The sequence below is a fragment of the Duganella sp. Leaf126 genome, from assembly GCF_001423125.1.
Lineage (GTDB): Bacteria > Pseudomonadota > Gammaproteobacteria > Burkholderiales > Burkholderiaceae_D > Rugamonas.
In genome coordinates this window covers 172,442-285,779 of record NZ_LMNW01000032.1, presented here as the reverse complement: position 1 = coordinate 285,779, position 113,338 = coordinate 172,442, and the positions used below count along the sequence as shown (strand labels likewise).

The 113,338-nt window shown below is 64.9% G+C and carries 96 protein-coding genes, 1 rRNA gene and 1 pseudogene (1 of these 98 only partly in view); 57 read left to right on the top strand and 41 right to left on the bottom strand.

Annotated elements, in window-relative coordinates; translation table 11 throughout:
- Nucleotides 1–39: 39 nt before the first annotated feature.
- Nucleotides 40–2,912: ribosomal RNA gene (locus ASF61_RS18015) — 23S ribosomal RNA — on the top strand.
- A 231-nt stretch (nucleotides 2,913–3,143) separates the two neighbouring features.
- Here ASF61_RS18015 and ASF61_RS18010 read toward each other — a convergent pair.
- Nucleotides 3,144–3,689 (bottom strand): acyloxyacyl hydrolase, encoded by a 546-nt coding sequence (locus ASF61_RS18010; RefSeq protein ID WP_056158930.1) that lies wholly within the window; start codon nucleotides 3,687–3,689, stop codon nucleotides 3,144–3,146.
- A 183-nt stretch (nucleotides 3,690–3,872) separates the two neighbouring features.
- Nucleotides 3,873–5,069, bottom strand: coding sequence for a M20 aminoacylase family protein (locus ASF61_RS18005; RefSeq protein ID WP_056158926.1), 1,197 nt, complete (start codon nucleotides 5,067–5,069; stop codon nucleotides 3,873–3,875).
- Nucleotides 5,070–5,250: 181 nt separating this feature from the next.
- Here ASF61_RS18005 and ASF61_RS18000 point away from each other — a divergent pair, with 181 nt between their 5' ends.
- The 4 genes from ASF61_RS18000 (at nucleotide 5,251) to ASF61_RS17985 (ending at nucleotide 12,066) form a co-directional block, all read left to right on the top strand.
- On the top strand, nucleotides 5,251–7,329 hold the full coding sequence (locus ASF61_RS18000) for a molybdopterin-dependent oxidoreductase (RefSeq protein WP_056158923.1): 2,079 nt from the start codon (nucleotides 5,251–5,253) through the stop codon (nucleotides 7,327–7,329).
- Nucleotides 7,330–7,338: 9 nt separating this feature from the next.
- Nucleotides 7,339–8,466, top strand: a complete 1,128-nt coding sequence (locus ASF61_RS17995) for an aminopeptidase (RefSeq protein WP_082491787.1) — start codon at nucleotides 7,339–7,341, stop codon at nucleotides 8,464–8,466.
- A gap of 211 nt (nucleotides 8,467–8,677) precedes the next feature.
- Nucleotides 8,678–10,351, top strand: coding sequence for a long-chain-fatty-acid--CoA ligase (locus ASF61_RS17990; protein WP_056158918.1), 1,674 nt, complete (start codon nucleotides 8,678–8,680; stop codon nucleotides 10,349–10,351).
- 44 nt (nucleotides 10,352–10,395) lie between these two features.
- Nucleotides 10,396–12,066 carry a long-chain-fatty-acid--CoA ligase gene (locus tag ASF61_RS17985; protein WP_056158915.1) on the top strand — a complete coding sequence of 557 codons (1,671 nt, stop codon included), beginning with the start codon at nucleotides 10,396–10,398 and terminating at the stop codon, nucleotides 12,064–12,066.
- A gap of 4 nt (nucleotides 12,067–12,070) precedes the next feature.
- On the opposite strand, the gene ASF61_RS17980 is transcribed toward ASF61_RS17985, so the two are convergent.
- The 3 genes from ASF61_RS17980 to ASF61_RS17970 are packed head-to-tail and all read right to left on the bottom strand — an operon-like array spanning nucleotide 12,071 to nucleotide 14,336.
- Nucleotides 12,071–13,687, bottom strand: a complete 1,617-nt coding sequence (locus tag ASF61_RS17980) for an alkaline phosphatase (protein WP_056158913.1) — start codon at nucleotides 13,685–13,687, stop codon at nucleotides 12,071–12,073.
- An 8-nt stretch (nucleotides 13,688–13,695) separates the two neighbouring features.
- Complete coding sequence (locus ASF61_RS17975) at nucleotides 13,696–13,884, bottom strand: hypothetical protein (protein WP_056158908.1); 189 nt, start codon at nucleotides 13,882–13,884, stop codon at nucleotides 13,696–13,698.
- Nucleotides 13,881–14,336, bottom strand: coding sequence for an acyl-CoA thioesterase (locus tag ASF61_RS17970; protein ID WP_056158905.1), 456 nt, complete (start codon nucleotides 14,334–14,336; stop codon nucleotides 13,881–13,883). The genes ASF61_RS17975 and ASF61_RS17970 overlap by 4 nt, the downstream gene beginning before the upstream one ends.
- Nucleotides 14,337–14,440: 104 nt before the next feature.
- Between ASF61_RS17970 and ASF61_RS17965 the strand changes: the two genes are divergently transcribed.
- Nucleotides 14,441–16,282 (top strand): ABC transporter ATP-binding protein/permease, encoded by a 1,842-nt coding sequence (locus ASF61_RS17965; protein ID WP_056158901.1) that lies wholly within the window; start codon nucleotides 14,441–14,443, stop codon nucleotides 16,280–16,282.
- A 51-nt stretch (nucleotides 16,283–16,333) separates the two neighbouring features.
- On the opposite strand, the gene ASF61_RS17960 is transcribed toward ASF61_RS17965, so the two are convergent.
- Nucleotides 16,334–17,590 (bottom strand): dicarboxylate/amino acid:cation symporter, encoded by a 1,257-nt coding sequence (locus tag ASF61_RS17960; protein ID WP_056158899.1) that lies wholly within the window; start codon nucleotides 17,588–17,590, stop codon nucleotides 16,334–16,336.
- Between the two features lie 197 nt (nucleotides 17,591–17,787).
- Here ASF61_RS17960 and ASF61_RS17955 point away from each other — a divergent pair, with 197 nt between their 5' ends.
- Nucleotides 17,788–18,513, top strand: a complete 726-nt coding sequence (locus tag ASF61_RS17955; RefSeq protein ID WP_056158896.1) for an amino acid ABC transporter ATP-binding protein — start codon at nucleotides 17,788–17,790, stop codon at nucleotides 18,511–18,513.
- Between the two features lie 32 nt (nucleotides 18,514–18,545).
- On the opposite strand, the gene ASF61_RS17950 is transcribed toward ASF61_RS17955, so the two are convergent.
- Complete coding sequence (locus tag ASF61_RS17950; RefSeq protein ID WP_056158893.1) at nucleotides 18,546–19,004, bottom strand: type II toxin-antitoxin system VapC family toxin; 459 nt, start codon at nucleotides 19,002–19,004, stop codon at nucleotides 18,546–18,548.
- Complete coding sequence (locus ASF61_RS17945) at nucleotides 18,992–19,255, bottom strand: AbrB/MazE/SpoVT family DNA-binding domain-containing protein (protein WP_156369633.1); 264 nt, start codon at nucleotides 19,253–19,255, stop codon at nucleotides 18,992–18,994. Before ASF61_RS17945 ends, ASF61_RS17950 begins: the two co-directional genes overlap by 13 nt.
- Nucleotides 19,256–19,390: 135 nt before the next feature.
- Between ASF61_RS17945 and pyrC the strand changes: the two genes are divergently transcribed.
- The 4 genes from pyrC (at nucleotide 19,391) to ASF61_RS17925 (ending at nucleotide 23,870) form a co-directional block, all read left to right on the top strand.
- On the top strand, nucleotides 19,391–20,443 hold the full coding sequence (gene pyrC, locus ASF61_RS17940; protein WP_056158886.1) for a dihydroorotase: 1,053 nt from the start codon (nucleotides 19,391–19,393) through the stop codon (nucleotides 20,441–20,443).
- Nucleotides 20,444–20,445: 2 nt separating this feature from the next.
- Nucleotides 20,446–21,246, top strand: coding sequence for a DUF3025 domain-containing protein (locus tag ASF61_RS17935; protein WP_229205910.1), 801 nt, complete (start codon nucleotides 20,446–20,448; stop codon nucleotides 21,244–21,246).
- A 175-nt stretch (nucleotides 21,247–21,421) separates the two neighbouring features.
- Nucleotides 21,422–22,417 carry a Gfo/Idh/MocA family protein gene (locus ASF61_RS17930; RefSeq protein WP_056158882.1) on the top strand — a complete coding sequence of 332 codons (996 nt, stop codon included), beginning with the start codon at nucleotides 21,422–21,424 and terminating at the stop codon, nucleotides 22,415–22,417.
- Nucleotides 22,418–22,652: 235 nt separating this feature from the next.
- Nucleotides 22,653–23,870, top strand: a complete 1,218-nt coding sequence (locus ASF61_RS17925; protein WP_056158880.1) for an MFS transporter — start codon at nucleotides 22,653–22,655, stop codon at nucleotides 23,868–23,870.
- 242 nt (nucleotides 23,871–24,112) lie between these two features.
- On the opposite strand, the gene recG is transcribed toward ASF61_RS17925, so the two are convergent.
- Complete coding sequence (gene recG, locus ASF61_RS17920) at nucleotides 24,113–26,191, bottom strand: ATP-dependent DNA helicase RecG (RefSeq protein WP_056159005.1); 2,079 nt, start codon at nucleotides 26,189–26,191, stop codon at nucleotides 24,113–24,115.
- A gap of 134 nt (nucleotides 26,192–26,325) precedes the next feature.
- Here recG and queA point away from each other — a divergent pair, with 134 nt between their 5' ends.
- The 8 genes from queA to ASF61_RS17880 all read left to right on the top strand — a co-directional run bounded on the left by queA (nucleotide 26,326) and on the right by ASF61_RS17880 (nucleotide 36,020).
- Complete coding sequence (gene queA, locus ASF61_RS17915) at nucleotides 26,326–27,351, top strand: tRNA preQ1(34) S-adenosylmethionine ribosyltransferase-isomerase QueA (RefSeq protein ID WP_056158877.1); 1,026 nt, start codon at nucleotides 26,326–26,328, stop codon at nucleotides 27,349–27,351.
- Between the two features lie 26 nt (nucleotides 27,352–27,377).
- On the top strand, nucleotides 27,378–28,517 hold the full coding sequence (tgt, locus tag ASF61_RS17910) for a tRNA guanosine(34) transglycosylase Tgt (protein WP_056158874.1): 1,140 nt from the start codon (nucleotides 27,378–27,380) through the stop codon (nucleotides 28,515–28,517).
- 121 nt (nucleotides 28,518–28,638) lie between these two features.
- Nucleotides 28,639–28,974, top strand: a complete 336-nt coding sequence (gene yajC / locus ASF61_RS17905; RefSeq protein WP_056158871.1) for a preprotein translocase subunit YajC — start codon at nucleotides 28,639–28,641, stop codon at nucleotides 28,972–28,974.
- 80 nt (nucleotides 28,975–29,054) lie between these two features.
- Complete coding sequence (gene secD / locus ASF61_RS17900) at nucleotides 29,055–30,917, top strand: protein translocase subunit SecD (RefSeq protein WP_056158868.1); 1,863 nt, start codon at nucleotides 29,055–29,057, stop codon at nucleotides 30,915–30,917.
- Nucleotides 30,918–30,932: 15 nt separating this feature from the next.
- Nucleotides 30,933–31,955, top strand: coding sequence for a protein translocase subunit SecF (gene secF / locus ASF61_RS17895; RefSeq protein WP_056158863.1), 1,023 nt, complete (start codon nucleotides 30,933–30,935; stop codon nucleotides 31,953–31,955).
- A 192-nt stretch (nucleotides 31,956–32,147) separates the two neighbouring features.
- Entirely contained in the window at nucleotides 32,148–32,849 is a 702-nt protein-coding gene (locus ASF61_RS17890; protein WP_056158860.1) for a gluconate 2-dehydrogenase subunit 3 family protein, read from the top strand.
- 10 nt (nucleotides 32,850–32,859) lie between these two features.
- Complete coding sequence (locus ASF61_RS17885) at nucleotides 32,860–34,638, top strand: GMC family oxidoreductase (RefSeq protein ID WP_056158859.1); 1,779 nt, start codon at nucleotides 32,860–32,862, stop codon at nucleotides 34,636–34,638.
- Between the two features lie 8 nt (nucleotides 34,639–34,646).
- Complete coding sequence (locus ASF61_RS17880) at nucleotides 34,647–36,020, top strand: cytochrome c (RefSeq protein WP_056158856.1); 1,374 nt, start codon at nucleotides 34,647–34,649, stop codon at nucleotides 36,018–36,020.
- A 79-nt stretch (nucleotides 36,021–36,099) separates the two neighbouring features.
- On the opposite strand, the gene ASF61_RS17875 is transcribed toward ASF61_RS17880, so the two are convergent.
- Nucleotides 36,100–37,188: a helix-turn-helix domain-containing protein gene (locus ASF61_RS17875; RefSeq protein WP_229205909.1), complete on the bottom strand. Its 1,089-nt coding sequence runs from the start codon at nucleotides 37,186–37,188 to the stop codon at nucleotides 36,100–36,102.
- Nucleotides 37,189–37,328: 140 nt separating this feature from the next.
- Here ASF61_RS17875 and eat point away from each other — a divergent pair, with 140 nt between their 5' ends.
- Genes eat through eutC form a run of 4 tightly spaced genes read left to right on the top strand, consistent with a single transcriptional unit; the run spans nucleotide 37,329 to nucleotide 41,838 of the window.
- Nucleotides 37,329–38,720: an ethanolamine permease gene (eat, locus tag ASF61_RS17870; RefSeq protein ID WP_056158848.1), complete on the top strand. Its 1,392-nt coding sequence runs from the start codon at nucleotides 37,329–37,331 to the stop codon at nucleotides 38,718–38,720.
- Entirely contained in the window at nucleotides 38,721–39,536 is an 816-nt protein-coding gene (locus ASF61_RS17865) for a TorF family putative porin (protein WP_229205908.1), read from the top strand.
- A 21-nt stretch (nucleotides 39,537–39,557) separates the two neighbouring features.
- Nucleotides 39,558–40,949 (top strand): ethanolamine ammonia-lyase subunit EutB, encoded by a 1,392-nt coding sequence (locus ASF61_RS17860; protein ID WP_056158845.1) that lies wholly within the window; start codon nucleotides 39,558–39,560, stop codon nucleotides 40,947–40,949.
- A 7-nt stretch (nucleotides 40,950–40,956) separates the two neighbouring features.
- The gene (gene eutC / locus ASF61_RS17855) at nucleotides 40,957–41,838 is read left to right on the top strand and encodes an ethanolamine ammonia-lyase subunit EutC (protein WP_056158841.1); all 882 of its coding nucleotides are present in this window, start codon (nucleotides 40,957–40,959) and stop codon (nucleotides 41,836–41,838) included.
- Between the two features lie 146 nt (nucleotides 41,839–41,984).
- Here the strand turns inward: eutC and ASF61_RS17850 are convergent, their stop codons facing one another.
- On the bottom strand, nucleotides 41,985–42,263 hold the full coding sequence (locus tag ASF61_RS17850) for a hypothetical protein (RefSeq protein ID WP_056158838.1): 279 nt from the start codon (nucleotides 42,261–42,263) through the stop codon (nucleotides 41,985–41,987).
- Nucleotides 42,260–42,745 carry a MarR family winged helix-turn-helix transcriptional regulator gene (locus ASF61_RS17845; protein ID WP_056158836.1) on the bottom strand — a complete coding sequence of 162 codons (486 nt, stop codon included), beginning with the start codon at nucleotides 42,743–42,745 and terminating at the stop codon, nucleotides 42,260–42,262. The genes ASF61_RS17850 and ASF61_RS17845 overlap by 4 nt, the downstream gene beginning before the upstream one ends.
- A gap of 97 nt (nucleotides 42,746–42,842) precedes the next feature.
- Between ASF61_RS17845 and ASF61_RS17840 the strand changes: the two genes are divergently transcribed.
- From ASF61_RS17840 to ASF61_RS17805, 8 genes are all read left to right on the top strand, one after another.
- Nucleotides 42,843–43,805, top strand: a complete 963-nt coding sequence (locus tag ASF61_RS17840; protein ID WP_056158832.1) for a GlxA family transcriptional regulator — start codon at nucleotides 42,843–42,845, stop codon at nucleotides 43,803–43,805.
- Nucleotides 43,806–44,009: 204 nt separating this feature from the next.
- Nucleotides 44,010–45,248 carry an acetylornithine/succinylornithine family transaminase gene (gene astC / locus ASF61_RS17835; RefSeq protein ID WP_056158828.1) on the top strand — a complete coding sequence of 413 codons (1,239 nt, stop codon included), beginning with the start codon at nucleotides 44,010–44,012 and terminating at the stop codon, nucleotides 45,246–45,248.
- Between the two features lie 141 nt (nucleotides 45,249–45,389).
- On the top strand, nucleotides 45,390–46,427 hold the full coding sequence (locus ASF61_RS17830; protein ID WP_056158824.1) for an arginine N-succinyltransferase: 1,038 nt from the start codon (nucleotides 45,390–45,392) through the stop codon (nucleotides 46,425–46,427).
- 13 nt (nucleotides 46,428–46,440) lie between these two features.
- Nucleotides 46,441–47,490 carry an arginine N-succinyltransferase gene (gene astA, locus ASF61_RS17825; protein ID WP_056158819.1) on the top strand — a complete coding sequence of 350 codons (1,050 nt, stop codon included), beginning with the start codon at nucleotides 46,441–46,443 and terminating at the stop codon, nucleotides 47,488–47,490.
- On the top strand, nucleotides 47,483–48,979 hold the full coding sequence (astD, locus tag ASF61_RS17820) for a succinylglutamate-semialdehyde dehydrogenase (RefSeq protein WP_056158816.1): 1,497 nt from the start codon (nucleotides 47,483–47,485) through the stop codon (nucleotides 48,977–48,979). Before astA ends, astD begins: the two co-directional genes overlap by 8 nt.
- Nucleotides 48,980–48,990: 11 nt before the next feature.
- Entirely contained in the window at nucleotides 48,991–50,331 is a 1,341-nt protein-coding gene (gene astB / locus ASF61_RS17815; RefSeq protein ID WP_056158814.1) for an N-succinylarginine dihydrolase, read from the top strand.
- A 151-nt stretch (nucleotides 50,332–50,482) separates the two neighbouring features.
- Entirely contained in the window at nucleotides 50,483–55,231 is a 4,749-nt protein-coding gene (locus ASF61_RS17810) for an NAD-glutamate dehydrogenase domain-containing protein (RefSeq protein WP_056158811.1), read from the top strand.
- Nucleotides 55,232–55,235: 4 nt separating this feature from the next.
- Nucleotides 55,236–56,258 carry a succinylglutamate desuccinylase gene (locus tag ASF61_RS17805; protein WP_056158808.1) on the top strand — a complete coding sequence of 341 codons (1,023 nt, stop codon included), beginning with the start codon at nucleotides 55,236–55,238 and terminating at the stop codon, nucleotides 56,256–56,258.
- 23 nt (nucleotides 56,259–56,281) lie between these two features.
- On the opposite strand, the gene ASF61_RS24350 is transcribed toward ASF61_RS17805, so the two are convergent.
- Nucleotides 56,282–56,410: a hypothetical protein gene (locus ASF61_RS24350; protein WP_255354579.1), complete on the bottom strand. Its 129-nt coding sequence runs from the start codon at nucleotides 56,408–56,410 to the stop codon at nucleotides 56,282–56,284.
- A gap of 247 nt (nucleotides 56,411–56,657) precedes the next feature.
- Here ASF61_RS24350 and ASF61_RS17800 point away from each other — a divergent pair, with 247 nt between their 5' ends.
- Complete coding sequence (locus ASF61_RS17800) at nucleotides 56,658–58,127, top strand: APC family permease (RefSeq protein ID WP_056158805.1); 1,470 nt, start codon at nucleotides 56,658–56,660, stop codon at nucleotides 58,125–58,127.
- A 213-nt stretch (nucleotides 58,128–58,340) separates the two neighbouring features.
- Here ASF61_RS17800 and ASF61_RS17795 read toward each other — a convergent pair whose 3' ends face one another.
- The 3 genes from ASF61_RS17795 to ASF61_RS17785 all read right to left on the bottom strand — a co-directional run bounded on the left by ASF61_RS17795 (nucleotide 58,341) and on the right by ASF61_RS17785 (nucleotide 62,656).
- Nucleotides 58,341–58,577, bottom strand: coding sequence for a hypothetical protein (locus ASF61_RS17795; protein ID WP_056158802.1), 237 nt, complete (start codon nucleotides 58,575–58,577; stop codon nucleotides 58,341–58,343).
- Between the two features lie 167 nt (nucleotides 58,578–58,744).
- A complete protein-coding gene (locus tag ASF61_RS17790) occupies nucleotides 58,745–60,889 on the bottom strand; it encodes an FUSC family membrane protein (RefSeq protein WP_056158800.1) in 2,145 nt (714 codons plus the stop codon).
- Between the two features lie 90 nt (nucleotides 60,890–60,979).
- Entirely contained in the window at nucleotides 60,980–62,656 is a 1,677-nt protein-coding gene (locus ASF61_RS17785; protein ID WP_373994559.1) for a M14 family zinc carboxypeptidase, read from the bottom strand.
- A gap of 206 nt (nucleotides 62,657–62,862) precedes the next feature.
- Here ASF61_RS17785 and ASF61_RS23815 point away from each other — a divergent pair, with 206 nt between their 5' ends.
- Complete coding sequence (locus ASF61_RS23815) at nucleotides 62,863–64,203, top strand: hypothetical protein (protein WP_200919898.1); 1,341 nt, start codon at nucleotides 62,863–62,865, stop codon at nucleotides 64,201–64,203.
- Nucleotides 64,204–64,270: 67 nt separating this feature from the next.
- Here the strand turns inward: ASF61_RS23815 and ASF61_RS17770 are convergent, their stop codons facing one another.
- Nucleotides 64,271–64,837: an NADPH-dependent FMN reductase gene (locus ASF61_RS17770; RefSeq protein ID WP_056158792.1), complete on the bottom strand. Its 567-nt coding sequence runs from the start codon at nucleotides 64,835–64,837 to the stop codon at nucleotides 64,271–64,273.
- A 316-nt stretch (nucleotides 64,838–65,153) separates the two neighbouring features.
- Here ASF61_RS17770 and ASF61_RS24205 point away from each other — a divergent pair, with 316 nt between their 5' ends.
- Together ASF61_RS24205 and ASF61_RS17765 are read left to right on the top strand one after the other, a co-directional pair.
- On the top strand, nucleotides 65,154–65,483 hold the full coding sequence (locus ASF61_RS24205) for a patatin-like phospholipase family protein (protein WP_229205907.1): 330 nt from the start codon (nucleotides 65,154–65,156) through the stop codon (nucleotides 65,481–65,483).
- A complete protein-coding gene (locus ASF61_RS17765; protein ID WP_056158788.1) occupies nucleotides 65,390–66,196 on the top strand; it encodes a patatin-like phospholipase family protein in 807 nt (268 codons plus the stop codon). The genes ASF61_RS24205 and ASF61_RS17765 overlap by 94 nt, the downstream gene beginning before the upstream one ends.
- A gap of 307 nt (nucleotides 66,197–66,503) precedes the next feature.
- Here ASF61_RS17765 and ASF61_RS24415 read toward each other — a convergent pair whose 3' ends face one another.
- On the bottom strand, nucleotides 66,504–68,153 hold the full coding sequence (locus tag ASF61_RS24415) for a methyl-accepting chemotaxis protein (RefSeq protein WP_304438309.1): 1,650 nt from the start codon (nucleotides 68,151–68,153) through the stop codon (nucleotides 66,504–66,506).
- Nucleotides 68,154–68,314: 161 nt separating this feature from the next.
- Between ASF61_RS24415 and ASF61_RS17755 the strand changes: the two genes are divergently transcribed.
- A complete protein-coding gene (locus tag ASF61_RS17755; protein ID WP_056158782.1) occupies nucleotides 68,315–69,061 on the top strand; it encodes a GAF domain-containing protein in 747 nt (248 codons plus the stop codon).
- A gap of 53 nt (nucleotides 69,062–69,114) precedes the next feature.
- Here ASF61_RS17755 and ASF61_RS17750 read toward each other — a convergent pair whose 3' ends face one another.
- The 5 genes and pseudogenes from ASF61_RS17750 to purB form a co-directional block, all read right to left on the bottom strand.
- Nucleotides 69,115–71,274, bottom strand: coding sequence for a S46 family peptidase (locus tag ASF61_RS17750; RefSeq protein ID WP_056158779.1), 2,160 nt, complete (start codon nucleotides 71,272–71,274; stop codon nucleotides 69,115–69,117).
- A gap of 115 nt (nucleotides 71,275–71,389) precedes the next feature.
- A pseudogene (locus tag ASF61_RS17745) lies at nucleotides 71,390–71,584 on the bottom strand (YceI family protein); the annotation flags it as partial.
- A gap of 53 nt (nucleotides 71,585–71,637) precedes the next feature.
- Nucleotides 71,638–72,189, bottom strand: coding sequence for a YceI family protein (locus ASF61_RS17740; RefSeq protein ID WP_056158774.1), 552 nt, complete (start codon nucleotides 72,187–72,189; stop codon nucleotides 71,638–71,640).
- Between the two features lie 32 nt (nucleotides 72,190–72,221).
- Nucleotides 72,222–72,749: a cytochrome b gene (locus ASF61_RS17735; protein ID WP_056158772.1), complete on the bottom strand. Its 528-nt coding sequence runs from the start codon at nucleotides 72,747–72,749 to the stop codon at nucleotides 72,222–72,224.
- A gap of 274 nt (nucleotides 72,750–73,023) precedes the next feature.
- Nucleotides 73,024–74,400: an adenylosuccinate lyase gene (gene purB, locus ASF61_RS17730; RefSeq protein WP_056158768.1), complete on the bottom strand. Its 1,377-nt coding sequence runs from the start codon at nucleotides 74,398–74,400 to the stop codon at nucleotides 73,024–73,026.
- A 131-nt stretch (nucleotides 74,401–74,531) separates the two neighbouring features.
- Here purB and ASF61_RS17725 point away from each other — a divergent pair, with 131 nt between their 5' ends.
- The 6 genes from ASF61_RS17725 to ASF61_RS17700 all read left to right on the top strand — a co-directional run bounded on the left by ASF61_RS17725 (nucleotide 74,532) and on the right by ASF61_RS17700 (nucleotide 83,062).
- Entirely contained in the window at nucleotides 74,532–75,140 is a 609-nt protein-coding gene (locus tag ASF61_RS17725) for a glutathione S-transferase N-terminal domain-containing protein (protein ID WP_056158765.1), read from the top strand.
- Nucleotides 75,141–75,144: 4 nt separating this feature from the next.
- Nucleotides 75,145–76,203: a LacI family DNA-binding transcriptional regulator gene (locus ASF61_RS17720; protein WP_056158762.1), complete on the top strand. Its 1,059-nt coding sequence runs from the start codon at nucleotides 75,145–75,147 to the stop codon at nucleotides 76,201–76,203.
- Nucleotides 76,204–76,427: 224 nt separating this feature from the next.
- Nucleotides 76,428–78,761 carry a TonB-dependent siderophore receptor gene (locus ASF61_RS17715; RefSeq protein ID WP_056158759.1) on the top strand — a complete coding sequence of 778 codons (2,334 nt, stop codon included), beginning with the start codon at nucleotides 76,428–76,430 and terminating at the stop codon, nucleotides 78,759–78,761.
- 15 nt (nucleotides 78,762–78,776) lie between these two features.
- Complete coding sequence (locus tag ASF61_RS17710) at nucleotides 78,777–80,657, top strand: alpha-amylase family glycosyl hydrolase (RefSeq protein ID WP_056158755.1); 1,881 nt, start codon at nucleotides 78,777–78,779, stop codon at nucleotides 80,655–80,657.
- A gap of 99 nt (nucleotides 80,658–80,756) precedes the next feature.
- Nucleotides 80,757–81,743 (top strand): PfkB family carbohydrate kinase, encoded by a 987-nt coding sequence (locus tag ASF61_RS17705; protein ID WP_056158753.1) that lies wholly within the window; start codon nucleotides 80,757–80,759, stop codon nucleotides 81,741–81,743.
- Complete coding sequence (locus ASF61_RS17700; RefSeq protein ID WP_056158750.1) at nucleotides 81,740–83,062, top strand: MFS transporter; 1,323 nt, start codon at nucleotides 81,740–81,742, stop codon at nucleotides 83,060–83,062. The genes ASF61_RS17705 and ASF61_RS17700 overlap by 4 nt, the downstream gene beginning before the upstream one ends.
- A 32-nt stretch (nucleotides 83,063–83,094) precedes the next feature.
- Here the strand turns inward: ASF61_RS17700 and bfr are convergent, their stop codons facing one another.
- A complete protein-coding gene (gene bfr / locus ASF61_RS17695; RefSeq protein ID WP_056158748.1) occupies nucleotides 83,095–83,568 on the bottom strand; it encodes a bacterioferritin in 474 nt (157 codons plus the stop codon).
- 267 nt (nucleotides 83,569–83,835) lie between these two features.
- On the opposite strand from bfr, the gene ASF61_RS17690 reads away from it, so the two are divergent.
- Nucleotides 83,836–84,369: a pyridoxamine 5'-phosphate oxidase family protein gene (locus tag ASF61_RS17690; protein WP_056158745.1), complete on the top strand. Its 534-nt coding sequence runs from the start codon at nucleotides 83,836–83,838 to the stop codon at nucleotides 84,367–84,369.
- 47 nt (nucleotides 84,370–84,416) lie between these two features.
- Here the strand turns inward: ASF61_RS17690 and ASF61_RS17685 are convergent, their stop codons facing one another.
- On the bottom strand, nucleotides 84,417–85,184 hold the full coding sequence (locus ASF61_RS17685) for an energy transducer TonB (protein ID WP_056158742.1): 768 nt from the start codon (nucleotides 85,182–85,184) through the stop codon (nucleotides 84,417–84,419).
- 3 nt (nucleotides 85,185–85,187) lie between these two features.
- Nucleotides 85,188–85,409 (bottom strand): bacterioferritin-associated ferredoxin, encoded by a 222-nt coding sequence (locus tag ASF61_RS17680; protein WP_056158738.1) that lies wholly within the window; start codon nucleotides 85,407–85,409, stop codon nucleotides 85,188–85,190.
- A gap of 271 nt (nucleotides 85,410–85,680) precedes the next feature.
- On the opposite strand from ASF61_RS17680, the gene ASF61_RS17675 reads away from it, so the two are divergent.
- From ASF61_RS17675 to ASF61_RS17660, 4 genes are all read left to right on the top strand, one after another.
- Nucleotides 85,681–85,947 (top strand): FeoA domain-containing protein, encoded by a 267-nt coding sequence (locus tag ASF61_RS17675; RefSeq protein WP_056158734.1) that lies wholly within the window; start codon nucleotides 85,681–85,683, stop codon nucleotides 85,945–85,947.
- Between the two features lie 6 nt (nucleotides 85,948–85,953).
- Nucleotides 85,954–87,855, top strand: coding sequence for a ferrous iron transport protein B (feoB, locus tag ASF61_RS17670; RefSeq protein ID WP_056158730.1), 1,902 nt, complete (start codon nucleotides 85,954–85,956; stop codon nucleotides 87,853–87,855).
- 1 nt (nucleotide 87,856) lies between these two features.
- Nucleotides 87,857–88,141: a DUF6587 family protein gene (locus ASF61_RS17665; protein WP_056158727.1), complete on the top strand. Its 285-nt coding sequence runs from the start codon at nucleotides 87,857–87,859 to the stop codon at nucleotides 88,139–88,141.
- A gap of 81 nt (nucleotides 88,142–88,222) precedes the next feature.
- Nucleotides 88,223–88,894 carry a glutathione S-transferase family protein gene (locus tag ASF61_RS17660; RefSeq protein ID WP_056158724.1) on the top strand — a complete coding sequence of 224 codons (672 nt, stop codon included), beginning with the start codon at nucleotides 88,223–88,225 and terminating at the stop codon, nucleotides 88,892–88,894.
- 25 nt (nucleotides 88,895–88,919) lie between these two features.
- Here the strand turns inward: ASF61_RS17660 and ASF61_RS17655 are convergent, their stop codons facing one another.
- Both ASF61_RS17655 and ASF61_RS17650 read right to left on the bottom strand, forming a co-directional pair.
- Nucleotides 88,920–89,291 carry a type II toxin-antitoxin system VapC family toxin gene (locus tag ASF61_RS17655; RefSeq protein ID WP_056158721.1) on the bottom strand — a complete coding sequence of 124 codons (372 nt, stop codon included), beginning with the start codon at nucleotides 89,289–89,291 and terminating at the stop codon, nucleotides 88,920–88,922.
- A complete protein-coding gene (locus tag ASF61_RS17650; RefSeq protein ID WP_056158719.1) occupies nucleotides 89,288–89,563 on the bottom strand; it encodes a hypothetical protein in 276 nt (91 codons plus the stop codon). Before ASF61_RS17650 ends, ASF61_RS17655 begins: the two co-directional genes overlap by 4 nt.
- A gap of 122 nt (nucleotides 89,564–89,685) precedes the next feature.
- On the opposite strand from ASF61_RS17650, the gene ASF61_RS17645 reads away from it, so the two are divergent.
- Together ASF61_RS17645 and ASF61_RS17640 are read left to right on the top strand one after the other, a co-directional pair.
- Entirely contained in the window at nucleotides 89,686–90,462 is a 777-nt protein-coding gene (locus ASF61_RS17645) for a 5'-3' exonuclease H3TH domain-containing protein (protein ID WP_056158998.1), read from the top strand.
- Nucleotide 90,463: 1 nt separating this feature from the next.
- Nucleotides 90,464–90,901, top strand: coding sequence for a response regulator (locus tag ASF61_RS17640; protein ID WP_056158714.1), 438 nt, complete (start codon nucleotides 90,464–90,466; stop codon nucleotides 90,899–90,901).
- A gap of 370 nt (nucleotides 90,902–91,271) precedes the next feature.
- Here ASF61_RS17640 and mnmA read toward each other — a convergent pair whose 3' ends face one another.
- Both mnmA and ASF61_RS17630 read right to left on the bottom strand, forming a co-directional pair.
- Nucleotides 91,272–92,360, bottom strand: a complete 1,089-nt coding sequence (gene mnmA / locus ASF61_RS17635; RefSeq protein WP_056158710.1) for a tRNA 2-thiouridine(34) synthase MnmA — start codon at nucleotides 92,358–92,360, stop codon at nucleotides 91,272–91,274.
- A 15-nt stretch (nucleotides 92,361–92,375) separates the two neighbouring features.
- Nucleotides 92,376–92,873: an NUDIX hydrolase gene (locus tag ASF61_RS17630; protein WP_056158709.1), complete on the bottom strand. Its 498-nt coding sequence runs from the start codon at nucleotides 92,871–92,873 to the stop codon at nucleotides 92,376–92,378.
- A 212-nt stretch (nucleotides 92,874–93,085) separates the two neighbouring features.
- Between ASF61_RS17630 and ASF61_RS17625 the strand changes: the two genes are divergently transcribed.
- The 3 genes from ASF61_RS17625 to ASF61_RS17615 are packed head-to-tail and all read left to right on the top strand — an operon-like array spanning nucleotide 93,086 to nucleotide 96,002.
- Nucleotides 93,086–94,198, top strand: a complete 1,113-nt coding sequence (locus ASF61_RS17625; RefSeq protein WP_056158706.1) for a Re/Si-specific NAD(P)(+) transhydrogenase subunit alpha — start codon at nucleotides 93,086–93,088, stop codon at nucleotides 94,196–94,198.
- 14 nt (nucleotides 94,199–94,212) lie between these two features.
- Nucleotides 94,213–94,527, top strand: coding sequence for an NAD(P) transhydrogenase subunit alpha (locus ASF61_RS17620; protein ID WP_056158703.1), 315 nt, complete (start codon nucleotides 94,213–94,215; stop codon nucleotides 94,525–94,527).
- Entirely contained in the window at nucleotides 94,524–96,002 is a 1,479-nt protein-coding gene (locus ASF61_RS17615) for an NAD(P)(+) transhydrogenase (Re/Si-specific) subunit beta (protein WP_056158700.1), read from the top strand. The genes ASF61_RS17620 and ASF61_RS17615 overlap by 4 nt, the downstream gene beginning before the upstream one ends.
- Nucleotides 96,003–96,096: 94 nt before the next feature.
- Here the strand turns inward: ASF61_RS17615 and ASF61_RS17610 are convergent, their stop codons facing one another.
- From ASF61_RS17610 to ASF61_RS17595, 4 genes are read right to left on the bottom strand one after another with little or no spacing between them, the layout of a single operon-like run.
- A complete protein-coding gene (locus tag ASF61_RS17610) occupies nucleotides 96,097–97,389 on the bottom strand; it encodes an FAD-dependent monooxygenase (protein ID WP_056158696.1) in 1,293 nt (430 codons plus the stop codon).
- Nucleotides 97,386–98,810, bottom strand: coding sequence for an aminopeptidase P N-terminal domain-containing protein (locus ASF61_RS17605; protein WP_229205906.1), 1,425 nt, complete (start codon nucleotides 98,808–98,810; stop codon nucleotides 97,386–97,388). Before ASF61_RS17605 ends, ASF61_RS17610 begins: the two co-directional genes overlap by 4 nt.
- A 2-nt stretch (nucleotides 98,811–98,812) precedes the next feature.
- A complete protein-coding gene (gene murU, locus ASF61_RS17600; RefSeq protein ID WP_056158692.1) occupies nucleotides 98,813–99,547 on the bottom strand; it encodes an N-acetylmuramate alpha-1-phosphate uridylyltransferase MurU in 735 nt (244 codons plus the stop codon).
- An 8-nt stretch (nucleotides 99,548–99,555) separates the two neighbouring features.
- Nucleotides 99,556–100,602 carry an aminoglycoside phosphotransferase family protein gene (locus tag ASF61_RS17595; protein ID WP_056158689.1) on the bottom strand — a complete coding sequence of 349 codons (1,047 nt, stop codon included), beginning with the start codon at nucleotides 100,600–100,602 and terminating at the stop codon, nucleotides 99,556–99,558.
- 98 nt (nucleotides 100,603–100,700) lie between these two features.
- Here ASF61_RS17595 and ASF61_RS17590 point away from each other — a divergent pair, with 98 nt between their 5' ends.
- The 5 genes from ASF61_RS17590 to ASF61_RS17570 all read left to right on the top strand — a co-directional run bounded on the left by ASF61_RS17590 (nucleotide 100,701) and on the right by ASF61_RS17570 (nucleotide 107,639).
- Nucleotides 100,701–102,998 carry an LPS-assembly protein LptD gene (locus tag ASF61_RS17590; protein WP_056158684.1) on the top strand — a complete coding sequence of 766 codons (2,298 nt, stop codon included), beginning with the start codon at nucleotides 100,701–100,703 and terminating at the stop codon, nucleotides 102,996–102,998.
- 157 nt (nucleotides 102,999–103,155) lie between these two features.
- The gene (locus ASF61_RS17585; protein WP_082491785.1) at nucleotides 103,156–104,613 is read left to right on the top strand and encodes a peptidylprolyl isomerase; all 1,458 of its coding nucleotides are present in this window, start codon (nucleotides 103,156–103,158) and stop codon (nucleotides 104,611–104,613) included.
- A 61-nt stretch (nucleotides 104,614–104,674) separates the two neighbouring features.
- Nucleotides 104,675–105,898: a 4-hydroxythreonine-4-phosphate dehydrogenase PdxA gene (locus ASF61_RS17580; RefSeq protein WP_056158993.1), complete on the top strand. Its 1,224-nt coding sequence runs from the start codon at nucleotides 104,675–104,677 to the stop codon at nucleotides 105,896–105,898.
- 12 nt (nucleotides 105,899–105,910) lie between these two features.
- Complete coding sequence (rsmA, locus tag ASF61_RS17575) at nucleotides 105,911–106,687, top strand: 16S rRNA (adenine(1518)-N(6)/adenine(1519)-N(6))-dimethyltransferase RsmA (RefSeq protein ID WP_056158677.1); 777 nt, start codon at nucleotides 105,911–105,913, stop codon at nucleotides 106,685–106,687.
- Nucleotides 106,688–106,874: 187 nt separating this feature from the next.
- Entirely contained in the window at nucleotides 106,875–107,639 is a 765-nt protein-coding gene (locus ASF61_RS17570) for an autoinducer binding domain-containing protein (RefSeq protein ID WP_056158675.1), read from the top strand.
- Here ASF61_RS17570 and ASF61_RS17565 read toward each other — a convergent pair.
- The 7 genes from ASF61_RS17565 to ASF61_RS17535 form a co-directional block, all read right to left on the bottom strand.
- Complete coding sequence (locus ASF61_RS17565; protein WP_156369632.1) at nucleotides 107,623–107,964, bottom strand: transcriptional regulator; 342 nt, start codon at nucleotides 107,962–107,964, stop codon at nucleotides 107,623–107,625. The two genes, ASF61_RS17570 and ASF61_RS17565, sit on opposite strands and share 17 nt — an antisense overlap.
- Before the next feature lie 55 nt (nucleotides 107,965–108,019).
- Nucleotides 108,020–108,604, bottom strand: a complete 585-nt coding sequence (locus tag ASF61_RS17560; RefSeq protein ID WP_056158667.1) for an acyl-homoserine-lactone synthase — start codon at nucleotides 108,602–108,604, stop codon at nucleotides 108,020–108,022.
- A gap of 221 nt (nucleotides 108,605–108,825) precedes the next feature.
- Nucleotides 108,826–109,602 carry a 4'-phosphopantetheinyl transferase superfamily protein gene (locus ASF61_RS17555; protein WP_156369631.1) on the bottom strand — a complete coding sequence of 259 codons (777 nt, stop codon included), beginning with the start codon at nucleotides 109,600–109,602 and terminating at the stop codon, nucleotides 108,826–108,828.
- A gap of 13 nt (nucleotides 109,603–109,615) precedes the next feature.
- Complete coding sequence (locus ASF61_RS17550) at nucleotides 109,616–110,881, bottom strand: hypothetical protein (protein WP_156369630.1); 1,266 nt, start codon at nucleotides 110,879–110,881, stop codon at nucleotides 109,616–109,618.
- Between the two features lies 1 nt (nucleotide 110,882).
- Nucleotides 110,883–111,647, bottom strand: coding sequence for an outer membrane lipoprotein-sorting protein (locus ASF61_RS17545; RefSeq protein ID WP_056158658.1), 765 nt, complete (start codon nucleotides 111,645–111,647; stop codon nucleotides 110,883–110,885).
- A complete protein-coding gene (locus tag ASF61_RS17540) occupies nucleotides 111,647–112,867 on the bottom strand; it encodes an ABC transporter permease (RefSeq protein ID WP_056158655.1) in 1,221 nt (406 codons plus the stop codon). Before ASF61_RS17540 ends, ASF61_RS17545 begins: the two co-directional genes overlap by 1 nt.
- Nucleotides 112,864–113,338 carry the 3' portion of an ABC transporter ATP-binding protein gene (locus ASF61_RS17535; RefSeq protein WP_056158652.1) on the bottom strand. 194 nt of this gene lie beyond the right edge of the window, so only the last 475 of its 669 coding nucleotides appear in the window; its start codon lies beyond the right edge, outside the window; the stop codon is at nucleotides 112,864–112,866. Before ASF61_RS17535 ends, ASF61_RS17540 begins: the two co-directional genes overlap by 4 nt.

Genomic DNA, 113,338 nt, shown 5'->3' with positions numbered 1-113,338 from the left:
ACCGCTCCTTTGTTTAGTCGCAAGGGGCTAACGTTATAGGGACAAGTGAATAAGTGCACATGGTGGATGCCTTGGCGATTACAGGCGATGAAGGACGTAGTAGCTTGCGATAAGCTGCGGGGAGYTAGCAAACAARCTTTGATCCGCAGATTTCCGAATGGGGAAACCCACCCTTTTAGGGTATTGCATACTGAATACATAGGTATGCAAGGCGAACGCGGCGAACTGAAACATCTAAGTAGCTGCAGGAAAATAAATCAACCGAGATTCCCAAAGTAGTGGCGAGCGAAATGGGAAGAGCCTGTACGTGATAGTCGATTGAATAGTGGAASSYTYTGGAAAYRGSSGCCATAGCGGGTGATAGCCCCGTACACGAAATTCAAACGGTGGTACTAAGCGTACGACAAGTAGGGCGGGACACGAGAAATCCTGTCTGAATATGGGGGGACCATCCTCCAAGGCTAAATACTCGTAATCGACCGATAGTGAACCAGTACCGTGAGGGAAAGGCGAAAAGAACCCCGGGAGGGGAGTGAAATAGATCCTGAAACCGTGTGCATACAAACAGTCGGAGCGGACTTGTTCCGTGACGGCGTACCTTTTGTATAATGGGTCAGCGACTTACATTCAGTGGCAAGGTTAACCGGATAGGGAAGCCGTAGAGAAATCGAGTCCGAACAGGGCGCTAGTCGCTGGGTGTAGACCCGAAACCAAGTGATCTACTCATGGCCAGGATGAAGGTGCGGTAACACGCACTGGAGGTCCGAACCCACTAATGTTGAAAAATTAGGGGATGAGCTGTGGGTAGGGGTGAAAGGCTAAACAAACTTGGAAATAGCTGGTTCTCTCCGAAAACTATTTAGGTAGTGCCTCAAGTATCACCATCGGGGGTAGAGCACTGTTATGGCTAGGGGGTCATCGCGACTTACCAAACCATTGCAAACTCCGAATACCGATGAGTGCGAGCTTGGGAGACAGACGTCGGGTGCTAACGTCCGGCGTCAAGAGGGAAACAACCCAGACCGCCAGCTAAGGTCCCAAAGATTGGCTAAGTGGAAAACGAAGTGGGAAGGCTAAAACAGTCAGGATGTTGGCTTAGAAGCAGCCATCATTTAAAGAAAGCGTAATAGCTCACTGATCGAGTCGTCCTGCGCGGAAGATGTAACGGGGCTAAGCCAGTCACCGAAGCTGCGGATATGCGTAAGCATATGGTAGGAGAGCGTTCTGTAAGCCTGCGAAGGTGTCTTGTAAAGGATGCTGGAGGTATCAGAAGTGCGAATGCTGACATGAGTAGCGATAATGGGGGTGAAAAGCCCCCACGCCGTAAGCCCAAGGTTTCCTGTTCAACGTTCATCGGAGCAGGGTGAGTCGGCCCCTAAGGCGAGGCAGAGATGCGTAGCTGATGGGAAGCAGGTTAATATTCCTGCACCGTCGTATGATGCGATGGGGGGACGGATCGCGGAAGGTTGTCTGCCTGTTGGAATAGGCAGTTTCTGGTTCATAGAAGGTACTTAGGCAAATCCGGGTACRTAATTCAAGGGACTGGGACGAAGARCTTCGGYTCTGTAGCAATCGGAAGTGGTTCCAAGAAAAGCCTCTAAGCTTCAGTCATACGAGACCGTACCGCAAACCGACACAGGTGGGCGAGATGAGTATTCTAAGGCGCTTGAGAGAACTCGGGAGAAGGAACTCGGCAAATTGGTACCGTAACTTCGGGAAAAGGTACGCCCCGGTAGCTTGGCTGATTTACTTCARTAGGGCGAAAGGGTTGCAATAAACTGGTGGCTGCGACTGTTTAATAAAAACACAGCACTCTGCAAACACGAAAGTGGACGTATAGGGTGTGACGCCTGCCCGGTGCTGGAAGATTAAATGATGGGGTGCAAGCTCTTGATTGAAGTCCCAGTAAACGGCGGCCGTAACTATAACGGTCCTAAGGTAGCGAAATTCCTTGTCGGGTAAGTTCCGACCTGCACGAATGGCGTAACGATGGCCACACTGTCTCCTCCCGAGACTCAGCGAAGTTGAAGTGTTTGTGATGATGCAATCTACCCGCGGCTAGACGGAAAGACCCCATGAACCTTTACTGTAGCTTTGCATTGGACTTTGAATCAATCTGTGTAGGATAGGTGGGAGGCTTTGAAGCGGGGACGCCAGTTCTCGTGGAGCCATCCTTGAAATACCACCCTGGTTCATTTGAGGTTCTAACCTTGGCCCGTTATCCGGGTCGGGGACAGTGCATGGTAGGCAGTTTGACTGGGGCGGTCTCCTCCTAAAGTGTAACGGAGGAGTTCGAAGGTACGCTAGTTACGGTCGGACATCGTGACGATAGTGCAATGGCATAAGCGTGCTTAACTGCGAGACTGACAAGTCGAGCAGGTACGAAAGTAGGACATAGTGATCCGGTGGTTCTGTATGGAAGGGCCATCGCTCAACGGATAAAAGGTACTCTGGGGATAACAGGCTGATTCCTCCCAAGAGTTCATATCGACGGGGGAGTTTGGCACCTCGATGTCGGCTCATCACATCCTGGGGCTGTAGCCGGTCCCAAGGGTATGGCTGTTCGCCATTTAAAGTGGTACGTGAGCTGGGTTTAAAACGTCGTGAGACAGTTTGGTCCCTATCTGCCGTGGGCGTTGGAAATTTGAAGGGGGCTGCTCCTAGTACGAGAGGACCGGAGTGGACAGACCTCTGGTGTACCGGTTGTCACGCCAGTGGCATTGCCGGGTAGCTAAGTCTGGAAGAGATAACCGCTGAAAGCATCTAAGCGGGAAACTTGCCTTGAGATGAGATTTCCCAGAGCCTTGAGCTCTTTGAAGGGTCGTTCGAGACCAGGACGTTGATAGGCTGGGTGTGGAAGTGCAGTAATGCATTAAGCTAACCAGTACTAATTGCCCGTACGGCTTGTCCCTATAACCTTGGCAGGTTATAGAGAGGATGATAGTGCTGCAACCAGTGTGAAAGTAGGTTATCGTCAGGCTAGTTATATGAAAAACCCCACCCGGTGATCCTGGTGGGGTTTTTTGCTTTGCGTCCGCAAAGTAGGTTTAAGGTGTGATCATGGCAGGGGTTTTTTGCTTTAAGCGACCGGAAATCAATAATAAAAAAGCGCTTCCGAAGAAGCGCTGATGGCGTGATATCGCTTAGAAATGATAGGCCGCTTTGACTTCGAGGAAGTTGGCGCCACCATTGGGGCGTTTGATGCTGCCGTTGGAGAAGTGCTGCAGCTTCAGCGCCACTTCCCAGTTATTCTGCATCACATAACCGATGCCGATGTGGTCGCCGAACTGGAAAGCGGTCGACAGTTCCTTGCCATCGTTTTTATACAGGCTCGACAGCAGGTGCACGCCGACGCCGGCTTCGTAATAAATGCCCTTCTTGTTATCGTTCTGGAAGCGGAACACCGGGGTGAAACCGACGTCCCACAGGTTTTTTTCTTCGCCTGGAATATTGCGGTACTGTTTCTGGTGCCAGAAACCGGCACTGCCTTCCCAGTAGCCGCTCAGGTGCGTGCCATTCGACTGGAACCACCGGGTGTCCCAATCGCTGGCTGCGCTCAGGCGCACCATGCGCTGCTTGGCACCGGTGCCATAGTCGACCGCTACCGAGTCGATCAGTTTGTCTTGGGCCATTGCTGCCTGGCTCATCATCAGGGCAGCCACCGCCGCCATCATTGTCTTCGCGAACATAGTATCCTTGGGTTTATAACGACGCTGTCATTGCTGTATACGTGTCGATACGGCTGGCAGGGATTGTACCGGTGTTCGGGATTTTCTTCCGGCGCACCGTAGCGCTCACGCTCGCAGCAGCGAAATTGTCCGCGCGCCGGGCATTTTCCGGTATCGGCGCGATGGGAGACCCGAGCGTGCCGACTAGTCCGCCACGGGCAGGCTCTTTTCCACTAGCCTGACCCAAAAGCTCGCGCCGATCGGCAGCAAGTTGTCGTTGAAGTCGTAACTGCCATTGTGCAGCACGCACGGGCCCAGGCCGTGGCCGCCCTCGCGGTGGTCGCCTTCACCGTTGCCGATGAACATATAGCAGCCCGGCTTCGCTTGCAGGAAATAGGCGAAGTCTTCCGCGCCCATGGTCGGTTCCACCTGGTCGTCCACCCGGTCGGCGCCCAGCACTTCTTTCATGACTTCCACCGCGAAACGGGTTTCGGCCGCATGGTTGACCAGTGGCGGGTAGTTGCGGCGGAAGCGGAATTCCGCTTCGGCGCCAAACGCTGCGGCCGTGTGGCGGGCGATTTCTTCCATCCGCTGCTCGATCATGTCCAGCACCGGCCAGGTGAAGGTACGCACCGTGCCCACCATCTTTGCTTCGTCGGGAATCACGTTGGTGGCGCTGCCGGCGTGGATTTGGGTGATCGACAGCACGGCCGTGTCGAGCGGGCTTTTCTGGCGGCTGATGATGGTCTGCCAGCTTTGCGCGATCTGCACCGCGACCATCACCGGGTCGATGCCCTTGTGCGGCTGCGCTGCATGCGCTCCCTTGCCATTGATAGTCAGGTAGAACTCGTTACTGGAAGCCATCATCGGCCCCTCGACCACGCTCATGTGGCCGGCCGGAATGCCGGGCCAGTTGTGCATGCCATAGATGGCGTCCATCGGGCATTGCTCGAACAGGCCGTCTTCGATCATGCGTTTGGCGCCGGCGCCGCCTTCTTCGGCCGGCTGGAACACCAGGTACACGGTGCCGTCGAAATGGCGGTGTTCGGCCAGGTGGCGGGCGGCGCCGAGCAGCATGGCAGTGTGGCCGTCGTGGCCGCAGGCGTGCATCTTGCCCGGGTGGCGCGAAGCGTGGTCGAAGGTATTGACCTCCTGCATGGGCAGCGCGTCCATGTCGGCGCGCAAGCCGATCGACCGGCCAGACGTGCCATTCTTGATGATGCCGACCACGCCGGTCACGCCCAGGCCGCGGATGACGGGAATGCCCCACTGGGTGAGCTTGTCGGCGATGACGTCAGCGGTGCGCTGCTCCTCGTAGCACAGTTCCGGATGGGCGTGGAGATCGCGGCGGATCTGCTGTATGTCGGATTGAAACGCAATGATCGGGTCAACTAGTTTCATCTGCTTCTCCATATGGGGGTGCGCTGGCCTTGCGAGACGCGAGAACGACCATTGTAGCCCGGCGGCGCGCAGTTTATCCAGAGCGTCCTCAAGCCGGTATGGCGCCGATGGTGATGGTATGACGACGCCGACTATCGTTTACCATAATGCTTTGGCGCCTGCCGCTATTCTGGATTTCGACATGACAAGCACACAAGTTCGCGCGGCATGCCCGCTCGACTGCCCCGACACCTGCGCCCTGCTGGTAACCGTGGAAGACGGCGTGGCCACTGCCGTCAAAGGCGACCCCGACCACCCCACCACGGCCGGCGTGCTGTGCACCAAGGTGGCGCGCTACACCGAACGCACCTACCACGACGAGCGGCTGCTGCACCCGCTGCGGCGGGTCGGTGCCAAGGGCGAGGGCCAGTTCGAGCGCATCAGCTGGGACGAGGCGCTGCGCACGATTGCCGCGCGCCTGGGCGCGATCGCCGCGCGCGATCCGGAAGCGATCCTGCCCTACAGCTATTGCGGCACCATGGGCCTGGTGCAGGGCGAGTCGATGTCGTCGCGGTTCTTTAACCGCCTCGGCGCCTCGCTGCTCGACCGCACCGTGTGCGCGACGGCCGGCGCCACCGGCTACAAGTACACGATCGGCGCGTCGGTGGGCACCGACATGGAACAGTTCCAGGACGCCAAACTGATCATCATCTGGGGCGGCAACCCGATCGCTTCGAACCTGCATTTCTGGACCCGCGCCCAGGAAGCCAAGCGCCACGGCGCCAAGCTGATTGCGATCGATCCCTACCGCTCGCTGACGGCCGAGAAGTGTCACCAGCATATCGCGCTGCTGCCCGGCACCGATGCTGCGCTGGCGCTGGGCCTGATGCACGTGCTGATCGCCGAAGACCTGCTCGATCACGACTACATTGCCGAGCACACGCTGGGTTTCGACCAGCTCAAGGACCGCGCAGCCGCGTGGACGCCCGAGCGCACCGCCGCCACCTGCGGCATCAGCGCTAGCGAAGTGGTGGAACTGGCGCGCCTGTACGGGCAAACGGCCAAGGCCGGCCTGCCGGTGGCGATCCGCACCAACTATGGCGTGCAGCGCGTGCGCGGTGGCGGCATGGCGGTGCGCAATATCGCTTGCCTGCCGGCGCTGGTCGGCGCGTGGCGCCACGCTGCCGGCGGCGTGCAACTGTCGTCGAGCGGCTCATTCCCGACCAACAAGCCGGCGCTGCAGCGGCCCGACCTGCTGAAAAAACTGCCGCGCACCATCAACATGACCACCATCGGCGACGACCTGCTGCGCCCGGCCTCGCCCGGGTTCGGGCCGCAGGTGGAGGCGGTAATCGTGTATAACGCCAACCCCGTGGCGATCGCGCCCGATTCGTCGAAGGTGGCGGCCGGCTTCGCGCGCGAAGACCTGTTTACGGTCGTGATCGAGCAGTTCCAGACCGATACTGCCGATTACGCCGACATCGTGCTGCCGGCCACCACCCAGCTCGAACACGTCGATGCCCATACCTCGTACGGCCACCTGTACATGATGGCCAATAACGCCGCCATCGCGCCACTGGGCGAATCGAAGCCGAACACGGAAATCTTCCGCCTGCTGGCGCGCGCCATGGGGTTCGACGATCCGTGCTTTGCCGAAACCGACGAGCAACTGGCGGCGCAGGCTTTCAAGACCAGCGACGCGCGCGCCGTGCACTTCGACTGGGAGTCGCTCAAGCAAAAGGGCTGGCAAAAGCTCAACATGCCGGCGGCGCCGTTTGCCAACGGCGGCTTTTTCACGCCGTCGGGCAAATGCGAGTTCTATTCCGCGCAGATGGCAGCTGACGGCCTCGATCCGCTGCCTACCTACCTCGCACCGTACGAATCTGTTGCCAGCAACCCTCAACTTGCACAACGCTACCCGCTGGCGATGATTTCACCGCCGGCCCGCAATTTCCTCAACTCGACGTTCGTCAACGTCAAGAGTTTGCGCGCCGCCGAGGGCGAACCGCACCTCGACATCCATCCCGCAGATGCTGCCGCGCGCGGCATCGCTCATGGGGAAATGGTGCGGATATTCAACGATCGCGGCAGCTTCGTGGCCAAGGCGCGCGTGACCGACAAGGCCAGGGCCGGCCTGGTGGTCGGTTTGTCAGTATGGTGGAAAAAGCTTGCCAGCGATGGCAAGAATGCCAACGAGGTCACCAGCCAGCGCCTGACCGACATGGGCCGCGCGCCGACGTTTTACGATACACTGGTCCAGGTTGAAAGGGTTATTGTCTGAAGGTAATGTATGCGCCCATCTGTCCGCCGCTTCATGCGCACCAGGTATTGGCTGCTGACGGCGTGCACGCTGGCGCTGCTGGCCGGCTGCACCCAGTTCAGGTATTACATGCAGGCCGCGCAGGGACAATATTCGCTGTGGTCGGACGCCCGTCCGATCGATGACTGGCTCGGCGACCCGGCCACCGATCCGCAACTCAAGGCCCGGCTCGAGAAAGCGCTGCTGATCCGCCGCTTCGCGGTCCAGGAGCTGAGCCTGCCCAACAACGGCAGCTACAAGAACTATGCCGCGCTGTCACGCCCGTTCGTGCTGTGGAACGTGGTGGCCACGCCCGAGCTGTCGCTGCGGCCGATCCAGTGGTGCTTCCCGATCGCCGGCTGCGTCAGCTACCGCGGCTACTACAGCAAGCAAGACGCCACCGCCTATGCCGACGAACTGCGCGGCGAAGGCAACGACGTGCAGGTGGGCGGTGTGCCCGCGTATTCGACGCTGGGCTGGTTCAGCGATCCGCTGCTGTCGACCTTCATCAACTATTCGGACGCGGAACTGGCGCGCATGGTGTTTCACGAGCTGGCGCACCAGGTCGTGTACGTGCCCGGCGACACCCAGTTCAACGAAAGCTTCGCCACCGCCGTGGAGGAGGCCGGCGTCCAGCGCTGGCTGGCCTTGTACGGCACCGACGAGATGCGCCTGGCCTATGCACGATACAACAGCCGCCGCGCCGACTTCCTGGCCCTGCTGGTCCGGCACCGGCAAATGCTGGAAGCTAACTACGCCAGCAAGACCAGCGTGCGGCACCGCCGCGCCGAGAAGGCGCGCATCTTCGCCCACCTGCAGGCCGACTACCAGCAGCTCAAGCAAAGCTGGGGCGGCTATGCCGGCTACGACCGCTGGTTTGCCGAACCGCTGACCAATGCCCACCTGAGTGCGGTCGGGACCTACCATGATTACTTGCCAGCATTCAAAAGCCTACTCAGGCAAGAAAGAACGTTCGTGCGTTTTTATGGTGCGGTGCAAAAATTGGCGGCGCTCGATCCGCTTCAACGCCAACAGCGGCTGGAACAACTGGCGCACACTGCAGCAGACGAAAGCGCCCAGGGCCAAGACCAACAAACAGCCGCGCCCGGTACGCTGTGATGCTGCTTTGCAGCATGATTTGCCACCATTAACGGGTTAGAAGCGGCGTTCTAATTATGTTTAAATGCGCTTGCGTCCGCGTCATCTGCCCGATAGCATCGCGTTATCAGCAGGCTCGGGCAGTACGCGCAGACGTCACGCCACCCTGGTCCGGCCCCATGCGCCGGCCAGCAACCATAACGATAACCACAACGAGACAAGAGGCGCAGGCATGGAAAAAATCTGGTTGAAGTCCTATCCGCCCGGCATGCCGGCAGAGATCGACACTGCACAGTATGGCTCCCTGGTGCAGCTGCTGGAAGAATCGTTTCGCAAGTACGCAGACCGCAATGCCTATGTCTGCATGGATCAGCACCTGACTTACGCCGAGCTCGACAACTATTCGAAACGCCTGGGCGCCTGGCTACAAAGCCGCGGCATGAAGCAGGGCGCGCGCGTGGGCATCATGATGCCCAATGTGCTGCAATACCCGGTCGCCATCGCTGCCATCCTGCGCGCCGGCTATACCGTGGTCAACATCAACCCGCTCTACACGCCGCGCGAGCTCGAGCACCAGCTCAACGACTCCGGCTGCAGCGCCATCGTCATCCTGGAAAACTTCGCCCACACGCTCGAACAGGTGCTCGCCCGCACCCAGGTCAAGCACGTGATCGTCGCCAGCATGGGCGAGATGCTGGGCTTTGCCAAAGGATTGCTGGTCAATTTCGTGGTGCGCAACGTCAAGCACCTGGTGCCGGCGTATTCGCTGCCCAATGCCGTGCGCTTCAAGTCTGCCCTCTCGCACGGCGCCGGCATGAAGCTGACACCGGTCGCGGTGGCCCCCGGCGATCCTGCCTTCCTGCAGTACACGGGCGGCACCACCGGCGTCGCCAAGGGCGCGGTCCTGACCCACCAGAACGTGATCGCCAACATGCTGCAAATCGAGCAGTGGGCCGAGCCGGCCGTGGGCGTGGTGCAGGGCCAGCCGGTGATGGTGGCGGCACTGCCGCTGTACCATATCTTTGCGCTGACCGTGTGCGCCATGTGGGGCATGCGCAGCGGCATGCTCAACCTGCTGATTCCCAACCCGCGCGATATCGGCGGCTTCATCAAGGAGCTGGCCAAGTACCGCTTCAACATGCTGCCGGCAGTAAACACCCTGTACAACGGCCTGCTCAACCATCCGCAGTTCGCCAGCCTCGATTTCTCGGGCTTGAAGCTCAGCTTTGGCGGCGGCATGGCGGTGCAGCAGGTCGTGGCCGAGCGCTGGTTCAAGGCCACCGGCTCACCGATCATCGAAGGCTATGGCCTGTCCGAAACGGCGCCGGTCGCCACCTGCAACCGCGGCGACGCGGTGGCCTTCAGCGGCACCATCGGCTTGCCTATCCCTTCGACCGACGTGGCCATCCTCGACGACGACGGCCACGAAGTACCGCTGGGCCAGCCTGGCGAGATTGCCATCCGTGGCCCGCAGGTAATGGCCGGCTACTGGAACCGTCCGGACGAGACCGCCAAAGTGATGACCGCCGACGGCTACTTCAAGTCCGGTGACATCGGCATCATGGATGAAGGCGGCTACGTGAAAATCGTCGACCGCAAGAAGGACATGATCCTGGTCTCGGGTTTCAATGTCTACCCGAACGAAATCGAGGACGTGGTGGCCGCTCACCCTGGCGTGCTCGAGTGCGCCTGCGTGGGCGTGCCCGACGCGCACGCGGGCGAGGCGGTCAAGGTCTTCGTGGTGCGCAAGGATCCGAACCTGACCGTGGAAACCCTGGCAGCCTACTGCAAGCAAAACCTGACCGGCTACAAGAAGCCGAAATACATCGAATTCCGGGACGAACTGCCGAAGACCAATGTCGGCAAGATCCTGCGGCGCAAGCTGCGCGACGCCGAACCCGCATGACGGATGTGACAGACAACGAACGCGAACGAAAAGGCTGTACAACGATGGAAAAAATCTGGCTCAAGTCCTACCCGCAAGGCGTCCCGGCGGAGATCGACAGCACGCAATTCCGCTCGATCACCCACCTGCTGGAAGAAGCGTTCCGCAAGTACGCCGACCGCAACGCCTATGTGTGCATGGACAAGTTCCTGACCTACCGCGAACTGGACCAGTTGTCGCAACAGATGGGCGCCTGGCTGCAAAGCCTGGGCATGGCGCCGGGCGCGCGGGTGGCGATCATGATGCCGAACGTGTTGCAGTACCCGGTGGCGATGGCGGCCATCCTGCGCGCCGGCTACACGGTGGTCAACGTCAACCCGCTGTATACGCCGCGCGAACTGCAGCACCAGCTGATCGACGCCGGCGCCGAGGCCATCATCGTGCTGGAAAACTTTGCCACCACCTTGCAGCAGGTGATCGCCAACACCAGCGTCAGACACGTGGTGGTGGCGTCGATGGGCGACATGCTGGGGCTGGTCAAAGGGACGATCGTCAACCTGGTGGTGCGCAAGGTGAAAAAGCTGGTGCCCGCCTACACGCTGCCCGGCGCCATCACGTTCAACAAGATGATGGCCGCTGCCGCCGGCATGCGCTTGAAGCCGGTGCCGCAGGGGCACGACGACATCGCCTTCTTGCAGTACACGGGCGGCACCACGGGCGTGTCGAAGGGCGCAGTGCTGCTGCACCGGAATATCATCGCCAACGTGCTGCAGAACGAGGCCTGGCTGCAGTTCAAGCACACGGGCGAACAACTGGTGTTCGTGGCGGCGCTGCCGCTGTACCACATCTATTCGCTGACCGTGAGCGCCTTCATGGGCATGCGCATGGGCGGCCTGACGCTGTTGATTCCGAACCCGCGCGACATTCCCGGCTTCGTCAAGGAGCTGGCCAAGTACCGCGTGGCGGTGCTGCCTGCCGTCAATACCCTGTACAACGCGCTGCTCAACAACCCGGACTTCGCCAAGCTCGATTTTTCCAGCTACTCGGTGTGCAACGGCGGCGGCATGGCCGTGCAGAAGGCCGTCGCCGACAAGTGGCTGAAGGTGACCGGCACGCCGATCATCGAAGGATACGGCCTGTCCGAAACCTCGCCGGTGGCCACCGCCAACTGCATCGATATCAAGGAGTTCACCGGCACCATCGGCTTGCCGATCCCATCGACCGACGTGATCATCATCGACGACGACGGCCGCGAAGTGCCGCTGGGCCAGACCGGCGAGATCGCCATCCGCGGGCCGCAGGTGATGGCCGGCTACTGGCAGCGCGCCGACGAGACGGCCAAGACCATGACGGCCGACGGTTTCTTCAAGACCGGCGACATCGGCATCATGGACGAGCGCGGCTACACCCGCATCGTCGACCGCAAGAAGGACATGATCATCGTCTCCGGCTTCAATGTGTACCCGAACGAAGTGGAAGGCGTGGTGGCCGCGCACCCGGGCGTGCTGGAAGTGGCCTGCATCGGCGTGCCGGACAAGAATTCGGGCGAGGCCGTCAAGCTGTTCGTGGTGCGCAAGGATCCGGCGCTGACCAGCGAACAGTTGCTGGACTTCTGCAAGCACGAACTGACCGCGTACAAGAAGCCGAAGTTCATCGAGTTCCGCGACGAGCTGCCGAAGACCAACGTCGGCAAGATCCTGCGGCGCCAGCTGCGCGACGAAAAGGCTGCCGCCTGAGTCCCTACAGCTTCACCACCCCGGCCCGGCCACTGCGCACCACGAAGCTGGCCGCGGTGGCCAGCGCGCTCTGGGCATCGTGCACATCGGCCAGCGCCTGGAAGTGCGCGGTGGTCGCCGCCGGCGTCACGTCGAGCAGCATGAAGCCGCGCCGGTCGCTCCTGCCATACTTGATGCCCGGGTTGATCGCCACGTAGTCGTCGGTGCGCTGCTGCGGCCGGGACGGCGACGTGATCGAGGTGCCGCACAATTCGCTGGCCAGCACCGGGTTGCTGCGCGAAGCCGCCCGCGTCGGATGGCGGGTGATCTCGGCTGCGAAAAAGCTGTGGACGTCGCCCGACAACACCAGCGGGTTGCTGGCGCCGCTGGTCTGCAGCGCCTCGAGCAGCCGCGCACGCGCCAGCGGATAACCATCCCAGCCATCGGTCCAGATGCGGACATCGTCTTCCCGTTTGAACGGCAGCTGGCTGTTTTGCGCCATCAGCGTTTGCTGGGCCAGGATGTTCCAGCGCGCCGGCGACGAGGCCAGGCCGTCGTCGAGCCAGCGCTGCTGGGCGTCGCCGAGCATGGTGCGGCCAGGGTCGCCAAGCGCCGGGCAGTCGCGCCGCAGCACCGAGGTGGAACCGCCGCGCCCCATGGGCGGGCAGGCATGCCAGGCGCGGTACTGGCGGTCGTCGAGCACGTGGAAGCGCGCCAGCCGCCCCCAGTCGTAGCGCTGGTAGATGCGCAGGTTGGCGAAATCGCCGGGCTTGGGGACCGACAGGCGCAGCGGCATGTGTTCATAAAAGGCCTGGTAGGCCGCAGCGCGGCGCTGCACGAAGCGCGGATCGAGGCGTTCGTCGCGGTCGGCCGCGTAATCGTTGGCCACTTCGTGGTCGTCCCAGGTGACGATCCATGGCGCTGCATGGTGCGCCGCCTGCAGCTGGGCGTCGCTCTTGTACTGGGCATAGCGACTGCGGTAGTCGGCCAGCGTGAACGATTCCGACACCCGCACCGCGCGCTGCGGATGCTGGCGCTGGTACGGTCCCCACTCGTAGATGTAGTCGCCCAAAAAAGCCACCAGGTCCGGTGCGGCCGCAGCGATGTGGCCGTGGGCGGCATAGGTTCCGAACTCCCAGTGCTGGCACGAGGCCACGGCCAGCTTCAGGCGCGCCGGCATGCTGTGCGCGGCCGGCGCGGTGCGGGTGCGGCCCACGGGGCTGACGGCGTCGCCGAGCATGAAGCGGTAATAGTACCAGCGGTCAGGCGCGAGACCCCGGACGTCGACATGCACGCTGTGCGCCAGCGCCGGTATGGCGCTGGCCGTGCCCCGGGCCACGATGCGGGCGAAGCGGTCGTCGTCCGCGACCTCCCAGCGCACCGGCAGCGCTACTGCAGGGGTGGCGGCGGCGTCGAACGGATCGGCGAGGATGCGGGTCCAGATGACCACCGCATCGGGCAGCGGCGAGCCGGAGGCCACGCCCAGGCCGAAGGGATAGGCGCTGCGGACGCTGGCGGGCGTCGCGTTGCGGGCGCCGCTGCCGCTGGTACTGCTGGTGCTGCTGTCATGGCACGCCGCCAGCGTGGCCAGTCCGGCCAGGTGGCCGGCGGTGGCGAGGAAGATGCGGCGATGCTGGTCCATGGCGCCGGTCAGCGCCGCCGCTTGCCGGCCAGGCGGTCGGGCTGCGCATGATGCTGGCGCGCCGGACCGGTCGGCGGCGACGCACCCGTGCACTGCGCCCGCTTGAGCGGCTGCCTGGCCATGGTGGCGCGCCAGACCGCCGGCGCGCCGGGCACCCGGCAGCACGCGCGACTGCGCATCGTGCGCGGGCCGGTCATACCGGCTGCGCGTGGATCAGCGTTTCGATCGGCGGCACCTTGCGCGGCTTGCGGTCGGAGTCGGTCGCCACGTAGGTGAGCACGGCCTCGGTGACCTTGACGGTGTCGGCCTGCAGGCGGTTGCGCTCTGCGTACACCTCGACGTTGACGGTGATCGACGTATTGCCGACCTTGACGATGTCGGCATAGAACGACAGCAGGTCGCCCACGAACACGGGGTTCTTGAACAGGAAGGAGTTGACGGCGATGGTGGCCACGCGGCCATTGGCGCGGCGCGTGGCCGGCAGCGAACCGGCGATGTCCACCTGCGCCATGATCCAGCCGCCGAACACGTCGCCATAGACGTTGGCGTCGGACGGGGAGGGCATCATGCGCAATTCCGGCATTTTCCCTGCGGGCAGGCCCCGGTTGATGGTGGTGATGGCAAGCGGGGTGTTTTCTGGGGTGGTCATCGTGAAATCTCTGCAAGGGCTACAATGATCAGGATTGAACCATAAAAAGCTTGCCGCTGCCCACCCGCCCACCGTTTCAATACCGTACCCACATCGTATCCACCATGCGCCGTTACCCCAATTCGCCAGCCGACGCCAGCGTGCCGCCGACGCCCCGTACCCGTACCGATATCGCCACCCTGAAAACCCTGCTGCCCTACCTGTGGGTGTACAAGTGGCGTGTGCTGCTGGCGCTGGGCTGCCTGGTGGGGGCCAAGCTGGCCAACGTCGGCGTGCCGGTCGTGATGAAGCGGCTGATCGATTCGCTCACCATCACGCCCCAGCACCCGCAGGCGCTGCTGGTGCTGCCGGTGGCGGCGCTGGTCGTGTATGGCCTGCTGCGCCTGTCCACCACCGTGTTTACCGAGCTGCGCGAATTCCTGTTCGCGCGCGTCACCCAGCGCGCCGTGCGCACCATTGCGCTGCAGGTGTTCCGCCACCTGCACGCGCTGTCGCTGCGCTTCCACCTGAACCGCCAGACCGGCGGCATGACGCGCGACATCGAGCGCGGCACGCGCGCGGTCGGTTCGCTGATCTCGTACACGCTGTTCAACATCCTGCCCACCCTGGTCGAGATCACGCTGGTGCTGGGCTACCTGGTGCTGCACTACGATATCTGGTTCAGCGTGATCACGGTGGTGGCGCTGGTGTCGTACATCACCTTCACGGTCACCGTGACCAACTGGCGCACGCACTTCCGCCGCACCATGAACGACCTCGATTCGCGCGCCAACACCAGGGCGATCGACTCGCTGATCAACTACGAGACGGTCAAGTACTTCGGCAACGAGGACTACGAAGCCAAACGCTACGACGAAGGCCTGCAGCGCTACGAGTCGGCCGCGGTCAGGTCGCAGACCTCGCTCTCGGTCCTGAACACGGGGCAGTCGCTGATCATCGCGGTGGCGGTCACGCTGATCCTGTGGCGCGCCACCGTGGGCGTGATCGCCGGCACCATGACGCTGGGCGACCTGGTGCTGGTCAATTCGTTCATGATCCAGCTGTACATTCCGCTCAACTTCCTCGGCGTGATCTACCGCGAGATCAAGCAAAGCCTGGCCGACATGGAAAAGCTGTTCGCGCTGCTGGACCAGAACCGCGAAATCGCCGACGCCAGGGACGCGCAGCCGCTCGTGGCGCACGGGGCGGAAGTGCGCTTCAACCATGTCGATTTCAGCTACGAGGCCAAGCGCCAGATCCTGTTCGACGTCGATTTCACGATCGCCCCCGGCACCACCACGGCGGTGGTGGGGCACAGCGGCTCGGGCAAGTCGACCCTGTCGCGGTTGCTGTTCCGCTTCTACGAGGTCAATGCCGGCAGCATCACCATCGACGGCCAGGACCTGCGCGCGCTGACCCAGGACTCGGTGCGCCACGCGATCGGCATCGTGCCGCAGGATACGGTGCTGTTCAACGACACCATCGCCTACAACATCGCTTACGGCAAGCCTGGCGCCACGCACGAAGACATCGTGGCAGCTGCACGGGCGGCATCGATCCACGACTTCGTGGAAAGCCTGCCCGACGGTTACGCCACCGTGGTCGGCGAACGGGGACTGAAGTTGTCGGGCGGCGAAAAGCAGCGCGTGGCGATCGCCCGCACCCTGCTCAAGAACCCGGCAATCCTGATTTTTGACGAGGCCACCTCGGCGCTCGATTCGAAGGCGGAACAGGCGATCCAGGCCCAATTGAAAGAGATCGCCAGAAGCCGCACCACGCTGATCATCGCGCACCGCCTGTCCACGGTGGCCGACGCACGGCAAATCCTGGTGCTCGACCAGGGCCGCATCGTCGAACGGGGCACCCACCAGGCCTTGCTGGCAGCCGACGGCCTGTACGCGCAGATGTGGCAGCGGCAGCAGGCCAGGCAGGAGCAGGGCGCGCTGCAGGAAGCGCCGGCGCCATGAAAAAAGCCCGTTCAGGCGACTGAACGGGCTTTTTTTCCGAGGCGGGACGCGTCAGGCGGCCTGCCTGGTCATTGCCTCGTCGCCGGGATGGGCCAGCTCGCCCTCCCACTTGGCCACCACTGCTGCAGCGACCCCGTTGCCCACCACGTTGGTAGCCGAGCGCGCCATGTCGAGGAAGTGGTCGATGCCGAGCAGCAGCAGCAGGCCCGCTTCCGGAATCTTGAACTGGCTCAGGGTGGCGGCAATCACCACCAGCGAGGCGCGCGGCACGCCGGCAATGCCTTTCGAGGTGACCATCAGCACGCCCATCATGGTGATCTGTTCGGCCAGCGTCATCTCGATGCCGTAGGCCTGGGCGATGAAGACGGTGGCGAAGGTGCAGTACATCATCGAGCCGTCGAGGTTGAACGAGTAGCCGATCGGCAGCACGAACGAGGCGATGCGGTTGCGCACGCCGAAACGCTCGAGGCCTTCGAGCGTCTTCGGATACGCCGCTTCGCTCGAGGCGGTGGAAAACGCCAGCAGGGCCGGACCGCGCAGTTCACCCATCAGGCCGAAGACGCGCTTTTTCAGGAACAGGAAGCCGGCCAAGATCAGCAGCCCCCACAGCAGCATGATGCCGAAGTAGAACTCGGCCATGAACACGCCGTAGGTGGACAGCACCCCGAGGCCGCTCTTGGCGACAGTGCCGGCCACGGCCGCAAACACGGCGACTGGTGCGAATGACATCACGTAGCCGGTCACCTTGAGCATGATGTGGGCCAGGCCGTCGAGCGCGTCGATCAGGATGCGCGCCTTTTCGCCGATGGCGGCGGCAGCGATGCCGAAGAACAGCGAGAACACGACGATCTGCAGGATCTCGTTCTTGGCCATGCCGTCGATGATCGACGCCGGCACCAGGTGGGTGACGAAGTCCTTGAGCGAGAGCGAGGACGCGGCGATGCCGGTGTTGGACGCAGCGGTGGACATGTGACCGAGCAGCGCGTCACCGGGACGGAAGATATTGACCAGCACCAGGCCCAGGCTCAGCGACATGACCGACGCCAGGAAGAACCAGCCCATGGTCTTGATGCCGATACGACCGACTTCGCTGGCGTCGCCCATGCGCGCAATGCCGACCACCAGCGTGGCAAATACCAGCGGCGCGATGATCATCTTGATCAGGCGCAGGAACACGGTGGTCAGCAGGGACATCGCGTCGACGAAGCCGGTAGGTGCCGCCACGTTGGCGTTGACGAGATAACCGGTCACAATGCCGAGCACCAGGGCAAGCAGGATGTAAGTGGTCAATCGGCTTTTTTTCTGCATATTCTGAGCTTCCCTGTGATAGTGTCTCGATGGATCGGGCCCATGCCAGCCTTGCAGTGTGCTAAAACCGATCTGCTAAAACATTAAGCACTCCAGCGAGTAAGTGACGCAGTATCCTTGCGGGCAGGGTCACTGTCAAGCATGCGTGGACGCCATTGCACACCGATCCTGCCCTGCGCTCCCGTGGCGACAAAAATATGATAGTGATAAGTAATCTCAGCAAGTGGTACGGGCGATTCCAGGTGCTGGCCGACTGCAGCACCGCGGTCGCCAAGGGCGACGTGGTGGTCATTTGCGGCCCGTCCGGCTCCGGCAAATCGACGCTGATCAAGACCGTCAACGGCCTGGAACCGTTCCAGCAGGGCCGTATCACGGTCGATGGCGTGGCCGTCGGCGATCCGCGCACCGACCTGCCCGCGCTGCGCGCCCGCATCGGCATGGTGTTCCAGAACTTCGAGCTGTTCCCGCACCTGACGGTGCGGCAGAACCTGACGCTGGGCCAGGTCCGGGTACTGGGCCGCAGCGAAGACGAAGCTGTCGCGCGCGGCCTGCACTACCTGGACCGGGTCGGCCTGCTGGCGCAGCAGGACAAGTTCCCGGGCCAGCTGTCGGGCGGCCAGCAGCAGCGCGTGGCAATCGCCCGCGCGCTGTCGATGGACCCGATCGCCATGCTGTTCGACGAACCGACCTCGGCGCTGGACCCGGAAATGATCAACGAGGTGCTCGACGTGATGGTAGGGCTGGCGCAGGAAGGCATGACCATGATGGTGGTCACCCACGAAATGGGCTTTGCCCGCAAGGTGGCCAACCGCGTGCTGTTCATGGATCAGGGCCGGATTGTCGAAGACTGCAGCAGCGAAGCATTTTTCACCACCCCGCGCTCGGAGCGGGCCCGCGCGTTCCTGGGGCGGGTCATCCGGTAACCGTCTGCCCGGACAGCACTCGCATGGAGACGTTACTGCGGCAGCAGTGTGTCCAGTTGCACGACGGCGATATGCTCGCGCGTGCGGATGGACTTATCGTTCGTAACGAAGAATTTGCAGGCTGCGGCACAGGCAGTCGCCATATGAATGGCGTCGATGAAACGCAGCCGTTCCTCGCCCCGCAAGCGCGCGGCATGGTCGAGTATCGCACTGTCGTGGGGAAGTATGGTCAGGAAGTCCCTGGACAGGAAAAAGTTGCGCGTCGTGGCAATCAGGCGCGGATCCCTCTTGCGATATGGCCCCACCATGGTTTCTGCTACGGCGATTTCCCCGGTAAATCCCAGAATGGCTTTGTGAGCGATGGCCCGCAAGACCGGCTCGGCAGCCGAAAAGAATGGCGAATTTCCTTCAAGAAAATAAATAAAGACGTTCGTGTCCACATACACGCGCTGGCCGCGCATCGCCTCAAGCACCGGGATTACCTGTCCCATGATGCGCGGTCTTGCGCCACATGCCATTCAACTTCGGCGGCTGTCTCGCCCCAGGCGCCTTGGCTGGCGCCGGCATAGCCCAGCATCGACAACGGATCGGAAACGGCAGCGGGCGCACTTGCGGGGCGCAAGATGATGGCGCCATTTGCATAGGATGCATCCAGTACATCATCGGGTCGCCATCCGGCCTGTGCAATGATGTCTGCCGGCAGCGTCAGGCGCCGCAGTTTCTCTAAACGAATCCTGGACATGTCTGTCTCCTTCGCCCAAAGCTTCATCCTACACTTCTGGGCCAGCAGTTCAAGCGACCGGGGCGGGAGGGACGCCAGGTGGCCGCGCAACAGGTAAAATATCGCCATTCCGCCGTCCTCCCTGAAAGCTCCGCCATGTCCGACTTCGCTTCTCTCCCCGACAGCCTTACCATCACCCGTCCCGACGACTGGCATTTGCACCTGCGCGATGGCGCCACGCTGGCCAGCGTGCTGCCGCACAGTGCGCGCCAGTTTGCGCGCGCGATCGTGATGCCGAACCTGAAGCCGCCCGTCACCACCGCCGCTGCTGCCATCGCCTACCGCGAGCGCATCCTGGCCGTGCTGCCGGCCGGGATGGCGTTCGAGCCCCTGATGACGCTGTACCTGACCAATAACACGCCGCCCGATGAAATCGTGCGCGCGCAGGAGAGCGGCGTGGTGCACGCGGTCAAGCTGTACCCGGCCGGCGCCACCACCAACTCGGACGCCGGCGTGACCGACATCGCCAACTGCTACAAGACGCTGGAGATGATGCAGGAAGTAGGCATGCCGCTGCTGGTACACGGCGAGGTGACCGACCATGACATCGACCTGTTCGACCGCGAGGCCGTGTTCATCGAGCGCGTGATGCGCCCGCTGCGGCGCGATTTCCCGGCCCTGAAAATCGTCTTCGAGCACATCACCACCAAGGATGCAGCGCAATACGTGGCCGAAGCGGAAGGCCCGATCGCGGCCACCATCACCGCCCACCACCTGCTGTACAACCGCAACGAGATCTTCAAGGGCGGCATCCGCCCCCATTACTACTGCCTGCCCGTGCTCAAGCGCGAGGAGCACCGGCTGGCGCTGGTCACCGCCGCCACCAGCGGCGACGAGCGCTTCTTCCTCGGCACCGACTCGGCGCCGCACGCGCAGGGCGCCAAGGAAGCCGCCTGCGGCTGCGCCGGCTGCTACACGGCGCTGCACGCGATGGAGCTCTATACCGAGGCGTTCGCGCGCGCCGGCGCCCTCGACAAGCTCGAAGCCTTCGCCAGCTTCAACGGCCCGGATTTCTACGACCTGCCGCGCAACACCGGTACCATCACCCTGAAGCGCGAACCCTGGACCTTGCCCGCGCTGCTGCCGCTGGCCGACCAGCAGGTGGTGCCGCTCAACGCCGGCGAAACCATCGCCTGGAAAATGGTCTGAGCGTGTCGCCCGCGCTGCCGCCGATCGACTGGTCGCAGCCCTGGTACGCGTCGGTCCGCGACGTGGGGGAAGGGCTGCGCAGCGGGCGCCACTTCCGCGACAGCTTCAGCGCACAAGCGGCCGCGCTGGGCCTGCGCAACCACGCCGGCCTGCCGCTGTCGTTCGTGCCGCAGGAAGCGCTGCCCGATGGCACGGCATACGAAGCCTTTATCGGCGCCACCGGCGGCGTGCCCACGCGCGACAACCTGCACGATTTCTTCAATGGCCTGGTGTGGCTGAGCTTCCCGCGCATCAAGGTGCAGCTCAATGCCCTGCAGGCGGCGCAGATCGCCCGCGACGGCGTCGGCAGATCGCGCGGCCCCGCGCGCGACGGCGCCACCATCTTCGACGAAAACGCGGCGCTGCTGGTGGTGCGCGATGGCGCGGCCGGCCAGGCGCTGACCGCCGCGCTGCGCGAACACCGCTGGCGCGCAGCGTTTCTCGATCAGCGCGCCCGCTTCGGCGCCGATGCCGAGGTCTGGTTGTTCGGCCACGCGCTGATGGAAAAACTGGTCGCGCCGCGCAAGGCGATCACCGCCCATACCCGCGTGGTGCGCGCCGGCGACGCATTTTTTGGCCTGGGCCACGCCGCCCGCCGTGCCTGGATCGACGCCGCCGTGGCGCACGAGCTGGCCACCCAGACGCTCACCACCGCCGACTTCATGCCGATGCAGGTGCTGGGCGTGCCGGGCTGGTGGCCCGGCCAGGATGCCGATTTTTACGACGACGCCAGCGTCTTTCGTCCGCCCCGCGCCGTGCGCTGAGCGGGTGAGCTGCCAGCCGCGCGATCGCCGGCGTCGCGACAGCCAGCCGCCCAGGAACGTGCGGTGGTGCGGCGCCCCATGGCGCAACAGCGCCACGCGGACCGCGCCCCGCAGTACAATGTCATTTCGCCAATCTCCTAACCGACCGCCGCCCACGCGGCAGAAAGAACACGCCATGACGCAAGACATCCGCTGGGGCATACTGGGCACCGGAAAAATCGCCAAGGCTTTCGCCAGCGCCTTGCAGGACACGCCCGGCGCCACGTTGGCCGCGGTGGCGTCGCGCAGCGTAGATAGCGCTACCAAATTCGGTGCCGCGTTTGGCGCGCAGCGCGCCCACGGCAGTTACCAGGCGCTGGCCGACGATGCCGGGGTCGATGTCGTCTACATCGCCACCCCGCACCCGATGCACCACGAAAACGCGCTGATGTGCCTGAATGCGGGCAAGGGCGTGCTGGTGGAAAAATCGTTCACCATGAACCGCCGCGAGGCGGCCGACATCATCGACCTGGCGCGCGCCAAAAACCTGTTCGTGATGGAGGCGATGTGGACCCGCTTCCTGCCGGCCGTGATCGAGGCCAAGCGCATCGTCGACAGCGGCGAGATCGGCACGCCGGCCAATATCACCGCCGATTTCGGTTTCACGTCCGACGCCGGCCCCGAGCACCGCCTGTTCAATCCTGCGCTCGGCGGCGGCGCGCTGCTCGACCTCGGCATCTACCCGCTGTCGATTGCCGCCTTCTTCCTCGGTGACGTCACCGGCGTGCAGGCGCAGGCACAAATGACAGAAACCGGCGTCGACATGCAGACCGCGTTCACCCTGACCCACGCAGGCGGCGGCCTGTCGTCGTGCCTGTGCAGCCTGCGCTCGCGCACGGCCACCGAGCTGACGATTGCCGGCACCCGCGGTTATGTGCGCCTGTCCGACCGCTTCCACAACACCGAATCCTTCAGCGTGACCGTGATCGATGGCGCCAGCCGCAGCGAGCGCACGGTGACCGTGCCGCGCAGCGGCAACGGCTACACCCACGAGGCGCAGGAAGTGGGGCGCTGCCTGCGCGCCGGCCTGATCGAAAGCCCGGTCATGCCGCACGCCGAAACCCTGAGCCTGATGGGTACGCTCGACGCGATCCGCGCCCAGATCGGCCTGCGCTATCCGGCTGACGCCTGAGTGGCCTGCGCTCCCCGGCCGACGTCTAGGTAGGTGGTCTGCGCTACCCGGCCAACGCGTGAGTGGCCTGCACTACCCGGCCGACGGCTTAATGGGGCGGGGCCCTCAGCCATCAGCCATCAGCCGTTAGCCGTTAGCCGCTACAATAGTCAGAGGCGCCGCACAGAGCGACCAAGCCGCACTGCATAGCGCCGCCCGCATTTCCCGATGTCGATACGCCCACCAGGATGCCGTCATGTTCGTTGCCGCCCGCGCCCCGTCCCTGAAAACCGTGCTGCTTGCCACCGGTGTCGTGCTGACGCTGGCGATGGGCGTGCGCCACGGCTTCGGCTTTTGGATGCAGCCGATTTCGCAGGCCAACGGCTGGACCCGCGAAACCTATTCGCTGGCGATGGCGCTGCAAAACCTGCTGTGGGGCGTGTTCGGCCCGTTTGCCGGCATGGCGGCCGACCGCTACGGCACCATGCGCGTGGTGCTGGTCGGCGCGCTGTCGTACATGGCCGGCCTGCTGTGGATGGCGCTGACCACTGATTCGACCTTGTTCGTGCTCGGCTCGGGCGTGTTCATTGGCCTGGGGCTGGCCTGCACTGCGTTCGGTGCGGTCAGCGGCATCATCGGCCGCACCGCACCGGTCGTTCGGCGCTCGTGGGCGTTCGGCATCTCGGGCGCGGCCAGCTCGTTCGGCCAGTTCGTGATGATGCCCATCGAGCAGCAGCTGATCTCGACGATCGGCTGGCAGCAAGCGTTTTTCGTGCTGGCGGCAGTGGTGGTGGCGCTGATGGTGCCGATGGCCTTTTTCCTGCGCGAGCCGGCGGTGGTGCACGACGACGGCCCGCGCCAGAGCGTGGCCGAGGCGATCGGCGAGGCTGCGCGCAACCGCTCCTTCCTGCTGCTGGTGGTCGGCTATTTCGTGTGCGGCTTCCAGCTGGTGTTCGTCGGCGTCCACCTGCCGGCCTACCTGAAGGACCAGGGCGTGCTCGATCCCGGCGTGGCGGTGCTGGCGCTGGCGCTGATTGGCCTGTTCAACATCATCGGTTCCTACCACGCGGGCAAGCTCGGCGGCCGCTTCCCCAAGCGCTACCTGCTCTCCGCGATCTATTTCTCGCGCGCGCTGGTGATCGGCACCTTCGTGTTGCTGCCGCTGTCGCCGCTGAGCGTGTACCTGTTCGCGGCTGCCATCGGCGTGCTGTGGCTGTCCACGGTGCCGCTCACCAACGGCATCATCGCCGGCATCTTCGGCGTCAGGCACCTGTCGATGCTGGCCGGGATGGTGTTCTTTTCGCACCAGGTGGGCAGCTTCCTCGGCGTCTGGCTCGGCGGTTACCTGTACACGCTGCTGGGCAGCTACGACGTGGTGTGGGCGATTGCGATCGCGCTCAGCGTGCTGGCCGGCCTGGTCAACCTGCCGATCAACGAACGCCCGCTGCCGCGCAGCGGCTTGCAGGTGGCGTGATGAAGGCCTGGGCATGGCGCGCAGTGCTGGCGGCGGTACTGGCGCTGGTGTTCCTGGCGTATCTGCAGCCGGGGTTTGTGGTGGATCTGGCGAATCGCGTCTACCTGTGCTTCTAGCGTCTTAGTCCGTCGATTCGTCATCCGTTCGCAGGCGGGGATCCAGTTTATCTACGTATCGCGGGGATTGGATTTCCGCCTGCGCGGGAACGGCGGCTTTTCGTGCACGGTCTCCAGGGCTCTTCGCTATACTTTCAGGAACTCCTCGCGGCCGCCGAGCCAGCGCGACAGGTGCGCTTCGACGGTCGCCATGGCATCCGGCGTGCCCGCGTGCAGCAGCTCGTGCGCCACGTCGCGCGCCTGGTCCACCAGCCAGCCGTCCGTCTCCAGGTCGGCAAAGCGCAGCATCGCCTGGCCCGACTGGCGCGCGCCCAGGAATTCGCCGGGACCGCGTATCTCCAGGTCGCGCCGCGCGATCTCGAAACCGTCGGTGGTCTCGCGCATCGTCATCAGGCGCTGCTTGGCGATGCCGCCCAGCGGGCTCTGGTACAGCAGCAGGCAGACGCTGGCCGCCGACCCCCGGCCCACGCGCCCGCGCAGCTGGTGCAGCTGCGACAGGCCGAAACGTTCGGCGTGCTCGATCACCATCAGCGAGGCGTTCGGCACGTCCACGCCCACCTCGATCACGGTGGTGGCCACCAGCACCTGCATGTCGTTGGCGATAAACGCGTCCATGATGGCCTGCTTTTCCGCCGGCTTCAGGCGACCGTGGACCAGGCCCACATGGAGGTCGGGCAGGGCCTCGGCCAGCAGCGCGTGGGTGTCGGTGGCCGTTTGCAGCTGCAGCGCTTCCGATTCCTCGATCAGCGGACACACCCAGTACACCTGGCGGCCTTCCAGCGCGGCCGCATGCACCCGTTCGATCACTTCGTCACGGCGGTTCTGGTCGATGGTGCGGGTGACGATCGGCGTGCGGCCGGGCGGCAGTTCGTCGATCACCGACACCTCGAGGTCGGCGTAATAGGTCATGGCCAGCGTGCGTGGGATCGGCGTGGCCGACATCATCAGCTGGTGCGGAATCGCGCCCTCGTTGCCCTTGTTGCGCAGGGTCAGGCGCTGGCCGACGCCGAAGCGGTGCTGTTCGTCGACGATCACCAGGCCCAGGTTGGCAAACACCACGGCGTCCTGGATCAGCGCATGGGTGCCCACCACCAGCCGCGCCTCGCCCGATTCGATCATGTCGTAGGCGGCCTGCTTGTCCTTTTTTTTCAGGCTGCCGGTCAGCCACGCCACCTTCACGCCGAGCGGCTCCATCCAGGCGGCGATCTTGCGGAAGTGCTGTTCGGCCAGGATTTCGGTGGGCGCCATCAGCGCGGCCTGGAAGCCGCTGTCGATGGCCTGGGCGGCAGCGAGCGCCGAGACCACGGTCTTGCCGCTGCCGACATCGCCCTGCAGCAGCCGCTGCATCGGGTAGGGCTGGCGCAGGTCGGCGCGGATCTCGGCCAGCACGCGCTGCTGGGCGCCGGTCAGCTGGAACGGCAGCGCAGCCTGGAACTGCGCCGACAGTTGCCCGGCCACCTTGAGCACGGCCGCCCCCTTGGCGCGGCGCGCGTGCTGCGCGCGCTTGAGCGAGAGCTGCTGCGCCAGCAGCTCGTCGAATTTCACCCGCGTCCAGGCCGGGTGCGAGCGGTCGGCCAGTGCGTGTTCGTCGATCTGCTGCGGCGGATAATGGAGCAGTTTGACGGCCGGCTCGAAGTCGGCCAGCTGCAGCGCCGCGCGCACGGCCGCCGGCACGGTGTCGGTCCAGTCCACGCGTTTCATGGCCTCGCCGATGGCGCGCCGCAGGACCGGCTGCGACAGGCCTTCGCCGGACGGGTACACCGGCGTCAGTGACGTGGGCAGCGGCGCGCCTTGGTTGACGATCTTGTAGGCCGGGTGCACCATCTCGGCGCCGAAGAAGCCGTGCTTGAGTTCTCCGCGCGCGCGCACCCGCGTGCCCTCGGCCAGCTGCTTGACCTGACTGCCGTAGAAATTCATGAAGCGCAGCTGCAGCTCGCCCGTGCCGTCGGCGATGTGCACCAGCAGCTGGCGGCGTGGCTTGAAGGTGATCTCGTTCTTGACCACGACGCCCTCGACCTGCGAGGTGTCGCCGCCGTGCAGGCGCGCTTCCTCGATGGTGATGACCTGCGTCTCGTCCTCGTAGCGCATGGGCAGGTGCAGCACCAGGTCCATGTCGGTGTGCAGGCCCAGCCGTGCCAGCTTGACCTCGGAGCTGACGGTCTTCCTGGCGGGCTTGGAGGGGCTGTTGGTGGCGGCGACGGGCATATTGGAGCGTTTTTCGAACACTAGCGTAAAATAGAGGGTTGGCCGTGACAAAACCACGGCGGCAACGCCGGTATTGTAAGGCTAGCCATCGAGAGTAGCACCCCCGATTTTTCAACCGTTTTCACAACTTCGCCATGTATTCGCTTTCCGATTTCGATTTTAACTTGCCCCAGGAGCGCATTGCGCAATTTCCGCTGCCCGACCGCACGGCCTCGCGCCTGCTGCACCTGGACGGCGCGCAGGTCATCGACCGCCAGTTCACCGACATCGTGGACCTGTTGCAGGCCGGCGACCTGCTGGTGATGAACGACACGCGCGTGCTCAAGGCGCGCTTCTTCGGCACCAAGGAAAGCGGCGGCAAGGTCGAAGCGCTGGTCGAGCGGGTGCTCGACAACCGCACCGTGCTGGCGCAGGTACGGGCTTCGCGCTCGCCCCTGGCCGGCACCAGGATGCGCCTGGCCGATGCCTTCGAGGTCACTGTCGGCGAGCGCGCCGGCGAATTTTTCACGCTGCATTTCGACGCCGACGTGTTCGACCTGATCGAAGCGTACGGCCGCCTGCCGCTGCCGCCGTATATCGAGCACGATGCCGATGCCTTCGACGAGAACCGCTACCAGACCGTGTTCAACAAGGTGCCGGGCGCGGTGGCGGCGCCCACCGCCGGCCTGCACTTCGACCAGGCGCTGCTCGATACCCTGAAAGCCAAGGGCGTCAACTTCGCCTTCGTCACGCTGCACGTGGGCGCCGGCACGTTCCAGCCGGTGCGCAATGAAAAACTGTCCGAGCACCAGATGCACACCGAGTGGTACACCATGCCGCAGGAGACGGTGGACGCGGTGCGCGCCGCGCGCGCGGCCGGCCGCGACGTGGTGGCGGTCGGCACCACCAGCCTGCGCGCGCTGGAATCGGCCTCGCAGCGCGGCCAGCTCGAAGCGGGCAGCGCCGACACTGCGCTGTTCATCACGCCCGGCTACCGCTTCAAGACGGTCACCCGGCTGATCACCAATTTCCACCTGCCCAAGTCGACGCTGCTGATGCTGGTGTCGGCCTTTGCCGGCTACGACGAGATCCGCGCCGCCTACGCCCACGCGATCGCCAACGACTACCGCTTCTTCAGCTATGGCGATGCCATGCTGCTGACGACGCAGGCACGCGCCTAATCCAAGCAATACAAGGAATAACCCCCATGTTGGAATTCAAGCTACACAAAACCGATACCAGCGGCCTGACCCACGCCCGCCGCGGTGAAGTCAAACTCAACCACGGCGTCGTGCAGACGCCGATCTTCATGCCGGTCGGCACCTACGGTTCCGTGAAGGCGATGTCGCCGCTGGAACTGAAGGAGATCGACGCCCAGATCATTCTCGGCAATACCTTCCACCTGTGGCTGCGCCCCGGTAACGACGTGATGGCCAAGTTCGGCGGCCTGCACGACTTCATGGGCTGGGACAAGCCGATCCTGACCGACTCGGGCGGCTTCCAGGTGTTTTCGCTGGGCGCGATGCGCAAGATCACGGAAGAGGGCGTGCACTTCAATTCGCCGATCAACGGCGACAAGCTGTTCCTCTCGCCCGAGGTGTCGATGCAGATCCAGCGCGTGCTCAACTCCGACATCGTGATGCAGTTCGACGAGTGCACGCCGTACGAGATTGACAAGCGTCCGGCCACCATCGAGGAGGCGGCCAAGTCGATGCGCATGTCGCTGCGCTGGGCCCAGCGCTCGCACGACGAATTCCACCGCGGCGAAAACCCGAATGCGCTGTTCGGCATTGTCCAGGGCGGCATGTTCGAGCACCTGCGCGACGAGTCGCTGGCCGGCCTCGAACAGATCGATTTCCCTGGCCTGGCCATCGGCGGCCTGTCGGTGGGCGAGCCGAAGGAAGACATGATGCGCATCCTGCAGCACGTCGGCCCCAAGCTGCCGGCCAACAAGCCGCACTACCTGATGGGCGTGGGCACGCCGGAAGACCTGGTGGCCGGCGTCTCGCACGGGGTCGACATGTTCGACTGCGTGATGCCGACCCGCAACGCGCGCAATGGCTGGCTGTTTACCCGCTTCGGCGACATCAAGATCAAGAACGCGCGCTACAAGGACGACAAGGAGCCGCTCGATCCGACCTGCTCGTGCTACGCCTGCCGCAACTTCTCGCGCGCCTACCTGCATCACCTGAACCGCACCCAGGAAATCCTCGGCGCGCGCCTGAACACGATCCACAACCTGCACTACTACCTCGACATCATGCGCCAGATGCGCGAGGCGCTCGACGAGGACCGCTTCCACGCGTGGACCCTGCAATTCCATGCCGAGCGCGCCCGTGGCGTATAAAAAAGCCCGGCGCGATCGGGTTTAAAAACAAATAACACCCCCCATTTGCCGGGAAGTTCTTGCGCCTTCCGGCCAGTGCTAGAATACAGCGCTGTTTTTTCAAACTATTATCGGAGTCACCGTGTTTATATCCAACGCTTACGCCCAATCCAACCCTCTCGAATCGCTCGGCGGCGCCGGCGGCTTCCTGGGCCAGTACGGCTTCCTGATTCTGATGTTCGTGGCGATGTACTTCCTGATGATCCGTCCCCAGATGAAGCGCGCCAAGGAACAGAAGACCATGATGGAAGCGCTGGCCAAGGGCGATGAAGTCGTGACCGCTGGTGGCGTGCTGGGTCGGATCTCGAAGATTTCGGACCTGTACCTGACGCTGGAAATCTCGAACGGCGTGGAACTGACCGTGCAGAAAAGCTCGGTGACCATGGTCCTGCCGAAAGGCACGCTCAAGGCGCTGTAACCGGCCCCGGCTCCGGCCCGCCCGTCGCCCGACTGGCGGGCCGGTTTGCATCCGACGCCTAACCCCGAACGTTGAACACTATGAATCGCTATCCCGTCTGGAAATACCTACTCATCGCCGTCGCCATCCTGCTCGGCGCGCTGTACTCGGCGCCCAACTACTTTGGCGAATCGCCGGCAGTGCAGGTCACGAGCGGCAAATCGACGCTCAAGCTGACGTCCGACATGGTCGCCAAGGTCGATGAGGTGCTGACCCGCGAAAACATCCCGCACAGCGAACTGAGCTTCGATGGCACCGGCACCTACGCCTCGGTGCGCGTGCGCTTCCCCGATCCCGACACCCAGTTCCGCGCCAAGGCCGTGCTGGAAAAAGGCTTGAACGCCGACCCGGCCGACCCGTCCTACCTGGTGGCGCTGAACCTGCAACCCGATACCCCGAAATGGATGCAGAAGCTGCATGCGACGCCGATGTACCTCGGCCTCGACCTGCGCGGTGGCGTCCACTTCCTGATGCAGATCGACACCAAGGCCGTGCTGGCCAAGCGCGTGCAAGGCATCCAGGCCACGGCCCGCAGCCTGCTGCGCGACAAGAACGTGCGCCACGCCGGCATCGACCGCAACGGCGACACCATCGTCATCAACTTCCGCGACGACGCCACCCGCCAGAAGGCGAAAGCGGTGCTGATCGACCAGATGCCGGACATGACGTTTGCCGATAGCGGCAGCGACGCCGACCTGAAAACCGTGATCGGCCTGAAACCTGCGGCGCTCAAGAAAACCGTGGACGAAGCGGTCAAGCAGAACATCGCCACGCTGTCCAAGCGCGTCAACGAACTGGGCGTGGCCGAGCCGATCATCCAGCAGCAGGGCCCGGACCGCATCATCGTGCAACTGCCGGGCGTGCAGGACGTGGCGCGCGCCCGTTCCGTGATCGGCCGCACCGCCACCCTGGAAATCCGCATGGTCGACGAATCGGTCACCCCCGGTACCGAACTGACCTCGGCCATTCCACTGAACTCGGAACTGTTTACGGTCGGTAAAGGCGTGCCGGTCGTGCTGACCAAGGACGTGGTGCTGACCGGCGACTACATCTCCAGCGCCACCGCCAGCTTCGACCAGAACCAGCAACCGGCCGTCGGTATCGACCTCAACGGCGATGGCGGACGCCGCATGCGCGACGCCACCAGCGCCCGCGTGGGCAAGAAAATGGCCATCGTGCTGTTCGAGAAGGGCAAGCCGGAAGTGCTGTCGGTGGCCACCATCCAGAGTGAACTGGGCAGCCGCTTCCAGATCACCGGCATGGGCAGCGCCGAGAATTCGGCCGAACTGGCGCTGCTGCTGCGCTCGGGCGCGCTGGCCGCCCCGATGGAAGTGATCGAAGAGCGCACGATCGGCCCGCAGCTGGGCGCCGAAAACGTCGCCAAGGGCATGCACTCGACCATGTACGGCTTCGCTGCCGTGGCCGTCTTCATGGTGGCCTACTACATGATGTTCGGCCTGTTCAGCGTGATCGCACTGGCCTGCAACCTGCTGCTGCTGGTGGCGCTGCTGTCGCTGCTGGGCATTACCCTGACCCTGCCCGGCATGGCGGCAATCGCGCTGGCGCTCGGCATGGCGATCGACTCGAACGTGCTGATCAACGAACGCGTGCGCGAGGAACTGCGTAACGGCGCCTCGCCGCAGGCGGCCATTTCGGCCGGCTTCGACCGCGCCTGGGCCACCATCATCGACTCCAACGTCACCACGCTGATCGTCGGCCTGGCGCTGCTGGTGTTCGGTTCCGGTCCGATCCGCGGCTTCGCTGTCGTGCACACGCTGGGCATCCTGACCTCGATGTTCTCTGCCGTGTTCATCATGCGCGGTGTGGTCAACCTCTGGTATGGCCGCAAGAAAAAGCTGCAATCGATCGCCATCGGCACCATCTGGCGTCCGGACACCAAATAATTCGAGGCATAGCACATGGAATTTTTCCGCATTAAAAAAGACATACCGTTCATGCGGCATGCCCTGGTGTTCAACGTCATTTCGGCGTTGACCTTCGTGGCGGCCGTGTTCTTCCTGTTCCACCGCGGCCTGCACCTGTCGGTGGAGTTCACCGGCGGCACCGTGATGGAGCTCAAATACCAGCAGCCGGCCCACCTCGAAGCGATCCGCGCCTCGCTGCGCGGCATCGGCTACGAGTACCCGGAAGCGGCCGGCTTCGGCACCGCGCACGACGTGATGCTGCGCCTGCCGGCGGTGAAGAACATCAGCGGCAAGGATGCCTCGCAACTGGTGTACGACACCCTGTGCAAGGCCGAGAAAGCCAGCCTGACCCAGGTCGACAACGTCAACGCCCGCGGCGAGCACGTGGTCAAGCAGGCCTGCATGACAGCTGCCGGCACCGAGGCGCTCGAGCTGCGCAAGGTCGAATTCGTCGGCCCGCAGGTCGGCGAGGAACTGACCCAGAACGGCTTGAACGCGCTGGTGATGGTGGTGATCGGCGTGATGCTGTACCTGGCCATCCGCTTCGAGTGGAAGTACGCCGTGTCGGCCATTATCGCCAACCTGCACGACGTGGTGATCATCCTCGGCTTCTTCGCCTTCTTCCAGTGGGAATTCTCGCTGACGGTGCTGGCCGGTATCCTGGCCGTGCTCGGTTACTCGGTCAACGAATCGGTCGTGATTTTCGACCGGATCCGCGAAAACTTCCGCAAGTACCGCAAGGCCAGCGTGCACGAAGTGATCGACAACGCGATCACCTCGACCATCTCGCGCACCATCATCACCCACGGCAGCACCCAGATGATGGTGCTGGCGATGCTGTTCTTCGGCGGCCCGACGCTGCACTACTTCGCCATGGCACTGACCATCGGTATCTGCTTCGGTATCTATTCGTCGGTGTTCGTGGCTGCTGCGATTGCCATGTGGCTCGGCGTCAAGCGTGAAGACCTGATCAAGCCGGTCAAGGAAAAGGACGAGACCGACGGCGCCGTGGTGTAACCGCTGCGCAGTTTTCCCGGCCAAGAGCCGCTTCCCTCGGGAGGCGGCTTTTTTTTTGGCCGTGATATCGGTAACAACGCGTAGTAAAAACCATATCGTGCGCAAGCCGGCACGATCTAGGCGTAGGATGCCAATTCGCTATTTAGTTTATTTATGTAATTTTGCTACTGTTAGTCGAATAAAAGGGTTCTCATGAAAACCATTGGTATCTCTCCCCACCGCCGCAGCTTCCTGCGCAAGGCAGTTGGCGCCGCGCCAGCCGTGGCGCTGGTCGCAGCGGCCGGCGTCGGCACGGTCGCCACGTCGGCCAGCCCGCCCGCGCAAAGCACCTACCGTCCCGTCTATTTCACTGCCGCCGAGTGGGCCACGCTGACCGCGCTGGTCGATCGCCTGATCCCGGCCAACAGCGACGGCCCCGGCGCGCTGGAAGCGGGCGTGCACGAATTCATCGACCTGCAGATGAATACGCCCTACGCCTACGGCAAGCTGTGGTTCATGCAGGCGCCGTTCGCGCCCGATTCCGCTCCCGAGTTCGGCTACCAGTTTCCCATGCCGCCACGCGAGCTGTACCGCAGCGCCCTGGCCGGCCTCGAGCACGCGGTGCAGGCCAAGCTGGGCAAGGCTTTCACGGCGCTGGACGCGGCCCAGAAAGACGCCGTGATCGGCGAACTGGAGCAGGGCACGCTGGCCATCGGCGCGGTGCCGCCCAAGACCTTCTTCGGCCAGCTGCTGCAAAACACGCGCGAAGGCTATTTCTGCGACCCTGTCCACGGCGGCAACAAGGACATGATGGCCTGGAAAATGATCAACTTCCCCGGCGCCCGGGGCGACTATATGGACTGGGTCGAGCAGTACGGCAAGCATTATCCGCTGCCGCCTGCCTCGATCGCTTGAAGGACGCATCATGGCAGACATTACATTGAAAAAAGTCGAGGTCGTCATCGTCGGCTTCGGCTGGACCGGCGCCATCATGGCCAAGGAATTGACCGAGGCCGGCATGCAGGTGCTGGCGCTCGAACGCGGCGCGTTCCGCGACACCTACCCGGACGGCGCCTATCCGAAAACGCTCGACGAGCTGACCTATATCCAGCGCTCCAAGCTGTTCCAGGACATGTCGAAGAGTTCGTTCACGTTCCGCCACGACACCGGCAGCGTGGCCGTGCCGTACCGCCAGATCGGCGCGTTCAAGCCCGGCACGGGGGTCGGCGGCGCCGGCCTGCACTGGTCGGGCCAGCACTGGCGCGTGCTGCCGGAAGAGCTGAAACTGCGCTCGCACTATGAGCAGCGCTACGGCAAGAAATTCATCCCGGAAGGGATGACCATCCAGGACTTCGGCGTCACGTTCGAGGAACTGGAGCCGCACTTCGATTTCGTCGAAAAAGTATTCGGCACCTCGGGCGTGGCCTACCGCGTCGATGGCAAGGTGGTGGGCGAGGGCAATTTCTTCGAGCCGAGCCGCTCCGACCATTACGCGCTGCCGCCGCAAAAAGTGCCGTACACGGCCCACCTGTTCCACAAGGCGGCCACCGAGGTCGGCCTGCACCCGTTCGTGGCGCCGTCGTCGAATGCTTCGCAGCCGTACGTCAATCCGTATGGCTGCCAGATGGGGCCGTGTAACTTCTGCGGCTTCTGCTCGGGCTTTGCCTGCTATAACTATTCCAAGGCCTCGCCGCAGGTAAACATCATGCCGGCGCTGCGCAAGGTCGCCAATTTCGAGCTGCGCCCGCACTGCAACGTGCTGCGCATCAATCTCGACAGCAGCAAGAAAAAAGCCACCGGTGTCACCTATGTCAACCAGGATGGCAAGACCGTCGAACAGCCGGCCGACCTGGTGATCGCCAGCACCTTTGCCTACAACAATGCCCACCTGTTCTTGCTGTCGGGCATCGGCAAGCCGTACGACCCGGTCAGCGGCGAGGGCGTGGTGGGGCGCAATATCGCCTACCAGACCATGTCCACCGTGCAGATGTTCTTCGATCCGAACAAGAACACCAATCCCTTCATCGGCGCGGGCGGCACCGGCGTGGCGGTGGACGATTACAACGGCGACCACTTCGACCATGGCCCGCTCGGCTTTGTCGGCGGCTCGCCGGCCTGGTGCAACCCGGCCGGCGTCAAGCCGATCGCCGGCATCCCGGTGCCTGACGGCACGCCGGCCTGGGGCGCGGGCTGGAAAAAGGCGGTCAAGGACAATTACACCAACACCGTCTCGTTCGACGTCCACGGTGCCAACATGGTGTACCGCGACTGCTATGTCGATCTCGATCCGACCTACACCGACCAGTTCGGTCAGAAGCTGCTGCGCTTCACCTTTGACTGGAAGGACAACGACATCAAGATGAGCCGTTACGTGACCGACAAGATGCTGGCGGTCGCCAAGGCCATGAACCCGAAATCGATCCACGTGTCGGTGAAAAACTTCGGCGATCACCTCGACCTGCGCAACTACCAGACCACGCACTGGGCCGGCGGCACCGCCATGGGCACCGACCCGCGCATCAGCGTGCTGAACCGTTACCTGCAAAGCTGGGACGTGTACAACGTGTTCGCGGTCGGCTCGAGCGTGTTCCCGATCGGGATCGGCTACAACCCGACCGGCCTGGCCACGGCGCTGGCGTACTGGTCCGCCAAGGCGATCCGCGAGCAATACCTCAAAGATCCCCGTCCCCTCGTTGCCGTTTGAGAATGTCCATGAATACCTACCTCACCAAATCCCTGGCCCTGCTGACCCTGTCGCTGCCGATGCTGACCTGGGCCGCGCCCGATCCCAAGCTGATCAAGCAGGGCGAGTACCTGGCGCGCGCCGGCGACTGTTTTGCCTGCCACAGCGTCACCGGCGGCAAGCCGTTCGCGGGCGGTCTCGGCATGGAGACGCCGATCGGCAAGATTTATTCGTCCAACATCACGCCCGACAAGAAAGCCGGCATCGGCACCTGGACCTTCGAGGACTTCGACAAGCTGATGCGCACCGGCGTGACCAAGGCCGGCTACACCGTCTACCCGGCCATGCCGTACCCGTCGTACTCGCGCCTGAGCCAGGCCGACATGCAGGCGCTGTATGCGTACTTCATGCTCGGCGTAAAACCGGACCCGACGCCGAGCCGCGATTCGGACATCGTCTGGCCGCTGTCGATGCGCTTCCCGCTGGCGATCTGGCGCTGGATGTTCGCACCGAAGCCGGCGCCGTACCAGCCGCCGGCGACAGCTGTGGCGAATGCCCAGGTGCTGCGCGGCGCCTACCTGGTCGAAGGCCTGGGGCACTGCGGCGCCTGCCACACGGCGCGCAGCGTGACCATGCAGGAAAAGGCCTATACCAGCAATGGCAACACCGACTTCCTGGCTGGCGGCCAGGTGATCGACGGCTGGAGCGTGCCTTCGCTGCGCAACGAACACGGCGGCGGCCTGGCGCGCTGGAGCACGGCCGACATCGTCGATTTCCTGAAAACTGGGCGCAACGGCCACACGGCCTCGTTCGGCGCCATGAACGACGTGGTGGCGCACTCGACCCAGTACCTGAACAACGACGACCTGAGCGCCATCGCCGTGTACCTGAAGTCGCTGCCCGCCAACAACAAGGCCCAGCCGTTCGTGGCCGATCCCAAGGTGGCCACGCAACTGTTCAACGGCCAGCCCGCCACGGCTGGGGCACTGCTGTACCTGAACAAGTGCGCCGGCTGCCACCGCTCGGACGGCAAGGGTTACAGCACCGCCTTCCCGGCGCTGGCCGGCAATGCCGTGCTGCAGACCAGCGATGCGACCTCGGCGATCAACATCATCCTGTCCGGCGGCGCCGTGCCATCGACCCACACGGCGCCGTCGGCGCTGACGATGGCGCCGTATGCAAACGAGCTGAGCGACCAGCAGGTGGCCGACGTGGTCAACTTCATCCAGACCAGCTGGGGCAACCGCGGCGGCACCGTGGTGGCCAGGGATGTTGCCAAGGTGCGCAAGGTATCGGTGCCGGTGAAACCGCTGACGGCTGCCGCGTTTGCAGCGGGGCGCGAAGGCACGGTGCCGCAGCCAGTGTCCCGGCCGAGCAGCGTGGACAAGCTCGACAGCAAGTAGTCGGTCCATGGCCCGGCAGGGTGGGCGCAGCCGTGGCGTGCATGTCGCGCCAGCTTCCTTGCCGGCACAGCGAGCGCGCTTACTGTGTCCGTCGGGTCCGCAGCGCGGCCGACGGACACTGGCCGAACAGCTTGCGGTAATCGCTGGAAAACTGGCTGAAGTTGCTCATGCCCCAGGCGTCGGCCACGTCGCCGACGGCCGCCCTGGCGCTGCCCTGGTCCTGGCCGAGCAGGGTGCGGCGGGCGCCGTTCAGCCGCATCATCCGCATGTACACCAGCGGGCTCATCCCCAACACCTCCTCGAAACAATACTGCAGCGTGCGGCGGCTGACGTGCACCTGCGCGCACAGCTGCGGCACCGTCAGCGCCACATCGCGGTGCGCATCGATGTACGCGCGCACCTGATCGACCACGCGCCGCCGCCGCTGCAGGCTGGGGCTGGCGGCCGGCGCGCCGCAGCCACGTTCGAGCAGGTCCAGCAGCAAGTACAGCACGCTGTCGTGCCACGCGCCTGGCCCCATACACGGGACAGCAGCATCGCCGGCGCCAGCCCCAGTAGCTCGGCTACCGCCCGCAGCGCTGGCGAAGCCGTGCACGTCTTTTGCCCCACCGCCAGCACCTGCCGCCGTCGATGGCAAGGCGGCCGCCAGCATACGCAGGCACGCCGCACGGGCGGCGCCGTCCACTTGCAGGATGTCGGCCGCCTGCACCTGCTGCCAGTCGATCTGGCGGCCGTGGCGGCGGGCCGCTTGTTCGAGCAGGCGGCGGCTGGCGACGATGCCGTAGATGCTGTACGCGCTGGGCGTGACCAGTTCGAAGTCGACGTCGCCCGGGCGCACCAGCAGCGTGTGCCCGGCTGCGCGCCGGCCGTTGATGCGGGTCGTGCGGTCATCGTCAGGGCCGTGGTCGGGCAGGCCGAACCACAGGGCGTCTGGCCAGACGCGGCACGATTGCCGCACCGCCTGGTTCAGGCTCTCGCGGAAGACCTGTAGCTGCGGCAACTGCCGCTCGGTCAGCGCGCCCGTAAAGCGGCCGGCGCTGACCTGGTCGTAGCGCTGCTGCCAGTCGGTCAGCGCGCTGGCCAGCTGGTCGGCGTCGTGCGCCATCACCGTGCGCACCGTGGCGTTTGCTGGTGCAGGGGGCTGGGTGGGTGTCGCAGTCTGGTGCATGGTGGCTCCGCTGGGATGGTGACGCGGCGCGCCCGCCGCAGGTTTGCCGATTTGCGATAACGCCGCAGCTGGCAGCGCTTCTATACTGAATTGCATCAACCTTCCAGCAACTTTCATACCCGCTACCAACGGAGAATGTCATGAATGCACAACAGGCAACCGGGCAGCCGGCCCTGCAACAGACGCTGAGCACCTTCCAGCTCTGGGGCATCGCTGTCGGCCTGGTGATTTCGGGGGAATATTTCGGCTGGAGTTACGGCTGGGCCTCGGCCGGCACCCTCGGCTTCACCGTCACCGCGCTGTTCATCGCGGTGATGTACACCACCTTCATTTTCAGCTTCACCGAGCTGACCACGTCGATCCCCCACGCGGGCGGACCGTTCGCCTACAGCAAGCGCGCGTTCGGTCCCACCGGCGGCTACCTGGCCGGCGCCGCCACGCTGATCGAGTTCGTGTTTGCACCGCCGGCCATCGCACTGGCCATCGGCGCCTACCTGAACGTGCAGTTTCCCACCATCGATCCCAAGCTGGCGGCAGTCGGCGCCTACCTGGTGTTCATGACGCTCAACATCGTCGGCGTGCAGGTGGCCGCCACCTTCGAGTTGCTGATGGCGCTGCTGGCCATCTTCGAACTGCTGGTGTTCATGGGCGTGGTGGCGCCGGGCTTTTCCATTGCCAACTTCACCAGAGGCGGCTGGGCCGGGCAGGACGGGTTCAGCAGCGCGGCGATACCGGGCATGTTTGCCGCGATTCCGTTCGCGATCTGGTTTTTCCTGGCCATCGAAGGCGTGGCCATGGCAGCCGAAGAAGCCAAAGACCCGAAACGCTCGATCCCGATCGCCTACATCACCGGCATCCTCACGCTGGTGCTGCTGGCAGTGGGCGTGATGGCGTTTGCCGGCGGCGCCGGCGACTGGACCAGGCTGGCCAACATCAACGACCCGCTGCCGCAGGCGATGAAGATGATCGTCGGCGACCACAGCGGCTGGCTGCACATGCTGGTCTGGCTCGGTCTGTTCGGCCTGATCGCCTCGTTCCACGGCATCATCCTCGGCTATTCGCGCCAGATCTATGCGCTGGCCCGCGAAGCCTATCTGCCGCCGGCCCTGGCCAGGATCCACCCGCGCTTCAAGACCCCGCACCGCGCCATCCTGGCCGGCGGCGCGGTCGGCATCGCCGCCATCTTCAGCGATGAGCTGATCAAGATCGGCGGCCAGACCCTGACCGCCAACATCGTCACCATGTCGGTGTTCGGCGCCATCACCATGTACATACTCAGCATGCTGAGCCTGTTCAAGCTGCGCCGCGACGAGCCGGACATGGCGCGCCCGTTCCGCGCACCGTTCTACCCGCTGTTCCCGGCGATTGCGCTGGCCGGGGCCGTGATCTGCCTGGTCACCATGATCTATTACAACCCGCTGATCTTCGGCGTATTCGTCGCCTTCCTGGCCATCGGTTACGGCTTTTTCCTCGCCACCGGCGGCCGCCGCGCGCAGCATGCTGCCGCCCGCCATCCCGCCAAAGGAGCTTGAATGATGATCCGTCACACCATGATGCTGCGCCTGGCTGGCGCCGGCCTGCTGGCCACCTTGTCCGGTCTGGCTGCCGCAGCCGAACCGGCACCGGCTGCCTGGACCGAGAGCGGCAATGTCACGCTGGTATCGGACTACCTGTTCCGCGGCATCTCGCAAACCCAGGCCAAGCCCACCGCCCAGGCGGCGCTCGATTTTACGCACAGCAGCGGTGTGTACCTGGGGCTGTTCGGCTCCGGTGTGTCGCACGCGGCCTACAACAACGGCGCCGGTGCCGAGCTCGACGTGTATGGCGGCTACCGCCACGCCCTCGACGCCGACACCAGCCTCGACGCCGGCCTGGTCACCTACTGGTTCCCCGGCGCGCACTATGCGACAGCCGGCCGCGACATCCAGTACCATACCCAGGAAGCCAAGTTCGGTGTCAATGTCGGCAGTTTCAACGCGTATGCCTGGGTGTCGCTGAGCCGCTACTGGTTCGGCTTTGCGGTGCAGCCCGGTAGCGGCGCACTGGTCGATACGCGCGGCACCGTGTACGGTGAGCTGAACTGGAATCCGGAACTGGCGCCGGGCCTGGTACTCAATCTGCACGCGGGCCGCCAGCAGGTGCGCCGCATGGCCGCGTTCAATTTTTACGATGCCAGGGTGGGCGTGACCAAGACTGTCGGCCACTGGGCGTTCGCGGCGGCCGGCACGTACAACAGTGGCGACGCCAGCAGGAACGGCACGCCGCTGTGGACGTTCTTCAACGCCGACGGCAGCAGCAAGAACGTGGTGCAGAAGCGCTTGCTGGTGACCGCCACGCGCACCTTTTAAACCGGCCTCACCGGAGGAACCATGGGCAGTTTTTCGCACACGGCAGGCAGCAGGACGTACCAGTTCCGCGACCTCAAGGACCTGATGGCCAAGGCGTCGCCGGCCCGCTCCGGCGACGCCCTGGCCGGCCTGGCCGCCACCAGCGCCGAAGAACGGGTGGCCGCGCAAATGGCGCTGGCCGACCTGCCGCTGCGCCTGTTCCTGAACGCGCCGGTGGTGCCGTACGAAGACGACGAGGTGACGCGCCTGATCGTCGACGAGCACGATGCGGCGGCGTTCGCGCCGGTGGCCCACCTGACCGTGGGCGACCTGCGCAACTGGCTGCTCGGCGACGCCGCCGACAGCGCGGCGCTGGCCGCAGTCGCCCCCGGCATCACGCCGGAAATGGCGGCAGCGGTATCGAAGATCATGCGCATCCAGGACCTGGTGCTGGTGGCGCGCAAGTGCCGCGTGGTCACGCGCTTTCGCAACACCATCGGCCTCGCAGGCTGCATGGCCACGCGCCTGCAGCCCAACCATCCGACCGACGACGCCACCGGCATTGCTGCCAGTCTGCTCGATGGCCTGCTGTACGGCAGCGGCGACGCCGTCATCGGCATCAACCCGGCCACCGACAACGTGCCGCAGGTGATCAAGATCGTCTCCATGCTCGACGAGATCATCGCCCGCTATGCGATCCCGACCCAGTCCTGCGTGCTGACCCACGTCACCAACACGATAGCCGCCATCGAGCGCGGCGCGCCGGTGGACCTGGTGTTCCAGTCGATTGCCGGCACCGAGGCGGCCAACGCCAGTTTCGGTCTCAACCTGGCGCTGCTGGACGAGGCGCGCCAGGCCGCGTTGTCGCTGCGGCGCGGCACGGTCGGCGACAACGTCATGTATTTCGAAACGGGGCAGGGCAGCGCGCTGTCGGCCAATGCCCACCACGGTGTCGACCAGCAGACCTGCGAAGCGCGCGCCTATGCGGTGGCGCGCAAGTTCAAGCCGCTGCTGGTAAATTCGGTAGTCGGCTTCATCGGCCCCGAGTACCTGTACGACGGCAAGCAGATCGTGCGCGCCGGGCTGGAAGACCATTTCTGCGCCAAGCTGCTGGGCCTGCCGATGGGCTGCGACGTCTGCTACACCAACCACGCCGAAGCGGACCAGGACGACATGGATGTGCTGCTGACCATGCTGGGCGCGGCCGGCTGCACCTTCGTGATGGGCATCCCGGGCTCGGACGACATCATGCTCAACTACCAGACCACGTCGTTCCACGACGCCCTGTATGCGCGCCGCGCGCTGGGCCTGCAGCCTGCGCCCGAGTTCGCAGCATGGCTGCGGCAGATGGCGATTTTTACCGGCGACGAGCGCGCCACGCTGGCGCACGCCATGCCGCCGTCGTTCCAGCGCGCACTGGCGCAACTGACGTGAGGACACCATGAGCGAACTGCAACCACGCGGTACCGGCACCGACCAGGAGGACGCTGCCGATGCGCCAGCGGCGCAGGCGCTGGTGGTGGACAACCCCTGGGCCGCCCTGCGCCGCTACACGGCCGCGCGCATTGCGCTCGGGCGCACCGGTGTGAGCCAGCCGACGGCGCCGCAACTGGCGTTCCAGCTGGCCCATGCGCAGGCGCGCGACGCCGTGCACCGGGCGCTGGACGTGGCGCCGCTGGCTGCAGGGTTGCAGCAGCTGTTCGGTCAGCCGGCGCTGGCGCTGCACAGCGCTGCTGCAAGCCGCGACATCTACCTGCAGCGGCCCGACCTGGGGCGCCGCCTCGACGACGCGTCGCGCCAGCAGCTGCAGCAGCGGCAGGGGACGGGCAAGGACGAGGGCGGCTACGACCTGGCGCTGGTGGTGGCCGACGGCCTGTCGGCGCTGGCCATCGAGCAGCATGTGCTGCCGTTCCTGGCCTGCCTGGCGGCGCGGCTGGCGTCGGAATCGTGGACCTTGTCTCCGCCGGTGGTGGTGGAGCAGGGCCGGGTGGCGGTGGGCGACGAAGTGGGCGAGTTGCTTGGCGCGCGCGCCGTGCTGGTGCTGATCGGCGAGCGGCCGGGCTTGAGCTCGCCCGACAGCATGGGCTTGTACCTGACCTGGGCCCCGCGCGTGGGCCTCACCGACGCGGCGCGCAACTGCATTTCGAATGTGCGACCGGCAGGGCTGCGTTACGAGGCGGCAGCGTACAAGCTGCACTACCTGCTGACCGAATCGCGCCGGCGCCAGCTGTCGGGCGTGGCGCTGAAAGACGAGACCGCGGACGACGGGGCCGAGGCGGACGGCGCGCTACCCGCAGCTGCTCGGAATTTCCTGTTGGAATAAATGTGACGTGCTGTGTTAACTGACGCACAGACCGTTGACGCGATGCACGGTATCGTTGCGCCATCTCCTCTGGAGGAGATCCCTAGTTTTGGACTTTGCCCGCTACCCAGCGGGCTTTTTTTTGGAGTCAGCGCGCAGGCGCCGGCTTATTCTTCGCTGAAGATGGCGTCGTAGCCATCGGTATTGTCCATGCCTTTGAGCTCGTCCACGAGGCCCAGGTCTTCCAGTTCTTCTACTGCATTCATGTAGCTGTTGGGCTTGGTCGCGCCGATCAGGCGGAAGATCTCGCCGTCTTCGTTACGCACGCCGATCAGCAGCTTTTCCAGGCGCACCTCGTCCTCGTGGGCAACGTCGAGCAGCAGGTTGCCGATGATGTGTTTATCGAATTTTGCCGGCTTCACGCCGTCGATCAGAGCAGTTTTCAAGAGAGTTCCTTGGTTGGGTCGGAGGGGGGCGTAGCGTTGCCGATATCGGTAACAGCGCCGGTCATGATGGCATTTTTAAGCCTGGCGAGATTTTTTTCAAGGGCCGCATAGTCGTCGTCGCTGTAATCGGCAAACATGTGCCGGCCCATCGACAGTATCGCCGGAAACGCCGTATGAAAGGTCGCTTCGCCGGCGGCCGTCAGCCGCACGAAGAACGAGCGCTTGTCGCAGTCGCTGCGTGCGCGTTCGACCAGCCCCTTTTGTTCGAGGCGCTCGATCACGCCGGTCAGCGTGCCCTTGGTGATCAGGGTTTTCTCGCCCAGCTCCTTGTACGACATGCCTGGCGTGTTACCGAGCGTGGCGATGATGTCGAACTGGGCATGGGTCAGGCCGCAGGCGCGTGCGCGGTCGGCGGAGCTGCGCTCAAAGCCTTGGATGCATTCGGCCAGCAGCCGGATACTTTTCAGATAACGTTCGCCCATGGGCCGTGATTATAGCCGGTTCGCAATTTGCAGCCGGGACGGTTACTATACGGAGCTACCGCCGATCCCGCTTAATCTCCGATGCACGCACGAGCCGATGTCCTTCGCTAACCTGTCCACGCTGGCCAGCCAGCGGCCGCTGCGCGTGCTGCTGGTCAATGCCGGCGAGGCCGATGCACTGACCTGGGCCGGCCTGGTCCAGCCGCTGCGCATGGCAGCCGCCATGCTGGGCCGCGATGCCTTCCAGCTCGACACGATGACGCCCGCGCAAGTGATGCTGGCCCAGCCCGGCTGGGACACGGGTGCGCACACGGGCTTGCACATCGCCCTGCTGGTGGCCGACGAAGCGGACCGCACCATGGCGCCGGACCTGGCGCGCGCCGTCACCGAGCGCATCCGCACGGCCCGCTACTGGGGCGGCGTGGGCGCCGGCGTGCTGTGGCTGGCGCTGGCGGGCGTGCTGGCCGGGGTGCGGGTGGCGCTGCCGTGGGCGTTGTACGGCGATACCGAGAGCATCACCGACCGCGCCATCCTGACCCAGCACCTGTTCGAGCTCGACGGTCGCCACCTCAGCTGCTGCGGCGGCGCCGCCAGCATCGACTTCGCGCTGACGCTGGTCGAGCAGCTGTGCGGCGTCAACGTGCAGGCGACGATCAAGGAAAAGCTGTGCATCGAGCGCGTGCGCAGCCACGACGAGCGCCAGCGGATTGCGCTGCAGGCCCGCTTCGGCGCCCTGCAGCCGCGCCTGTCCGAAGCGGTGACGCTGATGGAAACCAATATCGAGGAACCGCTGTCCACCGACGACATCGCCAACCTGGTCGGCCTGTCGCGGCGCCAGCTCGAACGGCTGTTCAAGCAGTACCTCGACAGCCTGCCGTCGCGCTACTACCTCGAGCTGCGCCTGCAACGGGCGCGCCAGTTGCTGCTTGAAACCAACCACTCGATCGTGCAGGTCGGACTGATGTGCGGCTTCTCGTCGGGCTCGCATTTCTCGACCGCCTTCGGCGCCTTGTTCGGCAATACGCCGCGCGAAGAGCGCCAACGCAAGCTGGCCAGTTAAGGAGTCTGGAAAAGGGTCTCCCGACAAACCTACTGCGCAGCCCGCTACGGTGTTGCGCTGTCCTTTTGGTCAAAATTTCGCTCCGGTCAAAAGTGAAAAACCTTGTCGCCATTAGAAAAGAGTTTTAGCATGCCGTTTTTTATAATCAGTCCACGCGGTAGTTGCCGCGCGCACGCAAGTCATCGCCAACATTGAGGGATCGCCATGAACGCCAAAGATACGACCGTAACCACCCGTCCTGTGACTCGTCAGACCTTCGACGAAGTCCTGGTGCCGACCTACGCACCGGCAGCGATGGTTCCGGTCCGAGGATCTGGCCTGGACCTGTGGGACCAGAATGGCAAGCACTACCTGGACTTCACGTCCGGCATCGCCGTCAACTCGCTCGGCCACTGCCACCCGGTCGTGGTCGAGGCGCTCACGCGCCAGGCCAACACCTTGTGGCACCTCGGTAACGGCTACACCAACGAGCCCGTGCTGCGCCTGGCGCTGGCGCTGACCGAGGCCACGTTTGCCGACCGCGCCTTCTTCTGCAATTCCGGCGCCGAAGCCAACGAAGCGGCCCTCAAGCTGGCACGCAAGCACGCACACGCCAAGTTCGGCCCGCATAAATCGCGCATCGTGTCGTGCCTGCAGTCGTTCCACGGCCGCACGCTGTTTACGGTCTCGGTCGGCGGCCAGCCGAAGTACACCGAGGGCTTCGAACCGCTGCCGCCGTCGATCGACCACATTGCCTACAACGATATCGCTGCCGCGCGCGCCGCGATTACCGACGACGTCTGCGCCGTGATCGTCGAACCGCTGCAAGGCGAGGGCGGCGTGGTGCCGGGCGACAAGGCTTACCTGCAGGCGCTGCGCGAGCTGTGCGACCAGACCGGCGCCGTGCTGATCTTCGACGAAGTGCAGTGCGGCATGGGCCGTACCGGCCATTTGTTCCACTACATGACCTACGGCATCACCCCGGACGTGCTGACGTCGGCCAAGGCGCTCGGCAACGGTTACCCGGTGGCGGCCATGCTGACCACCAACGAACTGGCGGCCAACCTGGGCGTGGGCAGCCACGGCACCACCTACGGCGGCAACCCGCTGGCCACCACCGTGGCGCTGACCGTGCTGGAAACCATCAACCAGCCAGCGTTCCTGGCCCGCGTCACCGAGGCCGGCGACAAGCTGCGCGCTGCCATGGAAAAGCTGGTGGCCGACTACCCGCAGGTGTTCGCCCTGGTGCGCGGCGCCGGCCTGCTGCTGGGCATGGTGGTGGCCGAGGGCTGGAAAGGGCGCTCGAAGGACATCCAGAAGGCTGCCGAAGCCAACGGCCTGATGGTGCTGATCGCCGGCATGGACGTGCTGCGCCTGGCGCCGGCGCTGATCGTGACCGACGCACAGATCGCCGAAGCCGACCGCATCCTGCGCCTGTCGATCGACGGTTTGCTGAAAGCGTAACGCGCAGCAGACCTTCACCTCGTCCTACCCGCGCAGGCGGGTATCGAGGTTCCGTGCACCGCGCAAAAACCGGATCCCCGCCTGCGCGGGGGGGACGGAGCTTCGGTCCCGCGCATGATCTGCATCACCCAAGGAGTTTCCATGTATGTCGTCCGTCCGGTCGAACTCGCGGATATCGACGCCCTCGAGGCGCTGTCCGCAGTGCCCATGCCGGGAGTCCATACCCTGCCCAAGACGCGCGAGAAAATCCTCGCCATGATCGAAGGTTCGATCGCCTCTTTTGCCGCCCAGGTCGATATCGCCAGCGAGGAATCGTATCTGCTGGTGCTGGAAAACCTGGCCGATCGCGCCATCGTCGGCACGGCTGCCATGTTTGCCGCCGCCGGTTCCAACGGCACGTATTTTTCCTTCCGCAACGACGTCATCCAGCAGGTGTCGCGCGACCTCAATATCAGCCACAGCGTGCACGCACTCACGCTGTGTTCCGAGCTGACCGGCTATTCCCAGCTGTCGAGCTTTTACGTGGGCGAGCGCGAACAGGGTTCGCCGGAGGCGGCGCTGCTGTCGCGCGCGCGGCTGATGTTTGCCGTGCTGGCGCCGCACCGTTTTGCCGACCGCTTCTTCGTGCCGCTGGCCGGCGTCACCGACGGCGGCGGCGGGTCGCCGTTCTGGGATGCGCTGGGCCGCAAGTTCTTCCAGATGGATTTCCTCGATGCCGAACGCGTGATCGGCGGCGCCCGCAACCGCACCCTGATCGTCGAGCTGATGCCGCACTACCCGGTGTACGTGCCGCTGCTACCCGGCGACGCCCAGGCGGCCATGGGCCAGATCCATCCGTCGGGTGAACTGGCCTTCAACCTGCTGACGGCCGAAGGCTTCGAGGCCGACGACTACATCGACATTTTCGACGGCGGCCCGATCCTGCAGGCCCACAAGAATTCGCTGCGCACCTTCACCGGCGCGCTGCAGCGCCGCGCCACGGTGGCGGTCGATGCGCGCGACCGCGGCCGCGAACCGGCCGTGCGCTACGCCATCTCGTCCGGCGCCGAACACAATTTCCGCGCCGTCATCGCCGACTGCGCCGCGCTCGAGTCGCAGGTGACCGTGGCCCTGCCGGCCGAGGTGCTGGAAACGCTGAACATCGCGGACGGCGACACCGTCATCTGCGTCCGACTCTGAGACTGGACCCCCTATGCTAGTAGTACGCGCCATCCAAGCCGACGACCTCGACGCCCTGTACGTGATGGCCACCCAGGTCGGCAGCGGCATGACCACCTTGAAGCCCGACATGAAGATGATGGGCGACCGGCTGGCGATTGCGGTCGCCTCGTTTGCCGAAACCATCGCGCCCGAAAAGCGCGACTACATGTTCGTCATGGAAGACACCGATACCGGCCGCCTGGCCGGCGTGTGCGCGATCAAGGGCGCGGTCGGTCTGAACGAACCGTTTTATAACTACCGCATCGGCACCCTGGTGCACTCGAGCCGCGAGCTCGAAGTGTTTACCCGCATGGAAACGCTGTACCTGTCGAACGACCTGACCGGCAGCACCGAACTGTGCTCGCTGTTCCTGCATCCCGACTACCGCACCGGCAACAACGGCAAGCTGCTGTCGAAATGCCGCTTCCTGTTCATCGCCCAGTTCCCGCACCTGTTTACCGAAAAGCTGATCGCCGAAATGCGCGGTTACCAGGAGGAGAGCGGCCGTTCGCCGTTCTACGAAGGCCTGGGTCGGCACTTCTTCAAGATGGATTTCGATCACGTCGATGCCTTGACGGCGGTCGGCAAGAAATCGTTCATCGCCGAGCTGATGCCGCGCCAGCCGCTGTACGTGGCCTACCTGCCCGACGACGCGCGCGAGGTGATCGGCAAGGTCCACACGTCCACCGCGCCGGCGCGCCGCCTGCTGGAACAGGAAGGCCTGTACTTCGAAGGCTATGTCGACATTTTCGATGCCGGCCCGGTGCTGCAGGCGCGCGTCTCCGAACTGCGCGCCATGCGCGACAGCGTGCTGGCCCAGGTGGCCGGCACGCCCGATCCGGCCGGCGCATCCGCAACCGAGTCCGAACCGGTGCTGGTGTCGAATACCACGCTCCACGATTTCCGCATGATCCTGTCGCAGACCGCGCCGGTCGATGGCGTGATGGCGCTGCCGGCAGCAGAGCAGGCTGCCTTGCGCTGCACCGACGGCGACGCCGTGCGCACCCTGTCGCTCAATCCGAGGAAGAATCCCCATGTTTAATACGCTGAACAACCCCCTGAGCAATGTACTGAGCAACTTCATCGGCGGCCAGTGGCTGGTCGGCGGCGGCGCCGAACTGGTGACCGTCGATCCGTCGAACGGCCGGCAGACCTGGGCCAGCCGCGAATCGACGCCGGCCGATGTCGACGCTGCCTGCGCCGCTGCGCAAGCGGCGTTCGAGGCCTGGGCCTTGATGCCGCTCGACGAGCGCATCGCCGTCTGCCAGCGCTTCCGCGACCTGCTCAAGCAGGATGCGGAGCAGCTGGCGCTGCTGATCGCCGAGGAAGTGGGCAAGCCGCTGTGGGAAGCGCGTACCGAAGTGACCACCATGGCCAACAAGATCGACATCTCGGTGCAGGCCTACCACGCCCGCACCGGCCTGACGCAAAACAAGGTGGCCGACGGCGAAGCGGTGCTGCGCCACCGCCCGCACGGCGTGTTCGGCGTGTTCGGCCCGTACAATTTTCCCGGCCACCTGCCCAACGGTCACATCGTGCCGGCCCTGATCGCCGGTAACACGGTGGTGTTCAAACCGAGCGAGTACGCGCCGCGCACGGCCATCAAGACCGTGCAGCTGTGGGAACAGGCCGGCGTGCCGCCCGGCGTGATCAACCTGGTCAACGGCGGCCGCGAGACCGGCATCGCGCTGGGCCAGAACGCGCGGCTCGACGGCGTGCTGTTTACCGGTAGCTGCCCCACCGGCACCGCGCTGCATCAACAGTTCGGCGGCCAGCCGGGCAAGATGCTGGCGCTGGAAATGGGCGGCAACAACCCGCTGGTGGTCTGGGATGCGCACGACATCGACGCCGCCGTGTTCATGGTGGTCTCGTCGGCCTTCATTTCGGCCGGCCAGCGCTGCACCTGCGCGCGCCGCCTGATCGTCCAGCAGGGAGCTGCCGGCGATGCGCTGCTCGCGCGCCTGGTCGATGTGGCCGGCCGCCTGACGGTCGGTGCGTCGGACGCGGAACCGGCGCCGTTCATGGGCCCGGTGGTGTCGGCGGCGGTGGCGCGCCGGCTGCTGCAGGCGCAGCAGGACATGGTGGACAAGGGCGGCGTCAGCCTGCTGGCCATGCGCCACCTCGACGACCATACCGGCTTCGTCACGCCCGGCATCGTCGATGTGACCGGCGCCACCGGCATTCCCGACGAGGAATGGTTCGGCCCCCTGTTGCAGGTGATCCGCGTGGCCGATTTCGACACCGCCATCCGCACCGCCAACGCCACCGCGTTCGGCCTGGCTGCCGCGCTGATTTCGAACGACGGGCAGCTGTGGCAGCAGTTCCAGCTGCGCGCGCGCGCCGGCATCGTCAACTGGAACCGGCCGACCACGGGCGCGGCCAGCACGGCGCCGTTCGGCGGCGTGGGCAACTCCGGCAACCACCGCCCGAGCGCCTATTATGCGGCCGACTATTGCGCCTACCCGGTAGCCTCGATCGAAAACCCCGCACTGGACATGCCGGCCAAGCTCTCGCCCGGCATGCACTTCTGAGGACGCCCGCCATGCACGCACGCGAATTCAACTTCGACGGCCTGGTCGGGCCGTCGCACAACTATGCCGGCCTGTCGTTCGGTAACGTCGCCTCGTTCAACAACGTCAAGAGCGCATCCAATCCCAGGCTGGCCGCCCTGCAGGGCCTGGCCAAGATGCGCGCGCTCGCTGCCCGCGGCTTTGGCCAGGCAGTGATGCCGCCGCAGGTGCGGCCCAACTTGCGCCTGCTGCGCAGCGTGGGTTTCAGCGGCACCGATGCCGAGGTGCTGGCCAAGGCGGCCAAACAGGCGCCGGTGATCCTGGCCAGCGCCTACTCGGCGTCGCCGATGTGGACCGCCAATGCCGCCACCGTCAGCCCGTCGGCCGACAGCGCGGACGGCCGCACCCACTTTACCGCCGCCAACCTGAACAACAAGCTGCACCGGGCCTTCGAGCACACGCAGTCGGCGCGCAGCCTGCGCGCCATCTTCGGCGACGCCAAGCACTTTGCCGTGCACGATGCGCTGCCCGGCACGCCGGCGTTCGGCGACGAGGGCGCGGCCAACCACACGCGCTTCGCCAGGGACCACGGCAGTGCCGGCGTCGAACTGTTCGTCTACGGCCGCACCGAGTTCGATAGCGCCGCACCTGCGCCCAGGCGCTTCCCGGCGCGGCAGACGCTCGAAGCGTCGCAGGCGGTGGCGCGGCTGCATGGCCTGTCGGCGCAGCGCACCGTGTTCGTCCAGCAGAATCCCGACGTGATCGACCAGGGCGTGTTCCACAACGACGTGATCGCGGTCGGCAACGGCAACGTGCTGTTCTACCACGAGCAGGCCTTTGCCGACGAAGCCCAGGTCATCGAGCGTCTGCGCCGCGCAGTGGGCGAGGCGGGCGCCGAGTTCGATCCGATCCGGGTGGCGACATCGCAGGTGGCGGTGGCCGACACCGTGGCCAGCTACCTGTTCAACAGCCAGCTGCTGACCAAGGACGGCGGCAAGATGGCGCTGGTGGTGCCGCAGGAATGCCAGGAAAATGCCGCGGTGGCGCGCTACCTCGAGGACCTGCTGGCGCAACACGGCGCCATCGACGAATTGATCACCTTCGACTTGCGCCAGTCGATGCGCAACGGCGGCGGCCCCGCTTGCCTGCGCCTGCGCGTGGCGCTGACCGACGCCGAAAGCGCCGCCATGCACCAGGGCGTGGTGATGACCGAGACGCTGTACCACGCACTGGTGGCGTGGGTGGAAAAGCACTACCGCGACCGGTTGTCGCCGGACGACCTGGCCGACCCGCAGCTGGCGCGCGAGGTGCGCACGGCGCTCGAGGAATTGAGCCGCATCCTGCAGCTGCCCGACCTGTACGACCTCGGTTAGCCCTGTTCCTTCTGGTAAAGGCGCGAAGTTTTAAAAGCTGGTCTAATACCGCATCACCGGCAGTACCAGCACTACGCCGCGCCGCCACAAGTGGCACGGCGTGGGCATCTGAAAATACTTAAAATACCCGTTACGTATTGGAGAACGAACAATGAAACAGACACCACAAGACCTGCGCGCCGAGACCCTCGCCGCGATCAATGCCAGCCAGCCTGCCAGCAGCAACCCGCAGGGACAGGTGCAGGCGCTGATCGGCGCCTGGCTCGCAGCCCTCGACGACGAAGACCTGGCCGGCACCGCGCCTGCCAGCCTGGCGCCGGTCTTGATGGAAGGTTTCAGCAAGGCGGCCACGCGCACCGGCGCCGGTGCGCAGGTGGTCACGCTCTCCTACCAGGAAGGCAACGGCGGGCGTGGCGGCAAGGCCACCGCGCTCCTGATCCTCAACGATGACATGCCCTACCTGGTCGATTCCATCGTCATGGCCATGCGCAAGCTGCACATCGTCGCCAACGGCGTGATGAACGCGGTGCTGCCGGTGGCGCGCGACGCCGATGGCGTGGTCACCCATGTCGGCCAGGCCGGCGACAAGCTCGAATCGTACGTCCTGTGCCTGCTGGCGGAAGACCTGCCTGCCGCCGAACTGGGCGCGCTGGTCGAGCGCATCCAGATGGTGTCGCGCGACGCCGCCGTGGTCCGCCGCGACAAGGCCGCCATGCTGGCGCACCTGTCGCGCATCGGCGCCGAGGCGGCTGCCATCGGCGAAGAAGGCCAGGAAGTGGCTGCCTTCCTCGACTGGGCCCGCACCGAAGGTTTCGAGCCGTTCGGCTATGCCTACTACCAGGTGACACCGGGCGTGCGCGAACTGGAACGCGACATCCCGAGCCGCATCGGCGTGCTGCAGGATACCGCGCACCCGGTCTACGGCACCTGCCTGGCCAATATCCCCGGCGACTTCGACACCCTGTCCGGCCGCGCGCACACGCTGTCCATCGTCAAGGCTGACGTGGAAGGCACGCTGCACCGCGACCAGCAGCTCGACTTCATCGGCGTGCGCCACACCGATGCCCAGGGCGCGATCCTCGGCGAGTACTGCTTCGTCGGCCTGTTTACCCGCGCCGCCACGTCCACGCCGCTGAACCGCCTGCCGTTCGCGCGCGGCCGCGTGGCCAAGGTGCTGGCGATTGCCGGCGTGCGCCAGGAAGGCTTCCGCGCCGAGAAATTCATCGAGATCCTCGAATCGCTGCCGCGCACCGAAGCGCTGGAAGCCGATCCGCAGTGGCTGGCCGATGTCTGCGGCGCCGTGGTGTCGCTGTACAAGCAGCCGCGCACCAAGGTCTTCGCGCGCCGCGACGTCTATGCGCGCCACCTGAACGTGCTGGTGTACCTGCCGCGTGAGCGTTACAGCAACAGCGTGGCGTCGTCGCTGGCACGCACGCTGCAGCACACGTCCGGCGCCAGCCACGTCAGCCTGCAGACGCTGGTGGCCGACGGCCCGCTGGCGCGCGTGTACCTGATCGCCCACGGCGCGCGCTATCCGCTCGACCTGGAAACCGATATCCAGCAGCCGCTCAGCGGTGTGCTCGACGGCTGGCACGACAGCTTCTCGCAGCTGGCCGACACCGCGCCAAACGACGTGGTGCGCGCGCAGCTGCGCAAGCTGTGCACCACGCTGCCGGTCGATTACGTGGCAGCCACCACGCCGGTCGCGGCCTTCCAGGACCTGCAAACCATCCTGCACAACGTCGATCCGTCGCGCGTCGACGTGCGGGTGGAAAATTCGAACGACGGCACCTCGATCCGCCTGTACTCGGTGGACCAGGTGCCGTCGCTGTCGATCATCCTGCCGGCGCTGCACAACGCCGGCGTGACCATCGACCGCGAGCAGTCGCATTCGCTGCGCATCGATGGCCAGCGCCGTTACGTCACCAGCCTGTCGGTCGATGCGGCCAGTGCGGCCAGCCTGTCCCGGCCGGGCGTGGTGGTGGTTGCCGAAGAACTGTTCTCGGCCCTGTTCAACAACGAAGCCGAAGACGGCCGCTTGAATGGCCTGGTCATCGAAGGCGGCCTCAGTGTGCGCGAAGTACAGCTGGTGCGCGCCTACATGAGCTACTGGCGCCAGACCGGCACCCAGTTCTCGGTGCGCTACATTGCCGAAACGCTGCGCAAGCAGCCCGCCCTGGTCAAGGAGCTGGTCGACGTGTTCCTGCGCCGCTTCGATCCGTCGCTGGCCGAAGCCACCCGCAACGAGGCGCTCGACAAGCTGGCCGACATCAAGGCGCGCCTGCCCGGCATCAACCACGCCGACAGCGAAGAAGTACTGGGCGCGCTGGCCGACCTGATTGCCGCCACGCTGCGCACCAACTACTTCCAGAACGACCAGAAGGGCGACAAGATCATCTTCAAGTTCGACACCAGCACCCTGTCGCTGGTGCCGGAACCGCGCCCGTACCGCGAGATCTACGTGTTCTCGCGCCGCTTCGAGGGCCTGCACCTGCGCGGCGGCCCGGTCGCGCGCGGTGGCCTGCGCTGGTCCGACCGCATGGAAGACTACCGCACCGAAGTCCTCGGCCTGGTCAAGGCGCAGATGGTCAAGAACGCCGTGATCGTGCCGGCCGGCGCCAAGGGCGGTTTCGTCTGCAAGCAGATGCCGAAGGACGCCGTGCGTGAAACCATCGCGGCCGAAGGCGAGGCAGTGTACCGCCTGTTCATCTCCAGCCTGCTGGAAGTGACCGACAACCGCGTGCTCGGCAACATCGTGCCGCCGGCGGACACGGTCTGCTACGACAGCGCCGACCCCTATCTGGTGGTCGCCGCCGACAAGGGCACGGCCACCTTCTCCGACATCGCCAACAGCATCGCCGTGCAGCGCGGCTTCTGGCTCGGCGACGCGTTTGCGTCGGGCGGCTCCAACGGCTACGACCACAAGAAGATGGGCATCACCGCCAAGGGCGCGTTCGAGGCCGTGCAGCGCCACTTCTATGAAATGGACCACGACATCCACGCCACACCGACCACCATGGTCGGCGTGGGCGACATGTCGGGCGACGTGTTCGGCAACGGTGCGCTGTTGTCGCGCAAGCTGAAAATCGTCGCCGCGTTCGATCACCGCCATATCTTCCTCGATCCGAACCCGGACATGGAGCAGTCGTTCGTCGAGCGCGAACGGATGTTCGCGCTGCCGCGTTCCTCGTGGGACGACTACAACAAGGAGCTGATCTCGGCCGGCGGCGGCGTCTACCCGCGCACTGCGCGCGCGATCGCGCTGTCGCCGCAGATCCGCGCCGTGCTCGACATCGAGGAAACCTCGCTGCCGCCGGAAGAGCTGATGCACCGCATCCTGAAGGCGCCGGTGGACCTGTTCTACAACGGTGGTATCGGCACCTACATCAAGGCGTCGACCGAAACCCACGCCCAGGTCAAGGACCGCGCCAACGACAATATCCGCGTCAACGGCAACGAGCTGCGCTGCAAGGTCGTCACCGAGGGCGGCAACCTGGGCGCCACCCAGGCCGGCCGCATCGAGTTCGCCCTGGCCGGCGGCCGCATCTTCACCGATGCGATCGACAACTCGGCCGGCGTGGACTGCTCCGACCACGAAGTCAACGTCAAGATGTGGCTGGACGTGGAGATGAGTGCCGGTCAGCTCAGCGAAGCGGACCGCAACCACACGCTGAACCTGATGACGGCCGACATCGAGCGACTGGTCCTGCGCGACAACACGCTGCAGACCCATTTGCTGGTGCGCGAGGCGCAGGCGCAGACCGAACCGGCGGTGCAGGACGGCTATGCCCACCTGATCGCGTTCCTGGAAGAAGAGGGCGCGCTGTCGCGCGACCTCGAGCAGCTGCCGACGGTGGCCGAGCTGGCGCGCCGCAAGGCCGATGGCCGTGGCCTGACCACGCCGGAACTGGCGGTGGTGATCGCCAACGTCAAGAACCGCTACAAGCGCATCCTGTCGGCGCTGCCGCTGACGCAGCACAGCTGGGCCGAAGCCATGCTCAAGCCGTACTTCCCCGCGCTGATGGTGGCCACCCGCCCGGCGCTGGCGCACCCGCTGGCCAACACCATCCTGGCCACCGTGCTGGCCAACGAATCGGTCAACCGCTGCGGTCCGCTGATGCTGCGCGAGCTGGCCCGCGAGCACGGTGTCGATGAAACCGAGGTGATCCAGGCCTGGGGCCAGGCCTGGTCGGCGCTGAACCTGGCGCCGGTGTTTGCCACGCTCGATGCCGACGCGCTGAAGATCCCGCGCGCCGTCTCGATCAAGGTCGATGGCCGCACCCGCGTGCTGCAACGCGCCGTGATCGAGGGCGCGCTGACGGTGCCGGCCGACCAGCTGCGCGCCGGCGTGGAAGAACTCACGCGCCTGTTCGACCAGCCGCAGCTGCTGGCCCAGCTGTCGCAGGTGACGCCGGCCGACGGCCAGACCGACGCCGAGCTGACGGCCGGCCTGCGTGCCGAATTCGTCCAGGCCTGGAACGCGGTCGATGCGATCGAAGCGGTTACGGCGTTCGTGTTTGCCGCGCTGTCGGTGCAGCGCCCGGCGGGCATGGACTTGCCGGCCTTCCTGCACATCGGCCTGGCGCTGCGCAAGCAGGTGGGCATCGACGTGCTCGAGCGCGGACTGAAACTGCCGGCCGCCAACCGCTCGCAGGAGCAGTTGCGCAACTACGCGCAAAACGCCCTGCGCCGCACCCAGCAGCGCCTGCTGTCGAAGGTGCTGCAGCACGCGACCGGCGGTCATGGTGCCACCGAGGCGGTGGAACTGGTGGCCAACACGCTGGGCCTGTCGGGCTATGCGCAGCCGGCCGACCTGGAACAGGCGATGCTCGATGTGTGGGCCTTGTCGGAAGCGGTCAATGCCAGCGGTACGGCAGCGACCACGCTGCTGGCGGCGTAAGCGCATGAACGGCCACACACCGTCCTCCGCAGCGCTGCCTGCTGCCTTGCCCGAGCCGGTGCGGGCGCTGGCGCAGGCCGACTTCGGCGCCGTGGCCGACCGCTTCGCTGCGGCCGGCTTCGCGGTGGCGCAGCCGGCCGACGGCATCCTCACCATCAAGGGCGCCGGGACGCGCGCCGACAGCCGGCCGGCGCTGCTCATTTCGGTGGGGGTGCACGGCGACGAGACGGGACCGATCGAAATGGTCGCCTACCTGCTCGACGCGCTGGCGCGCGACGCGGCCAGCCTGGCGGTCGACCTGATGCTATGCGTGGGCAATATCGGCGCCATCCGCGCCGGCAAGCGCTTCATCGACGCCGATCTGAACCGCATGTTCCGCGCCGAACGCGGCACGCTGGCCGGCACCGCGGAAGCGGCGCGCGCCGACCAGCTGATCGCTGCCACCAGCGCCTTCTTTGCCGATGCGGGACCGGTGCGCTGGCACCTGGACCTGCACACGGCGATCCGGCCGTCGGTCTACCCGACGTTTGCCATCGTCCCCGAGATCATCGCCGAGCAGCCGCGCCGCGCGCTGATCGACTGGCTGGGCGCAGCCGGCATCGGCGCCGTGATCATGAATCCGGCGTCGGTCGGGACCTACAGTTATTATTCGGCCGAGCACCACGCGGCCGCAGGCACCACGGTGGAACTGGGGCGCATCGGCACGCTGGGCCAGAACGACCTGGCGCAGTTTGCCGATGCGTCGCAGGCGCTCGACAATTTGCTGCGCGGCGTCGCCACCGCAGGCAGCGGCCGTCAGCCGCATGTGTTCCACACGGCGCGCCAGATCATCAAGCTGAGCGACCAGTTCCGCATGGCCTTCGGCAAGGACACCCACAATTTCACGGCGCTGCGCCAGGGCGAGGAAATCGCCCGCGACGGCGACACCGTGTACCGGGTGCAGCACCCGGAAGAACTGGTGGTCTTTCCGAACCCCGATGTGCGGGTAGGGCTGCGGGCAGGGTTGATGGTGGTGCGGGTGAGCTAAAGCCTGCTGCGCACCGGTTGCGGTCAGTTCCTGACGATCAGCACGGCAGCGAGCGTGGCGGCAAAGCCGAGCAGCGCAGCTGCCAGGCCCACGGCCGGGTGCACGCGGCGGGAAACGGTGGGAATGTGGGAGTGGATTTTTTTAACCGGCATACAACGATCTCCTGAGGGTCTTGTCTGAGTGTTTTTTTTTGCTGCAAACCAGGGTCCAGCGTAGCGTGCGCGGGCTGCGCGATCTACTGGTTCGCTGTATCAAAAGTAAGCATCTGTAACCACAATAGCATTGTTGCCACATGATTTAAGTTGTATAGATCACACAAAAGAACTTTCTTGGGGGAAGGCGTAAAGGCCTATAATCGCTTAGTTTTTTGCCTGAACATATCTCCCACAAGGAATCACTGTGAATCAAACGCTGGTCCAGAAGCTGACCCGTACCAAGCCAGTTGCTCCCCCCGTCGAACAAGCCGATCACGCGCCTTCCGCCAACCGCCTGCACCGCTCGATGGGCCTGTTTCCGCTGACCATGATCGGCGTCGGCGCCACCATCGGCACCGGTATTTTCTTCACGATGGTCGAAGCCGTTCCCAAGGCCGGGCCTTCCGTGGTGCTGTCGTTCCTGATCGCAGCCATCACGGCGGGCCTGACCGCCCTGTGCTATGCCGAGCTGTCGTTCCGCATCCCCGCCTCCGGTTCGTCGTACTCGTTCGCCTATGCCACGGTCGGCGAATTCCTGGCCTTTATCATGGCCGCCTGCTTGCTGCTCGAATATGGACTGGCGGCCAGCGCCACGGCCATCGGCTGGTCCGACTACCTGAACAATTTCCTCAACAACGCTTTCGGCTGGCATATCCCGGAGATGCTGCGTTCGCCGATGATCGTGGCCACGGCCAGCCACGGAATTACGTTCCAGCCGGGCCACATCAACCTGCCGCCGATCTTGCTGGTCTGCCTGTGCTGCGTGCTGCTGATCCGTGGCACCAAGGAGTCGGCCACCACCAACGCCATCATGGTGCTGATCAAGCTGGCGATCCTGGTGTTTTTCATCGTGATCGCGTTTTCAGGGTTCGACATCAATAACTTCCACCCGTTCTTCAGCCCCGACAACGGCGTCCATTACACCGGCATGGCCGGCGTGACAGCGGCTGCTGCCACCGTGTTCTTCTCGTTCATCGGCCTCGACACCGTGGCCACGGCCGGCGAGGAAGTGCGCAATCCGACCCGCAACGTGCCGGTCGGTATTTTGTCGGCATTGGCCATCGTCACCGTGTTTTACATGCTGGTGGCATTTGCTGCCATGGGCGCGCAGCCGGCGTCCAAGTTCGCCGGCCAGGAGGCGGGCCTGGCTGTGATTCTGCAGAACGTGACCGGCAAGACCTGGCCGGCGCTGGTGCTGGCGGCGGGCGCCGTGATCTCGGTTTTCAGCGTGACGCTGGTGACGATCTACGGCCAGACCCGCATCCTGTACGCGATTTCCAAGGACGGGCTGATCTCGAAGACTTTTCAGAAGGTCAACCCGCGCACGGCATCGCCCGTGCACAACACGCTGATCGTGTGCCTGGTGGTGGGCCTGGTGGCCGGCTTTGTCGATGCGACGTTCCTGTGGGACATGGTCAGCATGGGCACCCTGACCGCCTTTATCGTGGTGTCGCTGGCGGTGCCGGTGTTGCGCTACAAGCAGCGCGCCAACCCGACCCCCGGTTTCCGTGTTCCCGGCGGCGCCTACCTGGTGCCGGGACTCAGCATCGCTGCCTGCCTGTACCTGATGTTCGGCCTGTCGCTGACCACGTACACGATCTTTGCGATCTGGATGTCGGCTGCCGTGATCACCTATCTGTTGTATGGCATGCGCAACTCGCGGCTGAATAAATAGCAGGTAAACGCAAGACGTTAAAAAGCCCCGGTCCGCTTGCGCGGCCGGGGCTTTTGCCCATCTGCAGAAGACTGCAGAGCGATATTATTTGCCTGGATTGGCGCCGAGGTAGAGGCGCAGGGCGACAGCGGTCAGGGCAACGGCGACTGGCAGGTTTTCGATAATGGTCAGCATGTTATTTCTCCTCGATGCGGTCAATGGAATACGGCAGGATCAGGCGCGGGCAGCGGCGTAGCGCAGTTCCGACGCCAGGCTGGGCGAGTGCGCAGCTGCGTCGCTGGCGGCGCTGCTCAGCCACAGGGCGGCTTCTTCGCTGCTATCCTGAGCAACGGTCACGTCAGCAGCGTGGTGCTTGCCGACCAGCGAAGCGAACAACTGGCGCACGGCTTTGGTAACGTCGCTGGCGAAATCGTTAACATTGGTGTGGTAGTTGAAGATCGTGGTGGTCATGAGCAGCTCCTTGTGAATGTCCGTTTGATGCAGTGCAGTATGCGCCTCTCAGAGAAATAAATATACTTTCATTTTGTGATGCATGTGATACGAAAACCGTATAACTTCATACTGTTGCCGTACGGTATGATATTCATGTGGCTTATATGTGCCTGCAACTTTATAAGTCAGGCAATGTTGCGCAGCACGGCGCGGCTGTAGCCGATGATCTTGACGGCGTCGGCCTGTAACAGGCGGATCCGGCGCTGCACCAGCGGCCAGCCCGACCACGGCACCGGCGCCGTCTCGGGTGCCGTTTGCTGCGTGTCGGTGGTTACATAGGCTGCGTGCGGATCGAGCGCGTGGCCCAGGATGCGCACCACCTGGTCGTGGCTGACACCGAGCATGGCGTTGACCGGTTCGCTTGGCAGCTCCACCACGTGGCGGCGCAGGATGGCGCGCAGCGCGGCCACGTGCGCCACCAGCAGGTAGTTCTGCACGATGAACAGGTTGATGTCTTCGACTGCGCGGCGCTTGCTGGCCGGCTCGTCGAGCATGCGCACCAGCGCCGAGCTGAGCGCGGCCAGGCTGTCCATCAGGCGCTTGCGTTCGATGCGGTAGGCGAAATCGTCTTTGCACTTGCCCTGCAGCAGGTCGAAGGCGGCCTGCATATAGCGCAGGTTGACCTCCAGTACCTCGCGCACCAGCCGCGGCACGCTCTGGTACTCCCAGTTGGCCAGCACGAAGCTGAAGGCGGTGGCGACCGCCGCGCCGATGAAGGTATCGACCAGGCGCTCCATGATCAGGTTGTTGTTGCCCGGGGCGATCAGGTGCATCTGCAGCAAGATCATGATCGACACGGCCACCGCCGCGTAGCGGTAGCGCAGGTAGATGAAGGTGGGCGTGGCCACCGTGGCCACCACCAGCACGGCCAGGATCACGGCCATGCTGTCGACGACATGCAGCACCAGCGCCGTGATCACGCAGCCGATGATGGTGCCGATGATGCGGTCGCTGCGGCGCTGCTTGGTCATGCTGAAGCTGGGCTTGAGGATGATGACGATGGTCAGCACGATCCAGTAGCTGTGCGCCGCATACGGCAGCTGCGCCGCCACCGCCAGCCCGACCGAGATCGCCATCGCCACCCGCAGCGAAAAGCGGAAGATCGGCGAGTCCAGCCGCAGGTGCGACAAGATCATGCGCAGCTCGTACTTCTGCTGCGACAGGAACGGCCCCATGTCGGCATCGACCCAGAACGGCGTGGTGGCATACGCTTTCTGGCTGGCCTGGTGCAGCTCGCCTATCATCTTGATGATGGCGCGGATCTTGTTGCGCTGCGCGCGCAGCACGGCCAGCGCTTCCTGCTCCGGCTTGCCGGCGGCGATGCGCGCCTGCAGGGCCGCCAGTTCGGTCTCGATGGCCTCGAGTTCGGCGTCATAGGTCACTTCCGGGTATGAGGCTTTTTTGCGGGTGACGTCGTAGGCCACCGATTCGATATCGCGCGCGCACTTGAAGGCCAGGTCGTGCAGGGTTTTCATCACGGGCGAATCGGCCAGGTGCAGGCGCAGCTGCGCGTAGTCGGTGTGGGTGGACAGCACCAGCTCGTACAGGTCGAGCATGCATACGTGGGTCTGCACCACGATGGCGTCCTTGGCGTTCAGGTGGGCGCGCAGGATCAGGTCGCGCGACGCTTGCTGGCGGTCGGCCAGCACGCTTTGCTGGCGCACCAGCTTGTTGAACTGCTCGTTGAGGTTGTAGCGGGTGTCGTAGAAATCGGCCTTGATGTCGATGTAGTGGGCCAGTTCGAACAGGGCCTCGGCCAGCACCTGCTGCTTGATGCGGTGGCGCAGCACCCACGACACCGCCATCGCATACGCCAGGTAGGCCACCGCACCCGTGGTGAACCAGGCAGTGTGGACGAAGGACTGCCGCATCGTCATCGAGTGTTCCATCGACATGGTCATGATGAACAGCGTGGCCAGTTGCAGCGGCATCGACTTTTTGCCGTACACCACCATCATGCAGGCAAAAAAGCTGACCAGCACCAGCATGATCATCAGCAGCCAGTGCAGCGGCGCGCACAGGCTGATCACCAGCGTCACCGCGCTGCATAGCAGGACCGAGGCGCTCATTTCGTTGAACTTGTGGCGCAGCGGGCTCGGCATGTCCATCAGCGCCGTGCACAGCGCGCCGATACACACGGTCATCGCTGTGTGCATGTCGGTCAGGTGCAGCGTGAGCACGGTGACGCCGACCAGGCCGGCGGCAAAGCGCAGGCCCAGGTAAAAATAATGGCTGTAGAAAAACGTGCGCAGGTTGAGTGCGTAATGCATGCGGTGACCTTGTGGGCGGCAGAACGGGCGGCAAGCTGCACGCGGCGGGATCGCCGCTGCGTGCAGCGTAAAAATCGGCGGCGGGCGCGCTTAGAAGACCGACAGCACCGGGTAGCGGCGCCATTCCGGTTCCGCGTGACGCTGGCCGTGTTCGAAAATAAAGCCGAGTACGGCATCCTGTTGCGACAGCAGCGCCGGGTTGGCGGTCTTCCAGGCCTCGAATGCCGCGTTCAATGCCGGCTCGGCGGCGAGCATCTCCAGCGCCAGGTCTTCGAACACGTAATCCGAATACGCTTCCTTCTTCTCCAGCACGCTGTTGAAGAATCCCCAGCGGAAGAACGAGTCGTGGCCCAGCGGTTCCAGCGTTTCCACCGCGTAGCGGGCGTTGTACTGCTTGAGCGGGATGAACCAGTCGCCGGCCTGCACCGTAAAACTGCCGGTGCGCGTCTCCAGCACGACATCGTCGTGGTACAGGTGGCCTTCGTAAGCATGCGGGCGCGACGTCACCGACGCCACGTGGTAGTACTGGGCCTCGATGGTGGCCGGCGCGTCGAACGGCGCCATTTCCACGTTGTTCCACTTCAGGCGCTCGATCACTTCGCGCCACGCCTGCGGCACGATATAGCCTTTCGGTGCGCGCACGGTGGCGTCGGGCACGAAGGTATTGAAATAGGCGATGTCCTTTTCCCACGGCGCGCTGCGGTCGTACGACAGGCGCTGGTAGTGGCCCAGCAGGCTGGCGCTGCGGCGCGCGGTATAGCCGTGGAAGCGGAAGGTGGACGGCTTGCTCTCATCCATCTTCCAGTGCACGGGGAAGGTGGTGGCGTTGGCTGCCTGTTCGCGGGCCTCGGCGCGCAGCTGCATGATCTGTGCGCCGTGGGCGGTGGTAAATGCCATGGTCACGTCCAGCAACGCGCGCATCGATGCGTAGCGGTCCTTGAACGGCTTGAGCATATGGGTTTCCGGCATGAAGCCGATCACGTGGTGCAGGGCTGCAAAGCCGGTGGAAAAGCGCGGCACTTCGAGGAACTCGGCGATGCCGTCGTCGGGCGTGTCGTGCACCGGATTGACGTACGGGCAGGTGGGCCAGCCCTGGGCTGCCATCTGCGCGTAGATGTGCGGCAGCATGGTGTCGCGCAGGAAGGGGCCGAGACCATAGCCGAGCTTGTCCGCCTGGGTATGGATCAGCGTCATCGTGTACGGGTAGTCGGCGCCGTTGGACGTGTGGGTATCGACCATCACGTCCGGGTCCCAGGTACTGAGCAGCTGGTTGAACAGCTGGGCGTTCAGGGTGTCGCACTTGATGAAGTCGCGGTTCAGGTCGAGGTGACGGCTGTTGCCGCGGAAGCCGAACTGTTCGGGACCATCCTGGTTCACGCGCGACGTGTTGGAGCGGTTCAGCGCGCCATCGACGTTGTAAAGGGGCACAAACAACAGCACCGTGGTGCCGAGCGCCGCCAGTTTGGCGGGATCGAAACACAGGTCGCGCACGATGGCCATGCAGGCATCGACGCCTTCCGGCTCGCCGGGGTGGATGCCGTTGTTGTTGAAGAACACCGGGCGGCCCTGCGCCTTGATCAAGTGGCGGTCGAACACGCCATCGGCGCTGACCACGCCCGCGTGGATCGCCACGCCGCCATCGGACACGCCGATCTGCTCGAAACGCAAGACTTGCGGGAAGCGCTGCGCCAGTTGCTCGTAGAAGGCGATGCATTCGCTCCACAAGGTGGTCTGGTTCTGGTTGCCCTGTTCATAGGGTGTCGGCATTTCTGGGTGCATGGCGGTCTGGTTCTCAGGGAGCATGGTGGGAGTGCGTGCGGTGTGCCTCGTGAGCAGGTGGGCACGTTTCAAGCGCAGGATTGTATCATCGCTGCCCGTTTTTTGAGCGCTGGCGACGCAGTGATTGCGTTGCTTCAAGGAAAAAAATCAGCGTCGATGGTGTACTGCGCCATGCTCAGCAACGGGAGGTGGTCATGCACAACAGACTCGGGACGACGGCGGCCATGGCTGCAAGCGTGGTGGTGCTGGCGCTGGCATGCCGGGCGGGGCTGGCCCAGGTGGGACCGCGCTATGCAATACAGATGAAGGCGCCACCGCAATCGCAACTGCTGTCGCAGCAGGGCCGGATAGCGCCGGCAGGCAACGGGCTGGCACTGATCCGCTATCAGGGACTGACGCTGCTGGTCGTGGACGCCGATGCCGACGCCTACACCGCCGAGGCAGTGCGGGGCTGGCCGGCCGCCGACTTGCTGGTGCTGACACCGGCCAGCCCGGGCCGCTACGGCGGCCTGGCGCCACTGGCGTCGCTGCACGGCCTGGGCGTGGTATTGCCGGAGGCCAGCGGCGAGCTGGCGGTGCCGGGGGCAGGGCACGACAAGGAGTTAGAACAGGAGCCGGGACAGGAGCCGGGACAGGAGCAGACGAAGGGGCACGAGAAGGAGCCGCGGCAGGAGCATGGGTCGAGGCAAAAGCAGGGGCAGGGGACGCAGCAAGGGCAAGGAATGCGGCAAGGACAAGGCATGCTGCAAGCGCAGGGAATGCAGCAAGGGCAGGGAACGGAGCAAGGGCAGGGAAAGCAGCAGGGGCAAGGAACGCAGCAGGGGCAGGGAACACAGCAAGGGCAGGGAACACAGCAGGAGCAGGGAACGCAGCAAGGGCATGGTCAGGTGCCGGGCCGAGGGCAGGGGCCGCGCTGGTATCCGCTGCACGTCTGGGATGCGCTGCACCTGCGCCAGGGCAAAACGTCGCTGCGCATCACGGCAATGCCCGGCGCCGTGCCGGGCGGGCCGGGCGCTGGGCATGTGGCAGGTTTCGTGATGGAGCTTGGCGATGGCCGGGCGTCGTATCGCATCTATTTGAGTTGCACGCCGCTCGCAGACGACGCAGCGCTCACCTTGCCCGACCGGCTGCCGGGCGCCGACCTGGCGCTGGCGCCGGCACCGGGGGGATTCCGGTTGCTACCGTTGCGATCCGTCCGCGCAGCGCGCCGCTTGCCACCGGCGCGACAGCTGCAACGGGCGGCTGCGCCACCGCCGACGGCGGTACGCACGCCATCGGCTGCCGCGCTTACCTCATCGGCGGCAGCGCTTACCCCATCGGCAGCAATGCTTACGCCATCGGCGGCAGCGCTTACCCCGTCGGCGGCAGCGCTTACCCCATCGGCAGCAATACTTACGCCATCGGCGGCAGCGCTTACCTCATCTACAGCAGCGCTCCCCCCTTCGGCGGCAGCGCCTGTGTCGTCCGCAGCAGCACCCACCTCAGCAGCAGCACTCACGCCAGCCGGCTACGCTTTTACAGCGCTACGGCGTTAGCCGGCAACACCGGCAGACGCGGCAGCGAAGGGCTGCAGATACCGGGGCGCCGACGCGATCCAAGAACTTATTTCTTGGCGTTGGTCTCGGCCCATGCCGCGTACGCCTCGATGAATTTCTTCAGGAATTTTTTGGTGTCTTCATTGCTGACCTTGCCGTCGTCGCCGAGCAGCTTGGCGGCACTGCCGATGTACATTTCCGGCTGTTGCAGTACCGGCATGTCGAGGAAGACCAGCGACTGGCGCAGATGGTGGTTGGCGCCGAACGCGCCGGTGGTGCCCGGGGTCACGCTGACCACACCGGCCGGTTTGCCGGACCAGACGCTGCTGCCATACGGACGCGAACCGACATCGAGCGCGTTCTTCAGGGCGGCGGTGGTGGAGCGGTTGTACTCGGGGGTGAAGAACAGGACGCCATCGAATTCCTGCATGCGCTGGCGGAACTGGGTCCAGGCCTGCGGCGGCACTGCGCCGTCCTCATCGAGGTCCTGGTTGTACATGGCCAGCTCGCCGATTTCGACGATCTCCAGACTCAACGACGCCGGCGCCAGCGCCATGACTTCGTGGGCAAATTTACGGTTCAGCGACTCCTTGCGCAGGCTGCCGATGATGACAGCAATTTTCTTGGCGGACATACGAACTCCTGTAGGTTGGAAGAGAAAGACAGCACCGCACTGTAACCGATCACCCCCCTCCCGCGTCGCCCCCCAGCTTCGCGGGCAGATCCGAATGCCGTGAAGTTAAGGGCTTCATCGCCGTCGTACCCGCGCAGGCGGTTACCCAGGTGCGATCCGACATTCAGACACGCGCCCCATACTTGTATGGTCCGGTCCCGGGCCGAACGCCCGAGCGGGCTGTCGCAACGCCCGCCAAGCCTGGTCGTCTGGTGCGCCGCAGCCGGGGATTTTTGGGTATGGTCGGTAGAACGATGTCGCCTGGGCAGGAGCGGATATGGATAGCTGGAACAGCGAGGGGAGTAGGGCGGTGAGCCTGGGCCTGCAGGGGGCCGGTACGTATGGGGCATTCACCTGGGGGGTGCTCGACCGCCTGCTCGATGAAGACGACCTGGTGTTCGACAAACTCAGCGGCAGCAGCTCGGGCGCCATCAACGCGGTGGTGCTGGCCGATGGCTATGCCTACGGTGGCGGGCGGCGCTGCGCCGGTACTGGACCGCGCTGGGCCAGGCCATGTCGCTCAGCCCGCTGCAGCGGACGCCGTTCGATTACCTGGCCGGCAACTGGACGCTTGAATATTCGCCGGCCTACCACTTGCTGGAAATGAGTGCGGCATTGCACGGGCCGGTAAAGGAAACGCCGTTTACCCAGAATCCGCTGCGCAATCTGCTGACCACGCTGGTCGATTTCGAGCGCGTGCGCGGCTGCACCGAGCTGCAACTGTTTATTGCCGCCACCAATGTCCGCACCGGCGCCGCGCGCATCTTCACCCGCACCGAGCTCGATCCGCAGCGGGTGCTGGCGTCGGCCTGCCTGCCCACCGTGTTTGCTGCTGTCGAGGTCGATGGCGAAAGCTACTGGGACGGCAGTTTCGTTGCCAACCCGCCGCTGGCGCCGTTGCTCGAGCATGGTGCGCGCGACATCATCGTGGTACAAAACAATCCGGTCGCGCGCAGCCAGGTGCCGCGCAGCGTGGCCGACATTGCCAACCGCACCAACGAAATCGCCTTCAATATCAGTTTCCTGCGCGAGCTGGCCGCCTTGCAGCATAAACAGGGTTTGCCGGCTGGCGAGCGCGGCGACGGCATGGTGTTCGAGCAGCCCCGCGTGCACGTCATCAGCGGCATCGGCCAACTGGCCGATTACAGTATTTCAAGCAAGCTCAACGGCGAGCTGGGGTTTCTGCTGCATCTGCACGCGGCAGGCCGCGCAGCGGCAGACGACTGGCTGCGCCATCACGCGCACGCGCTAGGCCGGTCCGCGCCGGTGGTGCCGGCGACGGCGTTCGGTGCGCACACCGACAGAGGGGCATCAAGGTAAGACGCGTCGCGCAAGCACGCACGGCAAGCGACGCGCTCAAGGCCGGAAGCGCAGCAGGCGCAGGATGCGCGGGATACGTGCTAAGCGCAGCAAGCCTACGTCACGCGAGGAACCCATGTGGCGCGAGTAACACGCGTCACGTAAGGGGCACGCGGTGCGCAAGGGGCGCGCGTCGCGCGAGAAGCGCAAGTCAAGCGTGGAGCAGGCGCGCGCAAAGAACACGCGTTCTGCAACAGCGTCACGCCAAAGTCCCCGTCACTCAAGGAGCGCATGACAGAACGAGATCCGCCCGGCGCTCCCGGTGTTGTCAGCCGTGCTGCAGGCGCAGGCCTGCGGTGCGCGGGCTGCGCGCGATACTAGTGGCGCGGGCGGAGCTGCCCGCTGCTGGCGCGCCCGTTACGCCGTCGAGCTGGAACACGCTGACCACGGTTTCCAGACCCTGGGCGCTCTCGTGCAGCGAGTCGGAGGCGGCAGTCGCTTCTTCGACCAGCGCCATGTTTTGCTGGGTCAGGCCGTCCATTTGCACGATGGCCGCGCGGATCTGGTCCAGGCCGCTGGCCTGTTCCTGGCTGGCGCTGGTGATTTCGCCCATGATGCCGGTCACGCGCTGTACGCTGCCCACGATTTCCTGCATGGTCGCGCCGGTCTGATCCACCAGTCGCGCACCGCTGCCCACCTTGTCCACCGAGTCTTCAATGAGCGCCTTGATTTCGTGCGCTGCCGCTGCCGAGCGCTGCGCCAGGTTGCGTACTTCCGAAGCCACCACCGCGAAACCGCGGCCCTGCTCGCCGGCACGGGCCGCTTCCACGGCCGCGTTCAGCGCCAGGATGTTGGTCTGGAAGGCGATGCCGTCGATGACGCTGATGATGTCGGCGATCTTGTTCGAGGATGCGCTGATCGAGCCCATGGTCTCGACCACCTGCGCCACCAGCGCACCGCCCTTGACTGCCACCTCGGAGGCCGACAGCGCCAGGGTGTTGGCCTGGCGTGCGCTGTCGGCGTTCTGCTTGACGGTGGACGTCAATTCCTCCATCGACGACGAGGTTTCTTCCAGCGACGCCGCCTGCTCTGCCGACCGTTGCGACAGGTCGTGGTTGCCGGCCGCAATCTGCGCCGAGGCGCTGGCCATGTGGGTGGTATTGCCGCGCACTTCCGCCACGATGCCGGCCAGGTTGCCTTTCATGGTGTCGAGCGCGGTGAGCAGGGTGCCGATTTCGTTGGTGCTGTGGATGGCGGCGCTACCGCGCAGGTCGCCGGCCGCTACCCGCTCGGCAATCGTCATCGCTTCCTGCAGCGGCTGGGCGATGGCCTTGATCAGCAGGTAGCCGATCGCCAGCGTCAGCAGGGCGCCCAGGATCAGGACGGCAATGGTGCTGTAGCGCATGGTCGAGAGGCTGTCCTGCACGGTGTCGTGATTGGCTGCAGCGCGCTCGTCGCTGAATTTTTTCAGGGCCGTCATCGCCACGTCGCCCACGCGGTAGGTCGGATTGATCTTCTTGATCAGCACCAGTTCGGCACCGTCCCAGTCGCCGTTCCGGATGGCCGCCACGGCGGCCGCAATGTGCGCCAGTCCCAGGCCGTCGCTGCTGCTGTACCACGCCTGCGCCAGCTTCTTTTGTTCCTCGTTGTCGATGCTGTCGATGTAGCGCTGCCAGCGGTCCTTGATGCGCTGGCTCGATGCCTCGATGATGCCCCAGTGAACGTCGAGCGCGTGGTCATGCAGCTTGGCCCATTCGAACTCGGTGTTGTGCTGCAGTGCCTGCAATATCTGGCTGCGGTTGGTTTCCATATCGAGCCGGATCGCGTTGCGCTCGCCGGAACGGGCCTGATCGGCCAGCGTGATCTCGGTCAGCAGATCGACCGAGCGGTTGGCCGCATACATGCCGTAGCCGCCGATTAACAGGATGACAGCCATCAGCGCTGCCAGCGCTGCGATGACCAGGTGTTTGATTTTCATATTGGACAGCATGGATGGGCCCGGAATTTAGTTGTACGAGATTAATTGATGTTGCACTATAGCATCAAAAAATCGATTTCAGCAGATTTTCCTATTGAATTCTGCAGTTTTGTCACCTGCCTGTCCTTGTTTCGCTACATTGCTTGGGTTAAAGTCCCCCCATGCCTACCACACCACTTTCGTCGCAGCCGGCAGCGCCGTCCGAACCCCAGACCATTCTCACTAGCAAGGGCGTAGCCGACTTGCTCGGCATTTCCATCTCGACCGCGCAGTTGTGGATGGAAAACGGCAACCTGCCTTCCTGGAAAACGCCGGGCGGACACCGCCGCGTGCACCTGTCGTCGGTCCAGCGTCTGCAGCAGCGCCTGGCGCACCAGGCCGGGTATGGCCAGACCGACGTCGTGCCCGTGCGCGCCGAACGCCGCGATCCTGCTGAGCTGTCGCGGCTGGCGGCGGTGGCGCGGTCGGGTTTGAGCGATGGTCAGCTCGCGCGCATGTTCGACCCGCTGACCTGGCTGGCCGCGACGGTCACGGCGGCGCCGATCGCCTTGCTGACGCTGGTCACCGACGCGCAGCAGCTGTTCTTGTCGCGCCATGGCGTGACGATGACGGCGACCCCGCGCGACTGGGCCTTCTGCAATTACACGATCGCCCAGGACGACATGTTCTTCGTTACCGACACGCTCGACGATGCGCGCTTTCGCGACAATCCGCTGGTGACGGGCGAACCCCATATGCGTTTTTATGCGGGCGTGCCGCTGGTCGATGCCGACGGTTACAAGCTCGGTTCGCTGTGCGTGATCGATACCGAACCGCGCCGGCTGACCGGCCAGCAGGCGCGGGCCCTGCGCGAGCTGGCCGACATCGCCTGCCGCGAAATCACCGTGCGCGGCCTGCTGAAACCATAAAAAAAACCACGCCGCGTTGCCGGGGCGTGGTCGGGGACTGTCAGCGTGAACGCTTATTCGGCGTGCATTTCCTTGAGCAGGTTGTCAGCGTGGTCCACGTACTTCATGTTCCACAGGATGTAGCGCAGGTCCACCTGGATCGAGCGCGTCATCGCCTTGTTGAAGTCCCAGTCCGAGATGATCGAATCGAGCGTGCCGTCAAACGCCAGGCCGATCCATTCACCCTTGCTGTTGAGCGCGGCCGAGCCGGAGTTGCCGCCCGTGATGTCGAGCGTGGCCAGGTAGGCGACCGGCACCGACTTGAGCACCGGATCGACATAGTTGCCGAACTGCTTGGCCTTGATCGCGTCCAGCTGCGCTTTCGGCGCGTTGAATTCGCCGGTGCCGGTGGCCTTGGCGGCGACGCCGGCAACGGTGGTGAACGCTTTCCAGTCGGTGCCGTCTGAACCGGGCTTGCGGCCGGCGATCTTGCCGAAGGTCACGCGCAGCGTGCTGTTGGCGTCCGGGTACACGGCCTGGCCCTTGCTGTTCATGTAGGCGATCTTGGCCTTCATGTAATTGGCGTATGAGGCCTGCAGCTTGCCGGCCAGGTCTTCTTCCCGTTCTTCGTCTTTCAGGTCGGGGCCGTACAGCGCCACGGCAGCCTTGATGAAGCTGTCGTCGCTGGCCTTGAAGTCGGCCGGCTGCTTGTCGAGCCAGGCCGTGCGCACGGCAACGTCGCCGAGCTTGCTGCCGGCGTACAGCTTGTCCAGCGCGGCCTGCAGGTCGGCGCGGCTCATGCCGTCCTTGATGCCGACCACGCTGTCGAAGGCGGCATTGCGCTCGGCGGCCGGCTGCGCGGCGTACTTGCTCAGGCTGTTCATCACCAGCGCCTTGTCCACCTTCTCGTCGTAGTTGCGCACCAGCGCGGCCACGCTCGACTTGATGCGCGGCACGTCGCGGACCTGGTAGCCGGACTTGCGCTCGGCATCGGGCTTGGTGTTTTCGTTGGACAGGCGGTACAGCATGCGCGCCGTGTTCAGCAGGCGCGGCTTGGACGTCGACAGGAAGTAGTCGCGCTTGGTTTCGGCGTCGCGCTCGGCGATCAGCTGTTCGACGGCAGCGATGTCGGCGCCGTATTCCTGCTTGCGGGCAGCGTCGGCATTGATCCACTGCTTGAGCGCTTCATGCTCGGCGGTCTTGCGGGCCAGCATGTCGCTGCCCGCGTACGAGTCGAGCATGCCCTGGCGGTTCTTGTAGTAGTTGTTGATGCCGGCCACCTGCGAGGCATACTTGAGCGCGGTGTCCTTGTTGTCCTTGGTGGTCTCGGCGATGATGGCCAGGCTCTCGGCCGACGATTTGACGAACGCCGGATAGCTCCAGTCGAAGGTGAACGCCACTTCCGACGGCAGGCGGTGACGGTTGGTGCGGCCCGGGTAGCCGAGCACCATGACGAAGTCGCCTTCCTTCACGCCCTGCTTGGCCAGCTTCAGGTAATGCTGCGGCACGTAAGGCACGTTGTCCTTGCTGTAGTCGGCAGCCTTGCCATCCTTGCTGACGTAGGCGCGGTAGAAGCCGTAGTCGCCCGTGTGGCGCGGCCACATCCAGTTGTCGGTGTCGCCGCCGAATTTGCCCACGCCGGCCGGCGGCGCATGCACCAGGCGCACGTCGCGGATTTCCAGCTGCTTGATCAGGTAGAACGCCAGGCCGCCGTAGAACGACGACACGGTGCAGCGGTGGCCGGCGTCTTTTTCGCACTCGGCCTGCAGGGTCTTGGTATTGTTCTCGATCGCGTCGAGGCGGGCCTTGCCTTCCAGCTTGGCGACGGCCGGGGTGATGATCTGCTTGCTGACATCGGTCACCGCCTTGGTAACGAAGATGCGGCTGCCCGGTGCGGCCGGCAATTCTTCGCCGAGGGTCTTGGCCAGGAAACCGTTGGCCAGCAGGTCGCGCTCGGGCGTGGAATTGTGGGCCACGCTGCCATACACGCAGTGGTGGTTGGTGGCGACCAGGCCTTGCGGCGAGACGAACGACGCCGAGCAGCCGCCGAGGCTGACGATGGCGCCCATCGGGAATTCGGTCAGCTTGGTCAGCGAGGCCGGGTCCAGCGCCAGGCCGGCTGCCTTCAGTTGTTTGGCTACCTGTGGCAGCTGTTGTGGCATCCACATGCCTTCGTCGGCGTGGGCGGCCGCAGTGGTGCTCAGGATGGCGAGCGCGATCAGTGTCTTGTGCATTGTCTTGGTTCGTTTTCCAAAATGGTGACGGGGAACAGCGGGCCAAGTATAGCAATAAAAAAAGCCCTGCCAACCGCCATGGCGGAGGGCAGGGCCGGGCGCTGCCGGCAGCAGATCAGTCGGTCTTGATGGCTTCGATCTGGATCGCCAGCTTCACGTCGGGCGAGAACGCGGGCAGGCCCATGTCGAGGCCGAAGTCGCTGCGCTTGAACTCGGCGGTGGCGTTTGCGCCGCACACTTCCTTCTTGTAGCGCGGATGCATGCTGCACTTGAACTTGTCGAGCTTCAGCGCCACCGGCCGGGTGACGCCCTGTGGCGATCAGCAACTTCAGCGTCATGCGGCCCGCTGGGGGGGCTACGTACTTAGCCGGCCACGATGTGGAACTTGATGACCACGTCGTCGGCCACCATGCTGGTGTCCTTCCACTCGCCTTCGCCGATGTTGTACGCCAGGCGCTTGATCGGCAGGGCGCCGTCGAACACCTGCTTGCCGCCCTCGGTCTTCACGGTCAGCGGGAACGACACGTCGGTGGTCTTGCCCTTGATGGTCAGCTTGCCGGTCACGGTCAGCTTGCCGGCGCCGGCCGACTTGATCGCGCTCGAGACGAACGTCGCTTTCGGGAACTGGGCGGCGTTGAACCATTCTTTCTTGGCCACTTCCTTGTTGTAGTCGGCGTCGCCCATGTCGAGGCTGGCCGTTTCCACTTCCACCGCCGCTTTCGAGGCGTCCGGCTTGGCCGCATCGTAGTCGATGGTGGCGGTGAATTTCTTGAACTTGGCGTCCATCGGCACGTTCATCTGCTTGAAGGTGGCCGACACGGTCGACTTGGCCGGATCGGTTTTCAGCACGGCGGCGCCGGCGATCAGGCTCACGCCGAGCAGGGAGGTCAGGGCAATCTTGTTGAGGGTTTTCATGGCAGGCTCCAGTCAGTAGAAAAAGTAAGACATCAAAACGGCGACATGCGTTTGAGCGTGACGTCGCGGTCGATAAAGTGGTGCTTGAGTGCGGCCAGGGCATGGGCCACGACAGCGGCCGCCATGGTCATCACCAGCACGTAGTGCACGGTGGCCAGCAGCGCCTTCAGTTGCGGGTCGGGCGCGATGATGGTCGGCAGTTGCACCAGCTTCAGGTACACCACCGGCACCCCGGCCGCGCTGCTGTACAGGTAGCCGGAAATCGGCGCGGCAAACATCAGGAAGTACAGCAGGTAGTGCATGGCCTCGGCCAGCTTGTGCTGGAGCGGGGCAATGCTGGCCAGCGCTGCGGGCGGACGGTGCGTCAGGCGCCACAGCAGGCGGATCGCGACCAGGCCCAGCACCGTCACGCCCAGCCATTTATGCCAGGAGAAGTACTTGAGCTTGGTAGGCGAGAAGCCGGGAATGGCGACCATGGTCAGCCCGAGGAAAAAGGCCGAGACGATCAGCAGGGCGATCAGCCAATGCAACAGCATGGCGGTCTTGGTATAGCGTTGCATAGATGCTCCAGAAATTAGTACGTGTTAGGACTAAATCGGACTATAGCAAAGAAATAGTTCTTTGGCTTAACTATGTATTAAACCAGGAAAACAAAAAGCCCCCGGAACTTGCGTTGCGGGGGCCAGTGTTGCGAGCGTCAGCGATTGCCAAGGCGCCTCGAAAACCGTAGCGAGCGCTTCGTTATCGTCGGCAGTAGCGCAAGCGTACGGACGTACGTTGAGCAACGCAGCGGCGATAGCGGGGCGCGCAGTAGGTTTATCGAGGTTCCTTTCATCAGATCGCTTTTGCCAGCGTTGCGGCGATGCCGATGTAGTTGGCCGGCGTCATCGCCAGCAAGCCATCCTTGGCTTCTTGCGGAATCGCCAGGCCGGTGATGAAGTCGCGCAGCGCGTCTTTCGAGATGCCCTTGCCGCGCGTGAGTTCCTTCAGCTGCTCGTACGGGTTCTCGATGCCGTAGCGGCGCATCACCGTTTGCACCGGCTCGGCCAGCACTTCCCAGTTGGCGTCGAGGTCGCCAGCGAGGCGCTGCGGATTGACTTCCAGCTTGTTCAGGCCGCGCAGGCAGCTGTCGTAGGCCAGCAGCGTGTAGCCGAGGCCCACGCCGATATTGCGCAGCACGGTCGAATCGGTCAAATCGCGCTGCAGGCGCGAGACCGGCAGCTTCTCGGCCAGGTGCTTGAGCACGGCGTTGGCCAGGCCCAGGTTGCCCTCGGAGTTCTCGAAGTCGATCGGGTTGACCTTGTGCGGCATGGTGGACGAGCCGATCTCGCCGGCTTTGAGCTTCTGCTTGAAGTAGCCGAGCGACACATAGCTCCAGATGTCGCGGTTCAGGTCCAGCAGGATGGTATTGGCGCGGGCGAAGGCGTCGAACAGTTCGGCCATGTAGTCGTGCGGTTCGATCTGGATCGTGTACGGGTTGAACACCAGGCCCAGGCGCGATTCGATCACGTCGCGCGAAAATGCCGGCCAGTCGAACGACGGGTAGGCCGACAGGTGGGCGTTGTAGTTGCCGACCGCGCCGTTCATCTTGCCGAGGATTTCGACCTGTTCGATGCGCCTGATCGCGCGCTGCAGGCGCGCCACGACGTTGGCCATTTCCTTGCCCAGGGTGGTCGGGCTGGCGGTCTGGCCGTGGGTGCGCGAGAGCATCGGCAGTTCGGCGTTGGCGTGGGCGATCTCGGTCAGCTTGGCCACCACGTTGCGCAGCGACGGCAGCATCACGGTGTCGCGCGCAGCCTTGAGCATCATGCCGTGCGAGGTGTTGTTGATGTCTTCCGAGGTGCAGGCGAAGTGGATGAACTCGGAGGCGGCCACCAGTTCCGGCACATCCTTGACCTGTTCCTTGAGCCAGTACTCGACCGCCTTGACGTCGTGGTTGGTGACGGCTTCGATTTCCTTGATGCGGGCAGCGTCCTGCTCGGTAAAGCCGGAGGCGATCTTGTCGAGCAGGGCCGAGCCTTCGGCCGAGAACGGCTTGATCTCGGCGAAGCCGGCCAGCGACAGCGCCTGCAGCCACGCGATCTCGACCTTCACGCGGTGGTGCATGAAGCCCGCTTCGGACAGGATGGGACGCAGCAGATCGGTTTTTCCGGCGTAGCGGCCGTCCAGCGGGGACAGCGCCGACAGCGTGGAGTAAGGAGTAGTGGTCATGATGGCAGGGGTGGGTGAAAAATGCGCAAAGGCAGATTTTACCATCGGTGGCGCGTGCGGCCGCCAGCCGCTGCTTGCCAATGTTATACTCGTTCTCGACCTCGGACCTTCAACCCCTATCTTCGTTTGCCATGAAACTCATCGGTTCCCTTGCCAGTCCTTATGTCCGCAAAGTACGTGTCGTGCTGGCCGAGAAAAAACTCGACTACCAGTTCGAACTGGAAAATGTCTGGGCGGCCGATACCATCATCAGCAAGCTCAATCCGCTGGGCAAAGTACCCAGCCTGGTCATGGACGACGGCTCGGTGATGATCGATTCGCGCGTGATGGTCGAGTACCTCGACACCCTCACGCCCGTGTGCAAGCTGCTGCCTGCCAACAGCCGCGACCGCGCCGACGTCAAGTGCTGGGAAGCGCTGGCCGACGGCATCCTCGACGCTGCCGTCACCGTGCGCCTCGAGCGCCTGCGCCCGATCGAGCTGCAAAGCGAGGACTGGGTGGCGCGCCAGATGAACAAGGTCAACCTGGGCCTGGCCGCGCTGTCGGACAAGCTCGGCGACCTGCCTTACTGCACCGGCAAAAACTACTCGCTGGCCGACGTCGCTGTCGGCTGTGCACTGGGCTGGCTGGCGTTCCGCTTCCCCGCCATCGCCTGGCGCGACGAGCACGCCAACCTGGCGCGCTTGTTCGACAAGCTGTCCGAGCGCCAGTCGTTCAAGGACACTTTCCCGGCCGTCTGAGTCCATGGCCGATACGCCACCGGCGGACGACAGCAGCCGTTCCGCCGCCCAGCAGCGCCGCCTGCAGATGGCCGACATCGCCCGCCTGGCCGGCGTGTCGACGTCCACCGTGTCGCGCGCACTGGCCGGTAGCAAACTGGTCAGCGAAGAGACGCGGTTGCGCATCATGGAACTGGCCCGCTCGCTCAAGTACACGATCAATATCGGCGCGCAAAACCTGCGCCTCAAGCAGAACCGCACCATCGGCGTGGTGATCCCGTACGACCAGAACACGCGCCAGCACCTGTCCGATCCGTTCTTCCTCGGCATGCTGGGCAGCCTGGCCGATGCGCTGACCGACCTCGGCTTCGACATGCTGGTCTCGCGCGTGGACGCCGACGAACTCGACGCGGCCGCTGCACCGTTTGACACCGGCCGCGTGATCGGCATCGTGCTGATCGGCCAGTGGCGCCACCACGACCAGCTCAACCAGCTGGCCGCGCGCCACGTGCCGATCGTGGTGTGGGGCGCGCAGCTGCCGCAGCAGCTGTACTGCACGGTCGGCGGCGACAACGTCACCGGCGGCGCGCTGGCCGTGGCGCACCTGCTGGAACAGGGCCGGCGCCGCATCGCCTTTTTTGGCGACCCCAACCTGCCCGAAGTGGGCCTGCGCTACGAAGGCTACTGCCGCGCACTGCAGCGCGCCGGCATCGCGATCGACGCCGACCTGCTGGTGCCGGCCTCGTTCCTGCCCGAAAGCGGGCGCCAGGCCGTCGAGGAACTGCTGCGCCGGGGCGTGGCGTTCGACGCCATCTTTGCCGGCTCCGACCTGCTGGCCATGATGGCGATCAACGCCATGCGCGAGCACGGCCTGTTCGTGCCGGGGCAGGTGGCCGTGGTCGGCTACGACGACATCGAACTGTCGAGCTATTTCCACCCACCGCTGACCACCGTCCGCCAGCCGATCCGCGAAGCCGGGCGGGCGCTGGTGGCCGCGCTGCTGGAACTGATCGACGGCCGCGAAGCGCCGTCACAACAATTGCAGACCACGCTGGTCGTGCGCAGCAGCAGCCGGACCGTCTGACAGTCTCAGCACTGTAGGGTTTATGCAACCGATTGCAAGAACGGTTTGCTGCAGCGCGGTATTCTGAAATCCACGCATTGACGCCATAAAATCCAGATATATTTTCGATTGCGAAACTGCTGCAGCACGATATGCAATCGATTGCATTAATTTTCATTCCAGTGAATAATGGCGCATCTGCTCAATAATGCAGCAGAGCAAAACGACAACACCTGGAGACCACCATGATTCAACGCACCCCCAAACTGGGCGGCATCGCCGCCGCTGTCGCGATCGCCATGCTGCACCTGGGCGCCCACGCACAAGACACCACTGCCGCCACGCCTGCCCCGGCCGCCCAGCCGGACGGCCTGAACATGGAGCGCGTGGTCGTCACCGGCACCACCCTCGGCTCGTCGAAAATGAAATCGAGCGTCTCGATCAGTACGCTGGAAGGCGACACCATCCAGAACGCCGCCCCGCTGAGCGCTGCCGAAGTGCTGCGCTCGGTGCCTGGCGTGCGCGCCGAATCGTCGGGCGGCGAAGGCAATGCCAACATCACCGTGCGTGGCGTTCCGGTCTCGGCCGGCGGCGCGCGCTACGTGCAGATCCAGGAAGACGGCCTGCCGGTGCTGCAGTTCGGCGACATCAACTTCACCACGCCCGACAGTTTCGTCAAGATCGACAGCACGCTCGACCACCTGGAAGTGGTGCGCGGCGGCTCGGCGTCCACGCTGGCCACCAATGCCCCGGGCGGCATCATCAACTTCATCACCAAGACCGGCGAAGAGCAGGGCGGCAAGATCGCCATCAGCCGCGGCCTCGGCTACGATGAAACCCGCTACGACTTCAGCTACGGCGCACCGATCTCGGACAAGACCCGTTTCTTCATCGGCGGTAACTACCGCACCGGCGAAGGCGTGCGCGACACCGGCATGAGCACCGCCAGCGGCGGCCAGATCCGCGGCAACATCACCCACGAACTCGACAACGGCTTCATCCGCCTGTCGTTCAAGCACCTCGACGACAAGAGCCCGACCGCGCTGCCGGTGCCGGTCAGCGTGAACAACCAGCACATCAGCGAAATCCCGGGCATCGATCCGCGCACGGTCAGCTTCTACTCGCCGTACTGGACCCGCGACATCGTGCTGAGCAAGAACAACACGCCAGTCTCGACCGACATCAACGATGGCCTGCACGTCAAGAGCAATACCGTCGGCCTGGAGGGCTCGTTCAAGCTCGGCGACGGCTGGACCCTGTCCAACAACTTCCGCACGGCCGACAACAGCGGCCGCTTTGCCGGCGTCTTTGCCGGCAACAACGGCACGGTGGGCAATTACACCTACGCCACCGGCCCGAACCGCGGCCAGGCGTACAACGGCCGCGCCTTCTCGGCCGTGGTGTTCAACACCTCGATCGACGACGCCGGCAATACCCTGAACGACACCAAGCTGTCGAAAACCTTCCAGTTGGGCGGCGGCGCCAAGCTGACCACCACGGCCGGCCTGTACCTGTCGAACCAGAAACTGGCGCTGACCTGGAACTTCAACGAGTACCTGATGCAGGCCACCGGCGACAAGCCGGCGCTGCTGTCGAACGCCACCACCACCAGCGCCACGCCCGGCCTGGTCGGCCCGGCCTTCGGCGGCTGCTGCTCGCGCGCGGTGGACATGGAATACAAGACCACGTCGCCGTACCTGAACGTCGGTTACGAAGTCGGCCCGGTCAACCTCGACGCCAGCGTGCGCCGCGATAACCAGAAAGCCAACGGCACCGCCAACCAGGCCTCGGCCAGCACGTCGCCGAACGCGGTCAACGGCCTGCTGTACAACCCGGCCACCGAACAGATGGTCAACTACAAGGTCGAGCACACCTCGTACTCGGTGGGCGGCAACTACCGCATCACCGGCAATCTGGCCGCGTTTGCCCGCGTCAGCGACGGCGTGGCCTTCAATGCCGACCGCATCCTGTTCGGCACCCCGCTCGACGGCACGGCGCCGATCAACATCAACACCGTCAAGCAGTACGAGGGCGGCGTGAAATGGCGCAGCGGCGGCGTGAGCACCTTCGTCACCCTGTTCCAGGCCAAGACCGACGAGAGCAACTACGAAGCGACCACCCAGCGCAGCACGTCGAACAAGTACGACGCCAAGGGCGTGGAACTGGAAGGCGCATACAGCCTGGGCGACTTCCGCATCACCGGCGGCGCCACCTACACCCACGCCAAGATCACCGGCACCGCAGCGGCGGACGTGGCCAACATCGGCAATACCCCGCGCCGCCAGGCCAAGTGGATCTACCAGGTGGCGCCGAGCTACACCATCGGCGACGCCACCGTCGGCGCCAGCGTGGTGGGCACCGGCAAATCGTGGGGCGACGATGCGCACACCATCATCATGCCGTCGTATGCGATCGTGAACGCCTTCGTGAACTACCGCGTGACCGAAAAGGCGACGGTGGCCCTGAGCGCCAACAACCTGTTCAACAAGATCGGTTACACCGAGATCGAAGGCGACGGCCATGCCGCACGCTCGGTCACCGGCCGCGCCGTCAAGGCCACCGTATCGTACGCGTTCTAACCGATTATTCCGACCATGGCCTTTGATGTTTTTGCCGACCGCCTGCTGGCGGTCCTCCCCGAGCCACTGCGCGCACCGGCGGCGCAGCGCCTGGCCGCCAGCGGTCCGGTGCTGCACCGTCTGCTGACCGGCCTGTATGGCGGGCGCTGTGGCGCAGCAGGTTTCGATGCCTGGTTCGGCGGCCTGATGGCCGACCTGGGCCGGCTGCACGCCCAGCGCTCGCCCGCACTGCACGCGCTCGACGCCGAGCGCGCCGCCAACCCCGACTGGTTCCTCGACCAGCGCATGCTCGGCTATTGCACCTATGTGCAGAAGTTCGGCGGCGATCTGGCCGGCGTGGCGCGGCGCATCCCCTACCTGCAGGAGCTGGGGGTGACCTATCTGCACCTGCTGCCGTTCCTGCGCCCGCGCGCCGGCGAAAACGATGGCGGCTTTGCCGTCACCAGTTTCGACGAGGTCGATCCTGCGCTCGGCAGCAATGCCGACCTGGAAGCGCTGACCGCGCAGCTGCGCGGCGCCGGCGTGAGCCTGTGCTCGGACCTGATCCTCAACCACGTGGCCGACGACCATGCGTGGGCGCTGGCCGCCAAGGCCGGCGACGCCGCTGCGCGCGCGCGTTTCCACGTGTTCCCGGACCGCGAACTGCCGGACCGCCACGAGCGCACGCTGGGCCAGGTGTTCCCGCAGGTGGCACCCGGTAACTTCACGTATGTCGACGCGGTCCAGGGCTGGGTGTGGACCACGTTCTACCCGTACCAGTGGGACCTGAACTGGTCGAACCCGGACGTGTTTGCCGAGATGGCGGCCGTGATGCTGCGCCTGGCCAATCGCGGCATCGAAGCGTTCCGCCTCGACTCCACCGCCTTCCTGTGGAAGCGCGAAGGCACCAACAGCATGAACCAGCCCGAGGCGCACCAGCTGCTGCAGGCGCTGCGCGCCATCGTCGACATCGTCGCGCCGGGCGTGCTGCTGAAAGCCGAAGCGATCGTGCCCACGCGCGAGCTGCCGGCGTACCTGGGCAGCGCCGAGGCGCCCGAGTGCCATATCGCCTACCACAGCAGCCTGATGGCGGCCGGCTGGGTGGCGCTGGCCGAACAGGATACCGAGGTGCTGCGCGCCGTGGTGCGCAACACGCCGCCGCTGCCGCGCGCGGCGACCTGGCTCAGTTATGTGCGCTGCCACGACGACATCGGCTGGAACGTGCTGCGCGCCGAAGCGGGCGAGGACAGCGCCGCCAGGCTGTCGAGCGCCTCGCGCTTCTTTGCCGGCGTCACACCCGGCAGCTATGCGCGCGGCGCCATCTTCCAGAGCACCGATCCCAACGCGGCGCACGGCAGCAACGGCATGGCCGCTTCGCTGACCGGCCTGCAGACGGCCAGCACCGACGAAGCGCGCGCGCTGGCGCTGCGCCGCATGCTGCTGCTGCACGGCGTGGCGCTGAGCTTTGGCGCGCTGCCGGTGCTGTACATGGGCGACGAGCTGGCCATGCTCAACGACGAGAGCTACCTGGCCCGTCCCGAGCACGCGATGGACAGCCGCTGGCTGCACCGCCCCGTGTTCGACGAGGCGCGCTGGGCGCATCGCCACGACGCCGGCACCACCGAGGGCGCGATGTACGAAGGACTGGCGCAGCTGATCCGCGTGCGCCGCGCGCACGACGCCCTCGCTGCCGGCGCCCCGCGCACCCTGCTGGCCGACGCGCCGGCCGGCTTGCTGGCGCTCATGCGCGGCGAACGCCTGCTCACCGTGTTCAATTTCTCGGACGCGCCGCAGCAGCTCGCGCTCGACGGCGCGTGGCGCGATTGCGCGGCCATCGAGCAGCGTGCCGACGCTACCGGCGTGCAGGGCGTGCTGACCATCGCGCCGTATGCGATGCATTGGCTGGTGCGCGCATAATCGCAAACCGGTCGCATACCGGTCGCATACCAGCCGGCAAGGCTGGATTCATCAGCCCGCGCAGGCGTCCAGCATCGCCGGCCGGGCAAGGAGACAAGCATGAAGCAACAAACGATCGCCGTCTTCGGCGAATCGCTGGTGGACGATTTTCTTACCGAGCAGGTAGTGGGCGGCGCCCCGTTCAACGTGGCGCGCAACCTGGCCGCCTTCGGCGTGGCCACGCTGATGGTGACCCGCATCGGCGCAGACCAGCACGGCGCGCTGATACGACGCGAGTTCGAACGCTTCGGCATGAGCCAGGCCGGCCTGCAGACCGATGGCGTCAAGGCCACCGGCCGCGTGGTGGTCGAGCGTAACGACGACGGCCACGGCGGCGTCGGCCACCGCTTCATCATCCTGCCCGACCAGGCTTACGATTACGTGGACGCTGTGCCGGCCCTGGCCGCACTGGCGCAGGCGGCGCCGGCGGTGCTGTATTTCGGCACCATGGCCCAGCGCGCCGCGTGCTCGCGCGCCACCGTGCGCGCCCTGCTCGACGCCTCGCCGGCGCAGCGCTACCTGGACCTGAATGTGCGCGATGGCCAGGTGACCGAGCGCTGCGCGTTCGAGTCGCTGCACCTGGCCGACATCGTCAAGGTCAACGAGGAGGAGCTCAAGGACCTGTTCAAGTGGTACACCCACACCCAGCCCGGCACCCGCTCGGTCGACAGCCGTGAAATGGCCGACGCCTGCCTGGCCCTGATGCGCACCTTCAGCCTGCAGACGCTGATCGTCACGCTCGGCGAACGGGGCGCCATGGTGTTCGAGGCCGACGGCACCGTCACCCTCAACCAGGAATGCCATGCACCGGCGCACATCGTCGATACCGTCGGCGCCGGCGACGCGTTTTCCGCCGTGTTCCTGTATGGCCGGGCGCAAGGCTGGCCGCTGCCACTGACGCTGGCGCGCGCCAATGCATTTGCCGGCGCCATCTGCGGCGTGGCCGGCGCCGTGCCCGACGACATCGGCTTTTACGCGCCGTGGCTGGCGGCGTGGCAGGCCGGGGCGGTGCTGCCGCAGTCCACGATGGCCGGAGCAGCCGCATGAAGCCGCAGCTGTCGTTCTGGCAGATCGTCAACATGAACATCGGATTCTTCGGAATCCAGTTCAGCTTTGGGCTGCAGCAGAGCAGCATGAGCCCGATCTACAAGTACCTGGGCGCGGACGAAGCGAGCCTGCCTTACCTGTGGCTGGCCGGCCCGATGACGGGCCTGCTGGTGCAGCCGCTGATCGGCGCCATGAGCGACCGCACCGTCACGCGCTGGGGCCGGCGCACGCCGTATTTCCTGATCGGCGCCATCCTGTGCAGCCTGGGCCTGCTGGCGATGCCGTTCAGTCCCACCCTGTGGATGGCCGCCAGCCTGCTGTGGATACTGGACGCCGCCAACAACGTCACGATGGAGCCGTACCGCGCGTTTGTCTCCGACAAGCTGGCGCCCAAGCAGCATTCGCTGGGCTTCCTGACGCAAAGCGCGTTCACGGGACTGGGACAGACGCTGGCCTATCTGACGCCGTCGCTGCTGGTCTGGATGGGCATGAACAAGGATGCCGTCAACAGCAGCCATATTCCGCACATCGTGATTGCCGCCTTCCTGATCGGCGCCGTGTTCTCGATCACGTCGGTGCTGTGGACGCTCAAGACCACGCCCGAGCATCCGTTGACGCCGGCCGAACTGGCCGCAATCCGCGCCCGCCCCACCGGATGGCGCCATACGCTGGCCGACATCGTGGTGGCCGTGCGCGAGATGCCGCCCACCATGCGCCAGCTGGCGTGGGTCAAGCTGTTCCAGTGGTACGCGATGTTCTGCTACTGGCAGTACATCATGCTGTCGCTCTCGACCACCTTGTACGGCACCACCGACCAGGCCTCGCAGGGCTTTCGCGACGCCGGTCTGCTGGCCGGGCAGGTGGGGGCGTTCTACAACTTCATCGCCTTTGTCGGCGCGCTGGCGCTGGTGCCGTTTACGCGCCGCTATGGCCCCAAACTGACCCACAGCGTGTGCCTGACGCTGGCCGGCCTGGCCATGCTGAGCATCCCGTCGATCCATTCCGAGGCGCTGCTGTTCGTGCCGATGGTCGGCATCGGCCTGGCGTGGGCCAGTATCATGGGCAATCCGTACGTGATGCTGGCCGGCTGTGTGCCGCCCGAGCGCACCGGTGTCTACATGGGCATCTTCAATATGTTCATCGTGCTGCCGATGATCATCCAGATCTTCACGCTGCCGCTGTACTACCGCAGCCTGTTGGGCGGCAATCCGGAAAACGTGATCCGCCTGGCCGGCGGGCTGATGCTGTGCGGTGCGCTGGCCGTGCTGTTCGTGAAAATGAAAAAGCCGCAGGGGGAGCTCGCTCCCGCTGCGGCCTGAAGCAAACTGCCCGATACGTCGGGCAGTTTTTTTTATTCGCTGTGCATCTGGCTTTGCAGGTAGTTCTGGATGCCGACCTTGGCGATCAGGTCTTGCTGGGTTTCCAGCCACTCGATGTGTTCTTCGGTGTCTTCCAGGATCAGCAGCAGCAGGTCGCGCGAGACATAGTCGCCGGCCTTCTCGGCGGTGGCAATGCCTTGCTTGACCGTGATCTGCGCGCCTTTTTCCAGCGTCAGGTCGCAGCCGATCATTTCCTCGGTGTTCTCGCCGATCATGATCTTGTGCATGGCCTGCAGGTTCGGCAGGCCGTCGAGCATCAGGATACGGTCGATCAGCTTGTCGGCGTGCTTCATTTCGCCGATCGATTCTTCGTATTCTTTCTTGGCGATCTTTTCCAGGCCCCAGTGGCGGTACATGCGCGCGTGCAGGAAGTACTGGTTGATTGCGGTCAGTTCGTTGGTCAGCTGTGCGTTCAGCAAGCGGATGACTTCGGCGTCGCCCTTCATATGCGGCTCTCTCGGTTAGTTGCGAATGCCCGCATTCTGCCACGAAATGGTATGGCCATGTGCAGTTAATTTCGCTCAACTGCATCAAAAGCGACTTTAATTGCGCGTAACGAGATCGTTGAAAAGAATGAGAACAATTAGCATGCGCAATCTCCGCGTGCCGTTGGGCGGCGCGCCTGTGCCGCGTGTGTGAAGCAGCCAACCTTGTGTGGCTGCGGTCGGCGCTAGTATGGATGTTCCAACTATTTACCCCTACAGGAGCGCTCCATGGATTCGATCAACGCCAACCAGCCGGAACACAACCACGAAGACCTGACCGCGCAAGACGCGATCAAGAAAATCCGCGACCTGGTCGACAGCACGCCCGAGTGCTTCTTCTGCACCAGCGACGTTGGCGGCGGTCCCGGCGACGCCCGCCCGATGCACGCGATGCAGGTCGACGAGCAGGGCAACCTGTGGTTCTTCAGCGCCAGCGACAGCCTGAAAAACAAGGAACTGGCAGCCGATCCGTCGGCCACGCTGTACTTCCAGGGCGCCTCGCACGAGTTCCTGCACCTCGAGGGCGTTGCCACCGTGCTGCGCGATCCGGTCAAGCAAAAGGAGCTGTGGAACTTCACGCTGAAGACCTGGTTCACCGAAGGCGAGGACGATCCGCGCATCACGCTGATCAAGTTCGCACCGACCTATGGCTACTACTGGGACACCAAGCACGGACGTGCGGTGGCAGGCGTCAAAATGCTGGTGGGAGCCGTGATCGGCAAGACGCTCGATGATTCGATCGAAGGCCGCCTCGATCTGTAAACACGCTTTAAAAGGCCGCAGCATCGCTGCGGCAATCATCTTGGCGTTTAGCCGAGCTGGAAATTGATCGGGACCAGCGCGTACACGGGGATGGCCTTGCCATCGTCGATATAGGGCTTGTACAGCGCGCGCAGCACGGCCTGGCGGCCGGCTTCGTCGAGATTGCTGGAGCCCGACGATTTCTGGATCACGACCTGCTCGGCTTCGCCCTTCACGTTGATCAGCACGCGCAGCAGCACGACACCGGTTTCGCCGAGGCGGCGGGCGATGCTCGGGTATACCACTTGCGGTGGCCGCAGATACTCGGCGCCGTGGACGGTTTTCGGTGCAGCAGGCGCCGGTGGCGGTACGGGAGCGGGAGCGGTTACCGGAGCCGATGCGACGGGCGGCGCGGGTTCGGCATTGCGCGGCGCCGGCGGCGCGACCGTGATGGTCGGCTGCGTTTGCGGTGTCGGCTGCAGCGGCAGCACCGGCATCGCCGGAATGAATTGCGGTACCTGCACCACGACCGGCACCGTCTTCGGTGGCGGTGGCGGTGGCGGTGGCGGCTGGAGCGGCTCGGGCGACGCCACGAAGCTGACCGTCACGACTTGCGGTATCACGGCCTGCGCCACCTGGTGCAGCATGCCGTTCGCCATCATCCAGAACAATATGCCATGCACGGCGCCGATCGCGACCAGGGGTGCGGCCTTGCGTCCGCGCTCGCGCCATAAGCGCTTGGCGGACGCGCCCGCGCCAGAACGCAGGCCGAAGCGCAGGCTGGAACCATCCAGGGACAACGCGCTGGCGGTCCGCTCGTACGACATCGTATTCATGACTTAGCTGGTAAACACCGGACGCTTGAGTACGGTTTCCTCGATGGCGGCGGTTGGCGTGCTGGTCAGGTGCTTGGTCAGGATATCTTCAGCGCAGCTCAGGCACTGGCCGCAGCAGGTGGCCACGCCGAGATCGCGGCGCAGTTCTTCCATGGTCGTGATCCCCAATTCCATGGCTTGACGGATTTCACGATCAGAGATGTTGTTGCAGACACATACAATCATTGAGGCACCTTCTGGCTAGGCTCGTACTGCTAAACGCTACGTGCGGCGGGTGGGCAGGTCGATCGCATTGAACTTGAACAATGTTGCTGTCTGCTTAATGCGAATCATTATCATTCTTCGTATACTGCCTCAGTTCTATTGGACTTGCAAGCCTAAATGGTAGTCATTCGCATTAACGCATATCATGCTAGTATCCTGTCTTTGCCGCTCTACTAGTCTGTTGCGTGCAGCCCACGACAGCGCCCGACAGACCTCAGCCTGGATTTTGCATATGACGCACGCTGTTCCCCGCCTTACCCTCGACGCGCTCGCTGTCGGCGTTGCCGCCACCGTCACCGAGGTCGCCCGCGGCGATGTCGCCGAAGATGGCGTGTCGCTGTCGCGCCGCCTGATGGAACTGGGTTTCGTGCCCGGCGAAAAAGTCCGCCTGCTCAAGCGCGGCATGCCCGGCGGCGAACCGCTGGCCATCCGGGTCGGCAACTCGACGTTCGCCTTGCGCCGCTTCGAAGCAGCGCTGATTTCGATTCAACCGGAATAGTTCACCATGGGTGTCGTCGACAAAGCGGTGCATAACTCTCCCGCCAACGCCCTGCCGCCGGTGGTGGCGCTGCTGGGCAATCCCAACTGCGGCAAGACCGCGCTGTTCAACCGTCTCACCGGCGCGCGCCAGAAGGTGGCCAACTATGCCGGCGTGACCATCGAGCGCAAGGAAGGCGCGTTCAACACGCAGGCGAGCCACACCTTCCGTGTGCTGGACCTGCCGGGCGCCTACAGCCTCACCGCCCATACGCCCGATGAAGCGATCACGCGCGACGTGGTGGCCGGTCTGCGCCGGGGCGATGCTGCGCCCGACGTGCTGGTCTGCGTGGTCAACGCCACCAACCTGCGCCTGAACCTGCGCCTGGTGCTCGAAGTGCAGCGCCTTGGCCTGCCCATGCTGCTGGCGCTGAACATGGTCGACGTGGCCAGAAAGCGCGGCATCGTGATCGACACCGCGCGCCTGTCGCAGGAACTGGGCATGCCGGTGGTGGAAACCGTGGCCGTGCAGCCGGGCGGCGAAAAGGCGCTGATCGCCGCGCTCGACGCCATGCTGCCGCTGCCGCAGGTGGTCACCAAGCCGCTGTCCGCGATCGACGCCGTGTCGGTGGAAGAGACGCAGCGCGAAGTGCGCCGCATCATCGCCGCCGCCGTCAGCGGCGACGACGAGACATCGTCCACGTCGGAGAAGATCGACAGCGTGGTGCTGCACCCGCTGGCCGGTCCGGTGATCCTGGCGGTGCTGATGTTCTTCGTGTTCCAGGCCGTGTTCAGCTGGGCCGCGACCCCGATGGAAATGATCACCCACGCCTTCGAGCAGCTGGGCGGGGTGCTGGGCGCCTACGTGCCCGAAGGCCATTTGCGCAGCCTGCTGGTCGACGGCATCGTCGGCGGTGTCGGCGGGGTGCTGGTGTTCCTGCCGCAGATCCTGATCCTGTTCTTCTTCATCCTGATCCTGGAGGACTGCGGCTACCTGCCGCGCGCCGCCTTCCTGCTCGACCGCCTGATGGGCGGTGTGGGCCTGTCGGGCCGCGCCTTCATTCCGCTGCTTTCGAGCTTTGCCTGCGCGATTCCGGGCGTGATGGCCGCGCGCACCATCCAGAACCGGCGCGACCGCTTCGTCACCATCATGATCGCGCCCCTGATGACGTGCTCCGCGCGCCTGCCCGTGTACGCGCTGGTGATCGCCGCCTTCATTCCGAACCGCGACGTGGCCGGCATCATGAACCTGCAAGGCCTGGTGCTGTTCATCCTGTACGTGGCCGGCATCGTGTCGGCCATGCTGGTGGCCTACGTCATGAAACGCACGATGGGCGGCAAGGGCAAGCATCCGTTGATGATGGAGCTGCCGGCCTACCACCTGCCGCACCTGCGCAACCTGGCGCTGGGCCTGTGGGAGCGCGCCAAGATATTCGTCACCCGGGTCGGCACCATCATCCTCAGCCTGACCATTCTGCTGTGGGCACTGAGTTCGTTCCCGGACGCGCCCGAAGGCGCGACCCAGCCGGCCATCTATTACAGCGTGGCGGGCATCATCGGCCGTGGTCTCGAATACATCTTTGCGCCGATCGGTTTCAACTGGCAGATCTGCATCGCCCTGGTGCCCGGCATGGCCGCGCGCGAAGTGGCGGTCGGTGCGCTGGGCACCGTGTATGCGATGTCGCAGACCGGCGACGAGCTGGCCAACTCGCTGGCGCCGGTGCTGGCCGCCAGCTGGAGTTTGCCGACCGCGCTGGCGCTGCTGGCGTGGTTCGTGTTTGCGCCGCAGTGCCTGGCGACCCTGAGCACGGTGCGCCGCGAAACCAACAGCGTGCGCGCAGCCTGGTTCATGGCCGGCTACCTGTTTGCGCTGGCGTACGTGGCAGCGTTCCTGACGTTCCGTATTTCCACCGCCCTGATCGGAGGCTGATATGTGGCAGAACCTCATCGTGGCAGCGATCGTGGCAGCGGCGCTGCTGCACTTTTGCACCAAGTACCTGCCGGCCGCCTGGCGCCGCCAGATCGTGTTCTGGCTCGCGCGCCGTGGCGTCGACCAGGACAAGGCTGCGGCCTTGTTCAAGACCACGCCCGACTGCGGCAGCGGCTGCGGCGCGTGCGGTTCGTGCGGCACCGACAGCAAGGCGCCGGCGGCGGCATCGGGCGACGCTGGTTCGGCGCCGCTCAAACGGGTGATTCCGCTGCGCGTGCAGCGCTGATTTCAGCGGGCCGCTGCGGCCAGCGGCCAACGATGCTAAGCTGGCGTCTCGCGGCACCGCCGTTTTCTCCCGGGACTCTCCATGATCGTCGTTCACCACCTCAATAATTCACGTTCGCAGCGCGTGCTCTGGCTGCTCGAAGAGCTGGGGCTCGACTACGAGATCGTGCGCTACCAGCGCAACGCCCAGACCATGCTGGCGCCGCCCGAACTGCGCGCCATCCACCCGCTGGGCAAGTCGCCGGTCATCGTCGATAACGGCATCGTGGTGGCCGAATCGGGCGCCATCGTCGAATACCTGGTGAGCACGTATGGCAACGGCCGCCTGCGACCGCCGGCCGGCACCGAAGACTGCCGCCGCTGGACCTATTTCCTCCACTATGCCGAAGGCTCGGCCATGGCGCCATTGCTGATGAAGCTGGTGTTCGACCGGGTGGAAACCAGCCCGGCACCGTTCTTCGTCAAGCCGGTCGCACGCGGCGTCGCGCGCAAGGTCAAGGGCAGCTACCTCGAACCGCAGATCGCCACCCATCTCGATTTTCTCGAAGCCGAACTGGGCAAGGCGCCGTGGTTCGCCGGCGCCGACTTCACTGCCGCCGATATCCAGATGAGCTTTCCGCTGGAAGCGGCCGAAGCAAGAGCTGGCCTCGACAGCAGCCGCCCACGGCTGATGCACTTCCTCGAGCGCATCCACGCGCGCCCAGCCTACCGCCGCGCGATCGAGCGGGGCGGGGAATATGCGTTGCTGAAATGAGTTACCAGATGGTGTGAACGTGGGGCTAGGCGCGGATCTTGCGGTCCACGGTGACGAGGGGGATATTCATCGTCATTGCCGTGGCGACGATGATGCGGTCGGCAGGGTCCTGGTGCAGGCCGGCAGGCAGCTCGATGGGGGCGACAGCGATATTGGCATCGACTGGGACGAACAAGGTACATCCCAGCGCCTCGATCACGCTGATCCACTTCGCCACATTGCACGATAGCTTGAGCCGGTGACGTTTCACCAGCAGAGCAATTTCCCAAAAAGAAAATGCAGAGACAGCAATCATGCCTGCCCGTTCCTCATCGGCGATGGCTGTTTGCGCGCGCTGCGATAACCTGGTGTCAGCTTCGCGCCACCAGATCAGCGCATGTGTATCGAGCAGAATCATTTAAATGGCGCGTAGCCATCTGCTTCGATCGGAGAAACGATATCTCCCTCGTAGACGACCGAGCTTTTTAAGGTGTCGCTGGCCGGCACCGGCCCCAGGTCATGGTATTTGAGTTCCATCCGCACGCGCCGCCCCTCGATAACGAGCAGGGTGCCGCCGTGTTCCTTTGCGCGGCGATGAAGTTCGGGCGCAAGCCGGTCGAATTCATCGAGCGACATGGTGGCGTACTTGGTGGTTTTCCACTGTGGCGCGTGGTCTTCAGGTGCGTTCATGATCAACTCCCGTAGCTGGTGACATTGATCTTACGCTAACGGAGGAAGACTTCAAGCAAGCGCCACCGCACATCGCTCGGGTAGAATGGCGGCTTCACCAAGTAGCCCGGACGATGTTTAACATGGGTAGACTCCTCGCCATCGACGGCCTCAATATCGTGCGCCGCGTCTATGAAGCCAGCCCCGAACCCGACAGCACGGAAAAAGCCGACATCGCGCTGCGCCATGCGCTGTCGTCGCTGCGCAACCTGATCAACGACCACCAGCCCACCCACATCCTGCCGGCCTTCGATTTTGGCGGACGCACCTGGCGCCATGAGCTGTTTGCCGGCTACCGCGAAGGCCGCGCGCCGATGCCCGAGCCGCTGCGCGCAGCGCTGCCGGCGTTTTACGACCGGTTGCGCGCCACCGGCCTGCATGTCGTGTGCGTGCCTGGCGTGGAGGCCGACGACGTGATCGGCACCGTGGTGCTGCGCTGGCTGGCCGACAGCCGCGGCGACGCCACCATCGCCAGCACCGACAAGGATTTGCATGGCCTGATCGCCCATGGCGCCCGCGTCTGGGACCACTTCAAGGGCGAGTGGCACGATCAGGCCTGGGTCGAACGCAAGTGGGGCGTGCCGCCCGAGCAACTGCCCGACCTGCTGGCGCTGATGGGCGATGTCACCGATGCGATTCCGGGCGTGTCGAAAGTCGGCGTCAAAACCGCCGCCCGGTTGTTGCGTACATACGGCACGCTGGACGCCATCATGGCCGGCGCCGGCATCCTTAAAGATTCTCTGGGTGAAACTTTACGAAAAGAACGTGAAATGCTGTATCTTTCTCGACAGTTGGTCGAACTGAAAACCGACGTGCGCGTGGGGGTGACCTGGAATATGCTGGCTTGGGAGCAGTTTTAAGATGTTAAAAGCAATTATTATCGATTCGAGCGCGGTCGCGCGCGGTCTGCTCAACACGGTGTTGCTCGATGGCGGCTACGACGTGGCCGGCCAGGCCCACACCTGCGCGGCCGGTATCGCCTTGATGATCAAGCACAATCCGCACATCGTCTGCATCGCGCTGGAACAGCTGGAAAGCGATCTCGACGGCATGCGCGAGATCAAGGCCAAGTGGCCCAAGGCGCTGGTGTTCGTGGTGTCGAGCCAGCTCGATGCCGCGACCATCCAGTCTTCGCACGCGCTGGGCGTCAGCGGTTTTATCGTCAAGCCGTTCAAGGCCGACACGGTCCTCAACACCATCCGCAACGTGGTCATCGCGATGGTCAAACGCCAGCGCGCCGCCATGGCCGCCAGCGCCCCCAAACCCGAAGAAGGCAGCGCCGAAGCACCAGCAGAGTAAGAGGGCGCAACAAAGCCGCTTGAGCGCGGTCAGCGCAATGCGCAGCGCCGCAGGCAGTGCGTCTGCACCACCAGGCGCCGCGAAACCGTTACAGCGAGAGGCCGCTTGAGCGCGGTCAGGGCGAGGCGCAGCGCCGCAGGCAGCGCATCCGCACGACCCGGCGCTGCGAAGCCGTCACAGCGAGAGGTCGCTTGAGCGCGGTTAGCGCAAGGCGCAGCGCCGCAGACAGTGCGTCTGCACGACCAGGCGCCGCGAAGCCGCCACAGCGAGAGGCTGCTTGAGCGCGGTCAGGGCGAGGCGCAGCGCCGCAGGCAGTGCTATCTGCACGACCAGGCGCTGCAACGAAGCCCTGGCCGCGCTCAAGCGGCCGCTAAGCGATGATGCCGCCGCCGAGGCAGACGTCGCCATCATACAAAACCGCCGACTGCCCCGGCGTGACCGCCCATTGTGGTTCCATGAAGCGCAGCGCGAAATCGGCGTCGCCCTCGGGCGCAATGTCACAGGCGACATCGGCCTGGCGATAGCGGGTCTTGGCCGACAGCGCGCGCGGGGCGGGTGCCGTGCCGGCGATCCAGCTGGCCTGGTCGGCGCGCAGCGTGGACGACAGCAGCCACGGATGGTCGTGGCCCTGGACGATGTACAGCGTATTCTCGGCCACGTCCTTGCGCGCCACGTACCAGGCGTCGCTGCTGCCGTCGGGGTTCTTGTACGCCTTCATGCCACCGACGCCGATGCCCTTGCGCTGGCCTAGCGTGTAGAACGAAAGGCCCACGTGTTCGCCGACCACCTTGCCGTCCGGGGTCTTCATCGGGCCCGGCTTGTACGACAGGTAGCGGTTCAGGAATTCGCGGAACGGGCGTTCGCCGATGAAGCAGATGCCGGTCGAATCCTTCTTGGCGGCGTTGGGCAGCGCCAGTTTTTCGGCGATCTGGCGCACTTCCGTTTTCGGGATTTCGCCGAGCGGAAACAGGGTGCGCGACAACTGCGCCTGGTTCAGCCGGTGCAGGAAGTAGCTCTGGTCCTTGGTGTGATCGACGGCCTTGAGCAGTTCGAAGCTGCCGCCGTTCTGGCGTACGCGCGCATAGTGGCCGGTGGCGATCAGGTCCGCGCCCAGGTGCATGGCATGGTCGAGAAAGGCCTTGAACTTGATTTCGGCATTGCACAGCACATCGGGGTTCGGCGTGCGGCCGGCCTGGTATTCGCGCAGGAAGTCGGCAAACACGCGGTCCTTGTATTCGGCCGCGAAGTTGACCGCCTCGATGTCCACGCCGATCACGTCGGCCACGCTGGCCGCGTCGATCCAGTCCTGGCGCGTCGAGCAGTATTCGGAGTCGTCGTCGTCTTCCCAGTTCTTCATGAACAGGCCCACCACGTCGTAGCCCTGCTCCTTGAGCATCCACGCCGCGACCGAGGAATCGACTCCGCCCGACATACCGATCACGACTTTTTTCTTGCTCATTGCTTCTGTCCTTGTTTAGCCTACAACGGTGCTGACCGCCTCTTTATAGACCGAGGCGTGGGTCTGTATCAGTTCCAGCGGGGCGCGGATGCCGGCCAGGTATTCGTCCACGCATTGCAGCACGGTGGGGCTGCGATGGCGGTCGGCGCAGGCGGCCAGTTCGTCGCGCGTGAGCCACATGGTGCGCAGGATGCCCTCGTCGAGCGGGCGGTCGTGCTGCTGGCCCGGCACGCCGCAGAAGGTGAAGCGCAAATACGTCACTTCCTCGCCGGTGCGGTTGGACAGGTAGCGCGACATATACATGCCCACCAGCGCGGTCGGCGTGAAGTCGTACGCGGTTTCCTCCAGCGTCTCGCGGATCACGGCCTGCTGCAGCGACTCGTAAGGATCGAGGTGGCCGGCAGGCTGGTTGATGCGGATGCCGTCGCTGGTCTCTTCTTCGATCAGCAGGAATTTGCCGTCCTTTTCGACGATGGCGGCAACAGTCACAGAGGGTTTCCAGATACGCGGCATGAGTCATCCTTGAAAAGAGCCGACATTTTATCCTGTTCCGCCGGTTTGGTTTGAAACCGCCGTTGCTAAAACCAGCAAATACTTTGAACTTCCGCAACGTTTCACTGGATAAAGGATGTCAGATAGCCGCTTTTGCGCAAAAAACCGTGTTAGATTGCCTGACCACACAGGTTGTCAGTTTTATAGCTAGTCAGTTATTCAACGGGGGCACCATGAGAATAGGCGTACCGGCCGAGACACGGCCCGGCGAAACACGGGTGGCGGCAACGCCCGAAACCATCAAGAAGCTGGCAGCGAAACACCAGCTGATCGTGCAGGCAGGGGCCGGACTGGCCGCTTCGATCACCGACGAGGCCTATGCCGCCGCCGGCGCGCGGATCGCCGGCGCCGCCGAGGCGTTTGGCGCCGACGTCGTGCTCAAGGTGCGCGCGCCCGATGACGGCGAGCGCGCGCTGCTCCAGCCCGGCGCGGTCGTCATCGGCATGCTCAACCCTTTCGATGCGGCCAACAACGCCGCCATGGCCGGCGCCGGCCTGCGCGCGCTGGCGCTGGAAGCGGTGCCGCGCATCACGCGCGCGCAGTCGATGGACGTGCTGTCGTCGCAAGCCAATATCGCCGGCTACAAGGCGGTGATGATCGCCGCGAACACCTACCAGCGCTTCATGCCGATGCTGATGACGGCGGCCGGCACGGTCAAGGCAGCGCGGGTGCTGATCATGGGCGTGGGCGTGGCAGGCCTGCAGGCGATTGCCACGGCCAAGCGCCTGGGCGCCGTGATCGAGGCGTCCGACGTGCGGCCACCGGTGAAAGAGCAGGTGGAGTCGCTCGGCGCCAAGTTCATCGACGTGCCCTTCCTCACCGACGAGGAGCGCGCCATCGCCCAGGGCACGGGCGGCTACGCGCGGCCGATGCCGCCGGACTGGATGGCGCGCCAGGCGCAACTGGTCCACGAACGGGCCAGGCTGGCCGACATCATCATCACCACCGCGCTGATCCCGGGTCGCCCGGCGCCGGTGCTGATTTCGGAGGACACGGTGAAGGCCATGAAACCGGGCTCGGTGATCGTCGACCTGGCCGTGTCCCAGGGCGGCAACTGTCCGCTGTCGGAGCTGAACAAGACCGTGATCAAACACGGCGTGCACATCGTCGGCGAACCCGACCTGGCCACGCTGGTGGCGGCCGACGCCTCGGCGCTGTACGCGCGCAATGTGCTCGACTTCCTCAAGCTGATCATCGACAAGGACGACCAGCTGGTCATCGACCGCGAGGACGAGATCATCAAGGCCACGCTGCTGTGCGCGGACGGCCAACTGCTACGACCATAACAAGGGGACACGCCATGGAAGTGAGCCACACCATCATCAACCTGATCATCTTCGTGCTGGCCATCTACGTCGGCTACCACGTGGTCTGGACCGTGACGCCGGCGCTGCACACGCCGCTCATGGCGGTCACCAACGCCGTCTCGGCCATCATCATCGTCGGCGCCATGCTGGCCGCGGCGCTCACCGAAGGCCTGGTCGGCCAGATCGCCGGCACGGTGGCGGTGGCGCTGGCGGCCGTCAACGTGTTCGGCGGCTTCCTGGTCACGCAGCGCATGCTCGAGATGTTCCGCAAAAAGGCCCCCAGGGAGAAGAAGGGAGACCAGCCATGAACTTCATCACCATGAACCTGGTGACGATGCTGTACCTGGTCGCCTCCGTGTGCTTCATCCAGGCCTTGAAGGGCTTGTCGTCGCCGGCCACTGCGCGCGCCGGTAACGCGTTCGGCATAACCGGCATGGCCATCGCCCTGCTCACCACGGTGGCGCTGATCCTCAAGCTGCGCCAGGACACGATGCAGGCGATGCAAGCGGGTGAGGGCAGCGGCATGGGACTGGTGCTGGTGGCCGTGGGCGTGGTGGCCGGTGGCGCCATCGGCGCCGTCCTGGCCAAAAAAGTCGAGATGACCAAGATGCCGGAACTGGTCGCCGCCATGCATTCGCTGATCGGTCTCGCTGCCGTGTGCATCGCGGTGGCGGCCGTCTCGGAGCCGCATGCGTTCGGCATTGCCGCCAGCGGCACGCCGCTGCCGTTCGGTAACCGCATCGAACTGTTCATCGGCACCTTTGTCGGCGCCATCACGTTTTCCGGTTCGGTGATCGCGTTCGGCAAGCTGTCGGGCAAATACAAGTTCCGACTGTTCCAGGGCGCGCCGGTCAGCTTTCCCGGCCAGCACTTGCTGAACCTGGCGCTGGCGATCGTGATGGTCGGCCTGGGGCTGGCGTTTTGCCTGGCCGACGGCGCCGCGCCGGCGTGGACGCCGTTTCTGGCGATGACCGTGATCGCCTTCGTGCTCGGCGTGTTGATCATCATCCCGATCGGTGGCGCCGACATGCCGGTGGTGGTGTCCATGCTCAATTCCTACTCGGGCTGGGCGGCGGCCGGCATCGGCTTCTCGCTCAACAACGCCATGCTGATCATCGCCGGTTCGCTGGTCGGCGCGTCCGGCGCGATTCTCTCCTACATCATGTGCAAGGCCATGAACCGCTCGTTCTTCAACGTGATCCTGGGCGGCTTCGGCGGCGCGCCGGCCGACGCCGGCGCCGGCGCCGCGCAGGAGCAGCGGCCCGTCAAATCCGGCTCGGCCGACGACGCCGCCTTCATCATGGCCAACGCCGAAAGCGTGATCATCGTGCCCGGCTACGGGCTGGCCGTGGCACGCGCCCAGCACGCGCTGAAGGAGCTGGTGGAAAAGCTGACCCACCAGGGCGTGAGCGTGAAATACGCGATCCACCCGGTGGCCGGGCGCATGCCGGGCCACATGAACGTGCTGCTGGCCGAAGCCGAAGTACCGTACGACCAGGTCTTCGAGATGGAGGACATCAACGGCGAATTCGGCCAGGCCGACGTGGCGCTGATCCTTGGCGCCAACGACGTGGTCAACCCGGCAGCGAAGGAACCGGGTTCGCCGATCGCCGGCATGCCGATACTGGAGGCCTACAAGGCCAAGAGCATCATCGTCAACAAGCGCTCGATGGCGTCCGGCTACGCGGGCCTCGACAACGCGCTGTTTTACCAGCCCAATACGATGATGGTGTTCGGCGACGCCAAGAAGGTAATCGAGGACATGGTGAAGGCAGTCGAGTGAGACTGGATTCCCGCCTGCGCGGGAATGACGGCTCTGCGGCCGACAGGAGGCGCAGCGGCGCACCGCTGCCGCCACACAGTCGCCAACCCGGTTGTTAGCGCCGGCCGTACATCATCAATTCGGCCAGCACGCTGCGCGCCGGTCCGACCACGTCGATCGCCGCCAGCGACATGCCCAGCAGCGCTTGCGCCGGCGAGTCGTTGGCGAAGATGCGGGCCATGGTGTCGGTCAGGCGCACGGTGGTGGTGCGGTCCCGGCGGCGGGCGGCGGCAAATTGCGCCAGCATGGCCGGCGTGGCGCCCTGCGCCAGCAGGCGCGCCAGCACCGTGACGTCGCGCAGGCCCAGGTTCAGGCCCTGGCCTGCCACCGGGTGCAGCGTTTGTGCGGCGTTGCCGATGGCGACCGTGCGCGCCGTGGTGCGCGCATCGGCGTTCAGGCCGAGCGCAAAGCCGAGGCGCGGCGAGGCGGCGGTAAACCGTCCCACGCGCTCGCCGAACGCGGCGCCCAGCTCGGCCAGGAAAGCCTGGTCGTCAAGCGCCAGCAGCTGCTGCGCCCGCGCCGGGCGCACGCACCAGACCATCGCGTAATTACCTGTATTCGACCCCGGCTGCGCCCCGGGACGGGCACCCGGATGTGCATCCCAATGTGTACCCGGATGTGCGCCGAGATGGGCGCCCGCATGGGGACCAGATGGCATGCCTGGCGGCGTCTCGTCCTGCGGCAGCAGCGCCAGCGGGCCTTCGTCGGTGAAGCGTTCGTAGGCGCGGTGCGGCTGCGGGCGGTTGCTGCGCACCTGGGCGATGATGGCGGTCTGACCATAGTCGCGGCGCTGGGCGCGGTCCTGCTGCTCGTTGAACAGCCCACCTTCGGCCTGCACCACCACGCCCGCGTGCAGCGCATGCACTGCGCCGGTCGCCAGGTCGGTGATGGTGAGCACCACGTGGTCATCGAATTCGTCGAGCGCCTCGACCCGCGCCGGGCGCCGGGTGGCGACGCCGGCCGCGTCCACCACGGCGCCCAGCCTGGCGACGATGTTGCCGTAGCGCGTGACGTAGCCGAGCGCCGGCACGCCCTGCTCGGCAGCGGTGATCATGCTGCGGCCGAACTGGCCGCGCCGCGAAACGTGGATTTCGCGGATCTCGGTGGCCGAGATCGGCCAGGCGCCGATTTCTTCGAGGATCTGCCGGCTACCCCACGACAGCGCCAGCGAGCGCGGATCGGCGCTCGACTGGTCCAGGGTCCTGGCGTCGATCAGGGCGATGCGGTCGGCCGCCATGCCGCGCCTGACCAGCAGCGCGGCCAGCGCCATGCCGGCCGGACCGGCGCCGCAGATGGCCACGTCGCAGGAGAGGGGAGCGGTAACGGATGTCGTGTCTTGATCGGTCATTGCATCAGCTTTTCGATGTCGGCCACGGACTTGGGCGCGGCTGCGCTCAACACCGTGTGGCCGGTGGCGGTGACCAGCACATCGTCTTCGATGCGGATCCCCGTGTTCCAGTATGGTTCGGGCACCCCGGGCGCAGGGCGCACGTAGATGCCCGGTTCCACCGTCAGCACCATGCCCGCCTGCAGCGCACGCGAGTGCTGATCGGCGGCCGGCGCGGCCGGCGGGACGCGATAGGCGCCCACGTCGTGCACGTCGAGCCCTAGCCAGTGGCCGGTGCCGTGCATGTAGAACTGCAGGTGGCGCTTGTCGGCAATCACGTCGGCCGCACTGCCGCAGCGGTTTTTGTCGAGCAGTCCCAGGTCCAGCATGCCCTGCGCCAGCACCTGCACGGCAGCGGCGTGGATGCCGGCGTAGGGCTGGCCCGGGATCACGGCGGCCAGGGCGGCCTGCTGCGCGGCCAGTACCAGCTCGTACAGCTGGCGCTGGGGCGCGGTAAAGCGGCCGTTGACGGGCCAGGTGCGGGTGATGTCGGACGCATAGCCGTCGAGTTCGCAACCGGCGTCGATCAGCACCAGGTCGCCGTCGCGGGCGACGCCGTCGTTGGCGCTGTAATGCAGCACGCAAGCGTGGGCGCCGGCCGCCACGATGGGCGGGTAGGCCTGGGCCTGCGCGCCTGCGCGGCGGCACGCGTACAGCAGTTCCGCCTCGAGTTCGTACTCGTGCATGCCGGCGCGCGCCTGCTGCATGACCCGCACGTGGGCGTGGGCCGAGATGGCGGCGGCGCGCTGCATGGCGGCCTGCTCGACATCGTCTTTGACCAGACGCATTTCCGCCAGCAGCGGCAGCAGGTCGATGGTGTCGCCGGCACAGTCGGGCCATTCGGCGCGCAGCCGCGCCAGTTCGTTATCGAGCTCGTCGATGGCGTAGGCCTGCTCGACACCGAACGCCTGGCGCGCGGCCTCTGGCCCATAACGGAAACCGTCCCAGATTTCGCGCTCCGGGTTTTTCGGCCGGCAGAACAGCAGGCTGCGCGCCGCGCGGGCGCCGCGGGCGGCGACCAGCACCAGTGCGCTGTCCGGCTCCGTAAAGCCGATCAGGTAATAGAAGGCGCTGTCGTGGCGGTAAGGGTAGTGGCTGTCGCCGTTGCGCACCGCCGCGGGCGCCGTGTGCAGCACGGCCACCGCGCCGGCAGGCAGCTGCGCCAGCAGGCGCGCGCGCCGCTTCGCGCAGGCGGCGACCAGCTGCGCTGCGCGGGTCCGGCCGGCGTCGGCCTTGGCGGCGGCCAGCGCATCCGCGGCACTGTCTGCCGCCATGGTCGCTGCGGCGCCGCCTGGCGACATGCTCACTGCCGCGCTGCCTGGCGCCATGCTGACAGCGGCGCTGCCCGCCGCCTTGGCCGCTGCTGTGCTGCCCGCCGTCATGGTCACTGCTGCGCCCTGGGACCGGGCGCCAGCGCCGCCCGCGGTGCGTTGAGCAGCTCGAGCTGCTGCACCGTGCCGACGTTGTGCCATGGTCCCTCGTACACCTCGCCGCCGACGCGCTGCTGGTCGATGTACGTGCGCAGCAGCGGTCCCAGCTTGGCATGCGTGCCGGGCGGGATGGCGTCGAACATCTCGGGCCGGTAGACGCCGATGTTACCGAAGGTCCATTTCGGTTCGCCGTCGTTGGTCAGCGTGTACATCGACAGGCCGAAGTCGCCCTGCGGGTGGAAGTCCGGGTTCGGCACCAGGTACAGCCAGCAGATGTCGCGCTGGTCGGCCGGGTAGGGGTTGCCCCACATGTCCTTGTCGTGCAATACGTCCTTGACCTGTTCGAAGTCGAACTGCGGGCAGTAGATATCGCCCGAGATGGCGACGAACGGTGCGTCGCCGAGCAGGTGGCGCGCGTGGGCGATGCCGCCGGCCGTTTCCAGCGCCGTGTCTTCGCGCGAGTACCGCAGCGTGGCGCCGTACCGGCTGCCGTCGCCGAGCGTGGTTTCGATCTGGTCGCCCAGGTGGGCGTGGTTGATCACGATCTCCGTGATACCGGCCCGCACCAGGGCCAGGATGTGCCAGACGATCAGCGGGCGGCCACGCACCTTGAGCAGCGGCTTGGGGCAGGTGTCCGTCAATGGACGCATGCGCTCGCCGCGTCCGGCGGCAAAGATCATCGCCTTCATCGCGCCCCTCAGAACGTGTAGCCGACTTGCGGCTCGCGGTCTTCCAGCTGGTCGAGCAGGCGCACCAGCGGTTTCAGGTCGCGGTAGCGCGCGGCCGTCTTGCGCACGTAGTCCATCACCGTGGGCAGGTCGCCCAGGTACTGGTCCTTGCCATCGCGGTAATGCAGGCGGCAGAAGATGCCGAGGATTTTCAGGTGGCGCTGCAGGCCCATGTACTCGAAGTCCAGGTAGAAGCTGTCGATGTCCTTGTTGACCGGCAGGCCGGCCGACTTGGCGTGCTGCCAGTAGCGGATCGCCCAGTCCAGCACCAGTTCCTCGTCCCACTGCACGTAGGCGTCGCGCAGCAGCGAGACGACGTCGTAGGTGATTGGGCCGTACAGCGCATCCTGGAAATCGAGCACGCCGGGGTTGCCGGCGTCGATCTGCATCAGGTTGCGCGAGTGGAAATCGCGGTGCACATACACTTGCTGCTGGGCCGTGACATTGGCCAGGATGGCGTCGAACACGGCTTTCAGGTCGGCCTGCTGCTGCGCATTGAGCGTGGCCTGCAGGTGGCGGCCCAGGTACCACTCGGTGAAGATGCCCAGTTCGCGTTCGAGGAAGGCGCGGTCGTACTCGGGCAGCACGTCCGGTTCGCTGGTGAGCTGGAACCGGACCAGCGCTTCGAGCGCGTCGGCGTACATGGCCGAGGCATTGTCGTGGTCGAGCACCTGCAGGTAGGTGGTGGTGCCGAGGTCGGACATCAGCATGAAGCCGCGCTCGTAGTCGGTGGCGACGATGCGCGGCACGGAGACGCCGGCATGGGTCAGCATCTCGTCGACCTTGACGAAGCCGAGCACGTTTTCGCGCTCGGGCGGGGCGTCCATCACGACCAGGGTGGCGCCCAGGCTGGCCTGGTGCTCCGGTAAAACGTTGACACGGAAATAACGGCGGAAGCTGGCGTCGGCCGAGGCCGGGCGTGCCGAAGCGGCATCGACCACGTTCAGCGTGGTCAGCCAGGCGGTCAGGGCCTGGAAGCGGGGATCGTCGGGCGTTAAATTCTGTAATAAAGACATGAAGCGAGCGGTTGAAACCGGTGTTGAGGAGAGATTCCCATATAATAAGGGATTAATTTCAAATCGCTGGTGTTTCCACCTTTCTTTTCATGAGTTGCATGCGCTGGCTACTGCCCCCCACCACTTCGCACCGCTGGGCCTATGCCCTCACTGCCATCGTTTCCGTCGCGGCAGCGCCGACTTACGCCCAGGACCTGGTGCAGGTCCAGGCGCAGGACCCGGGCCAGGGCCAGGCGCCCGTCCCCGGCAAGCAGCGCGCGCCGCGCGTGGAGGATGTCAACGCGCCCACCATCGTCAAGGCCGAGGATATTTCCGGCCGGCCCGAGCGTGAACTGAACCTCGAGCGCGATGCCGAGATCGTCAAGGACCAGACCAAGGTGCAATCCGATTCGGCCTGCTTCCGTCAGGTCGAAAACGAGGTGGAAGCAAGCGGCAACGTCAGGATCTGGCGCTTCGGCGATTATTTCACCGGCGACCAGCTCAAGCTGAACATGGACAACGGCAAGGGCTATATGCTCAACCCGACCTACAAGATCGAGGCCAATGGCGCGCAGGGCAAGGCCGAGCGCATCAACTTCATCAGCGAAGACGAGGCCCAGGTCGTCAACGGCACCTACAGCACCTGCCAGGGCGCCGATCCGGACTGGTACTTGCGCTCCAGCACGCTCAACCTCGACAACGGGCGCGACGTCGGCACCGCCGGCCAGACCGTGGTGTATTTCAAAAACGTGCCGATCCTGGGCACGCCGGCGCTGTCGTTCTCGCTGTCGGGCGCCCGCCGCTCGGGCTGGCTGGCGCCCACCCCGGGCTTCGGCTCCAAGGGCGAGGCCGAGCTGCTGGTGCCGTACTACGTCAATATCGCGCCGAACCGCGATCTGACGCTGTACCCGAAAATGATTTTCCGCCGCGGCCTGCAGATGGGCGCCAAGGGGCGCTACATCGGTGAAACCGACGGCGGCATGTACGAAGGCGAAACCTACCTCGAATACCTGCCGCACGATAAAAAATACGTGCCGCAGAACCCGGGCGACTCGACCGACCGCTGGACCGTCAAGTCGGTGCACAAGCAGGCGCTGTCCGAGGACTGGTCGTACAGCTGGAACGTGCGCGCCTCGTCGGACGACAACTACCCCAACGATTTCTCCAAGTCGGTGTCGAGCTCGACCGAGCGGCAACTGCTGCGCGAGCTGCGCACCGATTACCATGGCGACTTCTGGACCCTGACCGCGCGCGTGCAAAAGTACCAGGTGCTGCAAGACCCGGAAGCGAACGTCGATCCGTCGCTGTTCGTCTCGCGCCCGTACGACCGCCTGCCGGCGATTAACTTCCACGCCGCGCAGTACGACGTGCTCGGCGGCTTCGACTGGGCCTTCGACAGCGAGCTGACCCGCTTCCAGCATCCGACCCTGCTCAACGGCACCCGCCTGGTCGGCATTCCGCAGCTGAGCTACCCGATCATCGGCCCCAGCTATTTCATCACGCCCAAGCTGATGCTCAATGCGGCCAGCTACCAGCTCGACAACCAGGCCGGCGGCAGCTCGCAGAACCTGTCGCGCGCGATTCCGACGGTGTCGATCGATTCGGGCCTGGTGTTCGAGCGCGAAGCGAACTACCTGGGCAAGGAGATGACCCAGACCCTGGAGCCGCGCCTGTTCTACGTGCGCACGCCGTACCGCGACCAGAGCCGGTTCCCCACTTTCGACACCGACGCGGCCACGTTCAACTTCAGCCAGATCTTCAGCGAAAACCGCTTCGTCGGCTCCGACCGCATCGGCGACGCCAACCAGCTGACCGCCGCGCTGGTGTCGCGCTTCCTCGACGCTTCCGGCGCCGAGCAGCTGCGCCTGTCGTTCGGCCAGCGCTTCTACTTCGACGACCAGCGCGTGCAGCTCAATTCGACCGCGCCGGTGGTGGCCGCCCACTCCGACATCCTGCTGGCGGCCACCGGCCGTATTTCCGAGCACTGGACCTTCGACAGCGCGGTGCAATACAATTCCAGCGACCGCGAAGTGGCGTCGCAGAGCTACACCTTCCAGTGGATCCCGGCCGAGAAAAAGGTCCTGAACATCGGCTACCGCTTCCTGCGCGACAGTTTCAAGAATATCGAGCTGTCGAGCCAGTGGCCGCTGTTCCAGCGCTGGTATGGCGTGGGCCGCATCAGCTACTCGGCGCAGGACAAGAAGGTCCTCGAAAGCCTGATCGGCCTCGAATACAACAACGACTGCTGGGTGTTCCGCATGGGCGCGCAGCGCTTCGTGACCACCTCGACCAAGGCCTCGACACCGATCTTCTTCCAGCTTGAACTCAACGGCCTGTCGCACCTGGGCGTGGGCAGCCCGCTCGATGCGATGAAGAACAGCATTCCTGGTTACCAGCGCCTGAACCAGGCCCGGTAGGCGGCAGGCATAAAGGCCAGATTAAGCAGATGTAACAAGGCGCACGGTATGATGCGCTTTGCGATATTTTCCAGCAAGGCACACGGCGCAGCGGTTGTTGCCGTGTGATTTTTACTACCTGACTCATGAGCGTTCCACCATGCGTAATGCGTACCAAATGAAAGTCCTCGCCGTCTTGCTGTGCAGCGTAGCCCTCGGCGGTTGCAGCCTGTTCTCGAAAAAGCCCGCCCCGGCGCCTGCCGCACCGGTGGCGCCGGCCGCTGCCGCTGCCGCTGCTGCGCCGGCCGCCAAGCCGGCAGCCAAGAAGGCGACCGCCAAGGCCGACGGTTCCGGCTTCATTCCGCCTGGTTCGTCGAGCAACGTGACGATCGACTCGATCGTGGTGGTGGTCAACGACGACGTCATCACGCGCCGCGAACTGAATAACCGCATCAAGACCGTGACCGCCCGCATGAAGGCGCAGAACGTGCAGATGCCGCCGGCGGCCGACCTCGAGCGCCAGCTGCTCGAACGCATGATCGTCGAACGCGCGCAGCTGCAACTGGCCAAGGAAATGGGCGTGCGCGTGGACGACAACCAGCTCGACCGCGCCATCGCCCGCATCGCCGAGGCGCAAAAAGCCACGGTGCAGGACTTGCGCAACCAGATGGAAAAGGAAGGCACGCCGTTTGCCGCGTTCCGCGAAGAGATCCGCGAAGAAATCATCATGCAGCGCCTGCGCGAGCACGAGGTCGACGCCAAGATCCAGATCCCGGAAGCGGAGGTGGACAGCTACCTGGCCGCCCAGAAGGCCGCTGCCGCCCAGCAGGTCGAGATCAACATCTCGCAGATCATGATACGCATTCCCGACAACGCCACGGCCGAAGTGATCGCCCAGCGCCGCGCGCGCGCCGAAGAAGTGATGCGCCAGCTGCGCACCGGCGCCGACTTCGCCAAGACCGCCGCCACCTATTCCGACGCCGGCGACGCGCTGCAGGGCGGCGCCGTGGGCTGGCGCCAGCCCGAGCGCTTGCCGCCGGTGTTTGCCGAAGCGCTGTCCAAGCTCAGCCCCGGCCAGGTCACGCCGATCATCAAGAGCGTGGGCGCATTCCACATCCTGAAGGCCGTCGACCGCCGCACCGTGGCCGATGCGCAGGCCGCCGCCGTCGTGCAGCAGACCCACGCGCGCCACATCCTGATCAAGGTCACGCCGACCATGAGCGCGGCCGACGCCAAGCGCAAGCTGGCCGAACTGAAGGAACGCCTGGTCAACAAGAGCGCCACCTTCGAGGAACTGGCGCGCCAGTTCTCCAACGACAGCTCGGCCTCCAAGGGCGGCGACATCGGCTGGCTCTATCCGGGCGACCTGACGCCGGAATTCGAATCGGCGATGAACGGCCTCAAAATCGGCGAGATCAGCGACCCGGTCGAAACCAGTTTCGGCGTGCACCTGATCGAAGTGCTCGAACGCAAGTCCGATGACGCGTCCAAGGAGCGCGAGCGCAACATGGCGCGCCAGGCCCTGCGCGACCAGAAGCTCGAAGAAGCGACCGAGAGCTGGCAGCGCGAAGTGCGCGACCGCGCCTTCGTCGAGTTCCGCAACGAAGACGGCACCGTCGCCACGCCGCCGAAATAACCACCGAACTGGAGCCACCGTGAGCGCACATGCGAACACCGCGCATACTGCGCACACCGGCCTGCCCCCCGCTGCCGCCCGCCGCAGCCGTCCCGCCATCGCCGTGACGGTGGGCGAGCCGGCCGGCATCGGTCCCGAAATCTCGCTGCGCGCCGCCTGGGCGCGGCGGCACCAGGTCAACTGCGTGCTGCTCGGCGACGCCGCCTTCCTGGCCATGACTGCCGCCGCCATCGATCCGGCCATCCGCGTCTCGGCGCTGTCGCTGCAGGCGGTGCGCAACGGCGGTCTGCCGCACTTCGGGCCCGAGCGCCTGAGCGTGATCGACGTGCCGCTGGCCGCCCACGTGGTGCCCGGCACGCTGGACAAGGAAAACGGCCGCGCCGTGCTGGCCACGCTGGACGCCGCCATCGAGGGCGTGCAGGCCGGCTGGTTCGAAGCCGTGGTCACCGCGCCGCTGCAAAAAAGCACGATCAACGATGCCGGCGTGGCGTTTTCCGGTCACACCGAATACTTTGCCGAGCGCACCGGCACCGGCCAGGTGGTGATGATGCTGGCCGGACCGCTGCCGGCTGCCTTCGGCGCCGCAGCGGCCGCAGGACCGTCTGCCGCTGCAGCAGCGGCCGCAGTTGCAGCACCCTCTGGCGCCACGGCACCGGACGCAGTCGCAGCACCCTCTGGCGCCGCGGCGCCGCCGGCAGCCGAACCGGCGCCAGCGCCGGCCACGCACCAGCGCCAGTTCCGGGTCGCGCTGGCCACCACCCACCTGGCCCTGAAGGACGTGCCGGCCGCAATCGGGCGGGAAGGGCTGGGCCGCGTGCTCGACATCATCGACCATGACCTGAAAACCCGGTTTGGCATCGCTGCGCCGCGCATCCTGGTGTGCGGCCTGAACCCGCACGCGGGCGAGGGCGGTTACCTGGGGCGCGAGGAGATCGACACCATCGGCCCGGCGCTCGACGCGGCCCGGGCGCGCGGCATCGACGCCGCCGGCCCGTACCCGGCCGACACCCTGTTCCAGCCCAGGTACCTGCAGGACGCCGACTGCGTGCTGGCCATGTACCACGACCAGGGTTTGCCGGTGCTGAAATTTGCCACCTTCGGCCATGGCATCAACATCACGCTGGGCCTGCCCCTGATCCGCACCTCGGTCGATCACGGCACCGCGCTCGACCTGGCCGCGCGCGGTCTCGGCCACGCCGACTGCGGCAGCATGTACGCGGCCATCGGCGCCGCACTCGATATGGCCGACGCCGTGCGCAGCGCCCGCCCCCACCCTGCAACCTGAAGATATAAAAACATGAAACACGTCGCCCGCAAACGCTTCGGCCAGAACTTCCTGCACGATAACTACGTACTGGAAAACATCACCGCTGCCATCGACCCGTCCCCGGACGATACGATGGTCGAGATCGGCCCCGGCCTGGCGGCCATGACCAAGGGCTTGCTGCGCACGCTCAAGCACATGCACGTGGTCGAGCTCGACCGCGACCTGGTGGCGCGCCTGCAAAAGGATTTTGCGCGCGAGCAGCTGACCATCCACGCCGGCGACGCCCTGAAATTCGACTTCGGCGCCATTCCCGTGCCGGCCGGACAGAAGCTGCGCATCGTCGGCAACCTGCCGTACAACATCTCGAGCCCGCTGCTGTTCCACCTGGCGACGTTTGCCGACCGGGTCCAGGACCAGCACTTCATGCTGCAAAAAGAGGTGGTGGAGCGCATGGTGGCAGAGCCGGGCAGCAAGACCTACGGCCGCCTGTCGGTGATGCTGCAATGGCGCTACGACATGACGCTGCTGTTCGTGGTGCCGCCGGAAGCGTTCGACCCGCCGCCCAAGGTCGATTCGGCCATCGTGCGCATGATCCCGGTCGCCCGCCAGCTGCCATGCGACGGCGCCACGCTCGAAGCGGTGGTGCAGCAGGCGTTTTCGCAGCGCCGTAAAGTGATCCGCAACTGCCTGGCCGGCATGTTCACGGAAGAGCAGATCGTCGCTGCCGGCATCGACCCTACCCACCGTCCGGAAATGGTGGGCCTGGCCCAGTACGTGGCGCTGGCTAATCTGCTGAAACCGGTCTAGGACGTCCGCCGTTCAAAAGATGAGTCCGTTTAGCAACAGAATGTTGCAGTATGTATCTGCAGTAAGTTGCTTGTTGCGACAAACTTAATGCTATGGAAGAATGACATCAGAACATGCAAAATAGCTAAAACTTTTGTGCGCCGGCGCGGTCGCTTTCCTGCGGTGCTATCCAACATAGGGCCAAACGATGGACGAATCTCTCGGCGACGCCGGCATTGCGCCGGATTTTTTTGCGACCTACGACGCGCTGATGAACGCGCGCGACGAAACCGATACCGTCGCCCGCCTGCAGACGGCCGCCACGGACCTCGGCTTCGACAAGGTGCTGTTTGCCGTCATCCCGCAGCCCAAGGTCAGCGTCGCCGAGATTTACCTGCGCAGCAACTATCCTTCGCAGTGGCGCGAGCACTATGACCGTAACAACCTGCGCGCTGCCGATCCCACGGTCGAATACTGCTTCAAGTCGGGCTCGCCGTTCGTGTGGATGCCGCAATCGTTCAAAACCCCGGCGCAGCAGGCGCTGTATGAAGAGGCGGCGTCTTTCGGTCTGAAGGTCGGCGTCACGTTGCCGATCCGCGGCGTCGGCGGCGAGATCGGCATGCTCACCTGTGTGCGTGATGAAAATCCGGGGCCCGCCTTTCTCAAGGATCTGGGGCGCAACCTGGGCGGGCTGTCGCTGCTGCGCGATGTCGCGTTCGACTCGCTGCACCAGTACCTGCATGCACCGGTGGCGCCTGCGGAAGAGGCGCCGGTGTTGACTGCACGCGAACTCGATTGCCTGCAGTGGATGTGTGCAGGCAAGACTGCATGGGAAATCGGCCGCATACTGAGCATCTCGGAAGCCGGCGTCAACTTTCATATCACCAACCTGCGCACCAAGTTCGGCGTCAGCCGCCGCAATGACGTGGTCATCAAGGCGTTGCGAATGGGGCTGATCAAGCTCCCGGGCTGACGCCGCCGGCGTCGAACTGTGCGCAGCCGACCTGTTGCAGGTCGCGGTCGTCGATGCTGTGCAGCAGGTATAGCCGGATCAGCATCAGCACCGCCAGTGGCACCGGCCGTCCCCGTTCAAAGCGGCTGCCCTGGGTCTGCGTCACACCGAAACGGCGCCAGAACTGGGTCTGGTTTTCCCGCATGACGTGACGCAGATCGCAGATCAGGTGTTGATCGCGCGCCGTGATCCGGCGTAGCGTGAATTGATCGGCTGTCTTTACGGCAGCGGCATCGCATACTGCGTTGGGGTCCGGTGCCGCGTAACCCGATGTTTTATTTTTCATGTGCATATTCATTTTAAAAATCGGTGGCGATATATTCCGGTATATCGCCACTTTTTTAGTGCATGGCATTGCCGAACAGGGCCAGGCGGGTTTTCTCGCCCAGATGAATTTCCAGGGCCACTGCGCGCTCGACACCGATTTGCAGCGGTGGACCCATGCGGGTGGTTTCCACGCCGGTGTGGCGCAGCAGACGCTCGATGGCGGTGGTGGTGACGGTCACGTATTTGTCGATCCCTTGCTTGTCGGCAAACTCGACGATGCCGCGCATGGCTGCGATGGCGCGCTCGGCAAAACCGAACTTGGCATCGCCATCGGTCTCGACGGCAAAGCGGCTCAATTCCCAGATCCGTTGTTCCTGCGGTGCCGGTGCGCCATGCAGCAGTGCCGGGAAGGTGTCCTTGAGCATGTACGGACCTTCGGTCGGCATCATGCGCCAGGTACCGCGCACGGTGTCGTTCTCGTCGCGGATCACCATGTAGTGCGGCTCGAGCGCATCGTAGCCGTCGATTTCCATCCCGGCCAATACCGGCACTTCCCAACCCATGCGGTCCTTGAACACCTTGGCGCGCAGCACGTGCAGTGCGCGCAGATCGTTGCTGTTGAATTGATTGCGTTGATTGATTTGAATAGTCGAGCCCACGATATTTTCCTTAAGTTGACCTAGTTAGTTAATCCAGCTTTACTCGGAATATTTGTTTCGTTTTTTTCGCTACTTATTTGCTGCAGTTGATGTAGCTACTTTAGGCGTTTCGACTAACTAAAATAACTAGTAGGCCAACTAGTGATAAATGCACAACAACCTATCAGATGTATCAGGGGCAAGCGCTCCAATCAATGTTAAAAAAATAAAAACACCGGGTGTCAGCCGGTATCCTGCCAAGGCAGCGCAATATCGCTGGTCAGGTAACGAAAGCGCACCGGCCGGCCGTGGCGGTACGCAAGCGCCAGCTGGCAGCCGCGCATGCGGCGCTGGGCAACGAAGGCGGTAGGGGCGGTTCTTCCAGGAACCGGTGCCCGGTCGTTTGCCACGATCAGGCCGGCGGGAGTGCGTTCGAAACAGCAGTCGGCCATCGGCTTGTGCATCCCGAGCCCCAGCGCCTTCAGATAAGCCTCCTTCAGCGTCCACTGTTCCAGGAAGCGCCCGTAGCGCAGCTCGTCGGGTAAGGTGAGCAGCTGCGCCATGTCGTCCGGGTGGAAGAACTGCCGCGCGATGTGCATGAAGCTGCCGCGCACGGGCACCACGGTTTCGACATCGATGCCCAGTACCGGGTCGCTGCCGACGGCCAGGGCCACGTGCGAGGCGCAGTGCGACAGGCTGAAATGCAGCGCTACCTGGTCGGCCAGCAGCGGTCGCCCCCACGTGTCGCGGTGGAAGGTCAGGCCGCGCGGATCGGCGTCCGCGTAGGCGCCCAGCACCAGCCGCTGCAGGACGCGGCTCTGCAGGTATTGCCACTGGCGCTGCAGCGGCCGGATCTTTTTCCAGTTCGCCAGTTCCACCGCGGCCAGCAGCGGCAGATAGCGCTGCTGCGTCTGGTGGTCGGTTGACTGGTCGAGTTCCAGCAGGTACACCGCCACGGCGTTCTGGACGGGCAGTCCCTGCGGGTCGATCGGCTGCGGCGGCAAGTAGGATTCAAGCATGATGGCTCTCTCGTTAAAACGTTTGCAGCAGCACCAGGCGGGCCTGGTAACGGTAGGGGGTCAGGCCGAACTCGCTGCCGGCCGAGCCCGTAAAGGCACTCAGGTCGGCCTTGACCGTCAGGCGGTCGCGCAACTGCCAGCTCTTCGACAGCGTGGTCATCGCGCTGCCGTCGGCCACGCCGGCAAAGGTGGACAGGTACCAGGTGGCATCCCCCTGGCCCAGTTCGGCGCGCAGATACAGGTAGTCGCGCCGCACGCCCGCCGGTGCGCTGCCCAGCAGCGACAGGTCGGTGCCCAGGTTGCCGACGGCGGCGCCGTGGTAGCGCCCGTTCAGCGCAGCGTTGTGCAGTGCCAGCTGTTGCTGGTACAGCCGCCACTGGTCGCCGGACAGGCCGCCGCCCTGGTGCACCCACTCGCCATACAGTGCCAGACCGCGGCGCGGGGTCCAGGTGCCGCCGATCACGGAGCGCAAGCGGTAGCCATGGCCGGGATCGTCGCTGAAGGCCAGTGGCGGCAGGAACAGCTGCGCCGGGCCGTCCAGCAGGCCGCGCGGGAAGCGGCGTGCTTCGGCGGGGCCGTAGTAGGCGTCGGCGCGCAGCGTCACCTCATCGACCCCGTACGAGGTCGAGATGCCGGCGCCGACGCGGGCGCCGTCGCGCTTGCGTAGCATCAGGGCGGCATTCCATCCCTGCGCCAGTTCGGCCGACCAGCGCACCGCCAGCTGGCGGGCATTGCTGCGCTCGACCGCATCGTTGCCGGGATTGGCCGTGCTGGCCACCAGGTCGGTGGTGACCGTGTCGCCCAGGCGGGTCGCTACCAGCATCGGCAAGCCCTGGCTGCGCCCCTCGCTATCGAACACGTCGCGAAGATCGGTCTGCGACGACTTGAAAAATCCGAGCGGCTGGAACGACAGGCCGCTGTCCCAGCTCAGCAATTGCTGGCCCGCCGAGAAATGCCAGCGTTCGCCCCAGCGCCAGCCGTAATGCAGTTCCTGCAGCTTGACGTTGCGCGTGGCCGGCCAGTCATTGCGGTGTTCGCCATCGAGGGTCAGGCGGGCGCGCCAATGCAGCCCGCTGACGGTCCCCTCCAGCCCCAGCGCCAGTTCGGCCGCGCTGCTGCCGGTGTCGAACAGGTTCTCCGGGTTGGCGGCAGTGCCGCGCGCCGGCGTCCGGGCCAGGCTGGCCAGGGCGTAACCGTTGACGCCGGCATCGCCTGCCACGGCACCCGACGGCGTTGCCATGGCCGCGCACAGCAGCGAGGGGAGGAGGGCGTGTCGCACTTCAGTTCTCCAGCGCCAGCGCCTGCGGCTGGAACATGGCAGCGGGCGTGCTGCTGGCGTCGAGCGCGACCACCTGCTGCACCGTGCGCTTGTCCGGATTGACGGCGTCGATGTAGGTGAGCGTGGTCAGCAGGGTCTGCCCGCCGACCTTTTTCAGACCGCCGAACTTGACCGTCTTGAGCTTGCGGCCGGTCCCAGCCAGCAGGTCCGCCTGCACCGGCAGCTGGTCAGCCTTGCGCACGTAGAGCGTGATGTTGGCGTACGAGGCATCGGGCGACTTGGCCGTCAGGGCCAGTACCCAGCAGTCCTGGTCGTCGATGCGGGCCTCGTTCTGGGCAGCGTAGGCGGCGCTGTAGTCGTCGGACAGGTTGAGGCGCGAGATGTCACCGATGCTGGCCTGGCCGCGCAAGGTCTGCAGCGGCGTCAGTCGCATCGGACGGCGGGTGCGGGGCGCATACAGCCAATAGCCACCCGGCGTGTACAGGTATTTCTGTCCGCGCTGGTCGCCATCCTCGGCCAGCACCAGCGTACCGGCGTCGCGCCGGATCAGTCCCGTGTAGCGATAGGTGTCCTGCACGCCGTTTTCGGTGGTGGTCAGCGTAAAACCCATCTTGAGGTTGGCGGCGCTGGGACGGCGCAGTGCGTCCAGCTTGGCAACCAGGGCGGTCGGGTCGGACTCGCCGGCGGCTGCTGCGCCGTGCCAGCCCAGGCCGGCCAGGGTGAGCGCCAGGGCGGCGCCGAGATGTTTGTTCAGTATCGTGTTCATCAGAGTGCTCCCAAAGCGTCGATTACTTTCAGCCGCGTGACGCGGCCACTTGCCAGCCATGCTGCTGCAATACCGAGCAACAGCACGACGGTTGCGATGCCGGCGGTTGCCGACCAGTCCCACAGCACGCGCAGCGGATAACCTTCGGTCTGGCCTGGCGGCGGCGGCATGGTGATGCGCAGCGCGTTGATGCCTTCGCCGAGCCCCGCTGCTGCCAGCATGCCGAGCGCCACGCCGATCACGCACAGCACCAGTCCCTCGATCACGAAGGCGCGTCGCACGTGCCAGGCACTCACGCCAAGGGCGCGCATGATGCCGATCTCGCGTGAGCGTTCCAGCACGCTGGTGAGAATGATGGTCGTCAGGCCCAGCAGGCTGACCAGCAGGATGAACAGGCCGAAGATGCGGAACAGGTTTTCGTACAGGCCCAGTACCTGGGTGTAGTAGGGCGCCAGTTCGAGCCAATTGCGCAGCTCCAGTTCCGGCAGCGCCGCAGCAAGCCGGCGCTGTACCGCATCCACGTCGGCCTGATCGTCGAGCAGCAGCGCGACCGACGACACGCGGTCGGTGGCCAGCAGTGTCTGCACCATCGGCAGCTTGGCGCGCAGCAGGTGCAGGTCGCGCTCGGGCGAGCCGGTACTCTCGATGCCCACCACCTGCAGGTCGGCAGCGTTGATCGCGCCGCTCACGGTCGAGGTCAGCAAGGTGACCGTCTGGCCCGGTGCGACACCGAGCCGGTGTGCCAGTTCGGTACCGAGCACCACGCCGTCGTCGGGGGCCGCGGCGTTGAGCTGCACGCCTTGCGTCATGTCATGACTGGCGCTGAAGGCGGCGCTTTCGAGCACCGGATCGACACCGCTGCCGCTGAACGCGAGCGTGCGCGGACCGTTCGATACCAGGCCCTGGAAGTTCAGGCCCGGCACGACGCGCCGTACCGACGGCTCGGCGTCGGCCGCCTTCTGCAATGCCGCGTACTGCGCCGGCGTCATGCCGCGCTGCAGCTGCTTTTCCTCGTAGGCGTCGAAACCGCCGCGGGCGGCGATGCGCAGGTGGCCCAGGCCGTCGTGGATCGTGGTGTGACGCAGTCCGATCCGGATCGCGTTGACGTAATCGGCAAACAGCATCATGGCCACCGCGGCCGCGGCAATCGCGGCCAGCGCCAGCATGGAGCGGCGCCGGTTGGCGACGATGTTGCGCAAGGCAAGCGATAACCACATCATGATAAGGCTCCATTTTCAAGACGGATCACCCGATCGACCCGGTCCAGGCAGCGCTGGTCGTGGGTTGAGACCAGGGCTGCCATGCCCCGCTCGCGCGCCAGTTCGGCCAGCTGGTCCATGAGGCTCTCGGCATTGGCGCGGTCGAGCGCGGCCGTCGGTTCATCGGCCAGCACCACGCTGGGCTGGGCCACCAGTGCGCGCGCTACCGCCACGCGCTGTTGCTGGCCGCCCGACAGCAGGGCCGGACGACGCGAACCGTGCTCGGCCAGGCCCATCCGGCGCAGCGCCTCGCTGGCCCGCGCGCGGCGCTCGGTCTTGGACATGCTGGTGTTGAGCAGCGACAGTTCGACATTCTCGAGCGCGTTCAGCCCCGGCACCAGGTGGAACTGCTGGAAGATGAAGCCGACCGTGCGCGTGCGCAGCGTGTCCATCTCGGCGGGCCTGGCGCGCGTGACGTCGAAGCCGTTGACG

Bases quoted from the DNA above. Each gene is read 5' to 3' on its own strand.
- ASF61_RS17885 (WP_056158859.1), top strand. From the start codon at position 32,860: ATGGCAGACATTACATTGAAAAAAGTCGAGGTCGTCATCGTCGGCTTC.
- ASF61_RS17950 (WP_056158893.1), bottom strand. From the start codon at position 19,004: ATGGGACAGGTAATCCCGGTGCTTGAGGCGATGCGCGGCCAGCGCGTG.
- feoB (WP_056158730.1), top strand. From the start codon at position 85,954: ATGGGTGTCGTCGACAAAGCGGTGCATAACTCTCCCGCCAACGCCCTG.
- ASF61_RS17985 (WP_056158915.1), top strand. From the start codon at position 10,396: ATGGAAAAAATCTGGCTCAAGTCCTACCCGCAAGGCGTCCCGGCGGAG.
- ASF61_RS17990 (WP_056158918.1), top strand. From the start codon at position 8,678: ATGGAAAAAATCTGGTTGAAGTCCTATCCGCCCGGCATGCCGGCAGAG.
- ASF61_RS17555 (WP_156369631.1), bottom strand. From the start codon at position 109,602: ATGCTTGAATCCTACTTGCCGCCGCAGCCGATCGACCCGCAGGGACTG.
- ASF61_RS17790 (WP_056158800.1), bottom strand. From the start codon at position 60,889: ATGCATTACGCACTCAACCTGCGCACGTTTTTCTACAGCCATTATTTT.
- ASF61_RS17960 (WP_056158899.1), bottom strand. From the start codon at position 17,590: ATGCAGAAAAAAAGCCGATTGACCACTTACATCCTGCTTGCCCTGGTG.
- ASF61_RS18000 (WP_056158923.1), top strand. From the start codon at position 5,251: ATGACAAGCACACAAGTTCGCGCGGCATGCCCGCTCGACTGCCCCGAC.
- ASF61_RS17810 (WP_056158811.1), top strand. From the start codon at position 50,483: ATGAAACAGACACCACAAGACCTGCGCGCCGAGACCCTCGCCGCGATC.
- ASF61_RS17735 (WP_056158772.1), bottom strand. From the start codon at position 72,749: ATGCAACGCTATACCAAGACCGCCATGCTGTTGCATTGGCTGATCGCC.
- ASF61_RS17610 (WP_056158696.1), bottom strand. From the start codon at position 97,389: ATGACCGATCAAGACACGACATCCGTTACCGCTCCCCTCTCCTGCGAC.
- ASF61_RS17880 (WP_056158856.1), top strand. From the start codon at position 34,647: ATGAATACCTACCTCACCAAATCCCTGGCCCTGCTGACCCTGTCGCTG.
- ASF61_RS17690 (WP_056158745.1), top strand. From the start codon at position 83,836: ATGGATTCGATCAACGCCAACCAGCCGGAACACAACCACGAAGACCTG.
- ASF61_RS17615 (WP_056158700.1), top strand. From the start codon at position 94,524: ATGAACTTCATCACCATGAACCTGGTGACGATGCTGTACCTGGTCGCC.
- ASF61_RS17865 (WP_229205908.1), top strand. From the start codon at position 38,721: ATGATGATCCGTCACACCATGATGCTGCGCCTGGCTGGCGCCGGCCTG.
- ASF61_RS17675 (WP_056158734.1), top strand. From the start codon at position 85,681: ATGACGCACGCTGTTCCCCGCCTTACCCTCGACGCGCTCGCTGTCGGC.
- ASF61_RS17980 (WP_056158913.1), bottom strand. From the start codon at position 13,687: ATGGACCAGCATCGCCGCATCTTCCTCGCCACCGCCGGCCACCTGGCC.
- ASF61_RS17955 (WP_056158896.1), top strand. From the start codon at position 17,788: ATGATAGTGATAAGTAATCTCAGCAAGTGGTACGGGCGATTCCAGGTG.
- astD (WP_056158816.1), top strand. From the start codon at position 47,483: ATGTTTAATACGCTGAACAACCCCCTGAGCAATGTACTGAGCAACTTC.
- ASF61_RS17975 (WP_056158908.1), bottom strand. From the start codon at position 13,884: ATGACCGGCCCGCGCACGATGCGCAGTCGCGCGTGCTGCCGGGTGCCC.
- ASF61_RS17640 (WP_056158714.1), top strand. From the start codon at position 90,464: ATGTTAAAAGCAATTATTATCGATTCGAGCGCGGTCGCGCGCGGTCTG.
- ASF61_RS17995 (WP_082491787.1), top strand. From the start codon at position 7,339: ATGCGCCCATCTGTCCGCCGCTTCATGCGCACCAGGTATTGGCTGCTG.
- ASF61_RS17965 (WP_056158901.1), top strand. From the start codon at position 14,441: ATGCGCCGTTACCCCAATTCGCCAGCCGACGCCAGCGTGCCGCCGACG.
- ASF61_RS24205 (WP_229205907.1), top strand. From the start codon at position 65,154: ATGGATAGCTGGAACAGCGAGGGGAGTAGGGCGGTGAGCCTGGGCCTG.
- ASF61_RS17545 (WP_056158658.1), bottom strand. From the start codon at position 111,647: ATGAACACGATACTGAACAAACATCTCGGCGCCGCCCTGGCGCTCACC.
- ASF61_RS17660 (WP_056158724.1), top strand. From the start codon at position 88,223: ATGATCGTCGTTCACCACCTCAATAATTCACGTTCGCAGCGCGTGCTC.
- tgt (WP_056158874.1), top strand. From the start codon at position 27,378: ATGTTGGAATTCAAGCTACACAAAACCGATACCAGCGGCCTGACCCAC.
- ASF61_RS17770 (WP_056158792.1), bottom strand. From the start codon at position 64,837: ATGTCCGCCAAGAAAATTGCTGTCATCATCGGCAGCCTGCGCAAGGAG.
- ASF61_RS17750 (WP_056158779.1), bottom strand. From the start codon at position 71,274: ATGCACAAGACACTGATCGCGCTCGCCATCCTGAGCACCACTGCGGCC.
- ASF61_RS17765 (WP_056158788.1), top strand. From the start codon at position 65,390: ATGTCGCTCAGCCCGCTGCAGCGGACGCCGTTCGATTACCTGGCCGGC.
- ASF61_RS17715 (WP_056158759.1), top strand. From the start codon at position 76,428: ATGATTCAACGCACCCCCAAACTGGGCGGCATCGCCGCCGCTGTCGCG.
- secD (WP_056158868.1), top strand. From the start codon at position 29,055: ATGAATCGCTATCCCGTCTGGAAATACCTACTCATCGCCGTCGCCATC.
- ASF61_RS17890 (WP_056158860.1), top strand. From the start codon at position 32,148: ATGAAAACCATTGGTATCTCTCCCCACCGCCGCAGCTTCCTGCGCAAG.
- ASF61_RS17710 (WP_056158755.1), top strand. From the start codon at position 78,777: ATGGCCTTTGATGTTTTTGCCGACCGCCTGCTGGCGGTCCTCCCCGAG.
- ASF61_RS17565 (WP_156369632.1), bottom strand. From the start codon at position 107,964: ATGAAAAATAAAACATCGGGTTACGCGGCACCGGACCCCAACGCAGTA.
- pyrC (WP_056158886.1), top strand. From the start codon at position 19,391: ATGTCCGACTTCGCTTCTCTCCCCGACAGCCTTACCATCACCCGTCCC.
- ASF61_RS17625 (WP_056158706.1), top strand. From the start codon at position 93,086: ATGAGAATAGGCGTACCGGCCGAGACACGGCCCGGCGAAACACGGGTG.
- ASF61_RS17945 (WP_156369633.1), bottom strand. From the start codon at position 19,255: ATGTCCAGGATTCGTTTAGAGAAACTGCGGCGCCTGACGCTGCCGGCA.
- ASF61_RS17860 (WP_056158845.1), top strand. From the start codon at position 39,558: ATGGGCAGTTTTTCGCACACGGCAGGCAGCAGGACGTACCAGTTCCGC.
- ASF61_RS17630 (WP_056158709.1), bottom strand. From the start codon at position 92,873: ATGCCGCGTATCTGGAAACCCTCTGTGACTGTTGCCGCCATCGTCGAA.
- ASF61_RS17925 (WP_056158880.1), top strand. From the start codon at position 22,653: ATGTTCGTTGCCGCCCGCGCCCCGTCCCTGAAAACCGTGCTGCTTGCC.
- ASF61_RS17595 (WP_056158689.1), bottom strand. From the start codon at position 100,602: ATGTCTTTATTACAGAATTTAACGCCCGACGATCCCCGCTTCCAGGCC.
- ASF61_RS17785 (WP_373994559.1), bottom strand. From the start codon at position 62,656: ATGCCGACACCCTATGAACAGGGCAACCAGAACCAGACCACCTTGTGG.
- ASF61_RS24350 (WP_255354579.1), bottom strand. From the start codon at position 56,410: ATGCCGGTTAAAAAAATCCACTCCCACATTCCCACCGTTTCCCGCCGC.
- eutC (WP_056158841.1), top strand. From the start codon at position 40,957: ATGAGCGAACTGCAACCACGCGGTACCGGCACCGACCAGGAGGACGCT.
- ASF61_RS17725 (WP_056158765.1), top strand. From the start codon at position 74,532: ATGAAACTCATCGGTTCCCTTGCCAGTCCTTATGTCCGCAAAGTACGT.
- ASF61_RS17605 (WP_229205906.1), bottom strand. From the start codon at position 98,810: ATGACGGCGGGCAGCACAGCAGCGGCCAAGGCGGCGGGCAGCGCCGCT.
- ASF61_RS17590 (WP_056158684.1), top strand. From the start codon at position 100,701: ATGCGCTGGCTACTGCCCCCCACCACTTCGCACCGCTGGGCCTATGCC.
- ASF61_RS17700 (WP_056158750.1), top strand. From the start codon at position 81,740: ATGAAGCCGCAGCTGTCGTTCTGGCAGATCGTCAACATGAACATCGGA.
- recG (WP_056159005.1), bottom strand. From the start codon at position 26,191: ATGCCCGTCGCCGCCACCAACAGCCCCTCCAAGCCCGCCAGGAAGACC.
- ASF61_RS17685 (WP_056158742.1), bottom strand. From the start codon at position 85,184: ATGAATACGATGTCGTACGAGCGGACCGCCAGCGCGTTGTCCCTGGAT.
- ASF61_RS17830 (WP_056158824.1), top strand. From the start codon at position 45,390: ATGTATGTCGTCCGTCCGGTCGAACTCGCGGATATCGACGCCCTCGAG.
- murU (WP_056158692.1), bottom strand. From the start codon at position 99,547: ATGAAGGCGATGATCTTTGCCGCCGGACGCGGCGAGCGCATGCGTCCA.
- queA (WP_056158877.1), top strand. From the start codon at position 26,326: ATGTATTCGCTTTCCGATTTCGATTTTAACTTGCCCCAGGAGCGCATT.
- ASF61_RS17585 (WP_082491785.1), top strand. From the start codon at position 103,156: ATGAAAGTCCTCGCCGTCTTGCTGTGCAGCGTAGCCCTCGGCGGTTGC.
- ASF61_RS17840 (WP_056158832.1), top strand. From the start codon at position 42,843: ATGTCCTTCGCTAACCTGTCCACGCTGGCCAGCCAGCGGCCGCTGCGC.
- astB (WP_056158814.1), top strand. From the start codon at position 48,991: ATGCACGCACGCGAATTCAACTTCGACGGCCTGGTCGGGCCGTCGCAC.
- ASF61_RS17620 (WP_056158703.1), top strand. From the start codon at position 94,213: ATGGAAGTGAGCCACACCATCATCAACCTGATCATCTTCGTGCTGGCC.
- ASF61_RS17875 (WP_229205909.1), bottom strand. From the start codon at position 37,188: ATGCACCAGACTGCGACACCCACCCAGCCCCCTGCACCAGCAAACGCC.
- ASF61_RS17705 (WP_056158753.1), top strand. From the start codon at position 80,757: ATGAAGCAACAAACGATCGCCGTCTTCGGCGAATCGCTGGTGGACGAT.
- ASF61_RS17970 (WP_056158905.1), bottom strand. From the start codon at position 14,336: ATGACCACCCCAGAAAACACCCCGCTTGCCATCACCACCATCAACCGG.
- ASF61_RS17740 (WP_056158774.1), bottom strand. From the start codon at position 72,189: ATGAAAACCCTCAACAAGATTGCCCTGACCTCCCTGCTCGGCGTGAGC.
- ASF61_RS18005 (WP_056158926.1), bottom strand. From the start codon at position 5,069: ATGAAACTAGTTGACCCGATCATTGCGTTTCAATCCGACATACAGCAG.
- ASF61_RS17680 (WP_056158738.1), bottom strand. From the start codon at position 85,409: ATGATTGTATGTGTCTGCAACAACATCTCTGATCGTGAAATCCGTCAA.
- ASF61_RS17795 (WP_056158802.1), bottom strand. From the start codon at position 58,577: ATGACCACCACGATCTTCAACTACCACACCAATGTTAACGATTTCGCC.
- eat (WP_056158848.1), top strand. From the start codon at position 37,329: ATGAATGCACAACAGGCAACCGGGCAGCCGGCCCTGCAACAGACGCTG.
- secF (WP_056158863.1), top strand. From the start codon at position 30,933: ATGGAATTTTTCCGCATTAAAAAAGACATACCGTTCATGCGGCATGCC.
- bfr (WP_056158748.1), bottom strand. From the start codon at position 83,568: ATGAAGGGCGACGCCGAAGTCATCCGCTTGCTGAACGCACAGCTGACC.
- ASF61_RS17655 (WP_056158721.1), bottom strand. From the start codon at position 89,291: ATGATTCTGCTCGATACACATGCGCTGATCTGGTGGCGCGAAGCTGAC.
- ASF61_RS17665 (WP_056158727.1), top strand. From the start codon at position 87,857: ATGTGGCAGAACCTCATCGTGGCAGCGATCGTGGCAGCGGCGCTGCTG.
- ASF61_RS17645 (WP_056158998.1), top strand. From the start codon at position 89,686: ATGGGTAGACTCCTCGCCATCGACGGCCTCAATATCGTGCGCCGCGTC.
- ASF61_RS23815 (WP_200919898.1), top strand. From the start codon at position 62,863: ATGCACAACAGACTCGGGACGACGGCGGCCATGGCTGCAAGCGTGGTG.
- ASF61_RS17650 (WP_056158719.1), bottom strand. From the start codon at position 89,563: ATGAACGCACCTGAAGACCACGCGCCACAGTGGAAAACCACCAAGTAC.
- astA (WP_056158819.1), top strand. From the start codon at position 46,441: ATGCTAGTAGTACGCGCCATCCAAGCCGACGACCTCGACGCCCTGTAC.
- ASF61_RS17930 (WP_056158882.1), top strand. From the start codon at position 21,422: ATGACGCAAGACATCCGCTGGGGCATACTGGGCACCGGAAAAATCGCC.
- ASF61_RS17570 (WP_056158675.1), top strand. From the start codon at position 106,875: ATGGACGAATCTCTCGGCGACGCCGGCATTGCGCCGGATTTTTTTGCG.
- ASF61_RS17805 (WP_056158808.1), top strand. From the start codon at position 55,236: ATGAACGGCCACACACCGTCCTCCGCAGCGCTGCCTGCTGCCTTGCCC.
- ASF61_RS17540 (WP_056158655.1), bottom strand. From the start codon at position 112,867: ATGATGTGGTTATCGCTTGCCTTGCGCAACATCGTCGCCAACCGGCGC.
- ASF61_RS18010 (WP_056158930.1), bottom strand. From the start codon at position 3,689: ATGTTCGCGAAGACAATGATGGCGGCGGTGGCTGCCCTGATGATGAGC.
- rsmA (WP_056158677.1), top strand. From the start codon at position 105,911: ATGAAACACGTCGCCCGCAAACGCTTCGGCCAGAACTTCCTGCACGAT.
- ASF61_RS17755 (WP_056158782.1), top strand. From the start codon at position 68,315: ATGCCTACCACACCACTTTCGTCGCAGCCGGCAGCGCCGTCCGAACCC.
- ASF61_RS24415 (WP_304438309.1), bottom strand. From the start codon at position 68,153: ATGAAAATCAAACACCTGGTCATCGCAGCGCTGGCAGCGCTGATGGCT.
- mnmA (WP_056158710.1), bottom strand. From the start codon at position 92,360: ATGAGCAAGAAAAAAGTCGTGATCGGTATGTCGGGCGGAGTCGATTCC.
- purB (WP_056158768.1), bottom strand. From the start codon at position 74,400: ATGACCACTACTCCTTACTCCACGCTGTCGGCGCTGTCCCCGCTGGAC.
- ASF61_RS17845 (WP_056158836.1), bottom strand. From the start codon at position 42,745: ATGGGCGAACGTTATCTGAAAAGTATCCGGCTGCTGGCCGAATGCATC.
- ASF61_RS17720 (WP_056158762.1), top strand. From the start codon at position 75,145: ATGGCCGATACGCCACCGGCGGACGACAGCAGCCGTTCCGCCGCCCAG.
- astC (WP_056158828.1), top strand. From the start codon at position 44,010: ATGAACGCCAAAGATACGACCGTAACCACCCGTCCTGTGACTCGTCAG.